The following is a 114,576-nucleotide window of genomic DNA, read 5'->3' as shown; positions in this document are numbered from 1 at the left end:
CCTGGTGGGTGCCCGGTTCGAGGAAGGCCTGCACCTCGAGCACGCCGGCCGGCCCGTGCCGAGCCTGGACCACATCAACATGACCGTCGCCGTCCTCCGCGGCGCCGGCGTGTCCGTGGACGATTCCGTCCCCAACCACTGGGTGGTCTCCCCCGGCCCCATCCGCGCTTTCGACCAAAGGATCGAACAGGACCTGTCCAACGCAGGCCCCTTCCTCGCCGCGGCCCTGGCATCCCGTGGTACCGTCCGGATCCCGAACTGGCCGCTGGAAACCCAGCAGGTGGGAGACCTGTGGCGCAGCATCCTCGCCAAAATGGGCGCCAGCGTCACCCTCGAGGACGGCGTCCTCACCGTCATAGGGGGCCCAGAGATCAAGGGCGGCGACTTCGCGGACACCAGCGAGCTTGCCCCCACGGTGGCGGCGCTGTGCGCCCTGGCCACAGGACCCTCCCGGCTCACCGGGATCGCGCACCTGCGGGGCCACGAAACGGACCGGCTCGCGGCACTCGTGGCCGAAATCAACAGGCTCGGAGGGGACGCCGAGGAAACCAGCGACGGCCTGGTCATCCGGCCCGCCCCGCTGCACGCCGGCGTCGTCCACAGCTACGCCGACCACCGCATGGCCACCGCCGGGGCAATCCTGGGCCTGGCAGTGGAAGGCGTCCAGGTGGAGGACATAGCCACCACGGCAAAGACCATGCCGGACTTCCCCCGGCTCTGGGCAGAGATGCTGGCCCAGGACGCCGCCGGACCCGGGGAGCCCAGCGGTGGCGCGGCGCACTGACTCCTGGGACGAATCCGACGTCCGGATCCGGCCCAACAAGAAGGGCTCCAGGCCGCGCACCAAGGACCGGCCGAGCCACGACGACGCAGTCACCGGACGCATCATTACCGTGGACCGCGGCAGGTACACGGCCGTAGTGGGTGAGGATTCGGACAACGAGCGCGTGGTCATCGCAGCACGTGCCCGGGAGCTGCGCCGCTCGCCGGTCGTGGCCGGCGACTTCGTCTCGCTCGTGGGGGATGTCTCCGGAGCCCCCGACACCCTCGCCCGGCTGGTGAAGATCCAGGACCGGCACACGCTCCTGCGCCGCAGCGCCGACGACACCGACCCCGTGGAGCGGGCCGTGGTGGCCAACGCGGACCAACTGGTCATTGTGGTGGCCGCCGCCAACCCTGAGCCACGCACCGGCTTTATCGACCGGGCGCTGGTGGCGGCCTACGACGCCGGAATCGAGCCCATCCTGCTCGTCACCAAGGCGGACGTCCGGGATCCCGCTGAGCTGCTGTCCAACTACACGCACCTGGACTTCCCGGTGATCATCAGCCGCACCGCCGATGAGCAGGCCTCCGGCATCGACGCCCGCTCCGACGACGGCCTGTCAGCCCGGCTCGACAGCACCGCAGTGGCGGCGCTGCGGGCCCACCTCGACGGCAAGGTCACGGTAATGCTTGGCCACTCCGGCGTCGGCAAGTCCACCATGGTGAACGCACTGACAGGTGCCGAGAGGGCCACCGGCGGCGTCAACGCCGTGACCGGACGCGGACGGCACACGTCGTCGTCGGCCCTGGCCCTGCGGCTCGCCGAGGCCCCGCCCGGCAGCTGGATCATCGACACCCCCGGCATCCGGTCCTTCGGCCTGGCGCACGTGGATCCGGACAGGATCCTCCGGTCCTTCCCGGACCTCTCCCCCGGCATCGAAAACTGCGAACGCGGGTGCAAGCACACCGCCTCCGCAGTGGACTGCGGCCTGGATGACTGGGTGAACAACGGGCATGCGGGCCCCACTGGTCCCGCCCGGCTCGCGTCCCTGCGCCGGCTCCTCGGAACGGATCCGAGAATGGAAGCACAGGAAACCAAGGAACTCGGCAGCGTCAACTGACGCAGCCGAAGGTCCCGGAAGATGCCGGGACAGACGGTAGTTTGGAACCATGATCCAACCCGCTTCGAGCTACAACGACGACCTGCGCCTGGCCCATGTCCTGGCCGACTCCGTGGACGACCAGACCATGAGCCGCTTCAAGGCCCTGGACCTCCACGTCGAGACCAAGCCGGACCTGACGCCGGTCACCGATGCGGACAAGGCCGCAGAGGAGGCCATCCGCGGCCAGCTGTCCCGTTCTCGCCCGCGCGACGCCGTCCTGGGCGAGGAATTCGGCAGCACCGGCCACGGCTCGCGGCGCTGGATCATCGATCCCATTGACGGGACCAAGAACTTTGTCCGCGGCGTCCCGGTCTGGGCCACCCTGATTGCCCTGGTGGACGAGGGCGAACCCGTGGTGGGCGTGGTCAGCGCCCCGGCCCTTGGCAAACGCTGGTGGGCGGCAAAAGGCATGGGCGCGTACATGGGCCGGTCCCTCGCTGCCGCCACGCGGCTCCGCGTGTCCAACGTTTCGAAACTTTCGGATGCCTCCCTCTCATACTCCAGCCTGACGGGCTGGAAGGAACGCGGGAACCTGGACGAGTTCCTGGGCCTGACGGAGGACGTGTGGCGGACCCGCGCATATGGCGATTTCTGGTCCTACTGCATGGTGGCGGAAGGTTCGGTGGACATCGCCTGCGAGCCGGAGCTCAACCTGTACGACATGGCCGCCCTGGTCCCCATCGTCGTGGAGGCGGGCGGCCGGTTCACGTCCCTGGAAGGCGAGGACGGCCCGTTCGGCGGGAACGCCTTGGCCACCAACTCGATCCTGCACTCGGAGGTTCTGCACCGCCTGAACCCCTACCTGGACGATCTGCTGTAACGGTCGCCGTATCGCCCTGGATCCGAATATTGCGACGCCGGACACCTCCTGAAGGAGGCGTCCGGCGTTCTTTATTCGGCAGGCGTAACAAATGCCTTAACAATTGGCCCGGCTTCAGTCCGGGCCGTTCCATGTTCTACGCTTTTATGCAGGTCACGAGTGCCAGCGCAAAACCCCGGTTTGCTGGCCGGCAACCCTCCATTCGCGGTGGGGTGCCCCGGGTGACGACCAGGCCGGTCCGGAGCGGATGCGGCAAGCGCGGATTCCTGTGATGTCGGGGTCCTGATTCAAGTGAGGTCTCTGTGACAACTGCCACCGTCTCCCCCAGCACTGCCATCGCCGAAACTGCGGCCGCCTTCGACGCACGCCAGGCCGCCGCCGGCCACCCCCTCGCCGCCGTCACCGGCGCCGAGATCCAGGCGCCCCTGATCACCGGCGGGCATGTCCGCTACGCCAACCTCGACTACGGCGCATCCGCACCGGCACTGTCCCTGGTCTCCGCGTACCTTAATGAAATCCTGCCGTACTACGCGAGCGTCCACCGCGGCGCCGGCTACGCCTCCCAGATCAGCACCTCCGTGTACGAGAACGCGCGGAGCATCGTCCGCGACTTCGTGGGCGGCCGCGCCGACGACTCAGTGATCTTCACCCGGAACACCACCGATTCGCTCAACCTGCTGGCCGGCTGCCTGCCCGTCACCGACGGCCACCCTGCCGGGGAGGTCCTCTACCTGGACATCGAGCACCACGCGAACCTCCTCCCGTGGCAGGGGGTGCCGCACCGCAGCATCGTGGCCGCGGACACCATCGCGGGAACCATCGAGGCCGTCAGGGCGGAGCTGGAGCAGGGCGGCGTCAGCCTCCTTGCAGTCACCGGCGCCTCCAACGTCACCGGCGAAATCCTCCCCATCCGCGCACTGGCCGCGCTGGCCCACCAGCACGGCGCACGGATCGTGGTGGACGCGGCCCAGCTCGCCCCGCACCGCCGGGTGGACATCAGCGCCGACGACGTCGACTACCTCGCCTTCTCCGGGCACAAGCTCTACGCGCCCTTCGGCGCCGGCGTCCTGGTGGGGCGCCCCGACTGGCTCGACGCCGGCACCCCGCACCTCGCCGGCGGCGGTGCAGTCAAAGAAGCAAGGCTCGACGGCGTCAGCTGGGCAACCGGGCCGGCCCGCCACGAGGGGGGCTCGCCGAACGTGCTCGGCGCCGCCACCCTTGCCCGCGCCACGCAGGTCATTGCCGGGCTGGACCAGGACCGCTGGCACGCGCACGAGTCCGCCATCCGGTCCTTCCTGGTGGAAGGCCTCCAGGACATCGAGGGTGTCACTGTCCACCAGATCTTCAGGGACACCAACCCGGAAACGGACACCATCGGCGTAGTCAACTTCTCCGTGGAGGGTTATGACGCCGGCCTGGTGGCCGCCTACCTCTCGGCCGAACACGGCGTGGGACTGCGTGATGGCCGCTTCTGCGCGCACCCGCTGCTGAAGCGGCTCGGGCTGCCGTCCGGCTCCCTCCGCGCCAGCTTCGGCGTCGGATCCAGGCTGGAGGACGCGGAGCGGCTCCTCGACGGCATCCGCACCCTGCGCAGCAGCGGGCTGGGCTGGGACTATGTCGTGGATGCAGGCCGCTGGGTGCCGGCCAATGACTTCCGCACCTACCCGCACTGGGCGCCCAATACGCCAGGCACCGCCGGCGCCGCGCCCTGCACGGAGGACTGACCGGGGCGACGTACCCGGGCCAAGCCCGGCGACTGGCCCCGCACTCGCTCCCCCTTTGCCTGCGCCGCCATGCGGTAAATTCAAAAGGTATCCATCGGCGGCAGGTGAAGGAGGCCACGCGTGGTCCGGGGCGGTCCCAAACTCGATCACGGGCGGCGGCAGGAGCTTGGGCAGAGCTTCCAGGACGGCGGCAGGCACTACCAGCGGGTCCGGCCCGGCTATCCCCCGGAATCGGCCCGGTGGCTGGTTCCCGAGCACGCCCGCGACGTCCTGGACGTCGGCGCCGGTACCGGAAAGTTCACTGCCTTGCTGCTGGAGATGGGCCTGGACGTCACGGCCCTCGACCCCTCTGCGGACATGCTCGCACAGCTGAAGGCCCACTGCCCTGCCGCCACGGCTGTGGCGGGGACTGCCGAGGCGACCGGCCTGCCCGGGGCGGGCTTCGACGTCGTTACCGTGGCCCAGGCCTGGCACTGGTGCGACCCCCTGGCCGCGAGCACTGAGCTCGCCCGGGTCCTGCGCCCGCACGGAACCCTCGGCCTGGTCTGGAACCAGCTGGACACGTCCGTGCCCTGGGTGCACCGCCTGTCCAGGATCATGCACGCCGGGGACGTGTACCGGCCGGGACACAAGCCCGTGGTGGGGCCTGAATTCCACCGGCTCGAAGGGCACGTGACGCATTGGCAGGACACCGTGACCACCACCGACCTGATGGAACTCACCAAGTCCCGCAGCTACTACCTGCGGGCCGGTGAGGCGACGCGGGCCAAGGTCCTGGCCAACCTTGACTGGTACCTGCACGAACACCTCGGCCACACCGCTGACCAGGAGCTGGAACTTCCGTACCTCACCCTCGCCTGGCGGGCCGTAAAGGCATGAGCGGACCCGCTGAGACGTCGGCCGGGCCGCACCCGCCTGCCGGAAGCCGGTAGGCTTGGACCTGTGAAGACCAGTGCGCCCTCCTCCTCAATCGAGGACTACGTCAAGGTCATCTACTCATTCACCGAATGGCAGGACAAGCCCATCACGTCCTCGCAGCTGGCCCAGCGCCTGGGCGTGGCCAACTCCTCGGTGTCCGAAATGGTCCGCAAACTCAAGGACCAGGGGCTGGTGGACCACAAGCCCTACAGCGCCGTCACCTTGACCGCCCCTGGCCTCCGCCTGGCGCTGGCCATGGTGCGCCGGCACCGGCTGATCGAGACCTACCTCGTCGAGCAGCTGGGCTACAGCTGGGACGAGGTCCACGATGAGGCCGAACTGCTGGAGCACGCCGTCTCGGATACGTTCATCGAACGCGTGGCGGCCAAGCTCGGGAATCCCAGCCGGGATCCGCACGGCGACCCGATCCCCACCGCGGACGGGCAGGTGCTGATGCCCCGCGCCCACCTGCTGGCGGAGCTGGACGAGGGCCACACCGGCAGGATCACCCGGATCAGTGACGACAACCCGGAGCTGCTGCGCTACCTTGCCGCCGAGGACATCGACCTGGATGCCGACGTGGAGGTCATGGGGCGCAGGCCGTTTGGCGGCGCCCTGGTGGTGCGGATCAGCGGCTCGCGCGGCGCCCGGGACTTCGACCTCGCGGACGAGATCGCGTCGGCGCTCTGGGTTTCCAGCACCACCCCCCACCCGGGCTGCGTCCTGGACGCAGTCTGACAGCGGCTTCCTGGACACAGCCGAGGGACAGCGATTTGGCCCGTTCCCGTATCGTGGACATTGATGATCAGCAGACGTGACGCGGCAATAGCCCTGGATGTTCCCCTCGAAATGGCGCAGCGCCACGGCCTGCCCAAGTGGATGACGGAAGCGGAACTCCGCACCATCCTTGACACCCCTCCGCCCTGGCTCGTGCAGTCCCGCGCCAACCGCACAGGGAAGCGGCCGGTGTGGGTGCACCTCGAATGCGCCGTCTGCGGGTACGAGGAAGCTGCGCGCCCCAAGAAGTGGTGGCCGGACTTCACCTACGTCGTATGCGGGCATCATGCCCCCTCCGATGTTCCGTCCCTCCGCCCCGGCTTCGTCCGCAGCGAGTACGACGGCGTGGGCACGCGTTTCGTGGGCATCGCGGACGTGGCGGCGCCCGCCTCCTAAGCCGGGTTCCGCCGCCGTCCGGTATGTCGGCGCCCCCTGCACTTACCCGCCGTTGCCGGTCATTTCCTCCGGGACCGCCGTGAGGTGGATTTCGGCGCCGTCGCGGAGGACGGCGATGTCGAGCGGCTCGCCGATGGCGTCGGCGAACAGCAGCCGCTGCAGGCTCTCCGCGTTGCTGACCGACTGGCCTCCCGCTGCCAACAGGATGTCCCCCGGCGACAGTCCGGCCTTGCCGGCCGGCGAACCGGGCAGCACCTCCACCACCCGCAGGCCTTCCCGGTGCCCCGTGCGCACCACGGCGCTGGCGCTGAGCTGGATCGGCGTACTCACCAGGCCCAGGTAGGCCCGACGGACCCTGCCATCGGACAGCAGCGCCGAGATGATCCTGCGGGTCGTGGCATTGATCGGGATGGCCAGTCCCAGCCCGGCACCCGCCACGGCAGTGTTGATGCCCACGATCCTGGCGTGGGTGTCCGCAAGTGCGCCACCGGAATTTCCAGGGTTCAATGCCGCGTCCGTCTGGATGACGTCCTCAATGACGCGCCGGTTGCCGCCGGACCAGACGGGAATGGCACGGCCCAGACCGCTCACCACGCCGGCAGTCACGGACCCGGCCAGGCCCAGGGGGTTTCCGACGGCGACCACCAGCTGTCCCACGCGCAGGGACTCCGCCGCTCCGAACTCCGCGGGCGGAACCTTGGGACGCGACCCGTGGACCACGGCCAGATCGGACAACGGGTCGGCGCCCACCAGCTCCAGCTCCATCCTGCTGCCGTCAGCGAAAACCGCATGCCCGTGGCTGGTGCCCGCCACAACATGGGAGTTCGTGAGCAGGTAGCCATCCTCGGTGAAGAGCACAGCGGACCCGGCTCCCACCCGCACCCTGCCATTGCGGCGGGCCGCGGACATTTCGATGGCTGCCACATGCGGCGTGACGGCCGCCGCGACCCGCATCACCGTCTGCGAATATGCGTCCAGGACGTCGTCGTTGTCAGGGATGGGTTCCCGCGCCTGTTCCATGGCGCACCTCCAGCTTCATGCCGATCCCGGCGGAGGTGTTTGCCCGCACCGGGTCCTTACGGGGATTAACGCGGGAACGGGGCCTGCAAGTCCCGCTGCCGCTACGCCATCGGTGAACGCCACTACGGGTGAACTCCGGATCTCCGGTGCGCGGCGGCTGCCCAGCCCCTAGGATCGGTAGCATGAGTGATTCCCCCGCCGGGTCGCGAACAGAAGTCCTGGACCCGGAAGAATGCTGGCGGTACCTTCGGTCCTCCTACGTGGGCCGCCTGGCTGTCATCAACGGCAGCGTTCCGGAGATCTTTCCCGTGAACTTCACCGTTGCCGGGGAAATGCTGCTGTTCCGCACAGCGCCGGGCACGAAGTTGCGGGCCCTGCTCACAGGTGCCGTGGCCGCTTTCGAGGTTGACGGCCTCAACCCCTATGCCACCGAGGCCTGGAGCGTAGTGGCGAAGGGCAGGCCCGAGCCCTTCGATGAAACCCGGATGCAGCTTCCCGCTCCCGACGCCGACCGCGAACCCTGGGCGCCCGGCAGCAAGGAACACCTGATCAGCATCACGCCCACCGAAATCAGCGGGCGAAGGTTTGCTGTCACGCCGCGCACGCGCTGGTGGCCGCCGGTGGATTTTTCGGCAGACTGGCTCTAGTCACTGCCGATCCGGACCTGCGCGCCGGAACGCCGGAGGCCAGGCCTTTATGCCCTTCCTGCCGCGACGGCGTCCGCCTACGCTGTGGCCTATGAGCGACACGAAGAACATACCCGAACCAGAGATCCTCGATCCTGAAGAGTGCTGGGCGCTCCTCTCCCAAACCGGGGTGGGCCGCCTGGCCGTGATAGTGGATGGCCATCCCGATGTCTTTCCCGTCAACTACAAGGTTGACGGGCAGAGCCTTGTCTTCCGCACGGGCGGCGGCACCAAGGAGCAGGCAATCCGGTCCGATGCCACGGTCGCCCTTGAGGCAGACACCGTCAGTTCGGAATTCGGCCTCGCATGGAGCGTGGTGGTCAAGGGCAAGGCTGCCGAAACGACTCCCACCGGGCCTGACCCGGACAACATCCGCCGCGCAATGTTCCCCTGGCAGGGCGTTGGGCAGGAGCACTTCATCCGGATCGTCCCGGAGTCCATCACCGGGAGGCGCTTCACCATGAACGCGCCCCTGTTGTGGCGGTCGTCCCTGGACGATGCAACCCGTGCCGGCTTTGAATAGGCGAAGCCGTTAGGAAGCGGCGTGCTTGCGTGGTGGGTGGGTGAACCCGGCCCCATAGCTGCCCGTCCCCTGGTCCTGGGGCAGCGCGGCACCCCGAGGCCGGGTCCCCGTGAAGTGCTGGTGGACGTGGTTGTCTGCGGGGTTTGCCGCACGGACCTCCATTTGGCAGAGGGGGACCTGGCGCCGCATCATCCACATGTGGTGCCCGGCCATGAAGCGGTGGGCATCGTCGTCGGCATGGGCGCGGACTGCACCCGGTTCCGTCCGGGTGACCGGGTGGGCGTGGCCTGGCTCGGCGGAGTCTGCGGGAGCTGTGCGTATTGCCGCCGCGGTGACGAAAACCTCTGCTCCGCGCCGGTTTTCACCGGCTGGGACAGGGACGGCGGTTATGCAGAGCAGCTGACCGTCGCCGAGGATTTCGCCTACCCGCTGCCTCCCGTGTTCACCGACGAGCAGGCCGCACCTTTGCTGTGCTCGGGGATCATCGGCTATCGGGCCCTGAAGCGGGCCGCGCTGCCGGCGGGGGGACGGCTGGGTATCTACGGCTTTGGCAGTTCGGCGCACATCACCGCGCAGCTGGCACTGCACCAGGGTGCCTCCCTCTACGTGATGACGCGTTCCGCGCAGGCCCGTGCCTTGGCCCGGGAATTGGGCGCGGCGTATGTTGGCGATGCCTACGACGTTCCGCCGGTACCGCTTGACTCCGCCATCCTCTTCGCTCCGGCCGGGGACCTCGTCCCGGTCGCACTGCGTTCCCTTGACCGCGGCGGCACCTTGGCCATCGCCGGGATCCACCTCAGTGCCATTCCCCCGCTCAATTACGGCTCCGAGCTCTTCTTCGAGCGCCAGGTGCGGAGCGTGACCGCCAACACCCGGGCGGACGGACACGAATTCCTGGACCTCGCCGCACGGATTCCCGTTTCCCTGACCACCACGGTGTACCCGTTCGACGCCGCGGACAAAGCGCTGGAGGACCTGGCCACGGACAGGATCACCGGATCAGCGGTACTCCGGATCCGTTCCTGACAGCCGGCCGCGGGCGCCAGGGCAGTACCCCACCCCAAGCCGCACCTTACCCAAACAGGACCGCGGCTTCCTGGTAACGGGCCTCCGGCACTGTCTTCAAGGCGCCAAGGGCCTGTTCAAGTCCGACGTTGACGATGTCGGTGCCGCGGAGTGCAACCATGGTGCCCCACCTGCCTGCGGCCGCGGCTTCAACGGCGGCCATGCCCAGCCTGGTGGCGAGGACCCGGTCGAAGGCGGTCGGCTCGCCACCGCGCTGGATATGGCCGAGGATGGTGGCCCTGGTCTCGATCCCCGTCCGTTTCTGCAGCTCTTCTTCCAGGAACAGGCCAATTCCGCCGAGGCGTGGCCGGCCGAATGTGTCGAGGCCGCGCGGTGCATAAGGTGCAGCATGGCCAACAGGTGCGAACGCTTCGGCCACCACGACCAGCGGTGCCCGGCCACGGTCGCGGGCCGACAACACCCAGGCGCAGACCTGCTCCAGGGAGACGGGATGTTCCGGTATCAGGATGGCGTGCGCACCCGAGGCCATGCCCGCATGCAGGGCTATCCAGCCGGCGTTCCGGCCCATGACCTCGGCGATCATGCACCGGTGATGTGATTCACCGGTAGTCCGCAGCCGGTCGATGGCCTCCGTGGCCGTTTGCACCGCCGAATCGAAGCCGAAGGTGTAGTCTGTCGCGCCCAGGTCGTTATCGATGGTTTTAGGCACGCCCACGACGTTGATGCCCCGGCTGTTCAGCTCCCGTGCGGCGGCCAGTGTCCCTTCGCCACCGATGGCGATCAGGCCCTCCAGCTGGTTGCGGCGGAGGCTGGCGCGTACCGCTTCCATGCCGTCCCCCTCCAGCGGGTTGGTCCTGGACGTCCCCAGGGTAGTGCCGCCAAGGCGGGCAATGCCGCGGACGCTGGTCCTGGGCAGGGGGACAACGTCCTGCTCCAGGACTCCCCGCCACCCGTCGCGGAAACCAAGGAACCCGTACCCGTGCGCCACGGCTCCGCCCAGGACCGCTCCCCGGATCACCGCGTTCACGCCCGGGCAGTCTCCTCCGCTGCTGAGGATCCCAAGCTGCCTCATGATGCTGCCACCCCCGGCGTGCCGGCAGCCAGCGGGACATGCCGGGCCTGTCCCGGTGGCAGGACCAGCATGCTGCCGTGCACGCGCACGTTAATCGGCCCTGCGTTGCCGGGTGCCGATGCAATATCCAGGTGCCCCTCGGTCAGGTGGATCTTCAGCTTGTGCCCCCTGTACAGCACTTCAAAGCCCACGGCGCGCAGGCCGGTGGGCAGGTTAGGGGCGAACAGGATGGTGTCACCGCTGAACCGCAGGCCCGCGAAGCTGCGCTGCACCACGTCGATGGTGCCGGCCATTGCGCCCAGGTGGATCCCGGTACGCGTGGTGCCGTGCTGGGTGTCGTCGAGGTCGGCGTCGAGCGCTTCCCTGAAACTGTCCCACGCACGGTCGGCGTCCACGCCTGCAAGGACGGATGCGTGGGCGACCCGGCTGAGGGTGGAGCCGTGCGCCGTCCGGGCCAGGTAATAATCGATGGTCCTGTTGAGCTGTTCCTGCGAGAACCCGTAACCCAGGCGCGTGAGGATACTGACGAGGCCTTCATGCCCCAGCAGGTAGGGCAGCATCAGCACATCTGCCTGCTTGGCGAGCTTGTAGCTGTTGGTGCCGTCGCCCTCCGCTTCCAGGATCAGGTCCAGCCGTTCAATGCTGCCGTAGGTGTTGCGGTAGCGTTCCCAGTCGAGTTCCCGCAGCTGCTCGTAGCCGTCAAACTGGCTGATGACCCCGTCGGCATGGATGGGGACATACATCCTGGCGCCCATGTGCTCCCACCCGGCCACTTCCAGCTCCGTAGCTCCCAGGCGCTCCATGAGCCCGGCGCGCTCGCTTCCGTCAAGGAAGGCCATGATGCCTGATGCCTGGTGGCACACCCATGCCGCCATCACGTTGGTGTAGGCGTTGTCGTCGAGGCCCGGAGTGGCCCTGCCCGGATAGCCGGTGTGGTATTCGTCCGGTCCCACAACGCCGCGCAGGTGGTACCGGTCGGCCTTCGGATCGTACTCTGCGAGGGAGAAGAAGAACCGGGCTACGTCGATCACCAGTTCCGCCCCTTTTTGCAGGAGCCACAGCTTGTCACCTGTGGCCTGGAAGTACTGCCAGGCGTTGAAGGCCACCGCCAGGCCCGAGTGCACCTGCAGGTGTGAGTGGTCCCGCATCCACCGCCCGGACCTGTCGTTGTACAGCCATTTCGGCGTTTCCTCGGTCCCGTCACTGCCGCTCTGCCAGGGAAACATCGCGCCGGACAGTCCCCTCAGCGCTGCCGCGTAGCGGGCCGCCGGGAGCCTGCGCCAGCGGTACTCGATCAGTGAACGGGCCACGCCTGGAGTCCTGGAGGTGAGCAAGGGCAGGACGAACAGTTCGTCCCAGAAGACGTGGCCGCGGTAGCCCTCGCCATGAAGGCCGCGCGCCGTGACGCCGGCGTCCAGTTCGGCGGTGTGGTGGCTCAGGGTCTGCAGGAGGTGGAAGATGTGCAGGTTCAGGACCAGCCGGACCTGGACGGGCGCGTCGATGTCCACCATGAACGGTTCCAGTTCCCGGCGCCACGCCTCGTGGTGGGCCGACATCAGTTCCTCGAAGTCGTCACCTGTGCGTGCCAGGACGGCCCGCGACGCTGTTTCCGGTGATGAGATGGCACGGTCGCGGGAGGTTACGACGGCGACAGTCTTGGTGATCCGCACGGGCAACCCGTCGGTCAGCTGGATTTTGAACGTCCGGAAATGGAGCGCCCCCTTTCGCCCGCCCTCCCCCGGGCCTGCGTCTGTGGAGATAAGGGTGCGTGACGCCGCGGCAATGCGGATCAGGCTTTGGGTCGTCTCCGCCTCGACGACGAAAGTCCCATCCGGGCTGGTTCCGGGACTGTCAAGCGTCCTGTCGGCGAGGTGCACGTCCGAACCCTGGGCCCGCTCGGGCAGGTTTGCGTTCCGGACCCCGGCGTTGATGCCGCTGCGCACTTCGAGTGTCCCACTCCAGCCGCGGGCTGTGACGGTGGTTTCAAACGCCAGCAGGTGCGGTTCGGCCATCGACACAAACCTGGTCTGCACCACTTCCATGCGCTGCCCATCGGTGCCTTCCAGCAGCAGGCGCCGCTCCAGCACAGCCCTTTTCAGGTCGAGGACGCGCCGCTCCCGGACGGCGGCGAGGCCTCCCTCGGACCACCACCGCTTGCCGGCCAGGCGCATGTCCAGGGACAGGCAGTCAGGGGCGTTGACCATGTGTTCTTCCATCAGCTCCTCGCCGGCCGCTTTCGCCGTGACCCGGTTGTAGACGCCCGCCAGGTACATTCCCGCGTAGCTGGACGCCCCGCCTTCCGGGGCGGCTCCCCGGACGCCCATGTAGCCGTTGCCCAGGGTAGTCAGCGCCTCCCGGTGGCCTTCGTGGGTGGCGTCGAATCCTTCGTAGACGAGGTGCCAGGCATTGCCGATGACTTGCCCGAGGTCGAGCTCGCCCACATCATTGAGTACCGTCCCCGCACCGGCGGCTTCCAGTTGGCGGCGGCTGCCGCTTCTGTCGATTCCGACGACGAGGCCAAAGCCGCCGCGCCGTCCAGCCTCAACGCCCGCGGCGGAATCCTCGATCACCACGGCGTGTGCAGGTGGCACGCCCAGCCTGGACGCGGCTGCCAGGAACACATCCGGAGCGGGCTTCCCTTCCAGGCCCAGCCCGGCCGCCGTCGTGCCGTCCAAAACCTCAGTGAACAACTGCCGGATCCCCGCGGCGTCCAGCACGCGTGCAGCGTTGCGGCTCGAGGTGACCACCGCTGTTGGAACGCCGGCGGCCGAAAGCCTCTGCAGCAGTTGCAGTGTCCCGGGATACGTTTGGACGCCGTCGTGCTTCAAGTGCTGGAGGAACAGGTCGTTCTTCAGGGCACCGAGGCCGAACCCGGTCCATGCCCCGGGCCCGTCCGACTCCGAGCCCCGCTCAACGTGGACTCCCCTGGCGGCCAAAAAGTGCACCACCCCCTGCTCACGCGGCCTGCCGTCGATGAAAGTGAGGTAATCCGAGCGGGTAAGGGGCGCGCGGTTGGCACCGGCCGGTACCCGTGGGTCCTGGAGGATTTGGTCGAAGGCGTCCTTCCATGCGGCCTGGTGGACCAACGCCGTGTTGGTGACCACCCCGTCCAGATCAAAGATCACGGCATCGAACGGCGGCTTGGCGGCGACTGCGGTGGGCGACCTGATCATAGGTCAGTGCTACCAGCACAAGGGTTGATTTGGACAGGGCCGTAGGGCCTGCACACCCTGGCCGCCATTTCTGCTGTCATGTAGGAGGCGCTGTCACTTGAGCCCGGTGCCAGCAGGATGCTCCACGTGGTTCCACCAGGTCAGCGGCGAGGTCACCGTGAACCGGCGGCCGGTCACCGAGGTGGGAACGACGCGCACAAAGTAGTCTTTGTCCCCGGCCTGCCAGGGAAACAGGGTGAGGCCGACGCCGGCCAGGAGTTCGTCTGAAGCTTCCAGGATGTCGGCCTTGCCCTTGATGAGGACACTCCAGGCTTTGCGGCTGGCATCGTCCAGGCCGTCTGCTTCAAGCGCGACAGCGAGTGGACCTGCTGCGGCCCGGAGCTTCGTCCCTTCGCCCGTGCGGAATACAACAGATTGGTGGTCCACCTTGTAGTTGACCGGGAATACCTCAGGATAGCCGTCCACCAATACAGCGAGGTGGCCCACGGAAACCCCCCGAAGGAGGTCCCAGCAGGCCGCGGCGTCCAGTACTTCTGTGGGAGTTTGCGGTGGATCATTGTGCATGGCGTTGAAGCTACCGCCTGCCAGCCGGGCTTCGCTAGGGGATTTAGGCCCGGCCGGGCACGGACCCGGGCAAACACCGGGCAAAGGAAAACACCCCGGTCCGAAGACCGGGGTGTTCCTGGTGACTCGACTCATCCCTGAAGGACGTGCCGACTCACCACAAATGTGGAGATGGGGGGAATTGAACCCCCGTCCGATGTCGTGTTGTCAGGGCTTCTCCGGGCGCAGTTTGCGTCGGATTTTCTCGGCCCCAGCCATGCTGCAAACAGCTGGCTGATCCGGGCCCAGTCACCTAAAAGTCCCGTTCACCCCGATGACGAGGGTAAACAGCAGTGGCTATCTAAATGACGCCAGGAACCGGGGCGATAGCATCCCCGGGCTGACGGACTGTCTTACTGCTTAGGCAGCAAGAGCGAAGTCAGTGCGCGTTTGTTTGGCACTTATTGTTTTGCAGACAGCGTTAACGAGATAATTCTGCATCCTCGGCCCGCTTCACCTGTCGCGACAAACACCGTCGAAACCGATCATCCCCATATTTTGTTACCAAACCGGCAGTCAAGCCTGCCGGACTATCAATACTAACGCACGCCGCACGAAAATAATTCCTAGCGCCGCCGGTTGCGATCGCGCATCTCCCGCTGGGCCTCGCGGTTGTCCTGCTGCTCGCGCAGCGTCTGCCGCTTGTCGTATTCACGCTTGCCCCGGGCCACACCGATCTCCACCTTGGCGCGGCCGTCAACGAAGTACAGCTGGAGCGGGACGATGGTGTAGCCGGACTCCCGGACCTTATGGGAGATCTTGATGAGCTCCTCGCGGTGCAGCAGCAGCTTGCGACGCCGGCGGGCGGCGTGATTGGTCCAGCTGCCCTGGTTGTACTCGGGGATGTGGATGGCTTCCATCCACAGTTCGTCGTTGTAGAAAGTGCAGAATCCATCCACCATTGACGCGTGGCCTTCACGCAGGGACTTCACTTCGGTGCCCATGAGCGCGATGCCGGCCTCGTAGGTGTCCAGTATGTGATAGTCATGCCGGGCCTTGCGGTTGGTGGCCACCACTTTACGGCCACTTTCTTTGGGCACGGGGAAACTCCTCGGGTTGAGTCTGGATGTCCTCCGCGCCAGCGGCGCGGAGTCTTACCAGTCTACAGCGGGGCGGTACGGCCTACAGCAGCCTCATGGGGTCGACGGCGGCGCCGTTCAGCCAGGTTTCGAAGTGCGCGTGGCATCCTGTGGAGTTGCCGGTGTTGCCCGAGTAAGCGATCAGCTGGCCCTGGGACACCCTTTGCCCGTTGGAGACCACGATGCTGGAGTTGTGGTAGTAGATCGTGGTCAGGGAGTTGCCCTCCACCACCCCGTGCGAGATCTTGACGCGCCATCCTCCGCCGTCCGCGGAGTTCCAGCCCGAGCTGAAGACTTCCCCTGCCGCTGCCGCGTAGACGGGGGTTCCGCAGGCAGCGCCGAAGTCGATACCGGTGTGCAGGTAGCCTCCGGTTCCGTAGAAGTCGATGGTGCCCGGCGGGGTTGCGCGCCAACCGAAGCCGGAGGTGATGGGGATGTTCCCGTCGAACGGGTGGCGCAGACCGAAGGCCGACGGCGATCCGGTGCTGGGCACGAAAGGCTGGACGGGCGGGGCCGGGCGGTTGGCTGCGGCCGCTGCAGCGGCAGCAGCCGCGGCGGCCGCTTCAGCCTGCCGGCGCTGTTCCGCTTCCCAGGCTTCCCGCAGTTTGCGGTCCCGTTCGGCGATTTCGTTGGCAACCTGGTTCTGGCTGGCCTGGACACCGGCGAGTTGTGCCTGGATGCCGGGCTTGGCGGCCTGGAGTTCTGCGTCCAGCCGCGTGGTGTCGGCGATCAGCTGGTCGACCTGCGCCTTCTTGGCGGCCGCTTCGTCGCGGGCAGCCTTTTCCCGCTCGAGCGCTGCGTCCGCTTTGGACTTAAGGTCCTTGATCTCCGCTTCCACGGCCTGCAGCCGGGCTTCGGAGTTGACGTTGGTGGCATTTTGCTGGGACAGCTTGTCCATGGCGGCGTTTTGGCTGCGCATCGCCTGGTCGGCGAGGTCCATGGTCTCGGTCAGGCTGCTGCCGGCATTGGAGCCGAAGAAGAGTGACAGGTTGGAGGGCACGCCGCCCGACTTGTAGGCCTGGGTGGCGATCTGGCCGATCAGCTTCTTGGTGTCCGCGATCTTCTGCTTGTCCGTCTCGAGCTGCTGGGTGATCTTGGCTTTGTTCTGCTGCGCCATGTCAACACGGGCGGCAAGGGCTTCGACTTCCTTGACCGCACTGGCAACGCGCCCCTGCGCTTCGAGGAGTGCCTGCTGGGCCCCGGGCAGCTGGCCTTGGTAGATCACCAGGTCGCCGGCGGCTTTGGCGATCCGGGAATCGACGAACTCCAGGGACTGCTGGACACGGGCGGCCTCGGCTTCGAGGGCAGCCTTGCGGTCCTCGAGGTCGTCGGCGAAGGCCAGCGGCGTAGGCGCGGCAAGCCCCGCGGAAAGCATGACAGTAAGCACGCCGCTGATGATTCCCAGCCGGCGGGCGGCCGCGGGCCCACGGCGGACTCGGGGCCGCGGGGAAGTCTGATCGGTTAGGTTCATGGGCATTCCTTGGTCGGTTTGCATAGCCTAAACGCGCAAATATCTGCGTAAGGTCAAGAGAGACGAAATTCCTGCCAAGGATGCGCCAAGGATCAGCAGCGCCGGGGCGAGGATGAGGGTCTGGCCCGAGGAGATGAAGGCGGTGTCCGGGTACTGGCGGGACATGTAGTCGCCTAGGAAGAAGTGCGCCACCGCCCACAGCGTGCCGGAGGCCAGGGCCGCGCCGATGACCGCGGCGATGACGCCCTCCAGGATGAAGGGCAGCTGGATAACGGTCTTGGAGGCGCCGACGAGGCGCATGATGCCGGTTTCCCGGCGCCTGCTGAAGGCGGAAAGCCTGATGGTGGTGGCAATCAGCAGGATGGCGCAGACAATCATGACGCCTGCGATGCCGACTGCGACCAGGGAGGCGCCGTTCATCACTGAGAAGAGGCGTTCGAGCAGCTGGCGCTGGTCGATCACTGTTTCGACGCCCGGCTGCGAGGAGAACGTCTCGCTGATGATCTGGTACTTCTCGGGGTCCTTCATGTTGATCCGGAAGGACGCCGGCAACTGGTCGGGGGTTACGGAGTCGACGATCGGCGAGTTCGAGAACTGGTCCTTGAAGTGCTTGTAGGCCTCTTCCTTGGACTCGAACTGGAAGTCGTTGATGTACTGCGCCACGGCCGGCGATTCCAACAGTGCGTTGAGGCTCTGTTGCTGCTCCGGGGTGACGGACCCTGTGGCGCAACCCGGCGCCGTGGAACCTTCACTGCAGAGGAAGATGGCTACCTGGACCTTGTCGTACCAGTAGCCCTTCATCTGGTTGATCTGCATCTGGAGCATCCCGGCCGCGCCCACGAAGGTGAGGGACACGAAGGTCACGAGGATGACGGAGACCACCATGGAGACGTTGCGGCGCAGGCCGCTGCCAATCTCGGAAAGGATGAATGCAAGCCTCATCGCTGTGCCTCGCCTTCACGGCCTTCGCCCGGCAGGCCGTCGTCGTGCGCCTCCCTGCCGCTGGCGTCCTTCAGGCGCCGCGACTGGCCGACGACGGGAATCATCGAGGTGTAAAGGGCCCTGGCCTCGTCGCGGATGACCACGCCGTTCTTCAGCTCCACCACGCGTTTGCGCATCTCGTTGACGATGTCGTCATCGTGGGTTGCCATGACGACGGTGGTTCCGTTCTGGTTGATCTTGTCCAGGACACCCATGATTCCCATGGACGTAGTGGGGTCCAGGTTTCCGGTGGGCTCGTCGGCGAGGAGGATTCCGGGGCGGTTCACCACCGCACGGGCGATAGCCACGCGCTGCTGTTCGCCGCCGGAGAGCTCATGCGGCATGCGGTGTTCCTTGCCCTCCAGGCCTACAGTCTTCAGGACCTCGGGCACGGTGTCGCGGATGACGCTGCGGCTCTTGCCGATGACCTGCATGGCGAAGGCTACGTTGGCGAACACGTTCTTCTGGGGCAGGAGGCGGAAGTCCTGGAAGACGACGCCGATGCCACGGCGCAGGCGGGGGACGCGCCAGCTGGAGATCTTTGCGACGTTCTGGCCAGCGACGTAGACGGCGCCGGAGGTGGCGCGGTCTTCCTTGAGCACCAGGCGCAGGAAGGTGGACTTTCCGGAGCCGGAGGCGCCCACCAGGAAGGCGAATTCGCCGCGGTCAATCTCAAGGTTGACGGAGTCCAGCGCAGGCCGGGCTGTCTGGTCGTAGACCTTGGTGACATTTTCGAATCGAATCATGGCCCTAAGTACCCTGCAGGGCATGGCTGATTCTTTTTAGATGCAGCCCAGTTCTGCAGCCGGTGCACGGGTGTTCTCTTGGGGGAAGTGGGCCCCGGCCCCTTGACTATACTCAGGACCGCCCGTGGTTTGGCAGGCTATTGGGGGGCGTGTCGCGGGATAGGCAGTTGCCGGGCCCGGCGCCGCTGCCTGCCCCGGCTTATTTTTCGGCGTTGCGGTTGTCGGTGCGCCAGCGGATGCCGGCGTCAATGAAGTCGTCGATCTCGCCGTCGAACACTGCCGCCGTGTTGCCCACTTCGTGTTCGGTGCGCAGGTCCTTGACCATCTGGTACGGGTTCAGCACGTAGGAGCGCATCTGGTCGCCCCAGGAAGCCTTGACGTCCCCCGCCAGCGCCTTCTTCTCCGCGTCTTCCTGTTCCTTCTTGAGGAGCAGGAGCCGGGACTGAAGCACGCGCATGGCCGCGGCACGGTTCTGCAACTGGGATTTTTCGTTCTGCATCGACACCACGGTGCCGGTGGGAATGTGGGTCAGCCGGACTGCGGAGTCAGTGGTGTTGACCGACTGGCCGCCCGGACCGGACGAGCGGAACACGTCCACCCTGATCTCGTTGTCCGGGATGTCGATGCTGTCCGTCTGTTCGATCAGCGGGATCACTTCAACCGCCGCAAACGAGGTTTGGCGGCGTCCCTGGTTGTCGAAGGGGCTGATCCTGACAAGGCGGTGGGTTCCGGCTTCCACACTCAGGGTGCCGTAGGCGTAGGGCGCCTTGACTTCGAAGGTGGCCGACTTGAGCCCGGCTTCCTCCGCGTAGGAGGTGTCCATGACGGTGGTTGGATAACCATGGCGTTCCGCCCAGCGCAGGTACATGCGCAGGAGCATTTCGGCGAAGTCCGCTGCGTCCACGCCGCCGGCGCCCGCGCGGATGGAGACCACGGCTTCGCGCTCGTCATACTCGCCGGACAGCAGGGTGACGACTTCCAGGTCCTTGAGGGCCTTCCTGATCGACTCGAGTTCGGCGGCGGCCTCCCCCATCGAATCGGCGTCGTCCTCGTCCTGCCCCAGTTCCACCAGCACCTCGAGGTCATCGATCCGTGACGCCAGGTTCGTGAGGCGTTCCAGCTCGGACTGGCGGTGGGAGAGCCGTGAGGTGATCTTCTGGGCGGCTGAGGGATCGTCCCAGAGGTCCGGCTCCCCTGCCCGTTCGCTGAGTTCGGCGATGTCTTCCTTGAGAGCCTCCACGTCGGTAACGCGTTCGATGGACTCGTAGGTGGCGCGGAGCGCGCGGATTTCAGCGGGAAAATCAATATTGGCCATGGTCGTTTAAGCCTACGCTATCGGGGCAGATGGCCTCGCGCGGCCGGTTTCCAAGGTCCTGGGTCCTGGGGACAATAATTGAGGGGGTGGCTCACCACGTGCGGTTCAGCGGGTCAGGCGCGAGCGGGCCGTCGAGGTCGCCTCGATGCGGATGCCATCGGGAACCAGGAAGTTCACCACTGGCGGGTGCACGGCCGCCCTCAGGACCACGACGGCGGTTGAGCCGTCCGGTGTGCCCGTCGCCCCTGTCACCGCGAGGTCAGAGAAGCGTTGCGCGGCGGGGCTCTGGGCTACGAAGTCGGCAGCCACGTTCCTGACCCGTGCGGGGTTGAGAACGGCCGAGGGCGTTCCACCCCTCGAATCAACTTCGCCGAGCGTGTAGCTGTCCGCTGCGGCAAGGGATGCCCCGTCCGCCAAGGACAGGAGACGCTTGTGCTCGAGGTATACGGCCGAGATTCCCATGACCACCGTGGCCACCAGGAGAGCCAGGGCCACGTAGCCGAGGATCATGACCGTTATCTGTCCGCTTTCGTCGGCCGACCCGGGTCTCACTTGTAGCGTCCCACCAGTTGCGTGGACGCGGCCTCCACCTGCGTGGCAGTGAGTCCATCAGCGAACGGCACGAAGGGAAGGGCTACGCCCAGCCGGACGGTGACGGTCACAGCTGCGCCGGCCGCCTGGCAGTCGGTCTTGCTGCACGTCAGGGCCATGCTGGCTTGCTCTGCGGGGTGTCCGAAATCCGCGAGGGCGAGGGCGACCGCCTGTTCGGCAGCTGCCTGGGCCGCCGAGGCGTCGGGTTGGGCAACGTAGACCTTGGCTGCCTGGTCCGCTGCCCCGACAACGGCGAACGACGCGCCCTGGATCTGTCCCACGGTGATAGTGAAGTACACCACGGGCACCATTAGCAGGAGGGCGAGGAACGTAAACTCCACCACAGCACTCCCCTGTTCATGTGTCTGCGCAGTCAACGGGCCTAAGCGCCTCTGCTGAGGGGTGCCGGCGCACCGTGGGCGCCCAGCGACCCCCGTATGGACCGGACGCCGCCGGAGGCAAAGTGCCTCGTTCAGGCGGGAGTGGAAGCGCCGTACCGGATCACCCTTGAATAGCCGCATGTCCAGTCACCTCCAGCACGCCGCGGGGTCCAATAAGTCCGATCACCGGCAGTGGCGCCCGGACGGTGACTTCCAGAACGCGCATGCCTTGCATATCCGTTTCACTGGTACTCACATCCTCGGCAAAGCTGCTGGTCAGGGCAGTCCCGATGAGGCTGCGGGTCCGCTCCAAGGCATCGGAAGCGTCCCGGTCTGCAAGGGTGCCGTAACGGGCACCTGAGGCGGCGGCATCGATCAGGGTATTGCGGACGTGCAGGACCAGTGTCAACTGGATGACCGCGAGGAAGAACATGGTCAGCAGGCCACCCACCAAGACAAAGTCCACCACCGCCGAGCCCCGTTCCCCCGCCCGGCACAGCCCACGGGGTACCGGCGGCATCGCGGCGGGCTTGCCCATGCGTCAGCCTCCCACCTTGTCCATCGCCTGGTTGAACATGGTTTCAAGGGCTGGGCCGGCGAGCGCCAGCAGGGCCGCCACCAGGACCGCTGACATGAGGGTAATCATCACCCAGCCGGGGACGTCACCGCGCTCCGGGTGGTCGTGGGGAGGGCGGCCGCCGCGACGCCTGCAGCCATGTGGGACTCTTTCCTGGCCGGGCCGGCGTTCCGCGGCGAGAGGCCACGCGCCGCTGTTTGAGCGCGCCATCCCCACGTGGAGGAGCGCTGCGAGGCCAACAAGGAGCATCGTGCAGCGGGCTACCATCATTTTCAATTTCCTGACCTCTTCCTTGGTTCCTGCGGTGGGATGGGCACGGATGCGCCAGATTCAAAAGCCCAGGTTGATCGCGGCGATACCTGGGAAGACGGCAAAGACCACGGTCAGCGGGAGTACGCCAAAAACAAGCGGCACCATCATCGCTATTTCTTTCTTGCCTGCGGCCTCCATGAGGTCGCGTTTGGCAGTGTCGCGGACGTCCTGGGCTTGCGCCCGGAGCACGTCGGCAAGCGGCGTGCCCCGTTCCACCGCAACAATGATGCCGTCCACGAACCTGACCAAGGGAGCAAGATCAGTTCGTGCGGAGAATTCCTGAAGCGCGAGAACCAGCGGCTTGCCTGCCCTTGTTTCCGCAAGGATTTTCGAGAACTCCTTGGAGAGCTCTCCCCTGGCGCTCCGGCAAACCCTGTCGAGGGCACCGGTTGCACTTTCCCCTGCGCTGACGGCCAGCGCCATCAATTCAGCCAGGCTGGGGAATTCTGCCATCATGCGTGCTTCGCGGCGGTGGACCTGGACCCCGAGCCAATAATCCCGCAGTACAAAACCAGTGCCCGCGCATCCGACGATCGCCACGGCAGCAAGGAGCGGGTTGAAGCGGCCCCCAGCCGCGCCCATCAGAATCACGCCAAGGGCGGCGACAAAGCCGCCCGCTGCCCACAGCAGCTGTTCTGCACGGAAGTCAAGGGCAGACTTGTCGATCCCTGCCTGAACCAGCCGGCGTTCGGTTGCCCCCGGCGACGGGTTCAGCCGGCCCAGGGCGCCTATCCAGTCATGAAGTACCGGCCGAAGAATTTTCCCGAGCGGACCGAAGGGTGTGACGTTCTGTTCACCTGCACGCAGTAGCCGCGATTCAAGGTTCTGGGACTTGAGCTGGGGTTCGATGCGTTCAGCCAGCGTTGTTGCCCGCATCGGCGGCGACCTGAAGATAACAAGCCACAAACCAATGCCCATGGCAACTCCACACACAACCCCTGCCGGGGAGACAGGGGTCATCGGAGCACCCTTTCGTCCTGGGGAAGGGCACCTATCCGCAGCATGATCGTGTAGCAGATCAGCGACACCACCAGGCCGCCCAGCAGGACTGCCGCGCCGAGGGGCGTGTTGTAGGCCTGGATTGCTTCCGGCCGGGTCGCGAGAAGAATCAACACGATCCAGGGAGCTGCGACAGCAAGCCGCGCGGCGTTGATCGTCCATGACTGGCGTGCTTCAAGCTCACTGCGTGTGCGGGCGCTTTCACGAAGGAATTCGGCCAAAGTGCCCAGCAGCCGGCCAAGGTCGGAGCCGCCTACCTCCCGGGTCAACCGCAGTGCTTCGATGATGCGGTCCGCAACGGGATCGGCGAGCCTGTGTTTCAGTTTGTTCAGGGAGCCGTCGAACTGGCCACCGGCTCGGTAGTCTCCGCCGAACTCCCGGAAGACGGGCCGCAGTTCTTCGGGTCCCTTCTCGCCCAGCTGTATAAGGGCCTCGGGCAGGGGCAGGCCTGCGCGGATGGCCGATCGGAGATGATCGACGACGTCAGGCCACAGCTGTCGAAGCATGGCGCGCCGCTTCCTCGCCCGCCAGCGAAGCAGGGCGATGGGCAGCCAGCCTGCAAAGAGGCCAAAGCAGGCCCCGATGGGCCAAGACCGGCTCAGTGCGAAGAAGACCAGCGCCACGAACAACGCCAGCCCAAGGCAGGTTCCGACCAGGCCGGTGGTTGAGACTCTGTCAACTCCTGCAACCGCCAGTAGGTCGGATAGGCGGCTGGGTCTGCGTTCCCGGTTCCCCCTATGGGGCATTTCCCAGCACGACCACCAGATGAGGAAAAGCCCGGCCCCTGTGGTCGCACCGAGCAGCGCGGATATCAACGCGGATCCAGGAGCGCAGCGACGTCGTACCCGGCTCTGGAGAATTTCCCGGCTGCGGGCATGGAGTTGGCGCGTGGCTGCAGGACGCCGTTGTCCGTGGCGAAGACAAGGGATGACTCGATGATGCCGTTTTCCACCCGGCGGCCCAACGACAGGATTTCCGTGACCTGCCGCCGTCCATCAGACTGCCGGCTGCAATGCACCACAAGATCGATGCAGGAAGCCACGGTGGGGACCACGAAGGCACTAGCACATAATGTCAAAGCACTACCGATAAGGATTGTCGGATCCCGCCGGTAGGATCGCTGCATCCGCTGGGGATGCGGAAAACACAAATAGGGGGAAGGTCTCACCATGACTGCCACAATCGAAATTCCTGCAACTGTCCGTGAACTCGGAGAGATGGCAGAAGCCAGAGGCATGAAAACTTCCGACCTACTGCAGGAACTCATCGACTGCGGGGCCTACGTAGTCCCCGCCAAATAGCACTACTGCGCTAAAACAAACGGGCCCCGGCGTCTCCTGAGAGATGCCGGGGCCCTGTCCTATGCCCTCCCTGCAACAGCAGGGACGGGGCTTTGAGTTGATCCTAAATCGGTGACAACTACTGGCGCCAGCGGAGCCGTGAGTCGGTGTACGAGGTCTTGCAGGTGTACAGGGTGCCCGTGCTGCTGTAGCCAAGGGCACCTGCGGTGCTGCAGTAGGCTCCCGGGGTCACGCCCCAGGTGTAGCTGGTGCCGCCGCTCCCGCCGCTGCTGGTGTCACCTCCGGTGCCCGTGCCCGGGGCCGGTGCGTTCCGGACGGTGGGGATAGGTGAACCGGCGGCCTGCCATTCCTGGAAGGTAACGGCACGGTTCATACCGGGGCCAGCGTAATAGACGGTGGGGTTGCCGTAGTCCTGGTAGAACTGGTCACCCTTGATGCGCTGGGTGCGTTGCGGGGTCGGGAAGCCCTCTTCCTGCCACTCGGCGTACCCGAGTGGACGGCCGGCGCCGGTGTAGACATCTGTCATACGCGCCAGTTCCGGCGCCCAGTAGAGGGCGTAGAAGCCTTCGGAGTTCCGCTGCTGGAAGGGTCGGCGACCTGAGTCTTCCCATTCCTTGAGCGTGAGCTTGTGGTTGATGCCGTCTTCGCCTTCGACGAAGATTTCGCTGTAGTTGCTGCCCCACTGGTAGTAGTAGCTGCCCTTGATCCAGCCGGCGATGCGGGGGAAGGGCTGGCCTGCCCTGTTCCACTGCTCAAACGTGAGGCGGGTCCACTGCCAGTAGTTCTCGCCGCCGGGCCAGAACGTCACCGCGTACACGGTCGGGGACCACGGGTACTTCACGAAGTCGGTTGCGGCCGGGGTGGGCTGCTTGAACTTGTAGTAGTTCGCCCACCGGTCGTAGCTCAGCGGGACGGGGATCTGGGTAATGCCGTCCTGCTGTGTGACGAGCTCATAGATCGTAGAGTCGTAAACGATTTTGTAGAGCGGCCAGCCGGTGAAAGTGTCCACGTAAGTGTTCATCTTCGCGGGACGGCCGATGACGATGGCACCGCAACTGGTGCCGTTGACGATCGAGCTGAGTACGTCGCGTTCGGCGTTATCAGCGGTCAGGTTCCAACGCCACTTCACCGTTATCCAGTCGATGGCGTAGTCGCAGTTCTTGGGGTCGATGGAGCCGTCGCCGGGCAGCCACGTGCTCGGGTCCTGCGAGCCCTTGGACTGGTTGACGTTATCCGTCACGGCGACGAGGCTGCGCGACCAGTCGAGGTCGTTGGCGTAGGCCTTCCGGAGTTCCGGTGTCCAGCGGTAGGCGCCTGAGCCCCAGGCCTCCTCCAGCGGCACGAGGTGGTCAATGTCGACGTCCGAGGGGTTCGTCCAGGTGGCGCCGTCGTAGTATGAGTACCACTTACCCGCGGTGATGGTGCATCCGCTGCCGTAGGTCACCGGGACCTGCGACTCGGAGATGAGGACTTCCTGGCGGGTGTCACAGCCGTTACCGTTAGCGTCGATCCAGTGCTCGAAGAGCGCCCGGTCGTAGGCTGAGCTGGTGTCTTCGGGCTGGAATGACAGTTCGTTGAACATCAAGGACACGGTGGTCGTGTCACCGCTGCCGCCCGCCGTCGCCTCAGACCGCAGGCTGGGAGCTGCGCTTGTCGGCGCGGCTGGCGCTGTCGGCGCGGAAGGCGAGACTGTAGCGGTCGTGGGCTCCAAGGTCGGCGCCGGCTCGACGGCCTCCTGGGAGGGCGTTGCCGTTGATGTGGCCGCCGCCGAAGGTGATGGCGAGGCGGTAGATGCGGTGGTTGGTTCGGTAACCTGCTCGTTGGTTACGGTGGTTGGTGCTGCGATGGCCGGCGCGACGATTCCAAAGGTGGATGTTGCGATGGCGAGTGCAGCGACTGCGGCAGAAAGCCGCCTCTGAGATGCCCCCATATTTTTTCTTTTCTCATAGTGCTGCCACGTTGCAGCTGTTGGTGATAGGAGGAGCATAAGTGACAGGTGTTACGAATGGCGAAAAAGTCCACTAATTGCTCCTTTGGTGAAAGCATTTAGCCTGCCTTCAGTAATCGGTGGGCCGGAATGAACCATCCAGAATGGCCAGCCATACAGTCGGTGCCTGCTCCCAGCCGTACATCCGGCCGCCTGGCACTCTGACGCGGCGACATGTACCGCCCTTGAACCAAGCGCGGGCCTCACCGCCTAGCGCCGGGACTGTCTGCTGCACGACGCGGTTAGGATCCTCTGACGGGGTGAAGACCGGGGCCACGACGGCGCGGCGGGCCTGCCTCCTACTGCTCATGGCGCACTACCCAACCAAGGGCCAGCATCCCGGCCGGCGTAAGCCCTAGCTGCCCTCCAAGGTGCCGCATTTCCTGGGCCTGCCATGCAGAGGCGGAACCGTCGTAAACGGCGACGGCGTGACAGATGTAGGCCGCTACAGCGGGGATAAACGAGTCGTCCCACTCGTTCGCCTGCGGGCTTTTCCACAGATTCCGCCACAATTTCTTCTCTTCACCGCTCCAATTCCGCGTCTTCGGAAGCGATGGGACAGGCAGTGTGCAGCCTTCCGCGGGAAGCTCGATAAGCCCAGAACGCACGCCCGGGCTACGGTGCCGGGACGTTGGCTTAGTCGGGTTGGCTTTCGGTCCTGGTGGCATGACTGCTCCTTTTCTGTTGGGTCTATCTGCTTGCTCGACAATCCAGCGCTCTCAGGTTTTTCCCCTTGCAGGGCGGCAGAGGGCGCTCCCCACCCTTGTCTAGTCGTACTTGTGGGATGCTTTGCCAGCGGCGCTGAGGTTGCAGCGCGTGTGGCTTGGGCCGATGTACTTACTGCGGTCGGTGTCGTCGTGGTCCAGGTGCCACGGCTGCCCGGGCTGGATGGGTTGACCGCAGCGTGCACAGTTGACGGCGCCGCTTTCCACGGATGGCGCTGCTGCCTTGCGTGCCTTGGTGTGAGTGGAGCCGTACCCGCGTTGGGTTGTGCTGCCGCGTGCCCTCTCTGCCTCTCGTGCATGTGTTGTGCATAGTGATGCAGTGGTTGCTTCGGGGCAGCCTGGCTTGGCGCATATCCTCTTAGCTCGTGGCATAGGGGAGGATCCCTTCGTGGATCGGTTTCGTAATCGGCCCGCCGGGGAACACGAATTTGTTTTGTACGCTTCCCGGGGTTTTGGTCTGGGGGTGGTGCAGGATGCGCGGTGGCCGTCGCTTGTGCTTGTTGTGGTGGCTCCTACGCACCCTGCCCTGTGTGGCGCTGGTGCAGTGTTCTGACTGCCCATCACTTCCGTTCTCAGCGCACCCTTGCTAGGTCTGCTGCGGTGGTGTTGACGCCTGCTCATGGGTGGTTATTGTTTGCGGATGGGTGCGATGTCGGAGACACGGCGCCCGTCGGGGAGTGTGGCTTCTACGTCCATCAGTACCGGGTTACCCATTCGGTCTTTGGCGGTGGGGTGCTGCCTGATTCCAACGGGCATGCGTGTGGTGTCGAGGGTGCCGTCAGGGTTGCGCGGCAGGTAGGGGTAGTCTCCGTTGGGTCCGGGGTCGAGGGCGTCAGTTGCCACGGTTGGCCTCCATCCAGGCTGCTGCCTCTTCGTAGCTGGTGGGGATTTCTGCGCCGACGGTCTGTTCGTAGAGGTCCGCGCCGTTACTCGTTGCCAGCTTGCTGCACTGCTCGTTGAGCCACTCATGGAAGGTGACGTCAACGATGCGCAGGTCGGGAATGTTTGAGCCGCGGTAGTCCGGTACCCGGTTAATGGCGCTCTGTGCGGCGGAGCGGAGGTGGTAGCGGGCCATGCGGGATGCGTGCCAGGTGGTGTAGCCCTGGAAAGCGGCGGCGAGGTCGCCGCCCCTGACTGCCTGTTCACCGGCTTTCATTGCGGCGCTGCCGGCTTCTTCGAGCTCCTGCTCCCGGGCCTTGTGGGACTTGAGTAGGGCGCGTGACCAATCGATCTGCGCTTCCTGCAGGACACTGGCGCGGCGCTGCTGTTCGGCTACTTCTTCACGCTGGCGGCGTTCGATTTCGGCCTGGAGTTCCTGGATGCTGAGTTCGGCTGTCATGTGGTTAGAGTCCCTTTCGCTGGTTTGCTTCGTGCTGTTCTGCTGCGGTCTTGGCTGCTTCGAGGTATCCGATCTGCATGCGGACGAGTGCCTGGGCCGTGTCGGGGAGGCTGGTTAGCTCCTTGTGCTTGGCCTGGGCTTCCGGGGTCCACAGTGCCGCCTTGGATGCGGCTACCTGCGGGTTATCGGTGCGGGGGTGGTTGTCGTACATCAGTACTCCCTGTCTTTGATGCGGCGTGTTGTCCTGAATTCGAGGATCTGGACTGTTGCTAGCCCTTTGGAGACAAGGCGGGCGGCCATGGTCTCCGGGCTGGCGGTGGTGTCTCGCGGTTTGGTGGCGGCTTGCCGTTTCTGCCAGCCGATGTCGTGGCGCTGCTTTCCCATGTGTTCCTTTACTTGTCGTGCGTGGCGATGGCGTCCGCGATTTCGTTGGCGAGGCGGAGGGCTTCGGGTACGGGCATGACTGCCCGGATTCCGCGGCCGTGTTTCAGTACGACGCCGGGTTCTGTGGTGCCACCTGGTTTGCCGATGGCTGCTGGGGTGGCGGTGAAGTTCGCGGCGTCCTGAAGATTGCGGGTGTAGTGCTGCGGGCCGGTGGTGAACATGTCAGTTGTCCTTTGCGTAGTTGAGGAGGATTTGCTGGAGCCGGGTGTCTCCGTCTGGGATGGCGCGGAGGAATGAGGCGGCCATTTCAGCGAGGGCCAGGACTAGCTGCGCCACTGATTCCGGGTTGGTGTCCGCAGCTGCTTCCCTGGCTACCTCGTTGAGGCCTACCTGGTCCGTTTGACGGACTGTGAGGATTGCCCGAATGGCCCTGACTCTGTCGATGGGGCGGACCTTCACGGCTGGGGTTATCACGGTGCAGCCTCCGTCGTGGCGGCGGTGATGGGTTGGCCCCAGGGGATCCCGGGCGGGATGGGGTTGGGCATGCCCGGGGCGGCTGGTGGCGGGGCTTGGAAGGTGAGCGGCGGCTCTGGGGTGGAAGCGGGCGTTTCGGGGCTCTGTGCGGTCATTCTGGGGCTCCTACTTGAGGTAGATGGCTGTCGCGGCGATGGACGCCTGATTAGCAGGTGCGGCTGCCCATGTGGCGGTTCCGGCGCGGGTAGCGACTCCTACCGTGATGGTGTCGCCTCCGGTGAGGCCGGTAAGGGTTGGTTGGAAGGGGCTAGCGAGGCTGGCACCTATCCCGGCGGGTGCTGAGGTGTAGAGCTCGCCGCCGTTCACGCTCTGGACGGTCGCAGAGCAGTAGAGGTAATCGGGGGTGGTGCCGCTGTTGGTCCCCATGGCAACGGCGTTGCTGATGATGATTGCCCGAGTGAAGCCTGCCGGGACTGTGAGGGTTACGGATGCCCGGACTGTGGCCGTGGTGTCGATGGCGTAGTTTGTGATTCCCGCGGATGCTGTAGCGGTTTCTACGGGGCTAGCCAGGGCATCGTTTGAGACGCTGCCCGCGGGAAGGGCAACGCTTCCGGTAACGGTTAGAGGGCCGTTGACGGTCTGTTCGCCGTTGACTGTTGAGGTTCCGGTGATGCCGAGGGTTCCGTCTAGGGTCATGCCGCCTTTTTGGAGGCTGACGCCGGACAAGCCGAAGGGGCTGGCTGCAGCAAGTTCGCGCACTCGGCGCTTTAGATCGGTGATCTCTCTACCGATCCAGTCATCTCCCCTTGTTCCGAACATTCCGGGCTGTGGCATTACTTGCCTTTCTGGTTTGTTGTTTCGTCGCCTGGTTCGTAGATCGCTAGGCGGCTTTCTGCTTCTATGGCCCTTGCCTGCCAGTGCCTGAATAGGTCGTGCTCTTCGAGGGCCTATGCTTTGTAGATTTCGCAGAGGTTCAAGAGGTCCTGGCGTGAGAGCTTCATGACGCCTCCCGTGTATGCGTGTAACTTTCGTAACTACTGATACTTTCGGGGGCCTCTTCGAACGGGATAGTTACAGAAGTTTCAGTAGTTACAGGGGTATAGAGGCCCCTCTTTGGATTGGCAATACGCCCGGACTCACAAGCCCTGCGGAGGTATAGCCGGGTCTTGCTGTCTTCCCAGTGCAGTAGTTCGGCCAGGTCCTTGGGCTTCATCCCTTCGGGGTACTTGCTGACCAAGGCAACGAGTTCGCCCATGTCATCCCCGACGCCTTCGGTAACTTCCCTGAGTCGGACCGCTTCGGCGGCTTGGCGGAGGCTGGAGCCTTCCAGGGTCCACTTTCCCTCCGTGAGGGTTAGGGCGTACTGGCCTTCCATGGCGTCACGCGAGGTCACGTGCAGGGTAGAGCTTTCGTTCTGCCTGTCGCGGCGTATCAGGAGGATACTGTCAGCGGCGCCGGCGAGTCCTTGCGTGCCTGAAACACTGTCTAGGAAGTCGGATTTGTCGCCCTTGTTGGTGTGGTGCACGACTATTAGGGAGGATCCCGGCACGGCGTCCACGAGATTCTTCAGCGCTGACATCTGGCTGTAGTCGTTTCCATAAGCGTCGTTCCCGCCGTAGGTGCCCCGGACCTTGCCGAGGGTGTCGAGGATAACCAGCGGCTTACGTTCGGCGTGACGCTCCAGGAAAGCGGCGATGGTGGCAATAGGGCCGGCGGGAACCTCTGTCATGAAATAGAGGCCGTGGGGGCCAACGGTTACGCCGATGGTGCGGAGCCGTGACTGGAGACGCCTGGCGCCGTCTTCCAGTGCGAGGTAGAGCACGGGGCGCGGGGATACCTGTACGGATCCAAAGGCTTTCCCCCCGGTGGCGGCTGACACTCCCAAGCCGAGCACCATCCAGGACTTGCCAATCTTGGGCGGGGCCACAAGCAGGGTGAGGCCTTCGGGGATGACGCCGGGAACGACGTACTCAACTGATGGGAGTTCTTGCCGCGTGAGCCAGTCGGCGCTGAATGCAGCGTCTAGGGGGTCCGGTGCGGTGGGGTCGTAGGTCACTTGGCATCCTCCTTGCTGTAGGTGCCGAACCTGCCCGGGGTTTCCGTTTCGAGGCGGTAGCGGCGCAGTTCCCAAAGAGACCAAGTAGCCGTGCTGATGAACGGGCCAGTGCAGCAGTAGAGGCACGATGCGGCCTTATACTGGTTGTAATCTCCCCCAGAGATTTCATTCGCCCGGCCGCCCGCCGGGCGTTTGCTTTTGTCGGTCACGTCTTAGGCATCCTGTCCTTGCATGATGGTGGTCACGCGGTCGATTTGTTCGCGGGTTAGCTTCGGCCACGCTTCGGCTACCTGCTGGATGTGGGCGCGGGTTTCAGCGTTCATCTGCGGCGGCGGTGAATACGCGGTCAGCTTCCCGGATGTCGATGCGCAGGAGTTTCGGGCCCACGCGGTAGGCGGTTAGGTCGCCGCGGTCGATCATTCGCCGAATGGTGCGCGGGCTGCACTTGTAGCGCTTGCCCGCGTCGGTCAGATTCGCGAGCTCGGGGGCGGCTGCATCCATGGCTTTCTCCTTAAATGGAAGAGGCCCCGGAGTTATCCAGGGCCTTCGAGGGGTTTAAACAGAAAAACCGACCACGTGACGTGATCGGTTTAGGCAACAGTTTTGGGCAATAAAAAAGCCCTGAACGAATCAGGGCGCGGCGGTACTACTTCGCTACGGCTTGGTGGGCCTGCCGTCAAGCAACGGACTTTGCAAGCAGTTATCCCCTTGGTCTCCACGCCTGTGAGCGAATCTCAGGTCGGGCCGCTAGTGGCGAACCTCTAGTCGGGGCCGGCTGATCGTAGACCAGTCCGGTTACTGCTTCTCCTAGGGACGGACCCAAGGGTGGTACTGCGTTCTCCCGAGCCAACTACACCGGGGTATTTGTATCCGGGTACAGCTATCCGGAGACATGACACACTTTACCGGATGCGGACACTGAATGACAAGCACGTAATTTAGAACCGTAGAGGGTGCGAATAACTACCAGCTTGTCTGCGTCGGGCACACGGGCCACGAACGGATTACCCCCGGCTGATAAGCCAGTAGGACATGGAACAGTGAATCTTCTGCGGCCCAGAGGCCTGCCGTCAGACGACGGACTTTGAATTTAGAGCCACTGCTCCCTACGCATTGCCACGCTATAGCATATGGCAGGCAAATTACAACTGTGTCATTACCTGTCCCTGCTAATCCTGCCCTTTGGGCACGGCGCGGATGCGCGTCGGGTCGAATTTGCGCGGGGCTGACGTACCTACTGGATCCACGTAGATAGTCATTAGCGCGTCGATAACTGCCCGACGGTCTTCTATGCCAGCGCCATCCCACCATGACTGCACGGCCTCTGGTGAGCCACTGCGGCCAGCCAAGATATTTCCAGTACGGAGGGTGGCTAACTGCTGCTCGACTACTTCAAGATCCTTGTTTACCTTGGCCGTAATGATGCCCATCTGCTTGGCCGTTATGTCGCCATCAGCGAAGCTGTTGGCTGCTTCATCCAGGCGGGCCCGCAACGTAACGGCCTTCTGGCGCAGTTCTGCGGCGTCGTCTGCTTCACGGCGTACTGTGAGCCCTTCCGCGTTCTCCGGGTGGCTCAGAATGGCTACCACCAACCCTGCGACGTACTCCTCCACGGGCGCGGCTGTTTGGAACGCGTGGCCCCCTCCTGTGGTTTTGCACTTGTAGTAGTGCACGCTCCCCTGTTTGCTGCTGCGGCTTGAAGTCTGCATGGCGCTCCCGCACTTGCCGCAAAGCATGAGCCCTGCCAGTAGATGACGCACCTTGTTGCCGTTCTGCGTGAGACGTGATGGGTTCTTCAGAGTACTGGACGCTGCCCGCCATTCATCTTCCGTGATGATTGCCGGAAAGACGGACGGTCCCACGATATCGCCGCGGTAGGCGGAGAGTCCCGCGTTGGTGGGGCGCATGAGCATGTTTCGAACCGCAGTGCTGGTCCATTTCTGGCCCCGCCGGGTGGGGATTCCCCGGCTATTGAGGTCTTTGACGATGAAACCAATGCTTCGGCCGGCCAGGAAACCGCGTACGGCGTTTCGGATTTCCGCCGCTTCCGTTTCTTGGATGACTGGCACGCCGTCGATGATTCGCCAGCCGAAGGGCACGGGGCCCCCGCTGAATGCGCCGTCTTGGGCAAGCTGCAATTTCTTGCGGGTGATGCGGTCGCTCTTATGCTCGGACTCGTAACGCGCCCATGCTCCAAGGGTGCGCGCCACGGCGCGACCGGAAGGGGTGGAGAGGTCTATTTCCCCGGCTTTGACTGTCTGTGTAACGACGCCGTGTTTTTCGGATGCGTCGATGTAGCTTTCCAGTTCACGGGGGGACCTGTGGAGTCGGTCAGTGTGCCAGGTTAGGACGCCGTTGATTCGTCCAGCGCGCATGTGTTCCAGGAGGCTTTCGTACTCGGGCCGGCGCTTGCCCGAATATGCGGAGATGTCGTTATCGGTGAAGACTTGTGTAACCGTCCAGCCGAGGGATGCGGCAAGTTCGCGGCAGTCCTGTTCCTGGCGCTGCACGCCGAGCCCGGCGCCTTCGCGGTCCTTCGAAATGCGGCAGTAAATGGCCGCCGAGGCGCTGCCCGTGCTTCCCATGTTCTCAGTCTACTTTCTCGTAGTGACTTGACATACAAAACACTGGAAATGTTGTCCCCGGCAAGCAGCGGGAGCGTGCAGATCTTCGTGACAGCATCGTGGGCTGAATTCGCGTGGACCGTGCACATTCCCGGCAGCCCCGAGTTGAGGGCAATGAGCATGTCCAGGCTCTCGGCTTCGCGGACCTCCCCCACCACCAACCGGTCGGGGCGCATACGCAAAGCCTCCTTCACCAGGCGGCGAAGCGGGATTTCACCCTCGCCTTCAAGGTTCGGCTGGCGGCATTGCAGGCCCACGACGTCGCGCAAAGGGAACTGCAGTTCGAAGATCTCCTCAACGGTGATGACGCGTTCCCGGCTTCCGATACTGGCAGCAAGGCAGTTCAACATTGTTGTCTTGCCGGCCTGTGTTGCGCCGGAAACGAGGATGTTCAGGCCGCTGGACACTGCCGCACCCAGGAACCGGGCAGCTTGTGGTGTCAGTGTGCCCAGTTCCACAAGGTGCTCGAGCCTGCTCGCCTTGACCACGAACTTCCTGATGTTTACTGCCCAGTGCCGGCGGGTCACGTCAGGGATGACCACGTGGAGTCTGGAGCCGTCTGGCAGTGCAGCGTCGACGAAGGGAGAGGACATGTCCAGGCGTCGGCCGGAGCTCTTGAGCATGCGCTCCACGAGGTCGCGCACCTGTTGTTCGGACAGGCTCAGCGAGGTCAGCTCCGACTCGCCGTTGCGTGCGACGTAGATTTCGTTGGGAGCATTGAGCCAGACCTCTTCAATGGAAGGATCGTCGAGCAGCGGCTGGAGGACTCCGAAGCCTGCCACTGCATCAAACAGGAAACGCCGCGCGGCGTCCAAGGGGCCCAGGGGCGGCAGCGGACCCAGGAGGGCGCGCTCGTCGTAGTCGGTGACCGCTGCTTCCACCAGGCGGCGGACCTCGCCTGCCTGCCTTAACGGATCAAGGCCGCGACGGCGGATAAGTTCGCGGACCTCATCCTCAACGATTCCCAGCGCATCCATGTTTCCCCCAGACAACTGCCGCCCCAGCGGAGGCAGTACGACTGGCTACAGCCTAGGGAGACTGACCGGCCTTAACAAGTCAATCCGGCGAAGCTGTGGACAAAGCAGGCAAAAACTGGTGCCAGCCGGTTCTGAGTACAAAGACACCGGCCCCTAGTAGCCAGCACCAAGTAAGTGGGGTACCCACTACCCGTGCCCGGGCAGTTGCACACGGTGTTAATGGTCAGCGGGGGCACCAGCTTCCTTAGGGGCCTGGATGCGGCAGCGTTTGGGGCTGAGAGTTAAGGAGAATCGTGAAGATACGGACAAGACGCGGTCTGAGCCAAGGACTCGCAGCAGTCCTCTTGCTTGCCGGTATGGGCGTGGGAACCGCGGGGCCGGCCAGCGCAGCTACGGCACCCGATTATGGCACGTTGAGCATCAGCTATACCGGAGCGGCCAATCCTCCCACCGCCGACAAACCGGAAAGCAAGCTGTGGTGGAATGATGGTTCCTGGTGGGCAGATATGTGGACCAGCGGCAGCGGCTGGCACATCTACAAACTGGACCGGGCCAGCAAGAAGTGGGTGGACACCGGCGTCCCCATTGACACCCGGGCAAATACCCTCGCCGACACTCTTTGGGACGGTACACACCTGTACATCGCATCCCACGTTGTCACCGCCTCTTCGGAGACCGTGACGGAACCCTCCCTCCCCAACCAGCCGGCCAAGCTCTACCGGTACAGCTACGCCAACGGAACGTACAAGCTGGACAGCGGATTCCCCGCTACGATCGCTACCAAGAGCAGCGAGTCAATGACCATTGACAAGGACAGCACAGGAGTTGTCTGGGCCACTTGGACGGAGGTCAACGCAACTGCGACAGGCAGCTACACCAGCAGCGTGATGGTGAACAATTCGGGGCCTGATGGAGCAAGCTGGGGAACTCCGTTCGTTCTTCCAGTCAACAACGTCCACCCGGCAGTGGACGACATTTCTGCAGTAGTGGCGTTCAACAAGAAACAGATCGGGGTCATGTGGTCGGACCAGACCACGGGCTCGGTCTGGTGGGCCACCCGCACCGACGGCACGGCAGCCACTTCCTGGAAATCCCAGCCGGCAGTGCAGGGCAAGGGCATCGCCGATGACCACCTGAACCTCAAATCGCTGCAGGCAGACACTGCCGGCCGTGTCTACGCGGCCGTGAAGACAAGCCTCGACGAGACCACTACCGACATGACACAGCCCCAGCTGCAATTGCTGGTATTCAAGCCGGGCACGGGCGCTTTTTCCAAGTCCACCATCTCAACGCTGGCAGACTGCCAGACACGCCCACAAATCGTGCTGGATCCGGATAACAACAAGATCCACGCATTCCAGACAGGACCGTCCACCAACGTCAGCGGGTGCCCCTACGCAGGAGTTTCAGGCAGCATCTATGAGAAGACCGCTGACATGGACAACCCCGTGTTCGGGTCTGGCCGCGGAACGCCTATCATCCAGAATGGCTCCTCGGCCACCGTCAACAATCCGACGACCACCAAGCAACCCGTCACCAGCACCAGCGGCATCGTGGTGCTTGCCAGCGACGACGCGGCGAAACGTTACTGGTTCGCTGACCTCCCGGTTGGCTCCCCCAAGACGGCGACGGCGCCGGGCACCTTCGTGCCAATCGCTCCAACCCGGTTCCTGGATACCCGTAGTACTGCTCCAGTTCCGGCTAACACAACGCTATCCTTCCAGGTGGCCGGAACAGCGGGCATTCCTGACAAGGTCTCAGCCGTGGTCTTCAATCTGACAGTCACGCAGCCCCAAAAGGAAGGGCACATTCGAGCCTACCCGTCGGGCAGCACAGTGCCTACGACATCCAACGTGAACTTCGTCGCGAACCAGACCGTACCCAACTCCGTCACGGTTCCTGTGGGCAAGGATGGCAAGGTTACGCTGCTAAACAGCTCTTGGGGAAGTACGCACTTGATCGCCGATGTGAACGGCTACTACATTGCAGGCACACCAGCACTAGCGGGGGCCTTCACGCCAGTGGGACCGGAGCGAGTTCTGGACACGCGGACCTCGGCACCTCTTGCGGCGAATTCCGCACTGTCGTTCCAGGTGGCCGGCGCGTCCGGAATACCACGGGACGCTTCCGCTGTGGTATTCAACTTGACGGTAACCCAGCCGCAGGACTTCGGCCACATCCGGTCATACCCATCAGGCTCCGCTGTTCCTGCAACGTCCAGCGTCAACTTTTCACCGAACCAGACGGTACCAAACTCGGTTACGGTACCTATAGGTGCTGACGGCAAAGTAACACTGCAAAACAGCTCAAATGGAACCGCCCAGCTGATCGTCGACATCAATGGCTATTATCTCGGCGGGACACCGACAGCTGTGGGGACCTTCGTACCTTATGGCCCTAGTCGCTTCGTGGACACCCGGAATACCACTCCCGTTGGCCCCGATTCCGCTCTCTCCTTCCAAGTGGCAGGGGTAACGGGTATTCCTTCAAAGATTTCCGCTGCCGTTTTCAACCTCACCGTTACCCAACCGCAGGCGCCAGGGCACATCCGGGCATACCCTGCGGGGGGAACGGTTCCCGATACGTCGAACGCCAACTTCTCTTTCAATGAAACGGTGGCCAATTCAGTAACAGCGCCAGTTGGGGTTGACGGGAAGATATCACTTCTGAACTCCTCCGCTGGAAGCACACAACTGATCGCGGATGTGGGCGGCTTCTTCTTGGGAGGATAAGCGAATAGCTGCGGAGCGGCCCAGGCCCTGCACATATGAGAAAGCAAGAAGACCCCGTAGATGTCTAGGGCTACGGGGTCTTCCTTTGCTCTCCGCCTGATGTGTGACAAGCGAAAAGCTGAACCAATCCTAGTTCGATCGGGTTGGCTGCTCAAGCTCGCCGCATCGGCACCTCCGCAGCGCGGTCCATGTCGCGACTTCGCTGCCAGCTTCCATCCCTCATCCCATGTGGACGAGGTTAGCTGCACGCGTTTGGGAGAAGGCGACGGATACTCGAGTTGAACCCCCAGCCGACTCACGAAATAGGGCTCGGCGGCCCTCATCGTTGCCGGAGGAAGCCCGGTCTAATGCAACAGCAGGAACTCTAGTCCCACCCGTAACACTGATGCTATGGTAAGCGCGTTAATTGTCGACTTCTACCTGTTCGGCACCTCCCTGGGGGGAGCACCGAACAGCCACCGAATGAGCGCCCATCACAGGCGCCACATTGTCTCCGGAGCAAAAATGAAGCGGAACCCGTCTCAGTCCCGTCACCCCGCCGTCAGGCTTATTGCAGTAGGGCTGCTCGCTTCCTCATTGGTCGCATCGCCCAGCCTCCTAAGTATTGCGTCCGCTGTAGAGCCAACCCCTACGCCGACCATCCCTTCAACCTTGCCGGCGACCGCTCAGCCCGATCCTTCCGCCCCGTCACCCCCCGCCTCCTCCGCCTTTCCGGAACCGGCGCCAACCAGTCCATCTGCGCCTGCGCAGTCGATGGCAGAGGCGATTGGAGCAGGCGGAGCGGAGATGGGACAACGGTCAGCCCGCGTCACTGGATCCTCAACTTCAGACGCATCAAGACGCCTCAGCATTGAGTCGCTCGGAAGCGAGGGCACGTGGACACCAACCTTCGGCGTTCAAGGGCTGGATGTCAGCGGGCATCAGTCAAGCGTCGACTGGCAGCAGCAGTGGAACATGGGAGCCCGATTTGCTTATGTGAAAGCCTCCGAAGGTAATTACTACACCAATCCCTCTTATAGCTCCCAGTACCAGGGCGCCCGTGGTGTTGGCATGATACGGGGCGCCTATCACTTCGCCATTCCCAACTGGTCCAGTGGAGCGGATCAAGCGCAGTACTTTGTGCGCAATGGCGGGGGTTGGACCAGCGACGGCTACACTATGCCGCCGGTCCTCGATTTTGAATTCAACCCTTACGAGGGACGCACCATCAATGGATTCTATTTCGGCAACACCTGCTACGACATGTCCCCGAGCCAGCTCCAATCATGGGTAAAGGACTTCGGCAACACTGTTCGGTCCATGACCGGACGGCTCCCCGTGATTTACACCAACACTATGTGGTGGAACCAGTGCCTGGGAGACCCTTCCGGTTTCGGTGATTATCCTCTATGGGTTGCTGCATATCCTTCGTCCCCCACAAACAATGCTGGTGCTATCCCGACGGGGAGTTGGGCTGCCTACAGCATCTGGCAGTACAGCAGTACGGGGCCATTTGCTGGCGACTCGAACGTTTGGAACGGTGACTATGCCGCTCTGCAGCGGTTTGCCAGCCAGTCCGACAGTTCAGGTACGTCTTTTGCTAAGGGACCGAACAGCAGCACCATTTACATGGTTAGCGGAACCACCAAGTACCCGCTTCCAGATTGGTCAATTTACGAACTTTACATGCGCCTAGGTACGCTCCAGCAGGTGAGCCAGCAATATCTGGACTCGTTGGCGACCGGGAACGCTGTGGGACGATTTGCGCGCAGCGCGGACGGCTCGATCTTTCTTATCGACGACGGGAGACGGCTGCATGTTCCGAACTGTACGCTTATGTTCGACTTCGGCGGAGGAAACTGTACCGGGTGGGTCCCTTTATCTAGCGGTGAACTTTCAACGTATTCGGACTCCGGGCTGCTGAGCAATGCAACAATCTCACCTACTGGACGGCAGTTCTACGTTTCGGCCATGACAAAGCGCGAGTTCTTTGACATCGACTCCCTTGTCCAGGCAGGCCTTCCCGGCAGGACCAGCTACCTGAGCGATGCCGTTACGGCCCTCCTACCACTCGCTGCGTCAGGTCCAATAGTGCGCCCAGACGTGGTTGTCGTCGATCGCCTCAGCCGACAGCCCTACATTTATACAGCTGGGAAGCTCCTTCCCGTTCCTACTACCATCAACGCTGAAAATGTTTGGACGAACTCGATTAGAGCCGCAGCTCTGGACGGCCAATCGATTTCGAAAATTCCATTGGGAACAGCATTTGCGGGTTTTGCAACCAACGGAAACGGAAGCGAGCACTATGTTATCGGGCCCAGTGAAAAGTACCTGATGGCGGATAAAAGCCAATGGCCGGACTCCTCGGCAGTCCTTTCTGATGCCCTGCTCAACATGATCAGCACGTCGGGAACGATCTCCACTCCGGCTTTCGTGAAGTCTCCGTCGTCCCCCGTGATTTTCCGCAAAGACAAAGCCACAGCACGCCAAGTGCCAGACTGGGCCACGCTCAGCCAACTCAACCTCGGAGGAAGCCCCCAGATCTTCTCCCTGACAAGTACGGGCATTAATGAATTGACCAAGGGTCCGGCTCTACTACCGCTTGGCAGACTCGTTGTGAGCGACACCAGTCCAGCGGTTTACCTCATTGACGGGGCTGATAAGATGCTCCAACTGGAGGACTTTCGCATTTCAAACAACTTGGGGATCGCGGGATACTCGCGCGTCCCGCAATCACAGTTGTCCCCCTATACCTCGATCGGAACGCTGCAGCCTGTGCTTCGGTGCGGTCTTGATGCATTCCTAGGCTACGCAGGCGCTCTATGGAAGCTTCCTGCCACTGCAGCAACGGCGCAATTGCCGGCGCGCAGCCTTGAACTCTCCACTTGTAATGCGCTCCCCGCAACCCGCGGAAGCTTGGACGCGACGATATTCACTAAGGCGTTGGATTCTCCGGTCGTCTACCTTATGGTCGACGGTACCAAGCGACCCGTGAACTCATGGGCCAGGCTGGTGGAGCTGAACAAAGGCAGTGGTTCGCCCGTTATCGCCGAGTACAGCCGCAGCGCCCTCGACCTGGTCCCAATGGGACCGCCAGCGTAAAGCGGTCACGGACGTAGGCTAAATAGCATCCTGTGCCACGACGGCTGGGCTCGGTATTGCACCGGGCTCAGGCCCTCGAGCTTTATCGAGATCCGATCCTTGTAATGCCAACAGTTGTATTCGTGCAATGCGGGTTCCAACGCGTCGATGCTGCGAACACAAACGCGATGAAGAGCTCTTCCTTGAGGTGTCCGAAGAAGTTCTTCATCACGGCGTTGTCGTAGCACCTGACTTTGCGGGACATGGATTAAAACGCGCCAGCACCCTCGAGGAGGTACCGCCAGGAAAGATGCTGGCACTGGAATCATTGGTCCGGGTGCACCAATGGCTGCTGGCCGGGCTGACAGCCGACCAAAGCCTGCCGTAGGGCGGCATTGGCGAGTGCCAGGTTCGGGAGATGCCGATGGCATCGGAGATGATCTGCCCGTCGAAGATTTTCCATGAGGGGTGAGTAGTACTGCGTTGGGTCACCGACCGTTGAACTCAGTTATGTCAGTCACCCGTTTCTGGTTCAGGATCTCAGTATCGAACTCACGCTTTAAGGTTCGGGGCGATCCGGCCTTCCTCGCCCCGGTAAGTGACCTAGCGTTTCTTCCGCTGTAGCCGGAAGGCCAGCGCGAGTGTCCGCATCAACTTCAGCACGGTCTTTGTTGCGCGTCCGCCCTTGCTTAAGCAGCTCGGTGTGGATACGCCGATACCCATAGCGGCCCTGGTTCTTTACGAAAACATCCTTGATTGCAGATTTGAGGTCTTTTGGGAGTCAGTGCCCGCAGGCGTGCTTGACGGTCGGCCGCCTGAGGTCTGCCTCAGGGCTGCCCACGGTTGCCGGGTTCCCTTCGGCCAGCCTTTGGCTTCGGCCGTATGCCGTTTTCGCCCTCATCGCGATACAGCCGCACCCGTTTGCTGATCAGCGCCGGAGATGACAACCGGAGTTCCTTTGACAACCCGATCTTGTTTTCACCCATGAGAAACCGCTGCACAGCAGCGATCTTGAACTCAAACGACAACACCCCGGGCACCCCAGCCGGCCTCAAGCAACGCCGCTGCAGCGTCGAGCTGCTCATCAGACAACGAACTGCTCTAAACATGAACTGCTCCCCGTAAATCAGAACTGAATTTCCAGTCCAGCTTCCGGAGAGCAGTTCACATGTCGGGCCAGCTTAGCTGTTTCTTAGCGACCCTGTTCCAGCAGCTCCAGCAAGTATTTTCCATAGCCACTCTTCACCAGCGGCTCGGCGCGCTCTTTCAGATCCTCGTCGCTGAGGAACCCAAGTCGCCACGAAATTTCTTCCGGGCAGCCAATGGAAAGACCTTGCCGCTTTTGCACGGTGTGAATAAACTCGGATGCTTCATTGAGCGAATCAAAAGTTCCGGTATCCAGCCAGGCAGTCCCCCGCGGCAAGATCTCCACCTGCAGCTTGCCCCGGCCTAGGTAGACGCGGTTCACATCCGTGATTTCCAGCTCGCCGCGAGGCGAAGGTTTCAAATCCTTGGCTATCTGGACTACGTCGTTGTCATAGAAGTACAGCCCGGGCACCGCATAGTGGCTCTTGGGCTTGGCTGGCTTCTCCTCAAGCGATATAGCTTTGCCCTCGTCATCGAATTCCACGACGCCATAAGCTGACGGATCTCCTACCCAATAACCAAAAACTGCCCCGCCGTCAATGTCAGCGAAGCGCCGCAGCTGTGTACCCATGCCCCGGCCGTAAAAGATGTTGTCCCCGAGCACAAGAGCAACCGGGCCGTCGCCGATGTGGTCGGCACCTAGGATGAATGCCTGCGCGAGTCCATCCGGAGACGCCTGCTGGGCATACGTGATGTTGACACCGAACTGAGATCCATCACCGAGCAGGCGCTGGAATTGATCCGCATCATGGGGCGTTGTGATGACAAGGATGTCGCGGATACCGGCAAGGATGAGCGTGGACAGCGGATAGTAGATCATCGGCTTGTCGTAGACCGGCACCAGCTGTTTGCTGATGCCCAATGTGATGGGATGAAGTCTGGAGCCGGTACCACCGGCAAGGATAATTCCGCGCATGTCACCTATCTTTCCCCCTGATTTGAAGTCCATCCAAATCCGGTAATCTATGAAACTATGCAACGACTTCTCGTTACCGGCGGCGCCGGCTTCATCGGCTCGAACTTTGTCCACTATGTGATGGCCAACACGGACAGCCACGTTACCGTCTTGGACAAGCTGACGTACGCTGGAAACCGCGAGTCACTGGAGAACCTGCCCGATGACCGTTTCACTTTCGTTGTCGGCGACATCACTGATGCTGCCGTTGTCGATGAACTCGTGGCTGACCACGACGTCGTCGTCCACTACGCGGCGGAGTCACACAACGACAACTCCTTGCACGATCCGCGCCCATTTCTCGATACAAACATCATCGGCACCTACACGCTGATTGAGGCGGCTCGGAAGCACAACAAACGCTTCCACCACATCTCCACGGACGAGGTTTACGGCGACCTCGAATTGGACGACTCCGAGCGGTTCACGGAAGAGACGCCATACAATCCCTCAAGCCCGTACTCGTCCACGAAGGCTGGTTCGGACCTGCTGGTTCGGGCATGGGTGCGGTCATTTGGCCTCCAGGCCACGATCAGTAACTGCTCGAACAACTACGGCCCATACCAGCACGTGGAGAAGTTTATTCCGCGCCAAATCACGAACATCATCGACGGTGTTCGGCCGAAGCTTTATGGCAAGGGAGAAAATGTCCGCGACTGGATCCACGCTAACGACCACTCGTCAGCCGTTCTCGCCATTATCGCGAAGGGCAGGATCGGCGAGACATACCTCATCGGCGCCGACGGCGAAAAGAACAACAAGGATGTCGTCGAGCTGATCCTCAAGCACATGGGGCAGTCACCCGACGCGTACGACCACGTCGTGGACCGGCCGGGACACGACCTGCGCTATGCTATCGATTCCACGAAGCTCCGCGATGAACTTGGCTGGCTACCGCAATTTTCAAATTTCGATGCAGGCATAGAGGACACCATCGCTTGGTACCAGGAAAACGAAGAATGGTGGCGGCCACAAAAAGCCGCCACGGAAGCCAAGTACAAGGAGCAGGGCCAATAGGCATGGAGTTTCAAAAGAAACTCATAGGAAAACAAACGCCGATCCCAGGCGTCATCGTCTACGACCTCCCCGTGTTCGGTGACAACAGAGGCTGGTTCAAAGAAAACTGGCAGCGCGAGAAGATGGTTGCCGCGGGCCTTCCCGACTTCGGTCCCGTGCAGAATAACATCTCGTACAACGACAAGACCGGTACCACGAGGGGTATACACGCCGAGCCGTGGGACAAGTTCGTTTCTGTAGCGACAGGACGGATTTTCGGAGCTTGGGTAGACCTTCGGGAGGGGCCCACTTTTGGCACGGTATTTACCGCGGAACTAGACGCCAGCAATGCGATTTTCATCCCGCGCGGTGTCGCCAACTCGTACCAAACACTGGAGGACAGCACCTCTTACGTTTATTTGGTCAACGATCACTGGTCACCGGACGCTGAATACACCTTCCTGAATCTTGCCGACGAGACGGTCAACATCCCCTGGCCTATTCCCCTACCTCACGCGGAAGTCTCCGAAAAGGATAGAGGCCATCCCCGCCTCGCTGACGTGAAACCGATGCCCCCTCGAAAGACCTTGGTTCTAGGGGCTGATGGCCAGCTGGGACGCGCCTTGCGCAAGGCATACCAAGGGGACACTTCCGTTGAGTTCGCTGGGCGCCACGAATTCGATCTCCTCGACAGCGAGTTGTACTCGGCCCGCCACTGGGGCACCTACAGGACCATCATCAATGCGGCCGCCTATACCGCAGTAGACGCTGCCGAAACCCGACCTGGACGCGAAGCCGCTTGGGCGATTAACGTCAGCGCTGTTAGCCAGCTCGCCAAGGTTGCCGCAGAATACTCCTTGACTATCGTGCATGTCTCCAGCGACTACGTCTTCGACGGCGTGAGAGCCGACCACACTGAGGATGAACCGTTCACCCCGCTAGGCGTGTACGGGCAGAGCAAGGCGGCCGGGGACGCTATCGTCAGCGCACTTGCTCGCCATTACATTGTCCGGACCAGCTGGGTGATAGGGGACGGCGCTAACTTTGTCCGGACTATGGCGAACCTTGCTAGGCGCGGTGTCCAGCCCGCCGTCGTAAATGACCAAGTTGGCCGACTGAGCTTCGCCTCCGACATAGCAGAGGGCATAAAACACTTGCTCGAGTCCGAGGCACCATACGGAACCTATAACCTCAGCAACGACGGGTCCCCCCAGTCCTGGGCGGAAATTGCCGCTGACGTCTATGAGCTCAGCGGCGCTGAGCGATCCTTTGTCTCCGGTGTCAGCACCGCTGACTATTTCAAGGACAAGGCAGCCGCGCCGCGGCCGCTGAACAGCGTACTCGACCTAGCGAAGATTAAGGCAACGGGGTTCCACCCGCGAAACTCCAAAATAGCTTTGATCGAGTACCTCAGCGCCAGCTCGGCGACCGTTTAGCGGGCTCTTTGGCCAATCCCGAATGCCGTTTGAATGAAAAGCATCCGCAATTTCGTGTCGACGGCAGGGACAAGGGCTACGATTGCACGCCTGTGTAAAGTCCGGGTGTGTCCCAGGTGCGTCCGTTGCAACCTTTGCGGGTCCAAGGCCTTCGCCTGCGTTGAGTCCAGAGCTGTCGCTTTGGGGTGGTGCCGGGTTCATTGTTGACGCTGACGCCGGCGGTGTTGTCCGGTTTTCATTGACGAAGCGGCGCCGCCCGGTTACCTTCGCTGGTGGTAGCGATGTTCGTTGTGCAGGTAGAGGTGTCACTCGACCACGCCTTGCTGACTTTCGTCACTCGCCCGGCCGTGCCCGCAGCGGAGTTGGTCCTTGGTGCCGCCTTCGATGCGGTTGGTCGCCGAAGCGATCTGCAGCCCGCCGAAGTCAGGGCGCAGGTTGGTGAAGAGACTCGGCCGAGTCGTTCCAGGAGGCGGTAGGCGTTACGGATCCTGTCGTGGGTGAGCCACGACCTCCACTTGACGCGTACGCAGGCATGTGCCGCATCCCTGACGTGACGGTAGGTGCGGGCCCTGATCAAGTCCCGGGGGTTTGGTGCGATTCATTGAGGCTTCCGCGTCAGGCCGCAGCTTCGGCCCTGGTTCGTGATCCTCTTCAGGGGCCTGAAAAGCCGAAGCAGCCGCCGGTCCCCCGGCTTGCTAGTGAAGTAGGCCCGGACATTGGGCTCCACGTGAACCAGGCACAGCCGAACCCTGTCTTACTCCATGGGCTCCGGCAGTGCTGCTGTAATACCGGATCCGCCATAGGGATCACCACGGTCATGGCCAGGCACCCGGCCAGTATGCCCGGGCACACGGTCATCTTCTGTGTATCTCACTACTGCAGCAACTCTTAACCGTTCCGAATCAGCCCGACCACAAGTCAAAGGCTTCGAAGGTATGCTCTGCACCCAGTCACCTGGACTCCGAAAGCTTAGCGGTACCGGATTCTGCCCTCCATTACCGATCAGCGGGCCGCTCCCATACACACATGGTGTCCTTAACCCACAGCATTAAGTCCGCGGGTATCTCTTACTATGGACGGCCGGGTCTTGAGCGTTCTTCCGGCCTCATCACTTTCCGAGTACGGCGCGCTCGTACCGCAATGATGTCGCCCACAGACAAGATAATCGCCCCTGCGACGCCGAGGGACCACAGCGCGACTCCGACTGCCCAGCCTGGGGGTGTGAAGGCAATGGACAGAGTTTTTCCATCGGACCCTTCGGGCACATCAATTGCAAGAAGAAACCCGTCGACTGGAGAGCTAATGCTTGCCCCCCGCGCCTCGTATCCCGGCCAGGGGAGTCTGGCAAAGGCAGCACGGCCGCCTCCATCCGGTACATGGTTGACGTGGAGCGTCACCCCACTGTCGCTGCGCGCTACTTCGGTCAGTGACGTCCCGGGAGATGTCCAGACGATCCCACCAGTCGCCCTGACAGGCGCATCGCGGCTCCAGAGCGCGATGTCACCATCGTCACTCGCCTGATGCCATCCTTCAGGCACTTGCCTTATGGGCACAGCGTCCTGCCGTCCCGTATAGTTGTTGGCTGCAGTGGGCCGCTGGTTGCCAGCGAAGGATCTCTTTAGTATTTGTATGTTGTCAATTCCGAGTTCGTCAGCAAGAACCATGCCGGTCACAGGCCGCCGTTCAAAGAGTCTATCCAGCAATTCCGCGCATGTGCCGCCCAGATAGCGCAGACAGAGAGCTTGGTTGTACTGCGTGTGTCCGATCAGCTGATAGCGATTAAGGACTGACGCCGGGCTCAGATACCAGGTGTTGGCCATGAGTGTCCTTGACCAAGTGGACTCGTCCTGAGGGTAGTCCAGAGGGTCACCCACAACCAGCACCTCACCCTGCACCGTAGCCAATACGCCTCTGGGAATGGCCGTGTCGGAAGGAACGGCAGAATCGGAAAGCGGGCTCCCCCTCGTTGTCCTATGCTGCAAAAGGGTGGTTCCAAATGTCACGCCCAGGCATATCACGGCAATGAAGGACATCACCGACCAGCCACCCAACGGAAGCTTGCCGCCACGCATTCGCCACCATAGGACGCAAATGCCTGCAATTGCCAGCAGACCAGTCACCAAAATGGTCATGTACCGGTCGGGGTACTGTGCCCAGCCAACGTACATGCCGAAAGTGATGGCACCCGTGCCCCCCAAGAGGGACAGCTTTGAAGGACGCTTGGCCAGCGTATGGGAAATCAAGACAACGCACAGGAGAACGCACACCAAAGCCAGGTAAGGCATGAATCGCGCAGGATAGCGAAGCGGGCCTACAGTCGAAGGCAGCAAGACAAACGCCAATGACAATGCTGCGAAGAACAGGATGTCCCTGATTTGCGGAGCATAAGCCCGTATTCGCCGCCAACTCAGGAAAGCTACAAGCGGCAGGAACCAGGCGATATAGAGAGCCGGAGCCGGGGCGGAGAATCCGCCCCACCACCAGGACGGCATCATGGGATAAGCCGTGGCTATGGTCGAACTCATGAGCCCGCTCAGGTCGACGCCCATATAGTCGTCATTGGCGATCGCGGTCGTGCTGCGCGTGGTTACGGCGGCTGTGAGTACCCCGGGAAGGTAAACAATTACGGAAACCATCACGAGAGTGAGCCCGCTTGCAGCACATCGCCAAACTTCTGCCCACCGTCTCTTAACCAGGGCGTCGATGCCCACCGACAGCAAGACGAAACCCACTGCAACCGTTCCAGCGACGTAGCCGATGGTGACGATGAGGTAGCCGACAAGAAAAACCCACAGCGGGCTTCGCCTACCCTCGGCAGCCAGCTTTAGGAGTACCCAGAAATAGGGCAGCAGGGCCCACGCCAATTGTCCTGTGACCCATGAGGGAGAATCAAAGAAGACGGTGAATCCGTTCAGTGGGGAGGCCACGCCAGCCACTAGTGCCAGTGCGGGAGGTACCCTGAACGACCGGCTCAACAGGTAGCATCCGATGCCGCCTATGACAAGGAATGCGATCTTCAAAGCAGTGGACACGAGGACCGCATCGGGTGCGAGGTAGACGATGACGCCAATTGCCATTATGAGGGGGTTCCATGTACCCCATTGCCCCTCGGCCGCGTAATTACCGCTGGACCAAACCTGGGGATTAATAATTGGGACAACTCCGCCCATCAGCGATTCACCCAGATGGTACCAAACACCGTATGCACCGTTCTCGGTGTCGTCCCAAAAATAGAAGCGAGGCGTCCAGATGAGCGGAACTAGACTCAGCAACAAGACGCTCAGGGCAGTGAGCAGGACCCAAAATACGGGGCGCGGCGACGCGTCATCACTCTCGTGCATATTTCCTTGTCTTTATATGTCGTGGAGGCCCGCACTGGGGTAGTACGGCAGGGTCTAAACGGCAAGCAGGGTCGACTAGCCCAGTATTTTCCAGAGAGTAATTGTGGCCGGCTGGCCGCCGTTACTGTAGCTCGCCTCAGATATCTTTGCGCCGTTGATCTGTCCCTGCCACCCGGACGGGCAGCCCGTATCGGTTAGCACGTATCGGATATCGACCTTTTGCGCGATTGGCTGGGCGAACAGGCCCTTGGAACGCTGCACGAGGATTTCTCGGATATCTTTTTCATTCCTCGGCCATGCCAAACCAAGGTTGTAGAAAGCGGTGGGCAAACCAGTCAACGCCTTAACCCGGAACGGGCTGATGCACGGGTCGAACATAACAAGCTCCGAGGCCTGCCCCCTGGCGTCTACTGAAACCCGCAGGTCGGAGCCAGCTTCCGTCAGCGGCAGCGCCGCCGTTTTTATTGCAAGGGCTTGTGGATCGTTGAAGCTGGCGGTTCCATAGGCGTGGACATAATCCGAGAACTTGGAGTAGTCCGAAACGCTCACTCCAAGCGCGATTACGACAGCGATACATCCGGTTGCCGCCATAATCGCCTGCAAGCGGCCGAAGCGGGCATCCTTATCGGCGTTGAGAGGCGATTCACCGTCTGGATAAGCCACTAGGTGTTGGGACACCCATGCTCCCCGCCAAATATGCCAGCTACGGACAGCGACTTGGCAGAATACCGGAACAGAGGCCGCGGTGACGATGGTGAAGCTGTCAATCCAAAATCGGTACGGCTCCTGGTTCGCGCCCCAAAGATCGTTGGTGGCGACGAGCGGCCATGCAACGACAGCGCCCAGACTGAACGACAGCCAGGTCTTGTTCCCCTGGGTGAGGCCTGCCAGAAAGATCAGCGTGAGCATGAGCAACGGAACCAGCGAGCCGAGCAGGCCGGTCCAAAGTGGAACACCCAGGGCATTCGACGACAATTCCCGGTACGTGAGGAAATCATCCTTGTCAGCCAGACCCAGCAATGTCCCGAGGATCGTCGGAGAAGCAGCCAGCGCCAGCGATCCACAGCCTGCGGCGACCGGGACCTTGTACCTCAGGAGAATAAGCCAAAAGCCCGGCGCAGCGGCAAGGAGGCCGGCCATCAGAGTTACTAAAGGTCCGGCCGTTGCTGCAATGGTTGTTCCACCCAGAAGCACTCCAGCCAGCAACCCAAGGCTCACGGCCACATGCCACTTGCGCCCATACTTCAACAGCCCGTAGGCGCCCGTTACGTAAACGAGTAGGTAGACGGCAGTAAGGAAGGAATATGTCTGAACGTTAGCCAACACCCCCACCGCTGCGCCGCAAACAATGAAGGCGGCGGTACGCGCTTTCATGCTCGACTTCCCCTTATCGTCAAGCAGCGGGAATGTGACGCCGATTAGGAGGCAGATCGCGGTGACTGCCACGGACAATGCAGCAGATTCGCCATTGAGGGTGAACAGAACCCCGAAAGAGCCCCACAGTACGCCGTGATTGTCCAGGGCGTGGTGCCAATTACCGGTAGCCGCAACTGCGAACGTACCAACTATGCTCGGCACAAACCCAAGGGCGCCCAGAGCAGGGACCCCCGTCAAGCGGATCAGTAACCAACTGATGGCACCCACCATGACGAACTGGAAAGCGAGGCCAGCAACCTGCCAGGTAGCAACAACGTCGGTATGGAACAGCCGCGACAGAAGGCCGAGGAAGACGTAATACAGACGGGGGTAGTGGTTGGTGCCCGTCTCCGTAAAGGGTTCGACCGAAGCCAGGTTCCCGTTTTTTACGTTGACGGCGATGGCGAGATAAGAGTACTGGTCGTAGGGAAAGTATTGGCGAAAATTGTGCCAGCTGAAGCCCGTACTTGTAACGACGGGCCGTACCTGAAGCATCCAGTACATCAGTCCTGATACAGCCATGGCGGCGGCCGAAACCAGTAGCTGCCACTTGCTCCGGGTTCTCTTGGCAGCGTCGTCATGCTTCATACCGCTAAATACCCTGACCATTCCTTTGATTTTTGGGCAGCTTCCCGGAAGCAGCCTGGTGACAAGTAATGATTCTAAGGCCTCTGGCTGAACGGGCTGTCCTCCAGTCTGCGGTAAAGGCACACTGCCTTGCTGCCAACCGGTAGACTCTCTGCACATGACCAACGCAGTGACGGGCTCTTCGGCCAGCACCCATCGTATTTCTGTCGTAGTCCCTGTCTACCAGGGCGAAAAGACTCTCCCGGTGGTTGTCGAAGAACTTATGCGCCTCGCGCAACCTACTATTTCGCCGGCCGGTCACAGCTTCGTGATTGCGGAAGTCCTCCTCGTGTTTGACCATGGACCAGACCGTTCCGCGCAGGTTATCCGGGAATTGGCCGCAGCCCACGATACAGTCAGGGCAGTGTGGCTCAGCCGGAACTTCGGACAGCACCCCGCAACTCTTGCGGGCATGGCTTCTGCTGGCGGAGACTGGGTTGTCACAATGGACGAAGACGGCCAGCACGATCCCGCTGCTATAGGTGACATGCTGGACACCGCGATGGCCCAGCAATCAACATTGGTGTATGCCCTGCCGAGCAATAAACCCCCGCATGGATTCCTCCGAAACGTAGCGTCAAAGGGAGCTAAGAAGGTGGTGTCCGCGCTTCTTTCAAGTAACGATGCCCCCAACTACCAGAGCTTCCGACTGGTAACCGGTGAGGTCGCCCGTTCCGTAGCCGCCTACGCTGGCAATGCTGTCTACCTCGATGTCGCGTTAGGTTGGATCGCTTCCAATGTGGCCACTTGCCCCGTTACTTTGCGGGAGGAAGGGGACCGCGCTTCCGGCTACCGTCTGAGGACGCTCCTGTCACACTTCTGGCGGATGGTCATCTCCAGCGGCACCCGGGGATTGCGCCTCGTTAGCCTAATTGGGGCGCTGTTCGCGTTCCTAGGAATCTGCCTGGCCGTCTACCTTCTCATCGCTTATCTCACGGGGCATGGGGCGGGACAACAGGGCTGGACCTCAACTATGATCGTTATCCTGATCAGCACTGGAGCCATTCTCTTTTCCCTAGGGGTCATCGCAGAATACGTTGGCGTGAACGTAAATATGGCCATGGGCAAGCCCGCCTATCTAATCGTTAGCGACCCCGCTGTTGGCCCGCTAGGGAAGCCCGTCAGCGTAGAGGCGCCATCAGGGCAGGGAACAGCCGCATCATCCGGAGGAACTACGCCCGATGCCTGATCCGGTCTGGGTCGTCGGGGCTGGCGGTTTATTGGGGCGGGGCTTGGTCTCCGCACTGAGGACTAGAGGCCATGAAGTACTCACCACATCGATTCCCTGGCTAAAGGCGGAAGATGCCAAAGTCGCACTGAGGGCAGGGGCGGAGCAGCTAAGAGACGTCGCTGGTGGCCGCCCTTGGGTGATTGCCTGGTGTGCCGGGGCGGGCGTGACCGGAACATCTCAACAGGAGCTGGACTCAGAGCTGGATGTATTTAACTCTGCATTGAATTCGTTCGCCAAAACCCTTTGCGGTCCAGATTCAGCTCCTGGTCGTTTCTTTCTTGCTTCGTCGGCCGGCGGCGTCTATGCGGGTTCCCCTAACCCACCGTATTCCGAGGAGAGTGCCCCTCAGCCTCTGGCCCCCTATGGCTTCGCGAAACTGGCCGCGGAACAGGCGGTCGCGGAATTCGCCGCTATCTCAGGTACCCGGGCCTTGATTGGGCGGGTGGCCAACCTCTACGGCCCTGGTCAAAACCTCGCCAAACCACAGGGCCTCATTTCCGTTTTTGCCAAGGCCTACCTGACCGGACAACCCGTCTCGGTATACGTTTCCCTCGATACCCTTCGGGACTACATCTTCATTGAGGACGCTGCGGCACTAATAGCTGACTGCCTCGACCGCCTGTCCGCGTCTGACGTTGTCCCCGGCCAGACCGTCACGAAGATCATCGCAACCCAGCGGGCCGACACCATTGGGGCACTCATTGGGGCGTGCAAGACGGTATTCAAGCGCAAGCCGCGGATTGTGCTGGGGGCTTCGCCGTTCGCGAAAGCACAGGCCCATGATCTTCGTCTGAGGTCTGTGATCTGGACCGAACTCGACAACCGCCAGTTCACTCCACTTCCAGTCGGAATCGACGCCACTGTAAGAGACATGCAAGCCTTGCGCAGCGTCTCAGGATCGCTGTAGCTGCCGCAGGCCAACGCTTGCGGGTGCCGGAGAATGAGTAGAGGACCGGGCGGTTCGGTACGCTAGAAAGAGCGTGAGCAACAGAAAGAGACCTTGCTAACTTGAATATTCACGAACGCCCGTCGGCGGCCAGGACTGCAAATCTTGGCTGGCTGTGGGCCCTGGCCACGCCGGTCGTCGCCATTTTGGCGGCGTTGATCCCGGTCATCTTTAACCACCGGTTCTACTTCTACGACGACACCCAAATTGGCGCCTACCCGATCTGGCGCGAGATAGGCAGAATGCTGCGTGCTGGGCAATGGCCCTTATTCAGCGCTGAGGGTTGGCAGGCGGGCAACTATGCCGCGGAGGGGCAGTGGGGCATTTTCAGTCCTGTAACTCTCGGCATCGGCCTGGCATCGACGTACTTCTCGAACGCCTTGGTCTTCTCCACACTGGTAAAAGTGGCGCTGTTGGCTACGGCCAGCGTCGGGATATATCTGCTGAGCCGGAGTCTTGGCGCTGCTCAGCCCTGGGCTTTCGTAGCTGGCGTTGCATCTACGGTTGCCGGCTTCACCGTCTATCTAGACTCGCCTTCATGGGTAACCGGACTGATGGTGTGGGCCTTCCTCCCATTTGTATGGTGGTCCCTTCGACGGATGTGCCACCAGCACAAGTCTCCACTCCCCCTTCTCGTCGCGGGCTACTTCCTGGTCACCGTCGGATATGTGCACGGAACGATCATGATGGTGCTGCTGTTCGTCGCGATTATTGTCGAATTGGTAGTACTTCGGAACTGGAAGTCCCTGGTCAAAACAGTATTTTCAGGTGCATTGCTGGGATTGGCGGCGTTAGCCGTTTATCTCCCCGGTGTCCTGACCTTACGGAGCACTTCCCGCACGCAGATTGTTGCCAACACCAACTTCCTGACTGTGGACCTGACGGGCCTTGCTGGATCAGCGCTTCCCAGCAACCTCCCCCAAGTTGCTTCATGGTGGTGGGGTCCCTTCGCCCCGGCCCCCCTTACTTACATAGCATGGTTCGTGCCACTCTTTGCGTTAGTAAACTTTGGACACCTTCGCCGCATCACGCCCGGGTTAGCGAGTGTTCCCGTGTTCCTGCTTTTGTCGTTGATGCTGACGCTCGCCCCCAGCGACCTCGGACCGCTGCGGACTCCTGTGCGACTAATGCCTTACGTATGCCTCGCGGCCATTGTGCTACTCTGCGTAGCACTCTCGCTTGCCCGAGTCAGTCCCGTTAGCCGTTCACGCTGGATCAGCACTGTAGCTGTATTTGCAGGCAGCGTGTACCTCGGCTGGACAGGGAAGCCAGACTTATGGACGGTCAGCGCACGTATGGTTCTCATTATGCTTGCGGGTTTTGCCTTGACAGCTTTTGCGCTCAGTAAGTTGAGAAACCGGTCCCGAGCCAATGGAGTGACCGCGGTTATCCTTGTGGCCACGTCTCTGGCTTTGGCATTCCCCCAGCATTTCTACTTCCCGAACCCGCCAGTCCAAGACTTCAAGCTCCCCTCCGATACAACGAAATACTCAACGCAACTGGCTGGCTCCAAGGGGCAAACGATTGTGGTTGGAACGCCGTCCGCCCTCGACCCCTCTATTTGGGAAGAAACGCTTGTGGGCAATATGTGGTACTTGAACCCGGGGAGTGTGCACAACCTTTATAGTCCCATCCAAAACGCCGCATACTCGCAAGACTTATGTATAGGCTCACGCGGGGAGACCTGTAAGGAACTCAGCACGAAGCTGTTCGAAGTTGACCCCGTATCGGGCAAGCCGCTCGCGGATCTCCTTCGAGTCGATACTGTTCAAATAGTCCGCGACGCCGCCGACAGCTCGGGAGCTGAGCTGGCCAAGGCAGTTCCGCCGCCCGGCTGGTCAGTCGCCTCGCACACTGCAAATACCGTCATGTGGACCCGGGACAAGCCCCTCGGTTCCGTGGGCGCTCCCGTGTACGCATCTGAGGGAACCGCCGTCGAGCCGGTGTCTAACTCCAGCACCGAGGTTAGTTTTCGAGTGACCAAAGTGCCTGCGGCCGGCGGTACCGTAACAATGAGCCGCCTTGCGTGGCCCGGCTATGCAACCGACGGCGCTACCCTCGCCGATCCTCTCCGCGGCTATCTGCTGACTGTCCACGTGGCGCCTGACGCGGCAGGTAAGACGGTGACTATCTCATTCAGGCCGCCGGGCTGGACCTTGGAGCTCGTTTCGCTCGCTCTTGCGGTGCTCCTCAGCGCTGCATGGGCGCTGTGGCATGCCCTTCGAAGCCGTCGCCAATCTGGTGACCACGACGGACCATCCCGATTCTCACGTAACGAGGCTCACACCAGCTCCCATTCAGTACTTGGATCCTCTGCCAGTTCTTCAAACTCCACAGATCGCCCCAACGGCGTAGTGCCAGAGTATGCCCTCAGAAAAGAGGACAAATAATGTCTTCCCATCGACCTGAAGCGGACGAGCCAGTACGCGGGATTCATTCAGGGCCACCGGGGCCGCTGATGAAATTTGTCAAGGACCAGCGGGTTGCCTTCCTCCTGGTTGGTGGCGCAAACACAGCCTTTAGCACAGGGCTGTTCGTTGCTCTCGCCCTTGCTTTGCCGGATACTCCATCTTTTGTCCTTTTGTCCGCTTCATGGACTGTCTCTCTCGTCGCGGTCTTTTTCGTTTATCGGAAACTTGTATTTCGAGTCAAAGGACATGTATGGCTGGATCTGGGTCGGTTTGCTCTGGTCAACCTCACATCGCTGCTGGTGAACGTCGGATTGCTCTCACTGTTTGCCGACTTCCTGCTTTTTCCAAGGATTCCGACTCAGCTTGCCATCACCTTCTTGTCGGTGGTGATCAGCTACTTCGGCCACCGACACTTCTCGTTTCGCCGAAAGCAGTCACCCGTGAAGCGGGAACATAATGCCCATCAACTTAGTAGCACGACAGAGGAAGAGACAGCATGACACCGAAAGTCTCCGTAGTCATACCCGCCTACAACAACGAACAATACATAGCTGAAACCCTCGAATCCGTCCTCAACCAATCGTATGAGGACTATGAGGTAGTTATCGCCGACCACTCTTCAGTCGACTCAACGATGGAGGTGATTGAGAGCTTCAGAGGACACCCCCGGCTTCGTATTCTGAGCCCCACACCCGTAGGTGGTGGCGCGAAGGCAAATTGGAACAGGGTGAGTTCAGAGGCTCGGGGGACCTTGATCAAACTCGTTTGCGGTGATGACCTTATCGCGCCAACGGCGCTTGAGGAACAGGTTGCAGCCTTTGAAGAACATCCGACCGCAGTCCTGGTTGCCAGTCAGCGCGACCTCGTCGACGCCTCGGGACGAATCTTCACCAGAAGGCGGGGGTTGCAAGGCATTTCGGGCCTTGTCCCTGGCGCCAAAGCGGTACGGGCCACGGTTGTGGCCGGATCGAATATTTTTGGTGAGCCGGCGTGCGTAATGTTTAGGAAGGACTTGTTGGAGGCGGAAGGCGGATGGGACGACGAGAACCCTTACCTGATCGATGAGGCCACCTACGCTCGGATCTGCTTCCATGGGGACGTTGTCGCACTTCGTCGGAGCCTCGCAACCTTTCGAATCAGCGGTAGCCAGTGGAGCGTTCGCTTGGCGCAGCAACAGTCGCGCCAAGCCATCGCATTTCACAAAGAAGTCGCTCGCAAGCACCCAGGCTTGCTAACCGCGTTGGACCTGGCCGTCGGCAATTTGAAGGCAATCGGGATGTCCTATGCCCGCCGTCTCGCATATATGCGGCTTCGTAAGCGAATGGGTCACGAGCTCGTCGTTGAAAGCACGGTCTAGGTGTACTGAGTCAGGACGTTGGTTACATCGTGAATAGGTGAAGACCTCTTAGGTTGGTGGTTACCACACACAGCCAACGACTAAGAGGTCTTCATGTCCCACCGTAACGCCCGCCTGACCCCAAGGGGTAGGCGGATCATCGTCGAGCGCGTCCTCTCGGGCCGTGCGGGTGCCCACGTCGCCAAAGAAATGGGCGTCTCGCGCGCCTGCGCACATCGCTGGCTGGGCCGGCACCGCGCCGAGGGCTGGGACGGTCTTGAGGACCGCAGCTCTCGGCCGAACTCGTGCCCGCACGCGACACCGGCGAACGTGGTGGCCGATGTCCTGACCCAGCGTGTGAAGCACCGCGAAGGACCGGCCGATCTGGCACGGCGCTCCGGCATCAGCGCTAGGTCCGTCTCCCGAATTCTCGCCCGGGCCGGCATGCCAACACTGTGGGACCTTGACCCGCTGACCGGGCAAGGATCCGGGCCTCTCGGTCCACGGACCGCCGCTATGAACGCCATGCCCCGGGCGACTTGCTCCACGTCGATGTCAGGAAACTCGGGCGTATCCCCGAGGGCGGAGGCTGGCGGGCCGACCTGGGCCAGAGCTCCGCCAACCACCGCTCCTCGGGCAAAAACCTGGGCTTCGACTACGTCCATGTGGCTGTCGATGACCACACCCGGCTCGCGTACGCTGAGGTCCTGCCTGACGAGGAAGGACCAACCTGCGCCGGGTTCCTCACCAGGGCATCGGCCGCCATGGCAGCCAACGGAGCCCCGGTGCGCCGGGTCATGACCGACAACGCCTTCGCCTACCGACTTTCCCGCGACTTCCAGGACGCGCTGGCCGCACTGGGCGCCAAACACATCCTGATCAAACCCCGCCACCCCTGGCACGATACGCAATTCTGAGGCTTGCCGGATCGTGGGAATCCGCCGCAGTTAAGGCACTCGATGGCGCCACGGGCATTCAGTTGTTCTGCCCGATTTCTCTCGGAGTCGGAACTGATCACGGATCGTGGACCCCTGCATCGGGCGAAGCATTCACGCTATTGCCGTGGAACTCGGGCGCAATCCGTCGACCGTGAGCCGAGAGATCCCCCGGAACATCCACGAACCGTCCGGCAACCACCGTCCGCGGATGGCCCAGCTCAGCGCCGAACCGTAGACGAAGCCGCCAGCAGTCCGGGAAGATCGCCGCCAACCCGGAACTCCATGAGTTCGTGCGCGAACATCGGAAACAACGCTGGAGCCCTCGCCAGATCAGCAACCGCGTGCGCACCGAGTTCTCCGGCACAACCGGAATGCACGTGGTTCCAGAGACCGAATATCAAGCCCTGTACGTGCGTCGAAGCCTTGACTTGGCCGTAGATGCTGCAGTCTCCCTACGCAGCGGGGCGGACAGGTCGCCGACCGCGGCGTCGCAAGGAACACCGGACCAAGCGCTTCCCTGACGTGGTCATGATCCGAAACAGGACTGCAGAGGTTATCAACGGATTAGTACCAGGTCATTAGGAAGGGGATTTAGTCATTGGAAAGGGCGGCCTGTCGGCCATCGCCGCACTGGTCGAAGGGACCACTCAATTCATCATCCTTGTGCGATGGTATAGACCGTGGAGCTGAAAACCTGCGCTATCGACTGGCTGAAGCCATGCGACAGCTCCGCCAATACTTTCCGAAAGGAACAGACCTGGGTATCCTCACCGCGAAAACCTCGCTATTGTCGCCGCCGAACTCAAACAGCGGCCACGCAGAATCCTGGGAAGGCAGAGCCCTATGGAACACCTAACTAGACTGACTTCACCATCCACCGAACCATAAATTGCTGCGACGACCGCTGAACTCCGCCCGCGAAATGGCTCATTTTTCGACCATCGCTGACAGCGGAGCGAAGTCACGGGCTCCGGAGTAAGTACCGCGCCAGGTTGACCCAGGAGTCGGGATCTACATGATCCTCGCAATCCATGCAGCTACCGATCTTGCCTTTTCCTCGCGGAGGTCAAAATCGAAAGCAAGGGCCGTACTTTATCGGCCACAGGCAATGGAAAGGCTGGGCGACTCAAGCGGCCTGTCAGCAGACCAGCGCAAGCCTTACACGCTGACCTACAACGGGCTCAACGGCTTCCCCACACGGCAGAAGTGGCCTCTGAAGGGCGAATTGGTCTAAGGTATCCGCTTACCCACGGCATGATGGGCCTGGTGGTCAACGGCGGGGTCGTCGACTGCCCGTTCAGGTATGTTCTGCGTCGACATGAGCCGCATCTTCCGGCGAGCCGGCTCTTCGAAGAACCGCCACAAGCAATAACCGAGACCGGAGACCACTGCGGGCAACAGAATGAAACCGAGCTTAGCGCCGGGCGTTCCTGCTCCAAGACTTTCTGGGAAGGTCATCTGCATTTTCCAAAAGATTTCTATCACCGGCATATGCACGAGATAGATGCTGTATGAGGCCATTCCGCCAACCACCAAGGGCCTGGTTCCGAGGAGCTTCGCGATGTGCCGGTCCGCCATGCCCAAAGCACCCACGATCAAGACAAGTACCGGAATGAGCAAACCGATGTACTGAGAGCGCCCTGTCCGGTCTATCCAAAAGCATCCCGCGATGATCAATACTGTCGCAACAACAATGACATGGCTTGCCACAAGCCTGTTACGGCCTGAAGATGGGATCCTGCGTACGATGTAGAAGGCAAGGGCGCCCGCCATGAAGGCGCATAATATCCGCAGCAGCCACATCCATGCTCCGTAAAGCCCGAGAACGTAAGAAAAGAAGACAACCGGGAAAAGCAGTATGCCGACCATGATCACCATAGACCGTGTGCTGAGCGACCGGTTGAGGCGGAAGACTAGAAGAACCATTAGCGGGAACAAAAGATATGCGAACGCTTCGGCCGACACGGACCAAGCAGCACCGTTCCATGTCAGTCTCTCAAATCCGGGCTCTGTCCACTGCACCACCAATGACAGCTGACGGAGGAAGCTGGCCACGCTGAAGTCGCGTACAGCGACAGGGTCAGCACTGTGTCGTGCAAGCAGCACCCCATGCCAAACAGCGGTAAACACAAGCATGAAGGCGTAAGCCGGCCATACCCGGGCCAGACGCGCCCACCAAAATTTGAGAGTAGCTTTACGGTTTAGCTTCAACCCCATGCGGTCGCCATAGTTCAATGCCAGCACATACCCGCTCAATGCAAAAAAGAGGTCAACTCCAAGCTCGCCGTGAGCCAGGACTGGTCCTAAGAGCTCTGCTAACTCGGGGAATTCGGAGGCGAGATTGCCCCGAATATGAAACAGGACCACCCACATGGCAGCAACTATCCGCACTCCTGTCAGGGCATGCACCTGCGTTACAGCGGCAGCCCCCTCACCGGGGGGCGTCTTTATCATGACTTTTTCTTGCATGGATTCCTCAGCATTATCAAAGGAGTTTGTCCGAGGCATCAGGGAGCCAACTCCCCGGCGGCACTCTTTCAAGACTACCGGATTGACGGTATCGAACCTTGCCGGGCAGGAGGACTCGGGCATCGTCGACGGGCTCGAGTAAGACTCTTACTTGTGACTTCGGGGCGCTGCAAGCACCCTCGGCATGATGAAAATTTCGCGGGACGACTGAGCTATGAGCTCGGACCAGCGGCGGTCAGGCCTTCCTGTGGACGGAGTGGGGGGAGCCCATTCCCCGGCCGTTAAACTCATCCGATGGAGGAAATGCTCGATCTGGTCGCCTCTGGTGGAAGAGCAACTACGGAGATGAGCAGAATAGTTGGGTATTGGTGAGCTTTCCTTTCGTACCTTCGCCCGCGAGCCACTGTATGGCAGAACGCACTCTTGCCGAGGACTGCCACCTCCCCATCCTCTGGGTTCCATCCCGGCTTCAGGTCGATTGACACCTTCTAGCGCTCCTGCAGGGGATCGCCAGTCCGGATGAGTGCAGGGTATGAGGAAAAGTACAGCGGCTCACCCGAAATGGGAAAAACCGGTGTACGACGCGGGGTCTCGCGACTCTCGGGAAGACGAATTCGACGCGTTTCGTCGGCGGCCGCCAACATCCGTGGAGTCCGGCCGTGTACGTCAGACCGAAGGTATGCTCTCAGCGGCTAACCCTAACTGCACACCTTTGTTCGGGCCTAAGTTCGGAGTAATGCCCTCACCAGAGAATCGTACTCAACTAGTGATTGGCCTTGATTGTTTACCAGTCATAGTGTGGGGCTAGCATCAGGGCCCTCCGCGCGAAGGATGTGATGCTACGCATCCACAGCGATGTAACGGAAGAAACCCTATTCAACGGATCGGAAAGAATGCTCCCCGACGCCCCGTGTGGTCCCGGCCGTCGACGACACCGAGGACCTGGCCGGTGTCCAGGTCAACGATCGTCGTCATCCACGGTTCGAACCGGATTCACGCCGTCGTTTGACGGGTCCTGGAAGTAGCTCACGGAGCGGAACCGGTGCTCATCCATGCCCAGCATCCGAGGGCTGAGCTTGTCCACGTCCGGCAACCGCAGCAAGCATGCCTCGGTCACCACCGCCCGGACCATCCACCAAGACACGGCGGAGCCGGCAGCTGTCTCCGACACCGCCCGGTCAGAACGATAACCGAGTCCACGCTGGTCCCGCAGCCTGCCAGTGGAGCGGGCACGGCGCGGCACCTGCGGCGTGGATTCAAAGCACCACAGCCGCTCACAGTCCACTTCTTCGCAGTACCAGCGGTACTTGGACCAGAGCACCCCCGGCCCGGCGACGGAATATCACGGACCCGTTGAAGGCGCCGCTCTTTCCGCCGGGAGGCGATGACTTCACAGCTCGGGCAGCGCGGTGGCTGGTCGGTGTCGACGATGACCTGCCGGCGGTGACGCTGGTGGAAATGATGCGGTAGTCGGAATGGTGGCAGCAACGGCTGCGATCCCGGTGGGCTCAACCCAGTAGGGCCATGGGCCCCATTGTCTTCAACGACACGAACGCAATTCCCCACCAACCACGAAGAGCCGAACCGGGCAGGAGCCGAAGAGCAGCCGCACCCTACCTACATCGAGCAGAAAGGGCGCGGCTGCGCGTTGCGGACATTTCAGGCGACGCTCCGCACCTGCTTGGGAGAAGGGTTGAACTTTACTCCTTCGAGAATCTTCTTAGCGATGCCAAGCTGAAGACCTCGTCCTACTCTGCCGCGTCGCATCCAGACGAAGGTACTCACGACGAACCGGAGCCAGTCGAGCTTGTTGTCGTGATGCCAGCGGTAGGACGACTCGTTACGAGCGCCGTAGAAGAACTTCCACGCATTATCGAAGTTCACGTCGCCGAAATTCACCCCGCGGTTGTCAGGCATGTCATGCACCACGCAGCTGTCCAGAACCTGTATGCCGGGACCTTCCGCGCTGATCCGGAGCGTGTATTCCATATCGTCAAACCAAATAAAGTATTCGACCAATGGCAGGCCATACTTGGCGATAGACCGCCGGGGAATCAAGACGGAAACAAAGGAACAGTTAGTAATGATGACGCTGTTTTGCCCCTTGGCGATCAGGCGTCCCCAGTCCCAAGCGGTTCCCGGGTTGTTCATCTCACAGATCGACCCGTCCGTATAGCGCACCAATGAGCAGCTGTAAGGTATGGGGCGACCCAATTCGGCTTCTGCTGCTGCATGCCCTGACAACAACGCCTCGAGAGCAGTCTCACCCGTGTAGCAGTCGTCATCCATTATCCAGGCCCAGTCTGCGCCGAGCTCGTACGCTCTTTCCATACCGGCGGCAAACCCGCCGGCCCCCCCAGTGTTCGTTTCAAGGCGGACAACCTCGACCCGAGAATCCTCCTTATAGGCCGCCAAGAGGTTGGCAGTGGAATCACTGCTGGCGTTATCCACCACAACCAGCATGTCAACACTGCGCGACTGAGCAAGAATTGAATCTAAAACCCTGCCTAGCTTGTTAACCCGGTTATAAGTCACCACGACTGCCGCAACTTTATCGGTCATACTTTCCACCCTTCGTAAAGCCCCTTCGTCCACCCGCGCGCGTCCGGGAACTGTTTCAAGGCCATGATCTTTTTCTGCTGCTCGGCGACTATATCCATGCGAAGCGCTTCCGAGGACATCAAGGCGCGCGTCCGTGCTACCGCTTCCTTGATAAAAGCGAACGGCTGGCGTGGCAGCAAGGCTTGGCTGGCAACCAGAGACGCTTGTGAGCCAACGTCGGTCGACAAGACAGCCACGTTCATGGCTGTCGCCTCGAATGTCGTCAGCGTGAGCCCTTCGTTATCAGAAGAAACAACCAACAAATCTGCCTCAGCCAGGGTGTCGCTCACAGGGTAGGGAGGATGGCGAAGTTCAACGCTGCCAGACAATCCATACTGCCGGATCAACCTTTGCGTCTCTTCCAATAGCGCCCCATCACCGTGGACTATAAACTTCACCTCGCGTTCGACCGTCTTCTTCAGTTCCGCCGCGTAACGAAGGAAAAGGTAGGGACGCTTCTGCTGACTCAGCCTTCCCACAAACGCGATCGTGAAAGGTCGGCCAGATTCGTTAGCCGGAGGGACTGCAAGCGGCACAAACTGATCTGACAACCCATACAGTGGTGCTAAAGCCACCCGGCTCTTCGGTACGTCTCGCAGAAGAGCGAGATAGTCCCTTAGTTGCGGCGAGATGACATGATGTATGTCAATTACGTTCGAAAGCTTGACTGAAACTTCGACGAAGCCGCCAGTGCGCCATTCGAGGATATGCAGCGTGTCTACGATTGGAATAGAAGGGTCAAAGGCCTTGAACCAGGGCAAGCGGTGGTACAGCCAATTGTTATGGTGAACGTGGATACCCCGAATGGAGAACTCCCGAAGCAGGGCGAGGAGCAAATCAGCTTCTTCGCCTTGTGGTAGCGGAAAACTCATCGGGAGTACTAAGGCTCCATCGAGTTCAGGCCGGTCTATCCAAGGATGGGATGAGTCTTTATCGGTCAGCACGATTGGAAGGAATCCCGCCTCTTTGGCGACGGCAATGGACTCCAGGGCCCACCGCTCGGCGCCGCCCATTTCCAGCCAGTGCAATCCGAAAAGTATCGCGGGGGGCCGTCCCTGCTCCCCCCTCTCGGAGAGGTACGAGCTCACTTCGGGTGCCGCCATCCGCTGGGAACGACGTCGCGGCACAACGCGCTTCTCGTAAACATCCGTGAGGCCCTGTCGCATGGCATCGAAAATAATCGGAGCGCCAAATCGAACGCGTTTGAAGACTTTCCCCTTAAGCCCAGCGCGGTCATAGAAGCTGGCACCACCTTCTGAACCCTCACCTCCGAGGTCAATGACAAGCGGCATGATGGCGCTGTCGAAGTAAGCGCCGGCCTTGAGGGCGCTGACTACAGTTAAGGAGCAGATAGCCGTCCGGTCAGCTTTCCATTCAAGGCGGTGGCAGGACTGGTCTGTCAGCCTCGGGTACTCCCCGTCAGGGGCGCGAAGGACGACAACTTTGAATTCCCGGCCAGGATGAACCAGTGAATGGTAATTCAACGCCCCTACCAGCAGTCCAACCTCACGCCCGCTCAGCCGTCCTCGGCCCCCAGCAAGACCGCTTTCCCCGCCGTCGATGATGTCGAAAAGCATCCGTGCTCGTGTCATAGGTCCTTCCGGTGTCACCGAATTGATTGTTACAGCTTGCACTAGTTCTCCCGTAACAGCCGGACTGCATCTGCAATGGGACCGTCCGCGATCTTCTGGCCTTGACGCAAGACCACGCCCCGGTCACAGACTCTGCTCACCATGTCCAAATCATGACTGACGACCACAAGGGTGGTCCCGGATGAGCGCAGTTCCTGCACACGGGCAAGGCATTTCTTCTGGAAAGGTTCGTCACCGACCGACAGGATCTCATCAATGAGGAAGACGTCCGGCCTCGTGTGCACGGCGACCGAAAATGCCAGCCGCAAGAACATGCCCGACGAATAGAACTTGACCTCTGTATCAATAAACTTGCCGATTTCAGAGAACTCAACAATTTCATCAAAACGCTCGGTGGTCTCTTGCTCCGTCATACCAAGAATCACGCCATTGAGATATACATTCTCGCGTCCCGTAAGGTCGGGGTGGAAGCCAGCCCCTACCTCAATAAGTCCGGCAACTTTCCCGCGGGTTCGCACACTCCCACTATCCGAACCCATGACACCGGAGATCAGTTTTAGCAACGTTGATTTGCCCGATCCGTTGTAGCCGAGCAGCGCGACTGATTCTCCGGAATTTACGGTTAAATCGACGCCGTCCAGTGCCATGAATGTGGAGGAAAGATCGCCCCGGCGTCCTTTGAAAAGCCAGACGACGGTTTCTTTCAGCGATCGGGTGTGGCGCAAATTGAATCGTTTGGAGACGTTTTCAACAACGATTGCTTCGTTTCCCACTAGAGCTCCTGCGCGAATCTGCCCTCAAGGCGACGGAATACTGTTTGCCCCAAAACCAGGAAGATAGCCGAAATGAGCAAGCCGACAGGCAGCCACAAAGAAATCAAGTGTTCCGGCAACGGCGCGCCTTCGGGTGCCCTTTGTACGGCATCCGTTGGGAACCAAAAAGCTGCATGGAATAGCTCGACTGCAATAGTCATGGGATTGAGTTGGTAGAAGAAGTAGAACGTCTCGCCTAGCGTGTCCCTTACCAAGTACCAGGAATAGAGTACCGGCGACAACCACGTCGCCATCATCAGCATGAGATCCACAATGTTCTCAGAATCCCTGAACATCACGTTGGCCGCGGCAAACAAGAGGCCTAACCCAAGGCCGAGCATGGTTACCATGGCAAACGCGCCCAGGGCACCAACCAGCTGCACAAAGGAGGGGGCCCACCCGAAGAATAAGCAAGCAGCTAAAAGAATCAGCAGTTGAGGCAGGAAGTGAATTATGGCCACCCAAATAGAAGCCACTGGAAACAGCTCACGCGGGAGAAAGATCTTTTTAACCAAAGCCCCGTTTGCAACGATTGACCGCGTTGCTTGGCCGAAGGCCTCTGAGAAGAAATTGACGAGAATTATACCCGAAAACATGTAAATTACGAAGTTTGGCTGCTTGTTCAGCCCGAGGAAGACACCAAGGGCGAAATAGAACACCACAAACTGCACCGCAGGCTTCACGTAACTCCACAAAAGTCCGAGTACGGAACTTCGATATCGTACCTTTAGTTCCTTGCGCACAATCAGGTGCAGGAGCTCACGATGGTGGAGCACGTCAAGGAGTCCGCCACCCTTGTCAGGGGGCGTCAAGGTTGCAACGCTCACGCGTCCACTCCCCCGCTTTCAATGATGGCGCCGCTTTCGTAGTGCGGCCGGATCTTGTTGTCGAACATGGTCAGGGCAGAACCGATGGCCATGTGCATGTCCAGATACTTGTAGGTGCCAAGCCGCCCGCCGAAGAGAACATCCTTCTCAGCGGCAGCGAGGTCGCGGTACTTGAGCAGGCGCTCGCGGTCCGCGGAGGTATTGACGGGGTAGTACGGTTCGTCACCCTTTTCGGCGAAACGCGAGAATTCGCGCATGATGACTGTCTTCTCGGTCTGGTAGTCACGCTCGGGGTGGAAGTGGCGCGGTTCGATGATCCGGGTGAACGGCACGTCGTCGTCGTTGTAGTTGACTACGGACGTTCCCTGGAAGTCACCGACGTCCAGGACTTCTTCCTCGAAATCGATCGTGCGCCAGGAGAGGTCGCCCTCTGCGTAGTCAAAGTAGCGATCCACGGGGCCTGTATAGACGACTGGAATGCTGCCAACTACCTTGTTCTTGCTGTACTCGTGTGACTCGTCGAAGAAATCCGTATTCAGCCGCACCTCAATGTTGGGGTGCTCCGCCATCTTCTCGATCCAGGCCGTATACCCGTTGGTGGGCAGACCTTCGTACTTATCGTTGAAATACCGGTTGTCGTAGTTGTACCGCACCGGCAGCCGCGAAATAATGCCTGCCGGCAGATCCTTGGGGTCCGTCTGCCACTGTTTGCCGGTGTAGTGCTTGATGAAGGCCTCATACAAGGGGCGGCCAATCAGCTGGATGCCCTTGTCATTGAGGTTCTGGGGATCAGTTCCTGCGAGCTCGCCCGCCTGCTCCTGGATGAGGTCCCTCGCCTGGCCCGGGGTGAGGTTGGCCCGGAAGAACTGGTTGATCGTCGCCAGGTTGATCGGCAGGGAGTAAACCTCGCCCTTGTGCACGCCGTAGACCTTGTGCACGTAGTTGGTGAACGTGGTGAACCGGTTGACGTACTCCCACACCCGCTCATTGGATGTGTGAAAGAGATGGGCGCCGTACCGGTGGATTTCAATACCGGTCTGCTCTTCCTTTTCGCTGTAGGCATTGCCGCCGATGTGGTGGCGGCGGTCAAGGACGACGACCTTCAAGCCGAGCTCGGTGGCGGCCTGTTCTGCGATTGTCAGGCCAAAAAAGCCGGACCCTACGATGACGAGGTCAGCGGTCACAAAATCTCCTGGTTTGAATGCGGGCAGCGCAATGGTGCGCATTGTCTGCTGTTCTAGCCTACCCGAGTGACTGCAGGGCCCGTCGAATCAGGCGCCGGTCTGTGCTCCAGCACACAGGTAGCGGTTATCCACATAGGGACGACGGCGGCCCACAAGTATGGCGCGGATGGCTAGCGTGGGTGGTGCAAACGCACGAAGGATTCGAACCCATGACACTCCACTGCACACTGGTGGCCGGCCCGGGGTCACCCCGGTGCCAGGTGCCGCTGGAATTGTCCATTGATATCCCTGACGGCACCGGGGGCGCCGTCCTTCATGACCAGCTGGTGCGGAAGTTCGGTTCAGGCACGGTCACTGTGGACGGCGAGGACCTGCGTTCACTGGTCGTCGGGACAGCGCCGCTCGTCAACGCGGCTGTTCTGGTCGATGGCGGGGCCGGGCGTGCGGCCCGGCGGTTGCGCGAGCGGACGCCGCGTGATGCCGGGGCTCCGCTCGCCCTCGTGATCCACAGCGGAGCGGCGGCGGGAACTGTGGTGCCCTTGCGGCGGGGCAGCTACAAGGTGGGCCGAAACGGAACGCGGATTGTCATTCCGGACCCCGAACTGTCCCGCGAGCATGCCGAGATCGTCGTCACTGACTCGGAGATCATCCTTCTCGATCTCGACAGCGCGAACGGTACCTACGTTGACGGGGAAAGAGTCCGGAGTACCGCCATCTCGACCGACTCCACCATCCGCTGCGGGAACTCGCACATGGCGCTGCTTTTCATGGACGTGCCTGAACGGGCGCTGTCGGAGGCCGGGAAATCTGTTGCGGAACCCATCACTGTCCCTGCCCGGGCCGACGCCGGCAACCGGACGCTCCTTGTTTTAGGGGCGCTCCTTCCCTTGGTGATCGGCGTGGGCCTGGCGGTCCTTACGGGTATGTGGATGTTCCTTGCCTTCTCCGCGGCGTCCGCGGTCTCCGTCCTTATCCCCCTCAGCACCGCCAGGCGGCAGCGTCGGGAATTGTCGTCCGTTCTCCAGGCCGCCGTTGAGGAGGACCGGAAGCGACGACGGCGGAGCGCACCTTCCCTGCCGATCGTTGCGCTCGCTGCCAGACCAGGGCCTGAGCCCTCCCTTGCCAGTACCGGTTCGGAAGCCGTCTGGTTGCGGCTGGGCCAGGCCGAACAGTCAGCCAATGTGCGAATCGAGCCGTCCGGCGGCCCCCTGGCAGTCCCCGCGGCTGGCACCCTCCCCGTCATGCTGGATCCGGGCAGGCCGCTGACCACGATGGCCGGCCCACCCCCTGCCGTCGACGGGTTAATGAGGTCCATGGTCATGCAACTGGCCGGCTACCCTTTGGGCAGGACCACGCGTGTCATCATCCATGGGTCGCCGGAAGATCTCCCCCTGGCCGCCAGATACCTTCGCGGCGTGACACTTACGGCTACGACGCGTGCCGGTCTTGAAGCAGTAAAGGAAGGAACCGCCTCCGGTGATGGGCGGCAGGTCGTGATCATTCGAGGGACGGCCGCCCCGCCGGGGTCCCATGACGCCATTCGTGACGCAGCCATACAGCGCGGATGCCAGGTTATTCAGATGGTGTCGGGGGATGCGGCCCCGATGCAGTCCGATGTGCTGATGTCCGAACGCCGGTGCGTCCTGCGCGAGGCCAACGGGGAAAGATCGTTTGTCCCCGATCTGGCGCCGGGGGACGTGTTCACGGAGTTCTGCCGGCGCATGGCCGTGGCATCAAGGCCGCGGGACCGCCGGGATCACAGCGTGCCCGCATCGTGCGGCCTGGAGGAAATCCTGCCGCTCTCCGCGGCGGATGTCAGAAGCCGCTGGGACTCCAGCCCGCAGGACGCGGGACTGACGGTCCCGATCGGAGTCGGTGCGTTCGGCGTGCGTACCTTCGACCTCCAGGCCGACGGCCCGCACCTGCTGGTGGCCGGCACCACCGGTTCCGGCAAATCAGAACTGCTCCGCAGCCTCGCACTGGGCCTCGCCCTGAGCTACCCGCCGGAGCGGGTCAATCTGTTCTTCATCGACTTCAAGGGCGGATCGGGCCTGGCCCCGCTCAGCGGACTGGTCCATTGCGTCGGCCTGCAGACCGACCTTTCCGCACATGATCTGGAGCGAACCCTGACGTCGCTCCGGGCCGAAGTGCGGCTGCGTGAAGAATGCCTTGCGGCGGCGCATGTGCCGGATATCGCCACGTACAGATCTGTGCCCGCCGCCAGGGACTTCACCCTCCCCCACCTCGTGATCATCATTGATGAGTTCCGCATGCTTGTCGATGACGCACCGGAGGTGCTGCGGGAGTTGCTGCGGATTGCTTCGACAGGACGTTCGCTGGGCATCCACCTGGTCATGGCGACCCAGCGGCCGCAGGGGGCCTTGACTGCAGACATCAGGGCAAACGTCACGTCCAGCATCGCCCTTCGTGTGCAATCCGAGATGGAGTCGGTAGACATCGTCAGTTGCAAGGCCGCCGCTTCCATCAGTGTCGATGCCCCCGGCCGGGCATTCATTGCGCGGGGCATGGAACCAGCACAGGAATTCCAGGCCGCATCCCTGGCCCCGGCGCCCGGATCCCGCCGCAGAACCGCAGTCACAGTGCAGCCTACGACGGCTCACCTCACCTCCAGCGGATCCTTCGCGGACAAGGAGAATGCTGTTCAGCAGACACCCGCCCAGGCAGTGGCTCCCCTGGCGGCCATCGTGAAGGAGCTGTGCGCCGAACGCAGGGAGCGGCCGCCACGGCGGCCGGTCGCCACTCCATTGCCGGATGAGTTGGACGAGTTGGACGAGCACGCCGTCGGACAGGCAGATGCCGGTGCTGCGCCTGCGGAGGACGGCTGGTCCGTCCGGCTGGGCTGGAAGGACCTGCCACAGAAGCAGGTAGTCGAGCCACTGGTCTGGATCCCCGCCAGGGACGGCCACACCGCATTCATCGGCACTTCCGCTTCCGGCGCCGGTGAAAGCCTGGAGCAACTTGTCAGAAGGCTGATGGCGACAGACACGGAAGCACATTTCTACTTCCTGGACTCGGCCGGTGCCTTCCTGCCGCTCGCCGCTGCGAAACGGACGGGCGCCCATGCCGGGCCGCATGATCTGCGCCGGGCGGTCCGTGTCCTGGAGCGACTTACCGAGGAACTGGGACAGCGCCTCAGCCATCCCTTCGGAAGCGACATCCCCCTCGTCGTGGTCGTCTCCGGATGGGGATCGTGGGTTTCGGCATTCCGGTCCGGGCCACTGGCCTGGGCAGAAGACCTCGTCCATGACCTTGTGCGTGATGGAACCCGTGCGGGAATCACGGTCCTGATGTCCGGAGAGCGGGAACTTGTTACCTCGAGGTTCTTCGGAGCCCTCCCCACGCGGTTCTACTTTCCTGCCGGTTCCAACGAGGACTCCAGGGCCGCGTGGCCCCGGATGCCCGCGACCCGTGCGGTGCGGGGAAGAGCAGTTGGATATGGCCCTGTCGCGGGGGGCGGACCGGCCGTGTGCCAGTTCTATCGCCCGTCACCCGCCGGCGCCATCGCCCGGACGGCAGGCAGTGGCGCTGCAGAGGATATGCCGGCAGCGTCGCGTCCGTTCAGGGTGGAACCACTGCCGGACAGGATAGCAACCGGTCTGGTGGCATCGCTCGCGCTGTCTTCGCAGGATCCCCTGCTTGCTGGAGCAGGAACACAGACCGGGCAGCGGCGGAACCTGCTCGTGGGAGTGGCGGGCAATGAAGTGGGCGCTGCCTCCTTCCGGATGCCGGACAGCGGCGTCGTGGCCGTGCTCGGCGGACCCGGGAGCGGCAAGAGCAATGTCCTGCGGGCGCTGCAGGCGTTGAACCCCGACACCGCCTGGGCATGCCCTGGGTCCGAAGAAACAGGTGAGGAAGGGTGGAACCGCCTGCTGTCAAAGGCAGAGGCCGGACTCCTGCCGAGGAGGACCGTGATGCTCGCTGACGATGTCGACCTGCTCATGCCCGCCGCCCTGGGACATTTGGGACAACTGCATGCCCTCGGCCATGCGCTCGTGGTCACTGCCGGGTACAGCCCCATGCTCGCCCACCGGATCCCACTGCTCATGAGCGCCCGGGAAGCGGGCACGGCAATCCTGCTGGCCCCGCGTTCCCTGGGCGACGGTGACCTTTTCGGCGTCCGCTTCGAGGTCGAGCCGAACCCGCCCCCGGGAAGGGGCGTCCTCATCTCGGCTGGCCGGTCCTCCCCCGTCCAGGTGGCCTGGGCCGGTGAGGACTAAGGGCGGCGCCTCGCCGTCCCCGCCCGGCCGGTCGAGGGCTTAGAGCGTGGGCGTACTCCCGGTGCGGGAGGCATAGCTGATCACCTTGCTGGAAAACAGGAGAACGATGGCAATGACCGCGGGCACCACCATCGCCAGTCCTGCGGGAACCAGCCCGCTGGTCAGTGCCGGAACCCCGATGGTCAACACGAACAACTGTGCAACAAGCGCCGCGGCCCTTGTCCAGCGGTAACCCCTGTGAAGGAAGACGGCGACCGCGTACAACCATGCAGAGAATGCCAGCAGGAGTCCCAAGGTGAAAACCGCGCCCCAGAAGGAGAGCACCGGGCTTCCGCTGAACAGTTGAAAGGCGTACCAGGCCGCGGCGGCCAGGAGTGCGGTCGCCTCGGCCCCTGCAACGAGCGCCACCACAACGGCCGCGGGAGGCACGGCGCCCCGGGCATCAGCGGCCTCAGGGGCCTGCCGCGGGTCGTCCGGGGAAGATGGGCCTGGAGGGTTTACCGGGGGTCTTGACACACTGGCACCCTACCGGAGATAGTCGGACACTGGTGAGGGCCCGCGCCGCCAGTGTGATGCATCGCTCAGGATTCACGGGATATCAAGCGCTATTACCCCTTGTTTACACAGCGTTAACATGACAGGCTTTATTCAGATGACCAAGGGGGCCCCGAAGGGCCCTTTTCCTTTGTAGCCACTAGTGAATAATTTCACAAAGGCTCTTCCCAGAAATGGAGCAACTGATCAGCATGGATTGGCGTAACCGCGCAGCGTGCCTCGACAAGGACCCGGAACTGTTCTTCCCCGTGGGAAACACAGGCCCCGCCCTCCTCCAGATCGAGGAAGCAAAAAGCGTCTGCCGCCGGTGCCCCGTGGTGGACACGTGCCTGCAGTGGGCTCTCGAATCCGGCCAGGATGCCGGCGTCTGGGGCGGAATGAGCGAAGACGAGCGGCGCGCACTGAAACGCCGTGCCGCCCGCGCCCGCCGCGCTTCCTAGAGTCCGCGCTTCCCCAGCAGGCACTTGCACCAAGTGGTGTGCACAGAGGCCCCGGCGACTGTCCGCAAGGAATCGTCGCCGGGGCCTCTGTCAGTTTTGCGGGAAGGCCCAGTGGGTTCCGCCGCCCGCACCAGGCTTACTTGCCTGCCAGGCTGAGCCGGATCTGAACCGCTGTTCCGCCGCCCTCCCGCGGCTTCCACTGGATAGTTCCGCCCAGTTCGCTCGTGACCAGGGTGCGGACAATCTGCAGGCCCAGCCCCTCAACGTGCGGGGTCTCGGGAAGCCCCACACCGTCGTCGGCAATCGTCACCATCAGCTCTTCGCCGTCTTCGCCTTCGGAGCGGTCAGCCATAAGCCATACCGTGCCGGCCCTTCCCTCAAGGCCGTGCTCGACGGCATTGGTCACGAGTTCGTTGATCACAAGCGCCAGCGGGGTGGCAAGATCGCTGGGCAACTCACCAAACGTGCCGGAACGCTCCGTCCTGACCTGCTGCGACGGCGAGGCAACCTCAGCGGACAGGCGGAACTGGCGCCCGATCAGTTCGTCGAAGTCAACGCTCTGGGTCAGGCCCTGCGAGAGTGTTTCGTGGACCAGGGCAATGGTGGCCACGCGCCGCATCGCCTGCTCCAGTCCCTGCTTTGCCTCGTCGCTCACCATCCGCCGGGACTGCATCCGCAGCAGCGCAGCAACAGTCTGGAGGTTGTTCTTGACGCGGTGGTGGATCTCACGGATGGTGGCGTCCTTGGTCACCAGCTCCATCTCGCGCCGCCGAAGCTCAGAAACGTCCCGGCACAGGACCAGGGCACCAAAGCGCTGCTGCTCGTCCCGCAGGGGAATGGCACGGAGGGAGAGGCTGACGCCGCGGGATTCGATCTCGCTGCGCCACGGCATCCGGCCGGTCACCACGAGCGGCAGGGTCTCGTCGACCATCCGTCGGTCCTTGAGCAGGCCGGCGGTGACTTCGGCGAGCGAACGCCCCTCCAGGGATTCGCCGTCCCCAAGGCGGCGGAATGCCGAAACACCGTTGGGGCTGGCATACTGCACCACGCCATCGGCATCCAGCCTGATCAGCCCGTCCCCCACACGGGGAGCACCGCGGCGCGACCCTGTCGGGGAAGCGAAGTCCGGCCACAGCCCCAGCGTGCCCATCCGCAGAAGGTCATAGGCGCACTGGCGGTAGGTCAGCTCCAGCCGGGACGGCATCCGGGAACTGGACAAGTCCATGTGCGTGGTGACCACCGCAAGGGTCCGCCCGTTCCGTACCATGGGCACGGCCTCGACCCTCAGAGCCATCTCGCTGTTCCAGTTTGTTTCACTGGAGCGCTCGATGGACCTGCTGTTCCAGGCCTTGTCCACGAGCGGCTGCAGGTCCGAGCGGATGCCCTCCCCCACGAAGTCGCTGTGGAAGGCGGTGTGCGTGGTGGAAGGGCGGACGTGGGCCAGCGCAATGTACCCTAGCTCCGGGTGGGGGAACCACAGCGCCAGGTCGGCGAACGCGAGGTCCGCAACCATCTGCCAGTCCCCCACCAGGAGGTGCAGCCATTCGGCATCGCCCGGCCCGAAATCAGCGTGCTCCCTGATGGGGTCCGTAAAGATTGCCACTGCACCTCCAGTTGCGACGCCGCGTTGCTAGCGTCGGACGATTGACCTCAAGAGCCTCAATGCTACCGACAGTGAGGCCATGTCGTCGGCCTCGAGCGCGTTCACCTCGTCGAACATGCTCTTTGCCCTGCCCAGCTGCTCCGCATTCTGCGCCTCCCACTCCTTGAGCCGGGACTCCGGTGAGTCGGAAGCGGACGTAGCGTCCAGCACCGCCGTCGTCATATCCGACACGGTCGAGTAGAGGTCGTCGCGCAAAGCTGCGCGGGCGAGCGCCTGCCACCTGTCCTGCCGCGGCAGGCTGCTGATCCGCTCCAGCAGCGAGTCCGCATGGAAACGGTTGAAGACCGTGTAGTACACCGCCGCGATCTGCTCCACGGGTTCCTTCCGCGTCCGGGCGATCTTCGCGATGTCCAGCAGCACGAAGCTTTCGAACAGCTCCGCCCAGCGGAGTGCCAGGCCTTCGGGAAGCTCCCACTCGCGGCCCTTGTCCAGCCACTCGGCCACCCGCTTACGGTCATCGCCGCGCAGGTAGTCCAGCAGCCGCGCCCGCATCGGGTCCATGAGTGGTTTGAACTCAGCCACCACGTCCGCGATCGGGCGTGAAACACTTTCCTGGCTCAGCAGCCAGCGCACGGCCCGGTCCAGCAACCGCCGGATATCCAGGTGCACAGTGCTCCAGTATTCCGTGGGGAAGGACGCCGGGAGACTGTTCAGCTCGGCCACCATCGCATCCAGCTCGTACACCTCGCGCAGCGCCACAAATGCCTTCGCCACAGCCACCTCGCTGGCCGAGGTCTCCTCCATGACCCGGAAGGCGAAAGTGATGCCCCCGAGATTGATCATGTCGTTCGCCACCACGGTGGCGATGATCTCGCGCCGCAGGGGGTGGGTGTCCAGCTCTGCGTCGAAGCGTTCGCGCAGCTGGCGCGGGAAGTAGGACCGCAGGGTGCTGCGGAACCACGGATCGTCGGCAAGGTCGCTTTCCCGCAGGGCCGTGGCCAGTTCGATCTTGGCATAGGCGGCCAGCACCGAGAGCTCCGGCGACGTGAGGCCCTGTCCCTGCTGGAGCCGTTCCCGCAGGGTCTCGGTGCTGGGCAGCGCCTCGAGATCCCGCTTCAGGTCGGCGGACTTTTCCAGCCAGTCCATGAGCCGCTCGTAGCTCGGGCTCCATTCGGCCACCCGTGTCCGGTCGTTCAGGAGCAGGATGTTCTGGTCGATGTTGTCTTCGAGAACCAGCCGGCCCACTTCATCGGTCATGGCGGCAAGGAAAGCAGCCCGTTCCTCTGCCGGGAGCTTGCCGGCAGCAACCATCCGGTCCACGAAAATCTTGATATTGACCTCGTGGTCGGAGCAGTCCACGCCCGCGGAGTTGTCGATCGCATCGGTATTGAGGATGACCCCCTGCAGGGCCGCCTCGATACGGCCGCGCTGGGTCATGCCCAGGTTTCCGCCTTCACCCACGACCTTGACACGCAGGTCCCGGCCATCCACCCGGATGGCGTCGTTGGCCTTGTCCCCCACGGAGGCATTGGTTTCCGAACTGGCCTTGACGTAGGTGCCGATCCCGCCGTTGTAGAGCAGGTCCGCCGGAGCGAGCAGGATGGCGCGCAGCAGTTCCGGCGGGCTGAGTTCGGCAGTGTCCGCCGGCAGCCCCAGTGCGGCCCGCACCTGGCTGGACACCGGAATGGACTTTGCCTGCCGGGGGTAGACCCCGCCGCCCTCGCTGATCAGCGATTTGTCGTAGTCGTCCCAGGATGACCGGGGCAGTTCGAAGAGCCGCTGCCGCTCGACAAACGAAGTTTCCTCGTCGGGATTCGGGTCGAGGAAGATGTGCCGGTGGTCAAACGCAGCCAGCAGGCGGATGTGCCGGGACAGGAGCATCCCGTTGCCGAAGACATCCCCGGACATGTCCCCGACGCCGACGACGGTGAACGGCTCGGTCTGGGTGTCGAGGTCGAGCTCGCTGAAGTGGCGCTTCACGGATTCCCAGGCGCCGCGGGCGGTGATGCCCATGGCCTTGTGGTCGTAGCCCACCGATCCGCCGGAGGCAAAGGCGTCCCCCAGCCAGAACCCGTACTCCGCCGAAAGTCCATTGGCGATGTCGGAGAAAGTAGCCGTCCCCTTGTCCGCCGCGACCACCAGGTACGAATCGTCGTCGTCGTGCCGTACAACGTCCGACGGCGGCACGAGCCGCTCGCTGTCGCCTTCAGTCAGGAGGTTGTCAGTGAGGTCCAGGAGGCCGCGGATAAAGGTCTTGTAGCTTTCGACACCTTCCGCCATCCATGCAGCCCGGTCGGCGCTGGGATCCGGAAGTTGCTTCGCGAAGAAGCCGCCCTTGGCGCCCGTGGGCACGATGACGGCATTCTTGACCGTCTGGGCCTTGACCAGCCCCAGGATCTCGGTCCGGAAATCCTCCCGCCGGTCGGACCAGCGAAGCCCACCGCGCGCAACCTTGCCGAACCGCAGATGCACGCCCTCCACCCGGGGCGAGTAGACCCAGATCTCGAACATCGGCCGCGGGAACGGCAGGCCTTCGATCTGCGCCGGATCCAGCTTGAAGCTCAGGTGCGGTTTGTCCTGGTAGAAGTTGGTGCGCAGCGTCGCCTCGATGAGGTTGGCGAAGGTGCGCAGCACCCGGTCGGCGTCCAGCGTGGCGACCTTCTCGATCGATGCTGCCAGGTCGCTGCGGACGGATACCTGCGCTTCAGCACGCTCAGCATCGCTCAGGGATGGATCGAACCGGGCTGCGAAAAGAGCGGTCAGCCCCCTGGTCACATCCGGGTTCGCCAGCAAGGTGTCGGCCATGAACCCAAACGAGCTGGAGCTTCCCATCTGCCGCATGTAGCGCGCGTAGGCGCGGAGCACGGTGACCTGCCGCCAGTGCAGCCCTTCCCGCAGCACCAGACGGTCAAAGCTGTCCGACTCGGCTGCCCCGGTGACGGCCGCGCCGAAGGAGTCAGCCAGCAGTCCGCCGGTGGATACCGGATCCACCCGGGCCGGGTACTTTAGCCCGAGGTCGTAGAGGAAGAAATCGCGGCGGTCCGCCGTCTCGATTTCGAACGGGCGTTCATCCAGGACCTCAAGTCCAAGGTTGTGGAAGTACGGCAGGATCTGGCTCAGGCTCTTCGGCTCAAGCATGTATAGCTTGACCCGCGCATCCTCCTCCAGCGTGGCTCCCGCACCCTCAGGCAGGTAGACGTGGACTCCGGGCCGGTCCTGCGGGGCACCCTCGGTACGCTCGGCGGCTGCACCGTACTTCTCAAAGCGTGCAATGTCCTCAAGGGCGTCTTCAACCTCGTAGTCCACCCGGTAGCTGGCGGGGAACGCCTCGGCCCAAATGGCGGCCAGTTCCTTGGCTTCAGCGGGGTCACGCCCCTCCCGCAGGACTTCGGCAATGCCCTCGCTCCAGGAACGCGCGGCACGGACCAGCCGCTTCTCCAGCTCCTCGCTGTTGACATGGCTGACGTCGGCGTCCTTGGGCAGCCGGATGCGGAAGAACAGCCGGGCGAGCGCCGACTCGGTCATGCGGGCTTCGTAGTCGATGGACACTGCCTGGAACGTTTCCCGCAGTTCCTGCTCGATGCGGAGCCGGACGTTGGTGGTGTAACGGTCACGGGGCAGGTAGACGACGGCGGACATGAAGCGGCCGTAGATGTCCGGCCGCAGGAACAGCCGGGTGCGGCGCCGCTCCTGGAGTTTCTGGATCCCGAGTGCGGTGGCGGCGAGGTCGGGGATTTCGATCTGGAACAGTTCGTCGCGGGGGTAGGTTTCCAGGATTCCGAGCAGGTCCTTCCCGGAGTGTGAGTCCGGCGGGAAGCCCGCGTTCTGCAGCACGGCCTCAACTTTGTCCCGGACGATGGGGATGTCGCGTACCGATCCGGCGTAGGCACTGGTGGCAAAGAGGCCGATGAAACGGCGCTCGCCATTGACGTTGCCTGCCGCGTCGAAGCTCTTGATTCCGATGTAGTCCAGGTAGGCCGAGCGGTGGACCGTGGAACGCGAGTTGGCCTTGGTGATGACGAGGGCCCGCTTTTCCCGGGCCTTCTTCCGGCCGGTATCGGTCAGGTGCTGGATGTGCGGGGAGTCGGCGGCCGCCCGCAGCAGGCCCAGTCCGCTGTCTTCCCGCAGTTCAAGGACGTCTTCGCCGTCAACATTGACGAGGTCGTACTCCCGGTAGCCGAGGAAGGTGAAGTTCCCGTCGTCGAGCCACCGCAGCAGGTCCTTGGCCTGGCGCAGTTCCGCGATCTGGCCCGGGTGGGCCACCTGGTCCAGGCTTTCGGCGATCTGCAGTGCCTTCTGGCGCATTTTGGGCCAGTCCTCGACGGCGGCCCGGACGTCGTTCAGGACACGCGCCAGCCCCGCCTGCAGGGAGGCCTTGGCCTCGTCAGGAACACGCTGGATCTCGACGGCGATCCACGACTCCATGTGGGATGCGTTCTCACCCTCGGCGATGAGGTGCGAAAGGTTCGGCATGGCGGCGGTGTCCCCGCTGGAGATGCCCAGATGCGCCGGGACCTTGTTGACCTTGACCAGTTCGCCCGTTTCACGGTTCCTGGTGGCTACGAAAAGCGGGTGGACCACCAGCTTGATGGCGGCATGCTGCCGGACCAGCTCCGCGTTAACGGAATCGACGAGGAACGGCATGTCATCGGTGACGACGAAGACGACGCTGCTGTCTTCTTCGTCCACGATCGACACCTTCGCCTGCCCGCGCTGACGCACCGACGCTGCCTTCCGGTGCTCCTCCGCACGGGCCACCAGCACGTCCCGGGGGTAACTCCGGGCGTCCTCTTCGGCCAAGTGCTGGTAGTAGTCCCCCATGAAACCCTCAAGGCCTTCAATGGAGAGGGGCTGATCCTCCACACTGGATCCAGACGACATCGACAACGCCTCCATCAAAAGATATTCGCCGCACCATTGCAGCTCTTATGGCGAGCCTAGTCCTTTGCCCTTCGGCGTGGAGTGGAAGAAAATACAGAGGATCTTGGCTTTTGCTGGACGGGTGCACAAACCAGATCGCGGATGGCGTGGCGGAGCGACGTCTCGGGCGCGATCTCGAGCAACAGGGCCCCGCCCAGGAGGGCGGCGTCGGCGGCTGCATGATCGTAGGGAAGAAAGGCCGTGAGCTCCGCGGCAGGCCCGAACCTTTCCCAGGCATCGCGCAGCTGGCGCTCCGGTCCCCTGCCAACGGCGGACGCACGGACCTTGTTCATCACGATTACCGGCGCGGCCTGGGGCACCGCGGCCTCCAGTTCGGCGAGTGCGCGCACGAGCCTCGGTACGCCCACGGGATCGGCCGACCCTACGGCATAAACCGTGTCAGCGAGCTCAAGAGGGCGCAGCGTGGCCGCGTTGCGCCGCGGGGCCGAGGTGTCGAAGCTGAGTTCTTCATCGGCTTCGAGGCAGAAGCCCGTGTCCACCACTACTGCGTCGACGACCTGCCGCGCGCGTTCGAGCACCAGCGCCAGGGCAGGGGCCCGCAACTCCGTCCAGCGGTCAGCCCTGGTAATTCCGGTGAGCACCCTGAACGTCCCTGCAGCGGTGGCGACAGTGCTGGCTATCCTGCGAAGAGCGTCGGAATCGAGCTGGCCCTGGTCGGCCAACCGGCAGGCCTGCGCCAGCCCGGCCGATTCATCCAGCAGCCCCAGGACGGCAGCCACGCTGGGGCCGTAGGTATCGGCATCGACCAGCAGTACTTCCTTCCCATCGGCGGCGAGCTCACCGGCGATGTTTGCCGCCACGGTGGTCCTGCCCGGTGATCCGGCGGGGCCCCAGACGGCGATGATCCTTCCGGCGCCCGGCCCCTCCGCCTCCGCCGGCGGTTCGGCAGGCTCGACGCCCAGGGCTGCAGCTGTATCCGCGGTTGCGCTGAGGTCCGCGGGACGTGCGGCGCCGGCCAGCTGGGCGACGGCATCGGCAATCCGGTCGGACAGCTCCGCCGATTCCACTCCCGTAAGCGCCGATGCCACCCCGATTTTACGGAGCCTGGCGGCCTCCTCGCCGCTGTCCGTCAGGGCGATGATGGCCACTCCGACCGCCCCCAGCCGGTCCACCAGGGAGGCAGTCAGGCCCTCAGAGCCCTCGGCGACCACAGCAGCCCTTGCCAGTCCGCTTTGGCAGGCGGCCAGCAACTCAGGCAATTCCCCGCACCTTCGCACCACTGTCACCGGGCCATGCAGGCGCTCCAGCCCGCCCACCAGGTCGTCCCTGCTCTGGCCCACCGTGACGACAGGAATACTCATCGGGTCCCGCCAGGATTCCACACGACGGAGATCTTCGCTTCATTGGCCTGCGCTCCCAGCAGCGCGGGCATCTGACCGTCTTCGACCAGCACCATCAGCACCGTGGTCTTGGATGACCCAAGCGCGGTCGACCCCGTGGTCACCTCGGCGATCTCCGCGCCCGGAAGGACGAGCTTCGGCTCGCTGAATCCGTTCTTTGCATCCGGCTGCGCTACCCATACATCCACCCGGGCACCGGGCACGGCCTGCGAGGGCAGGCTCTGCTCAACCTGGATGGCAACGGGCTTTCGGTTCAGCTGGTCCACTTCGCCGAGGCTCGCACGCGGAACAAGCTGGTCCTTGGCAATTCGCTGGACGGCCACCGTTCCTTGGGGAAGCCCATCCGAGGCAGTGATGTAGTGCTGCTCGGCATCGCCGAGCCGCACCTTGACGCGGACCACGTTTTCGGGAGTCAATGTCTCCCCCACGGCAATGCCGTCCCGGGCCGCGTAGACCTCGGTGGTGCGGTCGGCGCTGCCCACCAGGAAGGCGACGCCGGCCACAGAGGCCAGGACCAGCAAAATTCCCACCATGAGCCGTGGATCTTTCCACGATGGGCGCTTCAGGCGCGCCGCGGTGGCAGCTGATTCAGGAACCATACCGTCTCTCCCCCCAGGTCGCCGGGCCTGTCACCTTGGACCGGACACCTCATTGTTGCGGCAAGGCGGCGGGAACAAAAGTCATTTACCTAAATGCCGCCAAACTGTGGATAACAGCGGCAAACTGCACCTTCTGGTGGCAAAATAGGTTCATGCCCAGGTTCCTTACGCTCGCGGACGTCGCGGAGCAGCTCCAGATCAACTCCCCTGCCGCGTACGCGCTGGTCCGCAGCGGCGAGCTAAAGGCCATACAGGTCGGCGGCCGGGGCCAGTGGCGGGTTGAAGAGAAGATGCTGGAGCAGTACATCGAGGAACGCTACGCCGAAGCCTCGCGCATGATCCAGGAGTCGCGCTCCAAGTCGGTATGACGGTCCCGGACAAGCAGACGGCACCGGTGGCCCCTTAGGGGCCGCCCGGTTTGGAGGACCGGAGCATGGCCAGGGCCATGAACGGTATGGTCGAGACCTGGCCGACGTTCCGGCTGCGGCGTACTTCGCCCGGGTTTAGTGTAGCCAGGTCGATGTAGTCCTTGCCCACACGGTCGATCACCCCGTAGAGGGTCACGATTCCGGCTCCGCCGCCCATGGACACCGACAGCTCTGCGCGGTCCCGGGCGAGGCAACGCAAGGAATGCGCAAGTCCTATCGAGCGGCGAACAGGGGACGTTTCCGCGTGGATGCGCCTGCCCAGGCCCACATAACGCGCTGCAGCGTTGAAAGGGATCAGCACCTGTTGGTGCTCCTCGTTCAATAGCAGAGCGTCGGCCCCGACGTGCATCACTTCGCCGTGCACCGACTCACCGCAACTGAGGTGTATTCCGATCCTGTAGCCCAAGGCAGCGCGCAGCCGGTCCTCCAGCTGTTGGTTGACCAGCTCGGCACGCGTCCGCTCGTTGACCTCGGCATCCAAGGCCAGCCGGTCCGCTTCCGCGAACTGGCTTTCCATGTCGTCAAACAGGGCTTCCCAGCGCATCCGGCCAGCGTAAAGCGCACCGGGCCGCCGGTCAACGAGCCCACCGAATTGCCTCCAACGTATGGACAAACAGCGGGCAATCCGTTCAAACTGATGCAAGCAGTATCAAACTGCATCAAAGTGCATCAAACGGACGGAGAGCATCGTGGACATTCGCAGGCCCAGCCGGGCTGATACCGGTACCGCGCTCGGCCTGCTGGTCCTGGGGATTGTGCTCTGCCTTCTGGGGCGCGGCCTCTTCGAACGGTGGGAGGTATCCGTCTCGCGTCAGCAGGACCCTACCGTCGAGGCCCTCCTGGGGATCGCCGCAGCAGCGTCAGGCGCTGCTCTGCTGCTGTGGTGGACCATCTCGCTGTTGTCCGCGGGCGCCAGTGTCCTGCTGGAGCGCCACGGACAACGAAGGGCGGCGGCAACGGCACGGCGGCTCTCTCCAGCTTTCATGCAGCGGCTGGCCATTGCCGCGCTGTCGCTGCAGCTGGCCTCAGGGGTGGCGGCACAAGCAGCTGTCACAACCCCGGGGCCGGCGTGGTCTCCGACAGCGGCGCAGTCCTCGTCCGCGTCTTCGAATCCTGGACCCCACCCAAGCCAGCCAGTCAGTGGGCGCCCCACCGGCCCCGCCTCCGGACCGGAGCGGGGTCCCGCCTTGGGGAGCGCGTTCCTGGAGCGTACCGGGGAGGCTGAGGGGCAGCCGCCCGCGGACGCGCTGTCCCCCGGCTGGCGCCCGGCTTCCCTGCCTGTGGAGCCGGGCCCGCTGGCGGCACAGGAAACCCGGCAAGCCACAACTGTGGAACCAGGCGCCCGGAGGACTGCCGTGACGGTGCTGGCCGGAGACACCTTATGGGACATTGCCGCCGCCCACTTGGGGGCAGAAGCGTCCGACGTCCAGATAGCCCTCGAATGGCCCCGCTGGTATGCAGCGAACCGCGGGCTGATCGGTTCCGACCCGGACGTGTTGCTTCCCGGCCAAATACTTCTGGCGCCCGCGCCGGCCTAACCGCAGCCGCGCCACCTGCGCCGGCCCATCCAACACAAAGGGGAAAACGAATGACTGCAGTGAGGCCCATCCGCGCCGTCCAAAACGGGGTCGGCCAGAACCGCGCCGTCCAGGACAGCTCTGGCCAGAACGGGACTGGCCAGAACCGCCCCGGCCAGGACGGAAATGCCAGAGTGGGGGAAGACGGCAAGGTGCCGGCACCGGTCCCCCCGCCAATCAAGGCCGGCGCTGCCCCTGGCGTCGCCCGGCCGGTGCCTGTACCGCTTCGTCCGGTCAGCGAAGCCGCGGAAGTGCGCGCCATTACCCGGGGCACCGTGCAGGCATCCATGGAGGTCCTGGCGGGCATCCGTCCGGTCCATCAACTCGCGCGGCGGCTTGACCCGCGTTGCCTGGCAGCGTTGCAGCACCGTGCGGCCCTGATCCGGCGCGAAATCAACCGGACCGGAAATCCTGCGCTGGCCCGTCTGCACCGGAACTCCGCTGTCCGGTCCGTCAGGGTGTGCGAGGTGGCTGACGGCGTTTATGAAGCCAGCGCGGTGGTGGTGGACGACGCACGCGCCCGCGCCGTTGCCGTCCGCCTTGAGCGGAGCAAGCAGATCTGGCGGGTGGTTGAACTTGTTATCGGGTAGCCACCGCGCAAAACGCGTACAGGGCAGGGACGCTCCGCCCCTGCCCTGTATCCGATACCGGTGCCGCGTGCCGGCTAGCGCTTCTTCTTCTTCGCGGGGCGTCTTGCCGCATCCTGGGCCGCCGCCTTGGCGGGATTCCCCGACCGCCCACTTGCGCGGGTCTCAACCCGGGTCTGGGTTTCACCGCTTTCGCTTGGCGCCGTGTACTGCAGCTGGGCCGGCTTGTCCGGTGCTTCGAGGCCTGCGGCCCGTACCTGCGGTTCCACGTGCTCAGTGTGCCCGCCCGCGGCGTCCGGCACCATCACGTCCTGGGCGGGCGTCACTTCCACTTCAAGGTTGAAGAGGAACCCGACGCTTTCCTCACGGATGGCTTCCATCATGCTTTGGAACATGGCGAAGCCCTCGCGCTGGTACTCCACCAGCGGATCGCGCTGCGCCATGGCACGCAGCCCGATTCCCTCCTTGAGGTAATCCATCTCATACAGGTGTTCCTGCCATTTCCGTCCGATGACGGAAAGGACCACCCGGCGTTCGAGCTCCCGCATGCTTTCCGAACCAATGGCTTCCTCGCGGGCCTGGTAGACCAGGCGGGCGTCGGAGAGCAGTTCTTCCTTGAGCAGTTCCACGGTCACCCGGGACTTGCCGCCGGCTTCGTCGATGATCTCTTCGGCCGTAACGCTCACGGGGTAGAGCGTCTTGAGGTTTGTCCACAGCTGGTGGAAGTCCCAGTCGTCCCCGTTGCCTTCGGCGGTTGCCGCATCAATCAGGGCAGTGATGGTGTCCTCGACGAAGAACTGCACCTTCTCATGCAGGTCATCGCCTTCCAGGATCCGCCGGCGGTCGCTGTAGATGGCCTCGCGCTGGCGGTTCAGGACGTCGTCGTATTTCAGCACGTTCTTGCGCTGCTCGGCGTTGCGGCCTTCAACTTGTCCTTGCGCCGAGGCGATGGCCCGGGAGACGAGCTTGGATTCCAGCGGGACATCGTCCGGAATGGAGCTGTTCATCAGGCGCTCTGCCGCCCCCGAATTGAACAGCCGCATGAGGTCATCGCGCAGGGACAGGTAGAATCGCGATTCGCCGGGGTCGCCCTGGCGCCCGGACCGGCCCCGGAGCTGGTTGTCGATACGGCGCGACTCGTGGCGTTCCGTCCCGAGTACGTACAGGCCTCCGAGGTCCAGGACTTCTTCGTGCTCGTCCTTGACCGCCTGCTTGGCCGCTTCCAGCGCCGCCGGCCATGCTGCTTCGTACTCTTCCGAGTCTTCCTCGGGATCCAGCCCGCGTTTGGCAAGCTCGGCGACGGCCGTGAACTCTGCGTTGCCGCCGAGCATGATGTCGGTACCGCGGCCAGCCATGTTCGTGGCCACCGTGACGGCGCCCTTGCGTCCGGCCTGGGCGACGATTGCCGCTTCCCTGGCATGGTTCTTGGCGTTCAGCACCTCATGCCGGATGCCTTCCTTCGCCAGGAGCTTGGAGAGGTACTCGCTCTTTTCCACGCTGGTGGTGCCCACGAGGACGGGCTGTCCCTTTTCGTGCCGTTCGGCGATATCGCGCACAACGGCGTCGAACTTGACCACCTCGTTCTTGAAGACCAGGTCCGGTTGGTCGACGCGCTGCATGTCGCGGTTGGTGGGGATGGCCACCACACCCAGCTTGTACGTGCTCATGAACTCGGCTGCCTCGGTTTCGGCGGTACCGGTCATGCCAGAGAGCTTGCCGTACATGCGGAAGTAGTTCTGCAGCGTCACGGTGGCGAGTGTCTGGTTCTCGGCCTTGATCTCGACGCCTTCCTTGGCCTCGATCGCCTGGTGCATTCCCTCGTTGTACCGCCGGCCGGCCAGGATGCGCCCCGTGTGCTCGTCAACGATCAGGACTTCACCGTCGAGGATGACGTAGTCCTTGTCCCGCTTGAACAGTTCCTTGGCCTTAATGGCGTTGTTGAGGAAGCCGATCAACGGCGTGTTGGCGGACTCGTACAGGTTCGAAATGCCGAGGTAATCCTCGACCTTCTCGATCCCGCTCTCCAGCACGCCCACGGTACGCTTCTTTTCGTCGACCTCGTAGTCCTTCTCCGGCTGCAACCGGAGCACCACTTTGGCGAACTCGCTGTACCAGCGGTTGGTGTCCCCCTGGGCCGGACCGGAGATGATCAGCGGTGTACGGGCCTCGTCGATCAGGATGGAGTCCACCTCGTCAACGATGGCGAAGTGGTGGCCGCGCTGGACCAGTTCGCTGCGGTCCCAGGCCATGTTGTCGCGGAGGTAGTCGAAACCGAACTCGTTGTTGGTCCCATAGGTGATGTCCGCCGCGTACTGCTCGCGGCGCACGGCGGGGTCCTGGTTTGCCAGGATGACGCCGCTGGTCAAACCGAGGAAACGGTACACGCGGCCCATAAGTTCGGACTGGTATTCGGCCAGGTAGTCATTCACGGTGACCACGTGCACGCCCTTGCCGGCGAGCGCGTTCAGGTAGGCGGGAGCGGTCGCCACCAGGGTCTTGCCTTCACCGGTCTTCATCTCAGCGATATTGCCCAGGTGCAGGGCGGCGCCGCCCATCAGCTGGACGTCGAAGTGGCGCATGCCCAACGTCCGTGATGAGGCTTCCCGCACTGCAGCAAAGGCTTCGGGGAGCAGGTCGTCGAGCTTTTCGGCATCGTGGTGCCGTTCCCGCAGGCGGTCTGTCTCTTCCCGAAGCTCGGCGTCGGTGAAGGTCTTGAACGAGTCTTCGAGGGCATTGATGGAATCGGCATAATTCCGCAGTTGCCGGAGTGTTTTCTTGTCACCCGTGCGGAGGATTTTTTCGATAAGTGATGCCACGTGAAGATGCTCCCAGTCTCATGCCGCCGAATTCTGGCGTGTTCAGTCTACGGGAGAGACACCGGGGCGGCGCCCGTTTTCCCTAACAGCGATACGGCTCAAAGACGCCGGAGCTCGTGCCTCAACGCGGCCGCCAGGTCCCCGGCGGGTGCCACGTCGATCTCCGGCAGGCCGAGCCACCCGGCCATCAACGCCAGCTCGGCGGCAAGTTCGACGGCGGTGTCCGCCGGGGCGTCCGGCTCGGCATAGGCGGATTTCACCAGCAGCCGGCCGGCAGGCCGATCGGCCTTCAGGTCGACGCGTGCCACCAGCTTGTCCCGCAGGAGGAAGGGCAGGACGTAGTAGCCAAAGCGCCGCTTGTGTTCGGGGGTGTAGATCTCAATCCTGTAATGGAAGCCGAACAGCTCCCACAGCCGGCGGCGTTCGAAAACCAGGGAGTCAAAGGGGCTGAGCAGGGCCCGGCCTGCAGCGCGGCGGGGCGTGGCCGCCTCTACGTGCCGGAATACGTCCCTGCCCCAGCCGGACACCGTGACCGGCTCCAGCCTCCCCTGCTTCACCAAATGTTCCACGGATAGCGCCGTCGCTTTGACCGGCGTGCGGAAGTAGTCGGCGAAGCACCGGATGCTTCCAATACCGTGCGCCCTGGCCGCCGCCTCCGTCAACCGGTGCAGCGCCGCCGATGGGTCCGCCTCGCCGGCCGGCAGCATCTGCATCTGCGGGAGGACCTTCGCAGTCAGCGCGTAGCGCCGCTCGAACTGCCCGGTCCTGGAGGCCGCCGAGACCACTCCTTCTTCGAAGAGGTGCTCCAAAACCCTCTTGACCGTGTTCCAGTTCCACCCCCAGTTATCGGTTTGTCTTTCCTCGACATGGCCAATCCGGGCCGTCAGCTCGGCGGCGGTCATGGGCCGGGAACGGGCAAGCGTGGCCAGGATTTTGGCCGCAACAGCGCTGCGCACCTCAGGGTCCATACGGGAGGCCCCCACCCAGGCCCGCTTCTGCCAGAGGAGCAGGTCCTGGTAGTGCTCCGGGCGGATGTAGCTGGCTTCATGGGCCCAGTACTCCAGCATGCGGCGCGGATGGCTGCCGGACATGCGTTCCAGGATGGTGCGGTCATAGTCGCCAAGCCGGGAGTAGAAGGGCAGGAAGTGGCTTCGGACCAGGACGTTGACGGAGTCGATCTGGACCAACTGGAGCCGGGCAAAGGTACGGCCCACCGTCCGTGCTGTCACGGGGCCGGTGGGCCGTCCCTTATGGAGTCCCTGTGCTGCCAGTGCGATCCGCCGTGCCTGGTGGAGGCTCAGCGATGCCGGCACTTCAGTCCTCTCTGTCGGTCAAACCACCCTAAACCTTGGCAGGCGTGTCGTCGGAGCGGTAGGCAAGGACCTTTTCCTCCACGACGGTGTCGCCGGGCTCGCATTCATGGTCCAGCGTGATCACCCCGTACGTCCACCCGCGGCGCCGGTACACGACCGAGGGCGTGTTGGTCTCCTTGTCTACGAAAAGGTAGAAATCGTGGCCGACGAGCTCCATGTTGTCGACGGCATCGTCAAGTGTCATGGACGCCGCGGGAAAGACCTTGCGCCGGATGAGGACAGGAGACTTGCCGGCCGGGATATCGTTTTCGATGTCGTAAGGGGTCTTTTCTTCGGTGGGCGCTACGGCATCGCTGTGGTGGTTGGCCTCAAGGTAGAGCGGCTCGTGGGCACTGGCCGGTTCCAGCGAGGCGGTAGCTTCGCGGACGGCCTTCGGCGTGTGGCGTCCGTGGTGGACCTTCTTCCGGTCCTTTGCCCGGCGAAGCCGTTCAAGCAGTTTGTTGTATGCGAGGTCAAAGGCGGCAAATTTGTCTGCGGCGCTCGCTTCGGCGCGGATTACAGGCCCACGGCCCAGGACTGTCACCTCAACGGTGAGCTGGTCGCCGGTCTGCCGGGCATTTGTCTCCTTGGAGACCTTCGCGTCGACCCGCTGGACCTTGTCGCCCAGCGATTCGATCTTGGCGATCTTTTCCCCGGCATATTCGCGGAACCGGTCTGAAACTGTCAGATTTCGTCCGCTGATCATAAACTCCATGGTGCCCTCCAAATGACTTCGGTGACACGACGGCGGCACTTCCCTGGGCCGGGCTGTCTGACAGTCGAGCCCCTCTCCGAGCCGCCATCGAAAGGTACATTCTGTCTTGGTACCCACCACCGACGTTAGTTCATAGCCACCCGTTATTCATCCTTTCCCGGTTTATTTTTTTCTAAGTCCTGGGTTGCCGGCACGGACGGCACGGCTGCCCCTCCGGACATGCGTGAATCGGGCGCTCGCGTCGCCGCAAGCACGACGGCGCCCCTCACCACTGCCCCTGCCGCGTGCAGTGCGCGGGCCGCTTCCCCGACGGTGGCACCTGTGGTCAGGACGTCGTCGATGATGATGCAGTGACGGCCCGCCACCCTTGCGCACGCCCTCGGCCTGACCTTCATGGAGCCCCGGACCCGCTGTGTGCGGGCACCCCGGCCAAGGCCCTTCTGGCCTCCCGGCAACTGCAGGACCGATGGCCGTGCCTTGCTGAGGCAGTCTGCCACCCGGACCCCGGGAAGCCGCCGCGCGGTCTCCCTGAGGAGCAGGTGGACCGGACTGAACCCGCGGCTGAGGTAGGCTCCCGTGCTGGTGGGGACAGGGACAAGGAGGAATCCCCCGTTACCTCCGGCCGCAGCCCTTACCGCCTCGGCAAGGGCACGGCCAAGGCTGCATCCCAGCTGGTATTGGCCGTTCCGCTTGAACGACAGCAGGGCCTGGGCCAACTCGTCGCGGTAGACGCCTGCGGCGACGACCGGCAGGAGGACCGTTCCGCTGACGTCCATCAGGGCCGGAGCCCCGCCCTCCGCCCGGAAGGGGTGCCTGGTGATCTGCCGGATACGGCCGGCGCAGGTTGCGCACAGGTGCCGGTCCTCGGCTCCGCAGCACACGCAGTCGACGGGAGCAGCGAGGGCGAGGAGGTCCCCGGCAGCCCCGGTGATCCAGTCAACGGCCCGCAGCACCGCAGCCTGGTGGTCCTGGCGATGCTTTGCCGGCGAGGACGGCGGCGGGCGAAGATCGGGATCAAGCCTGGGAGGGACCCTCCGCCGGGCGTCCGCGGTACCGCCAGCCGTTATCCTGTCCACCCCTCCACCTTGGGGCATCACGGGTTCCGGGAGTAGGCCTGCCCGGCACTATGTGGACAAACCCTGGCCTCAGCCGGGGAAGGCGGGATCGATCGGTCCCTTGATTTGCGGCGACCACCCGTTGCCGAGCCGCTGGAAGATGCCTTCGCCGGACTGCGCATAGATGTCATCGGCACCGTTGCCTGCGCTGATGGCCACGAGCCCGGGCCAGGCGGCCAGCTGCTGCGGCTGGCCCGATGCCAGGGACAGCAGTTCCGGCGTGACGTTGGAACCGGCAGAGCCCTTCATCACCACGACTGTGGTGCTGCTGACCCACACCCCTTGGTCGGGGTCAGTGGTGGATGGCAGGGAGACGGGGTTGGTCAGTTCGCGCGGCGTGCCGTCTCCCGCCCGGATGATCCCCGCAACCTGGACCTTGGATTTGCCGTTCTGTTCCGAGATGACCAGCGCCCGGACGCCGTCGCGGGATACCCGGAATTCCCTGACCGTCCGGCCGGCAAGCCAGGACGGCGCCAAGGTGACGGACGGAACGGCGGACCCTTCGGCTACTCCGGTGGGATGGAAGGCCACCACTTCGGTAGCGCCTGTAGCACCTGGACCGGCCGTCCATACCCAGTCGTTGATGCTGAAGGACGGCCTGCTCAGGGTGCTCCTGGTGGTCAGTGCGCGCGCGGGCTGGCCGGGGGCGATGCTGTAGAGGGTGGTCCTGCCGTCATTGAGGAAGGCCGCGGTCTGGGAGACAGGGGATTCGGCCGGATACCGGGGGCTGAGGGAGGATACCGGCTGCATGTCCGGCAGCGGGGAGACACGGTTGTTTTCGTAGCGCACCAGCTCGTTGCCGCTGATGGCGATCTGGCGTGACGGTACGGTCTTGTCAAGCACCGGGGGAAGGACTGCTCCGTTGTCCTCGACGCGGACCAGGTCCTGGTTGGCACGAAGCTCGACGTTCACGACGTCGGGCTGGCTGCGGAAGGTCAGGGTCAACTGCATCTGCATGCGGAGCCGGTCTTCTGCTGATGTCTCCATCAGTTCCTTGGCCGTCAGGTCGACCTGCGCCGCCCCGGAGACCACCGGCACCGATTCACGGGCGAGCTTGATGCCTGACGGAAACGCGCTGGCCACCGCACCACGCAAGTAGGGCGCAGGCCCGGCGAGCAGGGCACTGGTCATTGCCTTGACGGTCTTGTTCTTCAGGAACCACCGGACATCGGGGATGGCGTAGGTGAACGTGGGGTCGTAGAAGTAGATCGGGTAGGCGCCGTAGATGACCTTGAAGGTTTCTTCCGCGATGGCCGTTCCGTCCGGGATCGCGGAGATCCGCCACTCCCCGTCCACCTGGCTCACGGTCACCGGGATCCGTTCCACGGTTCCCGGGGGCGACTGGGTGGCGATGCCGTCGGCGTCCACCGTGTAGGAGACATCGAGTTCGTAGTTGTAGACGTTCTCCTTGTCCGTCGGCACAACCCTTGCTTCCCGGTACACCAGGGCCCGCTTGTCCGGTTTCCACGACACCGCCGATGCCTGCGTCAGGTACTGGCGCGCGACGGCGTAGTCATCCTCGTAGCCGCTGCCGGCGCGGTAGAAGTAGTCGATGATGGTCTCCGGCGAGGCACCCGGCTGCGGCGCTGCCGGCAGGAATACCGGGGCGCTGACGTTGCCCGCGCTGCTCTCGCTGCTTTTCCCCACCGGGCCCGACGTCGGGATCCGGGCACAGCCGGCCAGAAGGACCATCAGCAGCGCCAGCAGGGCAGCCGCGGACTTCGCCCGGGGGCTGCCTGTCATGGTGTCTCCTTCGGTGCGGGCGCGGAGCCGGGCCGGGGGCCGCCAGTCTCCAGCACCAGCATGTTGCTGTAGTCCTGTTCGGCAGGGATGTTGCCCGGCGTTCCCGGTATCACGGCGTCCCGCGGTTCGAGCTGGACCGGCGACTCCACGATCTCCTCCTCCTGCCGCAGGGGAAGGGTCAGGCGGAAGTTCGCGCCATTGCCTTTCCTGCCCCAGGCCTGCAGCCAGCCGTGGTGCAGCTTGGTGTCTTCCATGGCGATCGAGAGCCCCAGTCCGCTGCCACCGGTAGTGCGGGCGCGGGCCGGGTCCGCGCGCCAGAACCTGTCGAAGACCCGCGCGGCCTCCGCCGGTTCCATCCCTATGCCGTGGTCCCTGACAGCCACTCCCACGGCAGTTTCGTTTGCCGCCACCGTGACGGCAACCGGTTTCCCTTCGCCGTGCTCCACCGCGTTCAGGATCAGGTTCCGCAGGATCCGGTCGATCCGGCGCGCATCCATTTCCACGATGATGGCACCTTCGGGCGCGCTGAGGACGATCTCGGAGCCGTACTCTGCCGCCACCGGCGCAGCACCCTCAATCACATGGGCAACCAGCTGGATGAGGTCCTCGGGCTCGGCGTCGAGCACGGCCACGCCGGCATCGAAGCGGCTGATTTCCAGCAGGTCCGAGAGGAGGGACTGGAACCGTTCAACCTGGTTGTAGAGCAGTTCCGCGGAGCGCTTGTTGATGGGGTCGAAATCGTCGCGGGCGTCGTACAGCACCTCGGCCGCCATCCGGACGGTGGTCAACGGCGTCCGCAGTTCGTGCGAGACGTCGGACACGAAGCGCTGCTGCATCTGCGAAAGGGTCGCCAGCTGCGTGATCTGCTCCTGGAGGCTGGCCGCCATGTGGTTGAAGGAGGCGCCCAGGCGTGCCACTTCATCCTCACCGCGGACCACCATGCGCTCCTGCAGTTGGCCGGCTGCGAGTTTCTCCGACACCATGGCCGCGTGGCTGACAGGACTGACCACGTTGCGGGTCACGTACCAGGCGACGGCGCCGATCAGCAGGACCAGCACCGCCCCGCCCGCCCAGAGCACGCTCTGGATTTCGTTGAGCGTCTGCTGCGCGGTGTTGAGGTCATAAATGAGGTACAGCTCGTAGACCGTGCCGTTGAAGGTCACCTTGTTCCCCACGGCGATGCCCGGCCGGTCCTCGGTGCCCACGGGAATGACGGTGGACGCCCAGTACTGGTCCTTTCCGGACTGCTGCACGGCTTTGCGCAGTTCCGGGGGGATGACGCTGACGGTCAGTTGGTCCGAAGCGCGTGACTCCACCCACCTGTTCCGGGGCTTGGTCTGCTCCGGCATCGCCTCGAAGACGTACCGGCGCTGGATCACCGATCCCCGCCCCTCGACGGCGTTCAGCGTGTCATACACCAGGGTGATGACGCTGGACTGGTCGGTGACCTGGGCGCCGTCGAACGTCTCCTGCACCTGCTTGACGTTGTAGCGGGTCTCGGACTCGGCCTGGGTCAGCCGCTCCTGGAACAGGTTGTTGGCAATCTGGTTCGACAGGTAGGCACCCACCACGGCGAACGACGTCACGGCCAGCATCAGCGTGGTCAGGACGGTGCGGAACTGCAGCGAGCGGCGCCAGCGTTTCTGCAGCGCCCGCCCGAGGTACCTCAGGCCGGGAAGGAACCGCCGGACACCCATCCGGACCAGCCTTGCCACGCGCAAGGACACGATCACGGCCCTGCGCTGCCAGATGCGGGCCCGGAATGCCACCGTGCGCGCTTCCGGCGTCAATGCCTCGTTGCCCTCGCCGGCATCGCGCGTGTCCTGCCGTTCAGCGTCCACGGAAGGCTCCGGCGCGGCATCCGGAGTGCCTGCAGGCGTGGGGGCGGAACGGTCCGCTCCCCCGTCGTGCCCGACGGGCTCAGACCCCTGCTTTGTAGCCGACACCACGCACCGTCAATACGACTTCCGGAGCTTCCGGGTCCTGCTCGATTTTGGAGCGCAGCCGCTGCACATGGACGTTGACCAGCCGGGTGTCGGCAGCATGGCGGTAGCCCCAGACCTGTTCAAGCAACAGTTCCCGGGTGAAGACCTGCCACGGTTTGCGGGCAAGTGCCACAAGGAGGTCGAATTCCAGCGGAGTCAGCGAGATCCGCTCATTGCCCCTGCTGACGGTGTGCCCGGCGACGTCGATGGTGATGTCCGCGATCTTGAGCGTCTCGGGTGCCTTCTGGTCCCCGGGGCGAAGGCGCGCGCGCACCCGCGCCACCAGTTCTGCAGGTTTGAAGGGTTTGGGCACGTAGTCGTCAGCGCCGGATTCCAGGCCGCGGACGACGTCGGAGGTGTCCGACTTGGCAGTCAGCATCACGATGGGAACATCCGACTCAGCGCGGACCTGCCGGCAGACCTCGATGCCGTCCACGCCGGGAAGCATTAGATCGAGCAGCACAAGGTCCGGCCTGGATGACCTGAAGACGTCGAGCGCCCTTGCGCCGTCCGCACAAAACACCGGCTCAAAGCCGTCGTTGCGGAGGACAATTCCAATCATCTCGGCCAGCGCTTCGTCATCATCAACCACCAGAATGCGTGCCTTCATAGTTATATATTCCCTTATCAGGATGGCTTTGTCCTGTTCAGCGCCTTCCGGCATGGCGGGACACTAGGACGTCCGACGACGGAACTATAGTCTTGGGGCATGCCTCGCGCGGCCCGCGCCCACCTTTGCAGCGGGAATCGCGGTGCAGCAGGCGTACTGGTATGGGGGAGGAATCAGTGTCACCACAGGAGTCCGGCGCCGGGGAGCCCACGCGGGACCATCCGGCACGGGGAGAGGACGACGGCGGGGCCGCGCCTTCGGGCGGCATCGGCCCGGTACCGCCGGCCTGGCAGCAGCCATGGGCGCCGCCGGCAGGCGGACAACCAGGCGGACAACCGGCAGGCGGACAACCAGCAGGCTGGCAGCATCCCTCTCCCTGGCAGCAGCCCCAATGGCAGCAGCCGTCCCCCTGGCAGCAGCCGCTTGGTCAGTACGGGGACCGGGACACTCCCTACCCCGCCCCTTCCGCATACGGCGGCCCTGCATACAACGGCTACCCGGCCGCCGGCCCCCACTACCCCGGATACCCCCAGCCAGGCTCCCCTTATGAGAGGCCCACGTACGGCGGCTCCCCCTATGGCCAGCCGCGCTACGCCGCCCCGCCCAAACCAGGAATTGTCCCGCTGCGCCCCCTCCTGTTCGGCGAAATCCTGGACGGAGCGTTCCAGGCCATCCGGCGCAACGCCAAGGCAATCCTCGGGGCGGCCCTCCTGGCACAGTCCCTGGCCGCCATCCTCGCGGCAGTCGTTACCACGGCCACGGCGGCCTCGGCCGGTTCCATCGAGGCCTGGGCCGAAACCGCCACCCCCGCGGACGTAGCCTCGGTCGGCATCGGGTTTGTTACCGCCGTCGTCCTGTTTTCCGTCCTGTCGGTCTTCGTCTCGGTCGTCCTCCAGGGCGCCATGGTGGTGCCCGTGGCCAGGGCGGTCCTGGACCGGCGCACGGGTTTCCGCCTGATGTGGCAGTTGGCGCGCTCCAGGACCGGAGCGCTGGTCCGGCTGGCCGCGCTGCTGATGGCGGCCGGAGTGCTGGCGGTCCTGCTCCTGGCGGTGGCCACCGCCCTCCTGCTCTCCAACGTGCGCGGGATGGGCCTGCTGCTGGCCATCCCGGTGTTTTTCGGCTTCGTGCTGCTGTTCGCCTGGGTGGCGGTCAAATTCATGGTGGCGCCTGCCGCCATCGTCGTCGAAGAACTCGGCGCCTTCGCCGGACTCCGGCGTTCCTGGGAACTCACCCGGGCCAACTGGTGGCGCATCTTCGGAATCACGGCGGTGGTGAGCGTCCTCGTGGGAGTCATCAGCCAGGTGGTCCTGATCCCGGTGACCTTCATGGCCAGTTTCCTGACGAGTGTCGTCTCGCCGCATGGCGGCAGTGGACAGGAAGCAACCGTGGCCGTCGCGGCAGGCGTGATCACAGCCGTGTTTGGGGCACTGGCCGGTGCGGTGGGCTACGCCTTCCAGACGTCCGTCATGGCCTTGCTGTACCTGGACCTGCGGATGCGCAAGGACGGGCTGGACATCGCGCTGCTGCGCCAGCACGAGTCAGGCGCTGATCCGGGCGTTCCGGGCAGGGGTGTCGTGCCGGGCGCGGCCGGGGCATACCCGGGCTATGGAACTGCGGCACCCGGATGGCCGGATGGGCGCTGAGCCGCCGGTGCTGCCCTCCGCGGATGAAGCCAGGCGGTGGGCTGCGGAGGAACTGGCCAAACCGGAGTACCGGGACGCTGCCCCTTCCTGGCTTGGGACGCTCTGGCGGAACTTCCTGGAGTGGCTGCGGTCCCTGGACGGAGGCTCCACGGGCGACGCCGCGCAGGTGCCCGGCGCCGCCATAGCCATCGTCATTGCCGCCATTATCATCGCCGCCGTGATCCTGGCACGTCCGCGCCTGAACGCCCGGGCCCGCCGCCCCACGGAGGTATTCGAAGGGGACGTTGCCGTCCATGCCGCCGACTACCGGGCGCGCGCGGAAGCCGCAGCGGGGGCCGGAAAGTGGGGGGACGCCGTCGTCGACCGTTTCCGGGCCCTGGTCCGCAACGCTGAAGACCGTGCCATCCTGGACCCGCAACCAGGCCTGACTGCGGACGAAGCGGCACGGGCCCTGTCCCTGCCCTTCCCCGCCGAGGCCCGGCGCCTGGAACTGGCGGCGGCGATGTTCGACGGGATCCGGTACGGGAACCGGGCTTCCGGCGCCGCCGACTACCAGGCCATGGCAGACCTGGATGAGGCGCTCGAGGCCAGCAGGCCCGCCCGCTCCCCCGGCGCCAACGCGGTGCCATTGCCATGACCGGCATTCTTTCCACCAGCAACGGCTTCGCCGGCACGGACCCTCGGGACGCGGGCACGGGCCCCCAGGGTGCGCCTGCACCGGCAGGCAGGTGGCGACACTGGGTCCGTCGCCATCGCACCCTCGCTGCGGGCGCGGCCGTGGTGGCTGCCGCCCTGGCGCTGGCCGTCGGGACGCAACTGGCCCCCAAGGGAGACAGCGTTCCCCTCTCCGTCAGCAACGCGGGCCCTGATGGAGCCAAGGCCCTGGGCGTGATCCTGCGGCAGCACGGCGTTGACGTCCACACTCCGGAGAGGCTGGAAGGCGCCCTTGCCGTGCTGCGGCAGGGTTCCACCCTGCTGCTGTATGACCGGAACGGAGTCCTGGACGGCCCGCAGCTGGAGGCGCTGATGGAGCGCGCGGACCGGGTGGTAGTCGTCACGCCCCGGCTGAACACGCTGACCGCGCTGGACTCCGGGATCCGCCAGGCAGGCGTGGTCCCTGAGGCCTTTCCGGTCCTGGAGCCTGGTTGCATCCTGCCGGAGGCGGAGGCTGCCGGGCAGGTCACGGGCGCAGGGAGTTTTGTGTACGACGGCGGCACCACCTGCTACCGGCCGGGTGGCAGTGCCGCCGGGCTTCTTGCTACCAGCGCTGACGGGCGCATCACGGTTGTGGGCAGCACGGCCGTCCTGGGCAACGACAAGCTGGATGAGGCGGGAAACGCGGCTCTCGCCCTCAGGCTGCTCGGCAGCTCACCGGACCTCGTCTGGTACCTGCCAACCCTGCAGGACGTGGCGGCGGACGGCGGCGGCACATCGCTGGATGACCTCGCCCCGGACTGGGCCCGGTTCCTTGGCCCCTGGCTCCTCGTGGTCGCGGCTGCGGCCATCGCCTGGCGCGGCCGCCGCAACGGGCCGCTGGTTTTCGAGCCGCTGCCCGTGGTGGTCAAGGCGGTGGAGACGGCCGAGGGACGCGCCCGGCTCTACCACGATTCGCACGCCATCGGCCAGGCCCGCGACAACCTGCGGGCAGGGCTGCTGACGCGGCTTGCCGGCAGCCTCGGGCTTGGCCCTGGTGCCACTGCAGCGGAAACCATCGCGGCGGCAGCGGCGGTGCTGGGCCGCGACGCGGCCGGCATCGCAGCGCTGGTCAATGAACACCCTCAAACCGAGGCCCGGCTGGTCGCTTGGTCCCAGGCCCTGGACAATCTGGAGAAAGAGGTCACCACCCAATGAGCGAACACGGCAGCGGCCCCACGGTCCTCAACCCCTCCGACGACGAGCGCACATTGACTGACGATGCCGCCCGGCAGGCCCTGCTGGACGTCCGCCGCGAGGTGGCAAAAGCGGTTGTGGGGCAGGACGGGACGGTCACCGGCCTGCTGATTGCCCTCCTCTCGCAGGGACACGTGCTGCTGGAAGGCGTCCCGGGCGTGGCCAAGACACTCCTGGTCCGGGCGCTGTCCGCGGCGCTGAGCCTCGACACCAAGCGGGTGCAGTTCACCCCGGACCTCATGCCTGGCGACGTCACCGGCTCATTGGTGTACGACTCCCGTACTTCCGATTTCAGCTTCCGGGAAGGACCGGTGTTCACCAACCTCCTGCTGGCAGACGAAATCAACCGCACACCGCCCAAGACACAGGCCTCGCTGCTGGAGGCCATGGAGGAGCGCCAGGTCTCCGTCGACGGACAATCCCTCCGGCTCCCGTCACCGTTCCTCGTGGCGGCGACCCAGAACCCCGTGGAGTACGAGGGAACCTATCCCCTGCCCGAGGCCCAGCTGGACCGGTTCCTGCTCAAGCTCACCATGCCCCTGCCCGGACGCCACGACGAGATCGAGGTCATCCGTCGCCACGCGGCTGGATTCGATCCCCGGGACCTGCAGGCGGCTGGAGTCCGGGCCGTCGCCGGCACGGAGGACCTGGCGCGTGCACGGGAGGCCGTGGCGGGCGTGGCGGTCGATCCGGAAATCGTGGGCTACATCGTTGACCTTGTCCGCGCCACGCGGGCCGCACCGTCCTTCCTGCTGGGCGTGTCGCCGCGCGGTGCCACCGCCCTCCTGAACACTTCACGGTCCTGGGCATGGCTTTCCGGACGCACTTTCGTCACTCCGGACGACGTCAAGGCCATGGCTTTGCCTTGCCTGCGGCACCGCGTTGCACTCCAGCCCGAGGCTCAGATGGACGGCGTCCGCGTGGATGATGTCCTGGGCAGCATCCTGGCAACCGTCCCCGTCCCGCGCTGATGGCCGTCTCAGGACGCTTCGTGGCGCTGGTGGCGCTCGGACTGCTTCCGGTCCTCCTGTTCCCGGGGTGGCCAACGGTACTGGCGGTGGGCGCGGTGCTCCTGGTCCTGCTGTGCACGGACGTACTCCTCGCCGGGACTCCCCGGCAAGTCGAGGTGCTCCGCGCCGAACCTGCAAACGTGACACTCAACAACATGGCCGAGGCCGTGCTGACCATTCGCAACAACGGAAACCGGAGGCTGCAGGGAACCCTCCGGGACGGCTGGCAGCCCTCCGCCGGAGCGCAGAATCCGGTCCAGGCCATTGACGTCCCGGCGGGCGAAAGCCGGCGGCTGGCGATCCTTCTCCGTCCCGTCCGCCGCGGTGACCTCAAAACACCCCATGTGACGTTCCGTTCCTTCGGGCCCCTGGGTGTGGCGGCCCGCCAGCGCACTATCGGGTGCCCCGGCTCGCTGCGGGTACTGCCGCCCTTCCACTCCCGCCGGCACCTGCCCTCGAAGCTCCGTCAACTGCGCGAACTCGACGGAAAGGCCGCCGTCCAGATCCGCGGCGCCGGCACCGAGTTCGATTCGCTGCGGGATTACGTCCGGGGTGACGATGTCCGCTCCATTGACTGGCGGGCCACCGCCCGGCGCTCCGCCGTGGTGGTGCGGACGTGGCGGCCCGAGCGGGACCGCCGGGTGGTGATGGTCCTGGACACGTCCCGTACGTCGGCAGGAAGGATCGGCGACGAAACCCGTCTGGACACCGGGATGGAGGCGGCGCTCCTGCTGGGGGTCCTGGCCGAACGGGGCGGCGACCGGGTGGACCTCGTGGCCTTTGACCGGCGGGTCCGGGCGCGGGCGGGTTCCGCGGGGCAGGGAAATCTCCTGGGCCGGCTGGTCCAGGCCATGGCGCCGTTGGAACCCGAGCTCATCGAGATGGACTGGCCTGCGCTCCCGGCCCAGGTCCGGGCCGTTTCCCCGCACCGGTCCCTGGTGGTCCTGCTGACAACCCTCGACGGCGGGGCACCCGAGGAAGGTCTGCTGCCAGCGGCGGAGCGCCTCGCCAGCCAGCACAGCGTAGTGGTCGCGGCCGTGCGCGACCCGCAGCTTGGAACCATGCTGCGGGAACGCGACGATGCCACGGGGGTCTACCGCGCGGCCGCCGCCGAGCGCGCCCTTCTCCAACGGGCTGCCGTGACCGCGGAACTGCGGCGGCGCGGCGTGGAGGTGGTGGATGCCGAACCTCACCAGTTGCCGCCCCGTCTGGCAGACATGTACATCAAGCTCAAGGCTGCCGGTAGATTGTGAAGCCGGACGCAGCAGCCACGCATCGACACCAACAGGAGGTCCTCCGTGAACACCCCGATCTACCAGCAGGCACTCGGCACGGAGTTCGCCCGCCTGCAGCCCGAGCTGCAGGCGTACTTCTCCCTCGCGCCGGGCTCGGGGCAGTACGGGGTAGGGGAAGGGACATTCGACGTCGTGGGGTGCCGCCAGCGCTGGCTCCGCCCCCTGCTGCGGCTCACCGGGGGCGAAGAAGCCTTTTTCCCCGAGTACGGTGAAAACGTTCCGTTCCGGATCGAAAACCACGCACACCAGGATCCGTTCGGCCGTTCCAGCCTGACTGCCCGGCGGGAGATCCGTTTCCCCGGACGCACCCGGCTGTTCCAGGACACCACCAGCGCCACGAGCCGCGGCGACGCCACCCAGCTGGTGGACTACGTTGGCCGGTACCGTCGCCTGGTTACGGACCTGAACCTCAGCGTCACCCCGGAGGGAAGGCTCCGAGGCGTATCGGAGGCTTCCAGGCTCTTCCTCGGCCCGCTCCGGATTCCCCTTCCCCCGGCACTGGACGCGAAGGCCTACGCCGAACAATGGTGGGATCCGGCCGAGGGCAGCAGTGGAAGGCACCGCATCCAGGTCAAGGTGATCCAGCCCCAGATCGGCCTGGTCCTGGTATACGCCGGGGCCTTCGACTACAGGCTCCGCCCCTACACCGGCGGCAGTTCCGCCCACAGCTTCCTGCCGCGCTACGCCCAGCCGGACCGCTGGGAAAACAGGGTCTGAGCCCCTACCCCAGCGCGCGTTGGTTCAGGGCGTCGGCCACCTGGGTGAGCCTGCCCAGGACCGCGGTGGCCTGCGCCGGGGTGTAGTCGGCCAGCCCCGCCGAAGGTGTCACCCGGACCGCAGCCAGCAAAGAGGCAGGAAGGCCCAGCTGGCGCCAGGGGCGCCATACGGAGTCCACGCAATCGGCCACCTGGGGCAGCGCGCTGCCGGAAATATCCAGAGCGCCGGCCCAAACGCGTTTCCCGGCCTCAGCCGCCCCGGCCAGCTGCTCCCACTGGCGGTTGGTCAGGCCCTTCAGCGGCACAGCGATCCCGTCAGCCCCCGCCGCCAGGATCTGCTCGAACGGCGCTTCTATTTCGGGAACCGAAACAACTATTTCCGACGCGCCGGCCGCGCGCAGCGCATCGAGGACCACGCGCCAGGATTCACGCGCCTCCGACGCCGGAACAGCCCTAAGCGTGCGGTAGCCGCTGGCGGTGGGTATGGCCCCGGCCAGCACCGCGGCGATATCCGGTTCGTCCATCTGGACCGCCAGCCGCGCCCCCGGCACCGCCGCCGAAACCCGGGCGAGATAGCTGCCCACCCCTTCTGCGAGGGACGCTGCGAGGTCCCTGCGGGCACCGTAATCCACCACCGCGCGCTCACCGTTGTGCAGGTGCAGGGCCGCCGCGAGGCTGAGCGGCCCCACCAACTGGACTTTGAGTTCTGTTGCCGAAGACTCCTCCGCGCCGGCTACGTCGGCCAGGACGTTGATGTCCGTGGCGAGGGCGGAAGCTGCCCTCCGGATGTCCTTGCCGGGGCGGTCGACAAGCCGCCAGCCGTAGGGTTGGACGTCGGCCGCCAGTTCCTCGAGCAGCGAGGCGGTGCGGCCCACGGCGTCGGACCCGACGCCGCGGTCCGGCAACTCGGCGAGGAACGGCAGGTGCGGACTGCCCAGCTCACCCCTGATGATCCGGGCGGCTTCCAGCGGGTCCTCGCCGGGCCATGGCCCCAGTCCGGTGGCTGTCACTTCCTTTGGCGGGCGGCCCACCGCCGAAGGCGTCCCGCTGCCGCGCTGTTGCTCTGCCCCGCTCACCTCAGTGCGGAAGCCTGCGGTCCGGACGCGGCCTGGTGGTCCTCGGCGATGGCCTCGTGGTGGCGGATGACCTCGCCGATGATGAAGTTCAGGAACTTTTCCGCGAACGCCGGGTCCAGGTGCGCGTCCTCAGCCAGACGCCGCAGGCGGGCGATCTGGGCCGCTTCCCGTCCGGGATCGCCCGCCGGCAACCGGTGGGCAGCCTTGAGGAAGCCCACCTTTTGGGTGGCCTTGAAACGCTCCGCCAGCAGGTAGACCAGCGTGGCGTCGATATTGTCGATGCTCGAACGGATGGACAGCAGTTCAGCCATCACCGAATTGTCCACCTGGCCGGCCAGGGAACTGGCGGAGGGATCGAAATCGTCAGGACCGGGTGAGCTGAGGTTGTGCTGCGTCATGGTCCCAGTCTATGGGAGCGGCCGGAACCGACGCGGGTGTTAAGGGCCGGTGCCGGCGGCCTGCCGGCACCGGCCCCCCCGTCAGATACCCAGCAGGGCGCGGTGCTCCTCGCGCCGCTTTGCCTGCTCAGCCGGATCCGGAACAGGAAGCGAAGCGATCAGGCGGCGCGTGTAGTCATGCTGCGGGTTGCCCATGACCTGGCTGCCGATCCCCTGTTCCACCAGTTTCCCCTTGTAGAGCACCCCGACCCAGGACGAAAGAATGTCCACTACGGCGAGGTCGTGGCTGATGAACAGGCAGCCGAACCCGAACTCCTCCTGGATGTCCTTGAACAGCTCGAGGACTTTCGCCTGCACCGAAACGTCGAGGGCCGACGTCGGCTCATCCGCTATCAGCAGGCGCGGATTCAGGCTGAGCGCCCGGGCCAGGGATGCCCGCTGCCGCTGGCCGCCGGACAGTTCGTGCGGGTATCTCCCCGCATACGACGCCGGCAGCTGCACTGATTCGAGCAGCTCACCCACGCGCTTCCGCGCCTGCGCGTCGCTTGGCCGGGTGTGGATCAGCATGGGCTCGGCGATGCACTCCCCGATGGTCAGCTGCGGGTTGAACGACGCTGCCGGGTCCTGGAACACGAACCCGACGTCCTTCCGCAGCGGCTTGAACGTGCGTTCGCGCAGGTTCAGCATCTCGTAGCCAAGAACCTTGAGGCTGCCGCCCGTGGTGCGGTTCAGCCCCGCGATGGCCCGCCCGATGGTGGTCTTGCCGGATCCCGATTCCCCGACCAGGCCGAAGACCTCGCCTCTGGACAACGTGAAGCTGACCCCGTCGACGGCCTTGAACGCGGGCGTTCCCAGCCGGCCGGGGTACTCGATCACCAGGTTGTCCGCCGCCACCAGCACTTCCTCATCCTGGTGGGGCCGTTGGGTCAGGCCCTCCGACGCCGAGTTGCGGCCGAGGTGCGGCACGGCGGCCAGAAGCCGGCGGGTGTAGTCCTGCCTGGGTTCGGCGAAAAGCTTCCGTGCCGGAGCCTCCTCGACGATGTCGCCCTGGTACATCACCACCACACGGTCCGCGAGGTCCGCCACGACGCCCATGTTGTGGGTGATCAGGACGATCGAGGTGCCGTATTTGTCCCGGAGGTCCCGGAGTAGTTCCAGGATCTCCGCCTGGACTGTCACGTCCAGGGCGGTGGTCGGTTCGTCGGCGACGATGAGCCCGGGATTCAGCGCCAGGGCTGCGGCGATCACCACGCGCTGCTTCTGACCGCCGGAGAACTGGTGCGGGTAGTAGTTGACGCGGTGCTCCGGGTCCGGGATGCCCACCTTGCGCAGGGCTTCGACAGCCCGCGCCTTGGCTTCCTTGGCACTCACCCGCCCACCGCCGTCGCGCGCCGCATGGGCACGGATACCCTCTGCGATCTGCCAGCCCACCGTGAACACCGGGTTCAGGGCGGTGGAAGGTTCCTGGAAGACCATGGCGACGTCGCGGCCGCGGATCTGGCGCAGGCGCGCAGCGCTGAGGCTGATCACATTGGTGCCGTTGATCAGCACCGCCCCTGAACTGCTGGCGGTTTCCGGCAAGAGGCCCAGGATGGTTTTGGCAGTGACCGTCTTGCCGGAACCCGACTCCCCCACGATGGCCAGTACCTCGCCGGCCTTGATGTCGAGGCTGACGTCCTTGACGGCCCGGACATCGCCGGCATCGGTGGCGAAGGTGACCTGGAGGTGGTTGATATCGAGGACCGTCTTGCGGTCCTGCTCCCGGCGGTCGGACACGGACCCAAGGTTTTCGCTCACGGGTTGCTCGATTCTGTTTCGGTGCCAGGTCCGGCGGCGGCCGGTGCAGCGGACGCTGCCGCCTTGCGGGTGGCCCGCTTGCGGCCGCGGAGGCGGGGATCGTTCAGGTCGTTGATGCTCTCGCCCACCAGCGTCAGCCCGAGGACCGTCCACACGATGGCGAGGCCGGGGAAGAGCCCGGTCCACCAAATGCCGGAGGTGGTGTCTGCGAGCGCCTTGTTGAGGTCGAAGCCCCATTCCGCCGCTGAGCTCGGCTCGATGCCGAAGCCCAGGAAGCCCAGCCCTGCCAGGGTCAGGATGGCTTCGGAGGCATTGAGGGTGAAGATCAGCGGCAGCGTGCGGGTGGCATTGCGGTAGATATGCCGGGTCATGATGCGCACGTTCGAGGCGCCCACCACTTTGGCGGACTCGACGAAGGGTTCCGCCTTCAGCCTGATGGTCTCCGCGCGGATCACCCTGAAGTACTGCGGGATGAACACCACCGTGATGGAGATGGCTGCCGCCAGGATGCCGCCCAGCAGGCTGGACTGGCCGCCGCTGATGACGATGGCCATGACGATTGCCACCAGCAGCGAGGGGAAAGCGTAGATCGCGTCCGCCACCACCACGAGGATGCGGTCCAGCCAGCCGCCGATGTAGCCGCTGACCAGGCCGAGGATGACGCCCGCGAAGATGGACAGGATCACGGCCACGATGATGACCAACAGCGCCGTCTGGGTACCCCAAATGACACGGGAAAGGACGTCGTAACCGCCCACCGTGGTGCCGAGGAGGTGCTTGCCGCCCGGCTCCTGCTGGGTGGGGAAATTGCCATCGGCGTCCGAAAGCTGGGCAAAGCCATAGGGGGCGAGCAGTGGTGCGGCCAGTGCCGTCAGCAGGAAGATGCCGGTGAGGACAAGTCCCACGACCAGCATGAAACGCTGCAGGCCGACGCTTTTGTTGAAGTGTGACACAACCGGCAGCCGCCGGAAGAAGGACGCCCGCGGGTTGGCGACGGGTTCGAGGGTGGTCTCGGCAGTCATGTCAGTACCTCACGCGGGGGTCGATCAGCGCGGCAACGATGTCCACGATGAAGTTGGTGACGGCGACGATGACGGCCAGCAGCACCACGATGCCCTGGACGGCCACGAAGTCGCGCGCCGTGAGGTAATTGGCCAGCTGGAACCCCAGGCCCTTCCACTCAAAAGTGGTTTCGGTGAGCACTGCGCCGCCAAGCATCACAGCGATCTGCAGGCCCATGACCGTTATGATCGGGATCAGCGCCGGCTTGTATGCATGCTTGGTGACCAGCCTGAACTCGCTGACGCCGCGGGAGCGGCCGGCCTCGACGTAGTCCTTGCCAAGGGTGCCGATGACGTTGGTCCGGACCAGCCGAAGGAAGATTCCAGCCGTCAGCAGGCCCAACGCAAGGGCGGGAAGGACCGCGTGCGACATCACGTCGCTGAACGCTGCCATGTTGCCGCTCCGCAGGGCATCCAGCCAGTAGATGCCCGTGGGCGCCTCCAGCGCGGTCAGGGACAGCTCGGTCCTGGTTCCTGCCCGGCCGGCCACCGGGAGCCAGTGCAGCCACACGGAGAACACCAGTTTGAGGAGCATGCCGGCGAAGAAGACCGGGGTGGCGTAGAACAGGATCGCCAGGATCCGCAGCACGGCGTCAGGCAGGTGGTCGCGCCGGTGCGCGGCAACCATGCCCAGCGGAATGCCCACCAGCAAGGCGACGATGAGCGCGTTGATGGACAGTTCCAGCGTGGCCGCTCCGTACGTGGTCAGCATTTCGGTGACCTGGCGGTTGTCGGAGAGCGTTGTGCCGAAGTTGCCCGTTGCCAGTTGGCCCAGGTATTCGAAGTACTGCACCAGGAGCGGCCGGTCGTAACCGGCGGCATGGATGCGCTCCTGCAGTTGGTCAGGTGGCAGGCGTCCGCCCATGGCTGCGGTGATGGGGTCACCGGTGATCCGCATGAGGAAGAACACCATGGTGACGAGGATGAGGATGGTTGGGAAGATCAGCAGGAAGCGGACCAGGATGTACTGGCCCAGCCCTCCCCCCGCCGCTTTCTTCTTGGACGGTAGGAGCGCGTCAGCGTCGCTGGGAGGCGCGTCAATCAAGGTTGTCATCGGTACCTGAATTCGTGGTGACCGGGAGCCAGCAGTCCCCTCGTTGCTGGCCGATGACCGGCAAAAGGCGGGACGCCTCCACGGCGTCCCGCCTCCGGCCGGTCAGAGCCCGATGGGGGGTGGCTGCTTACTTGGACAGGACGCCGAGACGGGTCTTGAACGACGGATCAAGGGTCTTCTCGACGCCCTTGACGCCCGATCCGGCAACCAGCAGCTGCGCGCCCTGGAGCAGCGGCAGCGTGGAAAGGTCCTTGGCGACGGCGGACTGTACCTCGCCAAGCAGCTTCTCGCGCTCAGTCTTGTCCGGGGTGGTCAGCTGCTTCTGGACCAGTTCCGTCACTGCCGGGTTTTCATAGTGGTTCTTGAGGAAGTTGCCCGGGATGAAGAAGGGCGTGAGGTAGTTGTCCGCGTCAGAGTAGTCCGGGAACCAGCCCAGCTGGTAGACGGGGTAGGCGTCTGCGGTGCGTGCCTTGGAGTACGTCACCCATTCGGTGGACTGCAGGTCCACGGTGAACAGCCCGGACTTCTCCAGCTGTTCCTTGATCATGGCGTATTCGTCACCGGAGGACTTGCCGTAGTGGTCCGGGTTGTACTGCAGTTTTACGTTGACGGGCCCGCTGACCCCGGCGTCGCTGAGGACTTTCTTCGCCTTGTCCAGGCTGGGCTTGCCGGTGCCGTCGCCGTACATTTCCTTCATCGGCTGCGTGGCCCCCGGGAGCCCGTCGGCGACCACGGAGTAGGCCGGGACGTAGGTTCCCTTGTAGACCTGGTCGGAGATGGCCTGCCGGTCCACGATGTCGGCCATGGCCTGGCGGACGGCAAGGGCCTTGGCCGGGTCCGCCTCCGGGGTCTTGGCCCCGAACGGCATGGTGTCGAAGTTGAAGACGATGTACCGCAGCTCACCGCCCGGGCCCTTGTAGACCTTGACCTTCGAGTCTTTGGCAAGGTCCGCGGCGTCCGTGGCCGTGAGGCTCCGGCCGGCAACGTCGATGTTGCCGCCCTGGACGTCCAGCTTCAGGTTGTTGGAGTCGGCGTAGTACTTGATGACGGCGCTGTCGTTGGCGGGCTTGCCCAGCAGGCCGTTGTAGTCCGGGTTGGACTTGAGGCTGACGAGTTCGTTCTTCTTGTAGGAATCGATGGTGTAGGGGCCGGCGAACGGCTTGCCGGCGACGATGTCCTCATCGCTCATCACCTTGTCGGCCGGGAAGACTTCCTCGTCAACGATCGGGCCTGTGTTGGTGCCGAGCACGCTCGGGAACACCTGGTCATTGGCTGCCTTGAGGGTGAACACCACAGTGGTGTCATCCTTGGCTTCAACCGACGTCAGGTTGGAGAGCAGGGATGCGGGGCCGTTGGGGTCGTTGATCTTCATGACGCGGTCGTAGGAGAACTTCACGTCCGAGGCGGTCAGCGCGTGGCCGTTGGCAAACTTCAGGTTGGGCTTGAGCTTCACCGTGAATTCAGTGGGAGCAGTGAAGGAGGCGGACTCGGCGATGTCCGGGCTTGCCTCGGCCGAGCCCGGCTTGGAGTTCATCAGGAAGGGGTAGACCTGGTTCATTACCAGGAAGGAGCCTGCGTCGTAGGATCCGGCGGGGTCGAGGGTCACGACCTTGTCCGTCGTTCCAAAGGTGATGGCACCGCCGCCGGCACTGCCGGTGGACGTTCCGCCGCCGCCAGAGGGCCCGGTGCAGGCTGTCAGGGCGAGGGCGGATATTCCTGCGAGCGCGATGGCGCGGTGCAGGGGTGTTGTGCTCTTGATCATCTGTGAGCCTTCTGTTCGATGAATACGCGCGCGCCGGCATGCGGGCGCGTTCGCCCGGCTGCCTGCGCGCAGTGCTGATGCGTAGATTCAATCAGAGAGTCAGCCCTCAGGACGGCCTATTCTGTGAGTTGAAACACAAAATTTATTTCGGGTCCGTCTCCGCCCCGCCTTCGTACGGAGAAGCGCGCACGGCAAAGCGCCGCCCCGGTTGCATCCGGGGCGGCGCTCAAGGTTTCGTGCCCTACAGTGCGGCGCGCTGCAGCGAGCGTGCGGCGTCGATGGTTGCCTGGCCGAGGACCCGGGTGCCCTGGTACAGGACCACGGTCTGGCCCGGTGCCACTCCCCGCAGCGGGGCTTCGAGCCGGACCACGAGCTGGCCGGAGGCCGGGCCGTCCGCGGGCGCCTCCATCCGGGCCGTGGCAGGAACAGGGTCGCCGTGGGCGCGGACCTGGGCGTAGCAGTCGAACTCCGCACCCGTTTCCACCTCAGCGATGGGCAGGCCGGCCCAGGAGACCTTGATGCCGCGGATCTCATCGATGGCCAGGAGCGCCTCGGGGCCCACCACCACCTTGTTTTCCTTGGGGCGGATTTCCAGGACGAACCGCGGCTTGCCGTCGGCTGCCGGGGTGCCCAGCTTGAGGCCGCGCCGCTGGCCCACCGTGAAGGCGTTGGCGCCGGGGTGTTCGCCCACCTTGGCGCCCGTCTCGTCGACAATGTCGCCGGTTGTCATGTCGATCTTCTCGGCGAGCCAGCCTGCCGTGTCGCCGTCGGGAATGAAGCAGATGTCGTGGCTGTCCGGCTTGTTCGCCACGGACAGTCCCCGCCTCTCCGCCTCCGCCCGCACTTCGGCTTTGGAGGGGGTGTCGGCCAGCGGGAACATCGAGTGCTTCAACTGCTCGTGGGTCAGCACACCGAGGACGTAGCTCTGGTCCTTGGCCCAGTCCGCCGCACGGTGCAGTTCCCGGTTGCCGTCGGCGTCTTCAACCACCTTGGCGTAGTGGCCGGTGCAGACGGCGTCGAACCCGAGTGCAATGGCTTTCTCCAGCAGGGCGGCGAACTTGATCCGCTCGTTGCAGCGCATGCACGGGTTCGGCGTTCGGCCGGCCGCGTATTCATCGATGAAGTCCTGGACCACGTCCTCTTTGAAGCGCTCGGAGAAATCCCAGACGTAGTACGGGATACCCAGGACATCGCAGGCCCGCCAGGCGTCGCGGGAGTCCTCGATGGTGCAGCAACCGCGGCTTCCGGTGCGCAGTGTGCCGGGCATCCTGGAGAGCGCCAGGTGGACGCCGACGACGTCATGGCCGGCCTCCACTGCCCGGGCGGCGGCGACGGCGGAGTCCACTCCGCCGCTCATGGCTGCAAGTACTCGCATGCTGGCTTTCTGTTGGGGGATGCTTGCTTTCCGGGGCCGTGTGCTGGAACGCCGGCGGCGGAAACGATCTTCGCCTATCCATTCTACGGCTGCAGGCAAATCGGGCAGTGAAGCAGCGTGCAGTGAGGGTCAGGAGCCGCGCAACCCCTGGCGCGCAACGGTACCCGCGGTCTGGATCGAGGACTCGTGCCCTGCCATGCCTGCCTGGCGCGCCCGCGCGTAAGCCCCGGGCAGCGCTGCAAGCAAGGCGTCGACGTCGGCCTCGGTGGACGAGTGCCCCAGGCTGAACCGCTGTGCTCCGCGTGCTGTTTCCTCATCCAGGCCCATGGCCAGCAGTACATGGGAAGGCCGGGGCACGCCGGCGGTGCAGGCGGACCCGGTGGACGATTCGATGCCGGCCAGGTCCAGCAGGAACAGCAGCGAGTCCCCCTCGCAGCCGGGGAACGTGAAGTGCGCGTTGCCGGGGAGCCGCCCGTCACCGACCGCGCCCCGCAGGACCGCCTCGGGGATGTCCCCGCTGATGCCGTCGATCAGCCTGTCACGCAAGGCGGCGATCCGCGCCGCTTCAGCGGGCAGTGCGGCCGTCACGGTCTCCGCCGCGGCAGCAAAGGCCGCGATGGACGCGGTGTCCAGCGTGCCGGAGCGCACGTCGCGCTCCTGCCCGCCGCCGTGCTGCACCGGCGTGAGCTTGACCGAGCGGCCCAGCAGGAGGGCGCCCACGCCCACCGGCCCGCCGATCTTGTGCCCCGAGACGGACATGGCGTCGAGGCCGGAGCCCTTGAAGTCCACGGGGACCGAGCCGAACGCCTGGACGGCGTCGGAGTGGACAGGCACGCCGGCGGCATGTGCCAGTTCAACGATCCGCCGCACGGGCTGGATGGTCCCCACCTCGTTGTTGGCCCACATGACGGTGACCAGCGCCACGGTCCCGGGTTCGCGGGAGAGTTCAGCGTCGAGGGCATCGAGGTCCAGCACGCCGTCGCCGTCCACCGGCAGCCAGGTCACTTCAGCTCCCTCATGCCGTTCCAGCCATTCCACGGTGTCCAGCACGGCATGGTGTTCGACGGCGGAGCAGAGGATGCGGCGCCGCGCAGGGTCCTCTGCCACCCGGGACCAGTAGAGGCCCTTCACCGCAAGGTTGTCCGATTCGGTTCCGCCGGACGTGAAGATCACCTCGGAGGAGTGGGCGCCGGCGGCGGCGGCAAGAGCCTCCCGCGCGTCTTCCACCGCACGGCGGGCGCGGCGGCCGGAGGCGTGCAGCGAGGAAGGATTGCCGGTGCGGGCCAGTTCACGCGTCAGGGCGGCCAGCGCTTCCGGGGAGAGCGGGGTGGTGGCAGCGTGGTCGAGATAGACAGGCACCTTGTAATTCTAGGCCGTTCGGCCCGGGCCGGTGATCCTGGCGCAGCAGTGGCCGGCCTCGTCATCTCCTGCCACGCGGTCTTCGGGGGCGCCGCAACCTGCCGCAGCGCCGCGGAGGAACGCGCCGTTCATGCCGCACACCACCGCCGGGTGCTGCTGTGAGAGCCGGTGGAAGGGGCAGTTGGGAAGCAGGAAGCCGCCATCCCCGTCGGGCAGGGGCCGGTAGCCTGCCTGCACCAGGAAATCCTCCAGGGACTCCGCCGCCTCGGCCATCTCCCGGCCTCTCCGGTACGACGCCGACTGGAGGGCGCCGGCCACGGGCTCTCCGCCGGAAAGCGAGGTTTCGATCGCGTCCGCCATAAGCTCGCCGGCCAAATCGTAATTCCGGTCCGGAACGGACGCCCCGACTTCTCCCCCCACCGGCCGGTACATTTTGGCGGGCCGCCCGGATCCGGGACCTACCCTGCCCGGCGGCTTGCGGAACTCGACCGTCAGGAGCCCGTCCTGGACCAGTCGGTCCAGGTGGAATGACACCGTACTCCTGGGAAGGCCCACCGCCTCCGCCACCTCGTCACGGCCCACGGGTTGGGGCGAGGCTGCCACCACCTCGAACAACTGCAGCCGCTTGTCATCTGTCAGGGAGGCAACTGCTGCAATCCTGGCCGCCCACGGTCGTCGGTTCAAGGCCCACCCATCCAAAGTCAAGATCTCTTGATTATAGACCCTGCGCATCTCTAAAATCGGAATACCTACTTTTAGAAGGAGCCAGCAATGAAAACAGCATCCGCAGTCCGCGCCCACCATGTGCCCACGGCCGAACCGGCACGGCAGGCGTTCCTGCTGCTGCGCACTGTCTTTACCGTTGCGCCAATCCTGTTCGGGTTGGACAAGTTCACGAACATCCTTACGGACTGGAGTGTGTACCTGGCGCCGCAGGCCACGGCCATCGTCCCGCTGGCACCCCAGGTGTTCATGTACGTCGTCGGCGTGGTGGAGATCATCGCCGGCATCGCCGTGGCAGTCCGGCCGAAGTTCGGCTCGCTGCTGGTGGCGGCGTGGCTCGCAGGCATCATCGTCAACCTCCTGCTGCTGGGAAGCTTCTATGATGTGGCACTGCGCGACTTCGGGCTGCTGGTAGGCGCCCTTGCCCTCAACCGGCTCTCGATCCGTCCCGGGACGGCCAGGGCCTGAGGGCCGGGAGCGCCCGTCCAACAACCAAAACCCAAGTCCAGCAACCGCCGGCCGGCTGAGCCCTCCAGCACCGGCGGTTCCTGCCTTGGAGGCCGGGGGCCAGTCAGCCCGACGGCGGCAGTACCGGCAGGAAGCGGTTGACGTCGTCCCGGGCCGCGCGCAACGAGGCGGCATCCGGACAGGACACCGAAATATAGACTGACGACCCGGCGGTGCCGAAGACCCGCGCAAGGACGGCGGTTGACCTTCCGCCAGGTGCCGTTTGCTCCAGAGCGAGGACTTCCACGTTCCGGCCGGGTTCTTCCGCGGTCCCGCCCCAGTGCAGCGTGGCAGTCTTCAGGTACGTGGGCTGGATAGTGGCGTCGAGGTATTGGTACAGGGCGACGGTGGATTCCCTGTCATCCCCGCGCACCAACGGAGCCTGGCCTGTGCTGGCGCGGGCAGCCACAAGGCATCCGTCCGACTTCAGGTACTGGCTAAGGCCGGCCACGTTCTCCTTGACCGGTTTCCACCCCGGCGCACGCTTCAACTCGTCCGAGATTCCTACGGGCACCCCCGGAGCCAGCACGCCGCCGGCTGAAAACGGCAGGTCCTGCGCCGCGACAGCCGCTGCGTCATGCCCGGGCGTGATGGTGGGGGTGGACAATGCGGGCGTGCTTGCCGGAGCGGGGGACACGGAGGGGTCCCGGACGTCCACGCTGCAACCGCCCATCAGCACCGCCGCAAGGCCCGCTGTCATGAGCGGCACTCCCCTGCGCCATCCGCTGCCGGCCGGCCCCGCCGTCGTCGGCATGTCCTTCTCCATTCCGCTGCTTTCCCCCGGCCATTCGTCAGCCGCGCCATCACGAGTCTAGACTCCGGCCCCGCCGGGAACCCGCAGGCCCTGGACAGACGTTGTCCCAGCAGGCCGGTGGACTGTGCTGGCTAGACTGGGCGGGCACTCCGATTCCCCTTTCGGGTGCGCACAAGGATAAGGAAGATTGCTTGACCGAGAGCAGCAGCTCCCACTACCAGGTCCTGCGCGTGGCAGTCACGGCCACGGAAAAGGAGATCAAGGTGGCGTACCGGCGTGCTGCCAGGAAGGCACATCCTGACCACGGGGGCGACGCCGCCGCCTTCCGCCGTGTGACCGCCGCCTACGAGACGCTGATCGACCCCCAACGCCGGAAAGCTTACGACCGTTCCTATGCTGCCGGTACCGCAGGCGGCGCTTCATCCGGCACCGGACCCCATTTCGATGCCCCTGCCGCCGGAAGCCGTGCCTCCGCCACGGTCCACCGGCCCGGCAACGCAAGGAACACTGCGGGGGACCCGGCCGTCTACATCCCGCCGTACGACGAAGCCCATCCCACCGGCGTTCCCCTGATCCCCTTCGCCCAGGCCCGCCAGCAGGTGCACGGGATGCCCCGCAAACGGGGAATCTTCGGCGCAGAAGCCCGCATCCAGCGTGAGATGCGCACTGTCCAGCTGCTGGCGCGGCAGGTCCTGCCGGCCATCCCTGCCGCCCGTCTCATCAACGGCCTCCAGTCCCCCGCTGACAACAGCCACATCGACCATGCCGTGCTGTCCGGGTACCGGCTGGCCCTGATTAACTCGATGCTCCTGCCCAAGGGCGCCTATGCCTGGGACGGCCGGACCCTCAACCACGGTGGCCGGGCGGTGGCGCCCCCGCAGCTGGGTGCGGTGGTGCGCGCCATGCAGGACATCTTCCCGGAACTCAATGTCACCGGATGGACCGTGGTGCTCAGCCCGGACGGCAACCTCCATGAACCCGTGATCGACCACCACCGGCGGCCGGCCGGCGCGCTTGAGAGCGTCCGGATCGTCAACGCTGCAGGCCTGGTGCGCGGACTGAAGGAATTCCTGGCCTCCGGGCCGGCACCCAACACAGTCAACGTCCCGGTCCTTGCAAGGCTGCTGCGCGGCATGCACTGAGGCGGTGGCTAGGATAGGGAGGTGTTCCGCATCCTGTTCCATGCTCCCGAAATCCCCGGCAACACCGGCAACGCGATCCGCCTTGCCGCCATCACCGGCGCCGAACTGCACCTCGTGGAACCCCTCGGGTTCGACTTCTCCGATGCCAAGCTGCGCCGGGCCGGTCTTGACTACCACGACCTCGCCGTCGTCACCGTGCACAAGTCCATCGAGGACGCCTGGGCCCACCTGAAGCCCGAGCGCGTCTATGCCTTCACATCGGATGGAACGACAAGCTATACGGACGTTGCCTACCAGCCCGGTGACGTACTGATGTTTGGCCGGGAATCTGTCGGCCTGCCGGAGGAGCTGAAGGTCGATTCCCATGTCACGGCAACCGTTCGGCTGCCGATGCTGCCGGCACTGCGCTCGCTGAACCTTGCCAATGCGGCCTCGATTGCCGTTTATGAGGCATGGCGCCAGCAGGGCTTCGCCGGCGCCCGGCTGTAGCACCAGGAATTTTTCAAACACGACCCATCCCCGCGCCCCCCTGCGCCGAATGACTGCTGGAAGCATTCGACGGGACCGAGGAGCGGGCAGGTGACATTACTTGAAGGCGGTCCCGGCACCGGGTACCGCCACCTGTCCGGAACTGCCAATAAACCACCCCGGGGGGACTTATGCTTGGGAGTAATGGAAACTCCCAATGCGCCGAATGCCGAGTCCGCCGCAGCGGTGACCGAACCGCCGGTTGACCCGGGCCAACAGCTGTCGGCCCTGCTGGAACGGATTGCCAGGGGGGACCAGGCAGCGTTTGCCGAGTTCTACCAGCTCACTTCGCGCCGCGTTTTCGGCATGGCACGGCGCGTCCTGATTGACCCCGAACTCAGCGAAGACACCACCCAGGAGGTCTTCCTCCAGGTGTGGCAAAACGCGGCGAAGTTCGATTCCCAGTCCGGGAGCGCCCTTTCGTGGCTGATGACCATCTCCCACCGGCGCGCCGTGGACAAGGTCAGGTCGTCGCAGTCTTCCACTGACAGGGAGGCGAAGTACGGGGCCAGCACGCAGGACGTTGACCACGACACTGTTTCCGAGGAAGTTGGCAGCCGGCTCGAGGCCGAAGCTGTGGTCCGCTGCCTGGAAACACTGACCGAAACACAACAGGAGTCCGTACGCCTCGCCTACTACGGCGGCCTCACCTACCGGGAGGTCGCAGAGCGGCTGAATGCCGCCGTTCCCACCATCAAGTCCCGCATCCGCGATGGACTGATCCGATTGAAGACCTGTCTGGGGGTGAGTTGAGATGAACGGAATGGAGCACGAACGCAAGGGCCGGCCGGGTTCCTTTGGCGAC

The 114,576-nt window shown here is 63.9% G+C and carries 105 protein-coding genes, 1 other RNA gene, 3 pseudogenes and 1 riboswitch (2 of these 110 cut by a window edge); of the genes and pseudogenes, 42 read left to right on the top strand and 67 right to left on the bottom strand.

Translation table 11 applies throughout. The features are described from left to right. The 7 genes from aroA to K4G53_RS16685 all read left to right on the top strand — a co-directional run. Positions 1-784 carry the 3' portion of a 3-phosphoshikimate 1-carboxyvinyltransferase gene (gene aroA, locus K4G53_RS16715; protein WP_221386743.1) on the top strand. 596 nt of this gene lie to the left of the window's left edge, so 784 of the gene's 1,380 nt are visible here — the last part of the coding sequence; the start codon falls outside the window, past its left edge; its stop codon occupies positions 782-784. Further along, positions 768-1,883, top strand: coding sequence for a ribosome small subunit-dependent GTPase A (locus K4G53_RS16710; protein WP_221386742.1), 1,116 nt, complete (start codon positions 768-770; stop codon positions 1,881-1,883). Before aroA ends, K4G53_RS16710 begins: the two co-directional genes overlap by 17 nt. A gap of 49 nt (positions 1,884-1,932) precedes the next feature. After that, a complete protein-coding gene (gene hisN / locus K4G53_RS16705) occupies positions 1,933-2,745 on the top strand; it encodes a histidinol-phosphatase (protein ID WP_221386741.1) in 813 nt (270 codons plus the stop codon). 151 nt (positions 2,746-2,896) lie between these two features. Beyond that, positions 2,897-3,010: riboswitch (SAM riboswitch) on the top strand. Positions 3,011-3,047: 37 nt separating this feature from the next. Then, positions 3,048-4,469 (top strand): aminotransferase class V-fold PLP-dependent enzyme, encoded by a 1,422-nt coding sequence (locus tag K4G53_RS16700; protein WP_221386740.1) that lies wholly within the window; start codon positions 3,048-3,050, stop codon positions 4,467-4,469. A 120-nt stretch (positions 4,470-4,589) separates the two neighbouring features. Then, a complete protein-coding gene (locus tag K4G53_RS16695; protein WP_221386739.1) occupies positions 4,590-5,348 on the top strand; it encodes a class I SAM-dependent methyltransferase in 759 nt (252 codons plus the stop codon). Between the two features lie 63 nt (positions 5,349-5,411). Continuing rightward, positions 5,412-6,125 (top strand): metal-dependent transcriptional regulator, encoded by a 714-nt coding sequence (locus K4G53_RS16690; protein ID WP_221386738.1) that lies wholly within the window; start codon positions 5,412-5,414, stop codon positions 6,123-6,125. Positions 6,126-6,188: 63 nt separating this feature from the next. Continuing rightward, entirely contained in the window at positions 6,189-6,560 is a 372-nt protein-coding gene (locus K4G53_RS16685; protein WP_221386737.1) for a hypothetical protein, read from the top strand. A gap of 42 nt (positions 6,561-6,602) precedes the next feature. Here K4G53_RS16685 and K4G53_RS16680 read toward each other — a convergent pair whose 3' ends face one another. After that, positions 6,603-7,580, bottom strand: a complete 978-nt coding sequence (locus tag K4G53_RS16680) for a S1C family serine protease (RefSeq protein ID WP_221386736.1) — start codon at positions 7,578-7,580, stop codon at positions 6,603-6,605. A gap of 182 nt (positions 7,581-7,762) precedes the next feature. On the opposite strand from K4G53_RS16680, the gene K4G53_RS16675 reads away from it, so the two are divergent. From K4G53_RS16675 to K4G53_RS16665, 3 genes are all read left to right on the top strand, one after another. After that, positions 7,763-8,227, top strand: a complete 465-nt coding sequence (locus K4G53_RS16675; protein ID WP_221386735.1) for a pyridoxamine 5'-phosphate oxidase family protein — start codon at positions 7,763-7,765, stop codon at positions 8,225-8,227. Positions 8,228-8,318: 91 nt separating this feature from the next. Beyond that, complete coding sequence (locus tag K4G53_RS16670) at positions 8,319-8,789, top strand: pyridoxamine 5'-phosphate oxidase family protein (protein WP_221386734.1); 471 nt, start codon at positions 8,319-8,321, stop codon at positions 8,787-8,789. Between the two features lie 21 nt (positions 8,790-8,810). Then, positions 8,811-9,815 carry a zinc-dependent alcohol dehydrogenase family protein gene (locus K4G53_RS16665; RefSeq protein WP_221386733.1) on the top strand — a complete coding sequence of 335 codons (1,005 nt, stop codon included), beginning with the start codon at positions 8,811-8,813 and terminating at the stop codon, positions 9,813-9,815. A 46-nt stretch (positions 9,816-9,861) separates the two neighbouring features. Here K4G53_RS16665 and K4G53_RS16660 read toward each other — a convergent pair whose 3' ends face one another. The 16 genes and pseudogenes from K4G53_RS16660 to K4G53_RS16585 form a co-directional block, all read right to left on the bottom strand. Continuing rightward, positions 9,862-10,887 (bottom strand): ATP-dependent 6-phosphofructokinase, encoded by a 1,026-nt coding sequence (locus K4G53_RS16660; RefSeq protein WP_221386732.1) that lies wholly within the window; start codon positions 10,885-10,887, stop codon positions 9,862-9,864. Next, entirely contained in the window at positions 10,884-14,060 is a 3,177-nt protein-coding gene (locus tag K4G53_RS16655) for an HAD-IA family hydrolase (RefSeq protein ID WP_221386731.1), read from the bottom strand. The genes K4G53_RS16660 and K4G53_RS16655 overlap by 4 nt, the downstream gene beginning before the upstream one ends. Positions 14,061-14,153: 93 nt before the next feature. Next, positions 14,154-14,624, bottom strand: a complete 471-nt coding sequence (locus tag K4G53_RS16650) for a pyridoxamine 5'-phosphate oxidase family protein (RefSeq protein WP_221386730.1) — start codon at positions 14,622-14,624, stop codon at positions 14,154-14,156. Positions 14,625-14,787: 163 nt separating this feature from the next. After that, positions 14,788-15,156, bottom strand: a transfer-messenger RNA (tmRNA) gene (gene ssrA / locus K4G53_RS16645). 73 nt (positions 15,157-15,229) lie between these two features. Next, the gene (smpB, locus tag K4G53_RS16640; protein WP_221386729.1) at positions 15,230-15,703 is read right to left on the bottom strand and encodes an SsrA-binding protein SmpB; all 474 of its coding nucleotides are present in this window, start codon (positions 15,701-15,703) and stop codon (positions 15,230-15,232) included. Positions 15,704-15,785: 82 nt separating this feature from the next. Next, entirely contained in the window at positions 15,786-17,213 is a 1,428-nt protein-coding gene (locus K4G53_RS16635; protein ID WP_221386728.1) for a M23 family metallopeptidase, read from the bottom strand. A gap of 27 nt (positions 17,214-17,240) precedes the next feature. Further along, a complete protein-coding gene (ftsX, locus tag K4G53_RS16630) occupies positions 17,241-18,155 on the bottom strand; it encodes a permease-like cell division protein FtsX (RefSeq protein ID WP_221386727.1) in 915 nt (304 codons plus the stop codon). Continuing rightward, positions 18,152-18,940, bottom strand: coding sequence for a cell division ATP-binding protein FtsE (gene ftsE / locus K4G53_RS16625; RefSeq protein WP_221386726.1), 789 nt, complete (start codon positions 18,938-18,940; stop codon positions 18,152-18,154). Before ftsE ends, ftsX begins: the two co-directional genes overlap by 4 nt. A gap of 199 nt (positions 18,941-19,139) precedes the next feature. Beyond that, positions 19,140-20,255, bottom strand: coding sequence for a peptide chain release factor 2 (gene prfB, locus K4G53_RS16620; protein ID WP_221386725.1), 1,116 nt, complete (start codon positions 20,253-20,255; stop codon positions 19,140-19,142). Positions 20,256-20,360: 105 nt separating this feature from the next. Further along, positions 20,361-20,807 carry a pilus assembly protein TadG-related protein gene (locus tag K4G53_RS16615; protein ID WP_308287907.1) on the bottom strand — a complete coding sequence of 149 codons (447 nt, stop codon included), beginning with the start codon at positions 20,805-20,807 and terminating at the stop codon, positions 20,361-20,363. Next, positions 20,804-21,187, bottom strand: a complete 384-nt coding sequence (locus tag K4G53_RS16610) for a hypothetical protein (RefSeq protein ID WP_308287906.1) — start codon at positions 21,185-21,187, stop codon at positions 20,804-20,806. Before K4G53_RS16610 ends, K4G53_RS16615 begins: the two co-directional genes overlap by 4 nt. Positions 21,188-21,347: 160 nt before the next feature. Then, the gene (locus tag K4G53_RS16605) at positions 21,348-21,764 is read right to left on the bottom strand and encodes a TadE family protein (RefSeq protein WP_221386722.1); all 417 of its coding nucleotides are present in this window, start codon (positions 21,762-21,764) and stop codon (positions 21,348-21,350) included. A gap of 3 nt (positions 21,765-21,767) precedes the next feature. Then, on the bottom strand, positions 21,768-22,013 hold the full coding sequence (locus K4G53_RS16600; RefSeq protein WP_374226179.1) for a hypothetical protein: 246 nt from the start codon (positions 22,011-22,013) through the stop codon (positions 21,768-21,770). A 120-nt stretch (positions 22,014-22,133) separates the two neighbouring features. Then, complete coding sequence (locus K4G53_RS16595; protein ID WP_221386720.1) at positions 22,134-23,075, bottom strand: type II secretion system F family protein; 942 nt, start codon at positions 23,073-23,075, stop codon at positions 22,134-22,136. Then, positions 23,072-23,929: a type II secretion system F family protein gene (locus tag K4G53_RS16590; RefSeq protein WP_221386719.1), complete on the bottom strand. Its 858-nt coding sequence runs from the start codon at positions 23,927-23,929 to the stop codon at positions 23,072-23,074. Before K4G53_RS16590 ends, K4G53_RS16595 begins: the two co-directional genes overlap by 4 nt. Next, positions 23,926-24,180, bottom strand: a pseudogene (locus K4G53_RS16585) (CpaF family protein); the annotation flags it as partial. The gene K4G53_RS16590 and the pseudogene K4G53_RS16585, both read right to left, overlap by 4 nt. Before the next feature lie 103 nt (positions 24,181-24,283). Between K4G53_RS16585 and K4G53_RS21365 the strand changes: the two are divergent. Then, entirely contained in the window at positions 24,284-24,415 is a 132-nt protein-coding gene (locus K4G53_RS21365; protein WP_260323640.1) for a hypothetical protein, read from the top strand. Positions 24,416-24,533: 118 nt separating this feature from the next. On the opposite strand, the gene K4G53_RS16580 is transcribed toward K4G53_RS21365, so the two are convergent. Next, positions 24,534-25,997: an HNH endonuclease family protein gene (locus tag K4G53_RS16580; RefSeq protein ID WP_221386718.1), complete on the bottom strand. Its 1,464-nt coding sequence runs from the start codon at positions 25,995-25,997 to the stop codon at positions 24,534-24,536. On the opposite strand from K4G53_RS16580, the gene K4G53_RS16575 reads away from it, so the two are divergent. Further along, positions 25,990-26,334, top strand: coding sequence for a hypothetical protein (locus tag K4G53_RS16575; RefSeq protein WP_221386717.1), 345 nt, complete (start codon positions 25,990-25,992; stop codon positions 26,332-26,334). The two genes, K4G53_RS16580 and K4G53_RS16575, sit on opposite strands and share 8 nt — an antisense overlap. A gap of 1,420 nt (positions 26,335-27,754) precedes the next feature. On the opposite strand, the gene K4G53_RS16570 is transcribed toward K4G53_RS16575, so the two are convergent. The 13 genes and pseudogenes from K4G53_RS16570 to K4G53_RS16510 form a co-directional block, all read right to left on the bottom strand. Beyond that, entirely contained in the window at positions 27,755-27,970 is a 216-nt protein-coding gene (locus K4G53_RS16570) for a hypothetical protein (RefSeq protein WP_221386716.1), read from the bottom strand. After that, a complete protein-coding gene (locus tag K4G53_RS16565; RefSeq protein ID WP_221386715.1) occupies positions 27,960-28,466 on the bottom strand; it encodes a hypothetical protein in 507 nt (168 codons plus the stop codon). Before K4G53_RS16565 ends, K4G53_RS16570 begins: the two co-directional genes overlap by 11 nt. Positions 28,467-28,470: 4 nt before the next feature. Continuing rightward, the gene (locus tag K4G53_RS16560; protein WP_221386714.1) at positions 28,471-28,677 is read right to left on the bottom strand and encodes a hypothetical protein; all 207 of its coding nucleotides are present in this window, start codon (positions 28,675-28,677) and stop codon (positions 28,471-28,473) included. Further along, a complete protein-coding gene (locus K4G53_RS16555) occupies positions 28,677-28,850 on the bottom strand; it encodes a hypothetical protein (protein ID WP_221386713.1) in 174 nt (57 codons plus the stop codon). Before K4G53_RS16555 ends, K4G53_RS16560 begins: the two co-directional genes overlap by 1 nt. A gap of 8 nt (positions 28,851-28,858) precedes the next feature. Continuing rightward, positions 28,859-29,071: a hypothetical protein gene (locus K4G53_RS16550; protein ID WP_221386712.1), complete on the bottom strand. Its 213-nt coding sequence runs from the start codon at positions 29,069-29,071 to the stop codon at positions 28,859-28,861. Between the two features lies 1 nt (position 29,072). After that, a complete protein-coding gene (locus K4G53_RS16545) occupies positions 29,073-29,324 on the bottom strand; it encodes a hypothetical protein (RefSeq protein ID WP_221386711.1) in 252 nt (83 codons plus the stop codon). Further along, positions 29,321-29,479, bottom strand: a complete 159-nt coding sequence (locus K4G53_RS16540) for a hypothetical protein (protein ID WP_221386710.1) — start codon at positions 29,477-29,479, stop codon at positions 29,321-29,323. Before K4G53_RS16540 ends, K4G53_RS16545 begins: the two co-directional genes overlap by 4 nt. A gap of 10 nt (positions 29,480-29,489) precedes the next feature. Continuing rightward, a complete protein-coding gene (locus tag K4G53_RS16535) occupies positions 29,490-30,020 on the bottom strand; it encodes a hypothetical protein (protein ID WP_221386709.1) in 531 nt (176 codons plus the stop codon). A 301-nt stretch (positions 30,021-30,321) separates the two neighbouring features. After that, a complete protein-coding gene (locus tag K4G53_RS16530; protein WP_221386708.1) occupies positions 30,322-31,380 on the bottom strand; it encodes an AAA family ATPase in 1,059 nt (352 codons plus the stop codon). Beyond that, positions 31,377-31,589: a hypothetical protein gene (locus K4G53_RS16525; protein ID WP_221386707.1), complete on the bottom strand. Its 213-nt coding sequence runs from the start codon at positions 31,587-31,589 to the stop codon at positions 31,377-31,379. The genes K4G53_RS16530 and K4G53_RS16525 overlap by 4 nt, the downstream gene beginning before the upstream one ends. Before the next feature lie 103 nt (positions 31,590-31,692). After that, a complete protein-coding gene (locus tag K4G53_RS16520) occupies positions 31,693-31,881 on the bottom strand; it encodes a helix-turn-helix domain-containing protein (protein WP_221386706.1) in 189 nt (62 codons plus the stop codon). Positions 31,882-32,549: 668 nt separating this feature from the next. Continuing rightward, complete coding sequence (locus tag K4G53_RS16515; RefSeq protein ID WP_221386705.1) at positions 32,550-33,965, bottom strand: recombinase family protein; 1,416 nt, start codon at positions 33,963-33,965, stop codon at positions 32,550-32,552. A gap of 20 nt (positions 33,966-33,985) precedes the next feature. Beyond that, positions 33,986-34,981 (bottom strand): annotated as a pseudogene (locus K4G53_RS16510) (CpaF family protein); the annotation flags it as partial. A gap of 413 nt (positions 34,982-35,394) precedes the next feature. Here K4G53_RS16510 and K4G53_RS16505 point away from each other — a divergent pair. Beyond that, positions 35,395-37,713 carry a hypothetical protein gene (locus K4G53_RS16505; protein ID WP_221386704.1) on the top strand — a complete coding sequence of 773 codons (2,319 nt, stop codon included), beginning with the start codon at positions 35,395-35,397 and terminating at the stop codon, positions 37,711-37,713. A 504-nt stretch (positions 37,714-38,217) separates the two neighbouring features. Continuing rightward, on the top strand, positions 38,218-40,794 hold the full coding sequence (locus K4G53_RS21485; protein ID WP_308287917.1) for a lysozyme: 2,577 nt from the start codon (positions 38,218-38,220) through the stop codon (positions 40,792-40,794). Positions 40,795-40,799: 5 nt separating this feature from the next. Here K4G53_RS21485 and K4G53_RS21560 read toward each other — a convergent pair whose 3' ends face one another. Next, a complete protein-coding gene (locus tag K4G53_RS21560; protein ID WP_374226178.1) occupies positions 40,800-41,021 on the bottom strand; it encodes an IS3 family transposase in 222 nt (73 codons plus the stop codon). Here K4G53_RS21560 and K4G53_RS16495 point away from each other — a divergent pair. After that, entirely contained in the window at positions 40,922-41,161 is a 240-nt protein-coding gene (locus K4G53_RS16495) for a hypothetical protein (protein WP_221386703.1), read from the top strand. The two genes, K4G53_RS21560 and K4G53_RS16495, sit on opposite strands and share 100 nt — an antisense overlap. Positions 41,162-41,332: 171 nt before the next feature. Here K4G53_RS16495 and K4G53_RS21555 read toward each other — a convergent pair whose 3' ends face one another. The 3 genes from K4G53_RS21555 to rfbA all read right to left on the bottom strand — a co-directional run bounded on the left by K4G53_RS21555 (position 41,333) and on the right by rfbA (position 42,835). Next, on the bottom strand, positions 41,333-41,530 hold the full coding sequence (locus K4G53_RS21555; protein WP_221386964.1) for an IS3 family transposase: 198 nt from the start codon (positions 41,528-41,530) through the stop codon (positions 41,333-41,335). Positions 41,531-41,600: 70 nt separating this feature from the next. After that, positions 41,601-41,858 (bottom strand): helix-turn-helix domain-containing protein, encoded by a 258-nt coding sequence (locus K4G53_RS16485; RefSeq protein ID WP_221386702.1) that lies wholly within the window; start codon positions 41,856-41,858, stop codon positions 41,601-41,603. A gap of 107 nt (positions 41,859-41,965) precedes the next feature. Next, positions 41,966-42,835, bottom strand: a complete 870-nt coding sequence (rfbA, locus tag K4G53_RS16480; RefSeq protein ID WP_221386963.1) for a glucose-1-phosphate thymidylyltransferase RfbA — start codon at positions 42,833-42,835, stop codon at positions 41,966-41,968. Between the two features lie 57 nt (positions 42,836-42,892). Here rfbA and rfbB point away from each other — a divergent pair, with 57 nt between their 5' ends. Both rfbB and K4G53_RS16470 read left to right on the top strand, forming a co-directional pair. After that, on the top strand, positions 42,893-43,891 hold the full coding sequence (gene rfbB, locus K4G53_RS16475) for a dTDP-glucose 4,6-dehydratase (RefSeq protein WP_221386701.1): 999 nt from the start codon (positions 42,893-42,895) through the stop codon (positions 43,889-43,891). Next, positions 43,888-45,306 carry a bifunctional dTDP-4-dehydrorhamnose 3,5-epimerase family protein/NAD(P)-dependent oxidoreductase gene (locus tag K4G53_RS16470; RefSeq protein ID WP_221386962.1) on the top strand — a complete coding sequence of 473 codons (1,419 nt, stop codon included), beginning with the start codon at positions 43,888-43,890 and terminating at the stop codon, positions 45,304-45,306. The genes rfbB and K4G53_RS16470 overlap by 4 nt, the downstream gene beginning before the upstream one ends. A 1,070-nt stretch (positions 45,307-46,376) precedes the next feature. On the opposite strand, the gene K4G53_RS16465 is transcribed toward K4G53_RS16470, so the two are convergent. Together K4G53_RS16465 and K4G53_RS16460 are read right to left on the bottom strand one after the other, a co-directional pair. Continuing rightward, positions 46,377-48,647 (bottom strand): hypothetical protein, encoded by a 2,271-nt coding sequence (locus K4G53_RS16465; RefSeq protein ID WP_221386700.1) that lies wholly within the window; start codon positions 48,645-48,647, stop codon positions 46,377-46,379. A 75-nt stretch (positions 48,648-48,722) separates the two neighbouring features. Then, positions 48,723-50,651, bottom strand: coding sequence for a hypothetical protein (locus tag K4G53_RS16460; RefSeq protein WP_221386699.1), 1,929 nt, complete (start codon positions 50,649-50,651; stop codon positions 48,723-48,725). 157 nt (positions 50,652-50,808) lie between these two features. On the opposite strand from K4G53_RS16460, the gene K4G53_RS16455 reads away from it, so the two are divergent. The 9 genes and pseudogenes from K4G53_RS16455 (at position 50,809) to K4G53_RS16415 (ending at position 58,786) form a co-directional block, all read left to right on the top strand. Next, positions 50,809-51,879 carry a glycosyltransferase family 2 protein gene (locus tag K4G53_RS16455; RefSeq protein ID WP_221386698.1) on the top strand — a complete coding sequence of 357 codons (1,071 nt, stop codon included), beginning with the start codon at positions 50,809-50,811 and terminating at the stop codon, positions 51,877-51,879. Then, on the top strand, positions 51,872-52,828 hold the full coding sequence (locus K4G53_RS16450) for an NAD(P)-dependent oxidoreductase (protein WP_221386697.1): 957 nt from the start codon (positions 51,872-51,874) through the stop codon (positions 52,826-52,828). Before K4G53_RS16455 ends, K4G53_RS16450 begins: the two co-directional genes overlap by 8 nt. 101 nt (positions 52,829-52,929) lie before the next feature. Further along, a complete protein-coding gene (locus K4G53_RS16445) occupies positions 52,930-55,257 on the top strand; it encodes a hypothetical protein (protein ID WP_221386696.1) in 2,328 nt (775 codons plus the stop codon). Further along, complete coding sequence (locus K4G53_RS16440) at positions 55,257-55,778, top strand: GtrA family protein (protein WP_260323638.1); 522 nt, start codon at positions 55,257-55,259, stop codon at positions 55,776-55,778. Before K4G53_RS16445 ends, K4G53_RS16440 begins: the two co-directional genes overlap by 1 nt. Further along, positions 55,775-56,635 (top strand): glycosyltransferase family A protein, encoded by an 861-nt coding sequence (locus K4G53_RS16435; protein ID WP_221386695.1) that lies wholly within the window; start codon positions 55,775-55,777, stop codon positions 56,633-56,635. Before K4G53_RS16440 ends, K4G53_RS16435 begins: the two co-directional genes overlap by 4 nt. 93 nt (positions 56,636-56,728) lie before the next feature. Continuing rightward, positions 56,729-56,959, top strand: a pseudogene (locus K4G53_RS21550) (leucine zipper domain-containing protein); the annotation flags it as partial. 194 nt (positions 56,960-57,153) lie between these two features. After that, entirely contained in the window at positions 57,154-57,531 is a 378-nt protein-coding gene (locus tag K4G53_RS16425) for a DDE-type integrase/transposase/recombinase (RefSeq protein ID WP_221386694.1), read from the top strand. A gap of 106 nt (positions 57,532-57,637) precedes the next feature. Next, the gene (locus K4G53_RS21545; RefSeq protein ID WP_374226170.1) at positions 57,638-57,787 is read left to right on the top strand and encodes a helix-turn-helix domain-containing protein; all 150 of its coding nucleotides are present in this window, start codon (positions 57,638-57,640) and stop codon (positions 57,785-57,787) included. A 780-nt stretch (positions 57,788-58,567) separates the two neighbouring features. Beyond that, entirely contained in the window at positions 58,568-58,786 is a 219-nt protein-coding gene (locus K4G53_RS16415; RefSeq protein ID WP_221386692.1) for a hypothetical protein, read from the top strand. Here K4G53_RS16415 and K4G53_RS16410 read toward each other — a convergent pair. The 7 genes from K4G53_RS16410 to glf all read right to left on the bottom strand — a co-directional run bounded on the left by K4G53_RS16410 (position 58,783) and on the right by glf (position 67,037). Further along, on the bottom strand, positions 58,783-60,021 hold the full coding sequence (locus K4G53_RS16410; RefSeq protein WP_221386691.1) for an acyltransferase: 1,239 nt from the start codon (positions 60,019-60,021) through the stop codon (positions 58,783-58,785). The two genes, K4G53_RS16415 and K4G53_RS16410, sit on opposite strands and share 4 nt — an antisense overlap. 958 nt (positions 60,022-60,979) lie before the next feature. Continuing rightward, a complete protein-coding gene (locus K4G53_RS16405) occupies positions 60,980-61,192 on the bottom strand; it encodes a hypothetical protein (RefSeq protein ID WP_221386690.1) in 213 nt (70 codons plus the stop codon). A 488-nt stretch (positions 61,193-61,680) separates the two neighbouring features. Continuing rightward, a complete protein-coding gene (locus K4G53_RS16400; protein ID WP_221386689.1) occupies positions 61,681-62,583 on the bottom strand; it encodes a glycosyltransferase in 903 nt (300 codons plus the stop codon). Then, positions 62,580-64,214, bottom strand: a complete 1,635-nt coding sequence (locus K4G53_RS16395; protein WP_221386688.1) for a glycosyltransferase — start codon at positions 64,212-64,214, stop codon at positions 62,580-62,582. The genes K4G53_RS16400 and K4G53_RS16395 overlap by 4 nt, the downstream gene beginning before the upstream one ends. A gap of 41 nt (positions 64,215-64,255) precedes the next feature. Next, positions 64,256-64,987, bottom strand: a complete 732-nt coding sequence (locus K4G53_RS16390) for an ABC transporter ATP-binding protein (RefSeq protein WP_221386687.1) — start codon at positions 64,985-64,987, stop codon at positions 64,256-64,258. Next, entirely contained in the window at positions 64,987-65,853 is an 867-nt protein-coding gene (locus tag K4G53_RS16385; protein ID WP_221386686.1) for an ABC transporter permease, read from the bottom strand. Before K4G53_RS16385 ends, K4G53_RS16390 begins: the two co-directional genes overlap by 1 nt. Then, positions 65,850-67,037: a UDP-galactopyranose mutase gene (gene glf, locus K4G53_RS16380; RefSeq protein WP_221386685.1), complete on the bottom strand. Its 1,188-nt coding sequence runs from the start codon at positions 67,035-67,037 to the stop codon at positions 65,850-65,852. Before glf ends, K4G53_RS16385 begins: the two co-directional genes overlap by 4 nt. Positions 67,038-67,246: 209 nt before the next feature. Between glf and K4G53_RS16375 the strand changes: the two genes are divergently transcribed. Continuing rightward, entirely contained in the window at positions 67,247-71,275 is a 4,029-nt protein-coding gene (locus K4G53_RS16375) for an FtsK/SpoIIIE domain-containing protein (RefSeq protein WP_221386684.1), read from the top strand. 39 nt (positions 71,276-71,314) lie between these two features. On the opposite strand, the gene K4G53_RS16370 is transcribed toward K4G53_RS16375, so the two are convergent. Continuing rightward, complete coding sequence (locus K4G53_RS16370) at positions 71,315-71,704, bottom strand: hypothetical protein (protein WP_221386960.1); 390 nt, start codon at positions 71,702-71,704, stop codon at positions 71,315-71,317. A 317-nt stretch (positions 71,705-72,021) separates the two neighbouring features. On the opposite strand from K4G53_RS16370, the gene K4G53_RS16365 reads away from it, so the two are divergent. Further along, on the top strand, positions 72,022-72,270 hold the full coding sequence (locus tag K4G53_RS16365; RefSeq protein ID WP_003804966.1) for a WhiB family transcriptional regulator: 249 nt from the start codon (positions 72,022-72,024) through the stop codon (positions 72,268-72,270). Positions 72,271-72,406: 136 nt separating this feature from the next. Here K4G53_RS16365 and K4G53_RS16360 read toward each other — a convergent pair whose 3' ends face one another. From K4G53_RS16360 to K4G53_RS16345, 4 genes are read right to left on the bottom strand one after another with little or no spacing between them, the layout of a single operon-like run. Beyond that, positions 72,407-73,873 (bottom strand): sensor histidine kinase, encoded by a 1,467-nt coding sequence (locus tag K4G53_RS16360; RefSeq protein WP_221386683.1) that lies wholly within the window; start codon positions 73,871-73,873, stop codon positions 72,407-72,409. Positions 73,874-73,900: 27 nt separating this feature from the next. Then, positions 73,901-78,754: an NAD-glutamate dehydrogenase gene (locus tag K4G53_RS16355; RefSeq protein WP_221386682.1), complete on the bottom strand. Its 4,854-nt coding sequence runs from the start codon at positions 78,752-78,754 to the stop codon at positions 73,901-73,903. Between the two features lie 56 nt (positions 78,755-78,810). Further along, positions 78,811-80,115 carry a P-loop NTPase gene (locus K4G53_RS16350; protein ID WP_221386681.1) on the bottom strand — a complete coding sequence of 435 codons (1,305 nt, stop codon included), beginning with the start codon at positions 80,113-80,115 and terminating at the stop codon, positions 78,811-78,813. Continuing rightward, positions 80,112-80,753 carry a hypothetical protein gene (locus tag K4G53_RS16345; protein ID WP_221386680.1) on the bottom strand — a complete coding sequence of 214 codons (642 nt, stop codon included), beginning with the start codon at positions 80,751-80,753 and terminating at the stop codon, positions 80,112-80,114. The genes K4G53_RS16350 and K4G53_RS16345 overlap by 4 nt, the downstream gene beginning before the upstream one ends. 152 nt (positions 80,754-80,905) lie before the next feature. Between K4G53_RS16345 and K4G53_RS16340 the strand changes: the two genes are divergently transcribed. After that, on the top strand, positions 80,906-81,121 hold the full coding sequence (locus K4G53_RS16340) for a helix-turn-helix domain-containing protein (RefSeq protein WP_018768505.1): 216 nt from the start codon (positions 80,906-80,908) through the stop codon (positions 81,119-81,121). Positions 81,122-81,155: 34 nt separating this feature from the next. On the opposite strand, the gene K4G53_RS16335 is transcribed toward K4G53_RS16340, so the two are convergent. Then, entirely contained in the window at positions 81,156-81,725 is a 570-nt protein-coding gene (locus tag K4G53_RS16335) for a hypothetical protein (RefSeq protein WP_221386679.1), read from the bottom strand. 145 nt (positions 81,726-81,870) lie between these two features. Here K4G53_RS16335 and K4G53_RS16330 point away from each other — a divergent pair, with 145 nt between their 5' ends. After that, entirely contained in the window at positions 81,871-82,719 is an 849-nt protein-coding gene (locus K4G53_RS16330; RefSeq protein WP_221386678.1) for a LysM peptidoglycan-binding domain-containing protein, read from the top strand. Between the two features lie 50 nt (positions 82,720-82,769). Further along, the gene (locus tag K4G53_RS16325; protein WP_260323634.1) at positions 82,770-83,348 is read left to right on the top strand and encodes an Rv3235 family protein; all 579 of its coding nucleotides are present in this window, start codon (positions 82,770-82,772) and stop codon (positions 83,346-83,348) included. A gap of 74 nt (positions 83,349-83,422) precedes the next feature. Here K4G53_RS16325 and secA read toward each other — a convergent pair whose 3' ends face one another. The 7 genes from secA to mtrA all read right to left on the bottom strand — a co-directional run bounded on the left by secA (position 83,423) and on the right by mtrA (position 93,681). Continuing rightward, entirely contained in the window at positions 83,423-86,161 is a 2,739-nt protein-coding gene (gene secA / locus K4G53_RS16320) for a preprotein translocase subunit SecA (protein WP_221386677.1), read from the bottom strand. Between the two features lie 98 nt (positions 86,162-86,259). Then, positions 86,260-87,474 (bottom strand): winged helix-turn-helix domain-containing protein, encoded by a 1,215-nt coding sequence (locus K4G53_RS16315; RefSeq protein WP_221386676.1) that lies wholly within the window; start codon positions 87,472-87,474, stop codon positions 86,260-86,262. A 28-nt stretch (positions 87,475-87,502) separates the two neighbouring features. Further along, on the bottom strand, positions 87,503-88,228 hold the full coding sequence (gene hpf / locus K4G53_RS16310) for a ribosome hibernation-promoting factor, HPF/YfiA family (RefSeq protein ID WP_221386675.1): 726 nt from the start codon (positions 88,226-88,228) through the stop codon (positions 87,503-87,505). 143 nt (positions 88,229-88,371) lie between these two features. Continuing rightward, on the bottom strand, positions 88,372-89,304 hold the full coding sequence (locus K4G53_RS16305; protein WP_308287904.1) for a phosphoribosyltransferase family protein: 933 nt from the start codon (positions 89,302-89,304) through the stop codon (positions 88,372-88,374). A 69-nt stretch (positions 89,305-89,373) separates the two neighbouring features. Next, on the bottom strand, positions 89,374-91,086 hold the full coding sequence (locus K4G53_RS16300) for an LpqB family beta-propeller domain-containing protein (protein ID WP_221386673.1): 1,713 nt from the start codon (positions 91,084-91,086) through the stop codon (positions 89,374-89,376). Continuing rightward, complete coding sequence (gene mtrB / locus K4G53_RS16295) at positions 91,083-93,035, bottom strand: MtrAB system histidine kinase MtrB (protein WP_221386672.1); 1,953 nt, start codon at positions 93,033-93,035, stop codon at positions 91,083-91,085. Before mtrB ends, K4G53_RS16300 begins: the two co-directional genes overlap by 4 nt. After that, the gene (gene mtrA / locus K4G53_RS16290) at positions 93,007-93,681 is read right to left on the bottom strand and encodes an MtrAB system response regulator MtrA (RefSeq protein WP_221386671.1); all 675 of its coding nucleotides are present in this window, start codon (positions 93,679-93,681) and stop codon (positions 93,007-93,009) included. Before mtrA ends, mtrB begins: the two co-directional genes overlap by 29 nt. A gap of 176 nt (positions 93,682-93,857) precedes the next feature. Between mtrA and K4G53_RS16285 the strand changes: the two genes are divergently transcribed. The 6 genes from K4G53_RS16285 to K4G53_RS16260 are packed head-to-tail and all read left to right on the top strand — an operon-like array spanning position 93,858 to position 100,236. Continuing rightward, on the top strand, positions 93,858-95,324 hold the full coding sequence (locus K4G53_RS16285; RefSeq protein WP_260323632.1) for a hypothetical protein: 1,467 nt from the start codon (positions 93,858-93,860) through the stop codon (positions 95,322-95,324). Then, positions 95,287-95,961, top strand: coding sequence for a DUF4129 domain-containing protein (locus K4G53_RS16280; protein WP_308287903.1), 675 nt, complete (start codon positions 95,287-95,289; stop codon positions 95,959-95,961). Before K4G53_RS16285 ends, K4G53_RS16280 begins: the two co-directional genes overlap by 38 nt. Next, complete coding sequence (locus K4G53_RS16275; RefSeq protein ID WP_221386670.1) at positions 95,958-97,175, top strand: DUF4350 domain-containing protein; 1,218 nt, start codon at positions 95,958-95,960, stop codon at positions 97,173-97,175. The genes K4G53_RS16280 and K4G53_RS16275 overlap by 4 nt, the downstream gene beginning before the upstream one ends. Beyond that, a complete protein-coding gene (locus K4G53_RS16270; protein WP_221386669.1) occupies positions 97,172-98,185 on the top strand; it encodes a MoxR family ATPase in 1,014 nt (337 codons plus the stop codon). The genes K4G53_RS16275 and K4G53_RS16270 overlap by 4 nt, the downstream gene beginning before the upstream one ends. Further along, complete coding sequence (locus K4G53_RS16265; protein WP_221386668.1) at positions 98,185-99,477, top strand: DUF58 domain-containing protein; 1,293 nt, start codon at positions 98,185-98,187, stop codon at positions 99,475-99,477. Before K4G53_RS16270 ends, K4G53_RS16265 begins: the two co-directional genes overlap by 1 nt. A 45-nt stretch (positions 99,478-99,522) precedes the next feature. After that, positions 99,523-100,236, top strand: coding sequence for a DUF4166 domain-containing protein (locus K4G53_RS16260; protein WP_221386667.1), 714 nt, complete (start codon positions 99,523-99,525; stop codon positions 100,234-100,236). Positions 100,237-100,240: 4 nt separating this feature from the next. Here K4G53_RS16260 and K4G53_RS16255 read toward each other — a convergent pair whose 3' ends face one another. The 9 genes from K4G53_RS16255 to K4G53_RS16215 all read right to left on the bottom strand — a co-directional run bounded on the left by K4G53_RS16255 (position 100,241) and on the right by K4G53_RS16215 (position 110,801). After that, entirely contained in the window at positions 100,241-101,245 is a 1,005-nt protein-coding gene (locus K4G53_RS16255; RefSeq protein ID WP_308287902.1) for a hypothetical protein, read from the bottom strand. 62 nt (positions 101,246-101,307) lie between these two features. Then, positions 101,308-101,709: a chorismate mutase gene (locus tag K4G53_RS16250; protein WP_221386666.1), complete on the bottom strand. Its 402-nt coding sequence runs from the start codon at positions 101,707-101,709 to the stop codon at positions 101,308-101,310. 81 nt (positions 101,710-101,790) lie between these two features. Further along, positions 101,791-103,506 carry an ABC transporter ATP-binding protein gene (locus K4G53_RS16245; protein ID WP_221386665.1) on the bottom strand — a complete coding sequence of 572 codons (1,716 nt, stop codon included), beginning with the start codon at positions 103,504-103,506 and terminating at the stop codon, positions 101,791-101,793. Further along, positions 103,503-104,528: an ABC transporter permease gene (locus K4G53_RS16240; protein WP_221386664.1), complete on the bottom strand. Its 1,026-nt coding sequence runs from the start codon at positions 104,526-104,528 to the stop codon at positions 103,503-103,505. Before K4G53_RS16240 ends, K4G53_RS16245 begins: the two co-directional genes overlap by 4 nt. Position 104,529: 1 nt before the next feature. After that, positions 104,530-105,621: an ABC transporter permease gene (locus K4G53_RS16235; RefSeq protein WP_221386663.1), complete on the bottom strand. Its 1,092-nt coding sequence runs from the start codon at positions 105,619-105,621 to the stop codon at positions 104,530-104,532. A 127-nt stretch (positions 105,622-105,748) separates the two neighbouring features. After that, a complete protein-coding gene (locus tag K4G53_RS16230) occupies positions 105,749-107,383 on the bottom strand; it encodes an ABC transporter substrate-binding protein (RefSeq protein ID WP_221386662.1) in 1,635 nt (544 codons plus the stop codon). 241 nt (positions 107,384-107,624) lie between these two features. Then, positions 107,625-108,758 carry a tRNA 2-thiouridine(34) synthase MnmA gene (gene mnmA / locus K4G53_RS16225; protein WP_221386661.1) on the bottom strand — a complete coding sequence of 378 codons (1,134 nt, stop codon included), beginning with the start codon at positions 108,756-108,758 and terminating at the stop codon, positions 107,625-107,627. 129 nt (positions 108,759-108,887) lie between these two features. After that, on the bottom strand, positions 108,888-110,117 hold the full coding sequence (locus tag K4G53_RS16220) for a cysteine desulfurase family protein (protein WP_221386660.1): 1,230 nt from the start codon (positions 110,115-110,117) through the stop codon (positions 108,888-108,890). A gap of 9 nt (positions 110,118-110,126) precedes the next feature. Continuing rightward, positions 110,127-110,801, bottom strand: coding sequence for a metalloregulator ArsR/SmtB family transcription factor (locus K4G53_RS16215; protein WP_221386659.1), 675 nt, complete (start codon positions 110,799-110,801; stop codon positions 110,127-110,129). An 87-nt stretch (positions 110,802-110,888) separates the two neighbouring features. Between K4G53_RS16215 and K4G53_RS16210 the strand changes: the two genes are divergently transcribed. Then, positions 110,889-111,308: a DoxX family membrane protein gene (locus K4G53_RS16210; protein ID WP_221386658.1), complete on the top strand. Its 420-nt coding sequence runs from the start codon at positions 110,889-110,891 to the stop codon at positions 111,306-111,308. Between the two features lie 103 nt (positions 111,309-111,411). Here K4G53_RS16210 and K4G53_RS16205 read toward each other — a convergent pair whose 3' ends face one another. Continuing rightward, entirely contained in the window at positions 111,412-112,047 is a 636-nt protein-coding gene (locus K4G53_RS16205; protein ID WP_260323630.1) for a hypothetical protein, read from the bottom strand. A 245-nt stretch (positions 112,048-112,292) separates the two neighbouring features. Here K4G53_RS16205 and K4G53_RS16200 point away from each other — a divergent pair, with 245 nt between their 5' ends. The 4 genes from K4G53_RS16200 to K4G53_RS16185 all read left to right on the top strand — a co-directional run. After that, positions 112,293-113,243 (top strand): J domain-containing protein, encoded by a 951-nt coding sequence (locus K4G53_RS16200; protein WP_221386657.1) that lies wholly within the window; start codon positions 112,293-112,295, stop codon positions 113,241-113,243. A gap of 21 nt (positions 113,244-113,264) precedes the next feature. Then, positions 113,265-113,732: a tRNA (cytidine(34)-2'-O)-methyltransferase gene (locus tag K4G53_RS16195; RefSeq protein WP_221386656.1), complete on the top strand. Its 468-nt coding sequence runs from the start codon at positions 113,265-113,267 to the stop codon at positions 113,730-113,732. Positions 113,733-113,915: 183 nt separating this feature from the next. Further along, the gene (gene sigK, locus K4G53_RS16190) at positions 113,916-114,524 is read left to right on the top strand and encodes an ECF RNA polymerase sigma factor SigK (RefSeq protein ID WP_221386655.1); all 609 of its coding nucleotides are present in this window, start codon (positions 113,916-113,918) and stop codon (positions 114,522-114,524) included. A 10-nt stretch (positions 114,525-114,534) separates the two neighbouring features. After that, positions 114,535-114,576: the beginning of an anti-sigma factor gene (locus tag K4G53_RS16185; RefSeq protein WP_221386954.1), read on the top strand. It continues 834 nt past the right edge of the window; only the first 42 of its 876 coding nucleotides appear in the window; the start codon lies at positions 114,535-114,537; its stop codon lies off the right edge, out of view.

It is taken from the genome of Arthrobacter sp. MAHUQ-56 (assembly GCF_019710585.1).
Lineage (GTDB): Bacteria > Actinomycetota > Actinomycetes > Actinomycetales > Micrococcaceae > Arthrobacter.
Note: the sequence above shows the minus strand (reverse complement) of the source record. Positions and strands in the feature narration are given on the sequence as shown.

Excerpts from the sequence above, each read along its gene's own strand:
- hisN (WP_221386741.1), top strand. The coding sequence starts at position 1,933 with ATGATCCAACCCGCTTCGAGCTACAACGACGACCTGCGCCTGGCCCAT.
- K4G53_RS16685 (WP_221386737.1), top strand. The coding sequence starts at position 6,189 with ATGATCAGCAGACGTGACGCGGCAATAGCCCTGGATGTTCCCCTCGAA.
- K4G53_RS16680 (WP_221386736.1), bottom strand. The coding sequence starts at position 7,580 with ATGGAACAGGCGCGGGAACCCATCCCTGACAACGACGACGTCCTGGAC.
- K4G53_RS16675 (WP_221386735.1), top strand. The coding sequence starts at position 7,763 with ATGAGTGATTCCCCCGCCGGGTCGCGAACAGAAGTCCTGGACCCGGAA.
- K4G53_RS16670 (WP_221386734.1), top strand. The coding sequence starts at position 8,319 with ATGAGCGACACGAAGAACATACCCGAACCAGAGATCCTCGATCCTGAA.
- K4G53_RS16660 (WP_221386732.1), bottom strand. The coding sequence starts at position 10,887 with ATGAGGCAGCTTGGGATCCTCAGCAGCGGAGGAGACTGCCCGGGCGTG.
- K4G53_RS16655 (WP_221386731.1), bottom strand. The coding sequence starts at position 14,060 with ATGATCAGGTCGCCCACCGCAGTCGCCGCCAAGCCGCCGTTCGATGCC.
- K4G53_RS16650 (WP_221386730.1), bottom strand. The coding sequence starts at position 14,624 with ATGCACAATGATCCACCGCAAACTCCCACAGAAGTACTGGACGCCGCG.
- K4G53_RS16635 (WP_221386728.1), bottom strand. The coding sequence starts at position 17,213 with ATGAACCTAACCGATCAGACTTCCCCGCGGCCCCGAGTCCGCCGTGGG.
- ftsX (WP_221386727.1), bottom strand. The coding sequence starts at position 18,155 with ATGAGGCTTGCATTCATCCTTTCCGAGATTGGCAGCGGCCTGCGCCGC.
- ftsE (WP_221386726.1), bottom strand. The coding sequence starts at position 18,940 with ATGATTCGATTCGAAAATGTCACCAAGGTCTACGACCAGACAGCCCGG.
- prfB (WP_221386725.1), bottom strand. The coding sequence starts at position 20,255 with ATGGCCAATATTGATTTTCCCGCTGAAATCCGCGCGCTCCGCGCCACC.
- K4G53_RS16605 (WP_221386722.1), bottom strand. The coding sequence starts at position 21,764 with ATGGGCAAGCCCGCCGCGATGCCGCCGGTACCCCGTGGGCTGTGCCGG.
- K4G53_RS16600 (WP_374226179.1), bottom strand. The coding sequence starts at position 22,013 with ATGGCGCGCTCAAACAGCGGCGCGTGGCCTCTCGCCGCGGAACGCCGG.
- K4G53_RS16595 (WP_221386720.1), bottom strand. The coding sequence starts at position 23,075 with ATGACCCCTGTCTCCCCGGCAGGGGTTGTGTGTGGAGTTGCCATGGGC.
- K4G53_RS21365 (WP_260323640.1), top strand. The coding sequence starts at position 24,284 with ATGACTGCCACAATCGAAATTCCTGCAACTGTCCGTGAACTCGGAGAG.
- K4G53_RS16580 (WP_221386718.1), bottom strand. The coding sequence starts at position 25,997 with ATGTTCAACGAACTGTCATTCCAGCCCGAAGACACCAGCTCAGCCTAC.
- K4G53_RS16565 (WP_221386715.1), bottom strand. The coding sequence starts at position 28,466 with ATGACAGCCGAACTCAGCATCCAGGAACTCCAGGCCGAAATCGAACGC.
- K4G53_RS16560 (WP_221386714.1), bottom strand. The coding sequence starts at position 28,677 with ATGTACGACAACCACCCCCGCACCGATAACCCGCAGGTAGCCGCATCC.
- K4G53_RS16555 (WP_221386713.1), bottom strand. The coding sequence starts at position 28,850 with ATGGGAAAGCAGCGCCACGACATCGGCTGGCAGAAACGGCAAGCCGCC.
- K4G53_RS16550 (WP_221386712.1), bottom strand. The coding sequence starts at position 29,071 with ATGTTCACCACCGGCCCGCAGCACTACACCCGCAATCTTCAGGACGCC.
- K4G53_RS16540 (WP_221386710.1), bottom strand. The coding sequence starts at position 29,479 with ATGACCGCACAGAGCCCCGAAACGCCCGCTTCCACCCCAGAGCCGCCG.
- K4G53_RS16535 (WP_221386709.1), bottom strand. The coding sequence starts at position 30,020 with ATGACCCTAGACGGAACCCTCGGCATCACCGGAACCTCAACAGTCAAC.
- K4G53_RS16520 (WP_221386706.1), bottom strand. The coding sequence starts at position 31,881 with ATGGATGCAGCCGCCCCCGAGCTCGCGAATCTGACCGACGCGGGCAAG.
- K4G53_RS16515 (WP_221386705.1), bottom strand. The coding sequence starts at position 33,965 with ATGGGAAGCACGGGCAGCGCCTCGGCGGCCATTTACTGCCGCATTTCG.
- K4G53_RS21485 (WP_308287917.1), top strand. The coding sequence starts at position 38,218 with ATGAAGCGGAACCCGTCTCAGTCCCGTCACCCCGCCGTCAGGCTTATT.
- K4G53_RS16495 (WP_221386703.1), top strand. The coding sequence starts at position 40,922 with ATGCGGGTTCCAACGCGTCGATGCTGCGAACACAAACGCGATGAAGAG.
- K4G53_RS16485 (WP_221386702.1), bottom strand. The coding sequence starts at position 41,858 with ATGAGCAGCTCGACGCTGCAGCGGCGTTGCTTGAGGCCGGCTGGGGTG.
- rfbA (WP_221386963.1), bottom strand. The coding sequence starts at position 42,835 with ATGCGCGGAATTATCCTTGCCGGTGGTACCGGCTCCAGACTTCATCCC.
- rfbB (WP_221386701.1), top strand. The coding sequence starts at position 42,893 with ATGCAACGACTTCTCGTTACCGGCGGCGCCGGCTTCATCGGCTCGAAC.
- K4G53_RS16465 (WP_221386700.1), bottom strand. The coding sequence starts at position 48,647 with ATGCACGAGAGTGATGACGCGTCGCCGCGCCCCGTATTTTGGGTCCTG.
- K4G53_RS16460 (WP_221386699.1), bottom strand. The coding sequence starts at position 50,651 with ATGAAGCATGACGACGCTGCCAAGAGAACCCGGAGCAAGTGGCAGCTA.
- K4G53_RS16455 (WP_221386698.1), top strand. The coding sequence starts at position 50,809 with ATGACCAACGCAGTGACGGGCTCTTCGGCCAGCACCCATCGTATTTCT.
- K4G53_RS16450 (WP_221386697.1), top strand. The coding sequence starts at position 51,872 with ATGCCTGATCCGGTCTGGGTCGTCGGGGCTGGCGGTTTATTGGGGCGG.
- K4G53_RS16440 (WP_260323638.1), top strand. The coding sequence starts at position 55,257 with ATGTCTTCCCATCGACCTGAAGCGGACGAGCCAGTACGCGGGATTCAT.
- K4G53_RS16435 (WP_221386695.1), top strand. The coding sequence starts at position 55,775 with ATGACACCGAAAGTCTCCGTAGTCATACCCGCCTACAACAACGAACAA.
- K4G53_RS16415 (WP_221386692.1), top strand. The coding sequence starts at position 58,568 with ATGATCCTCGCAATCCATGCAGCTACCGATCTTGCCTTTTCCTCGCGG.
- K4G53_RS16410 (WP_221386691.1), bottom strand. The coding sequence starts at position 60,021 with ATGCAAGAAAAAGTCATGATAAAGACGCCCCCCGGTGAGGGGGCTGCC.
- K4G53_RS16400 (WP_221386689.1), bottom strand. The coding sequence starts at position 62,583 with ATGACCGATAAAGTTGCGGCAGTCGTGGTGACTTATAACCGGGTTAAC.
- K4G53_RS16395 (WP_221386688.1), bottom strand. The coding sequence starts at position 64,214 with ATGACACGAGCACGGATGCTTTTCGACATCATCGACGGCGGGGAAAGC.
- K4G53_RS16375 (WP_221386684.1), top strand. The coding sequence starts at position 67,247 with ATGACACTCCACTGCACACTGGTGGCCGGCCCGGGGTCACCCCGGTGC.
- K4G53_RS16365 (WP_003804966.1), top strand. The coding sequence starts at position 72,022 with ATGGATTGGCGTAACCGCGCAGCGTGCCTCGACAAGGACCCGGAACTG.
- K4G53_RS16355 (WP_221386682.1), bottom strand. The coding sequence starts at position 78,754 with ATGTCGTCTGGATCCAGTGTGGAGGATCAGCCCCTCTCCATTGAAGGC.
- K4G53_RS16350 (WP_221386681.1), bottom strand. The coding sequence starts at position 80,115 with ATGAGTATTCCTGTCGTCACGGTGGGCCAGAGCAGGGACGACCTGGTG.
- K4G53_RS16345 (WP_221386680.1), bottom strand. The coding sequence starts at position 80,753 with ATGGTTCCTGAATCAGCTGCCACCGCGGCGCGCCTGAAGCGCCCATCG.
- K4G53_RS16340 (WP_018768505.1), top strand. The coding sequence starts at position 80,906 with ATGCCCAGGTTCCTTACGCTCGCGGACGTCGCGGAGCAGCTCCAGATC.
- K4G53_RS16335 (WP_221386679.1), bottom strand. The coding sequence starts at position 81,725 with ATGCGCTGGGAAGCCCTGTTTGACGACATGGAAAGCCAGTTCGCGGAA.
- K4G53_RS16325 (WP_260323634.1), top strand. The coding sequence starts at position 82,770 with ATGACTGCAGTGAGGCCCATCCGCGCCGTCCAAAACGGGGTCGGCCAG.
- hpf (WP_221386675.1), bottom strand. The coding sequence starts at position 88,228 with ATGGAGTTTATGATCAGCGGACGAAATCTGACAGTTTCAGACCGGTTC.
- K4G53_RS16300 (WP_221386673.1), bottom strand. The coding sequence starts at position 91,086 with ATGACAGGCAGCCCCCGGGCGAAGTCCGCGGCTGCCCTGCTGGCGCTG.
- mtrA (WP_221386671.1), bottom strand. The coding sequence starts at position 93,681 with ATGAAGGCACGCATTCTGGTGGTTGATGATGACGAAGCGCTGGCCGAG.
- K4G53_RS16280 (WP_308287903.1), top strand. The coding sequence starts at position 95,287 with ATGGAACTGCGGCACCCGGATGGCCGGATGGGCGCTGAGCCGCCGGTG.
- K4G53_RS16275 (WP_221386670.1), top strand. The coding sequence starts at position 95,958 with ATGACCGGCATTCTTTCCACCAGCAACGGCTTCGCCGGCACGGACCCT.
- K4G53_RS16270 (WP_221386669.1), top strand. The coding sequence starts at position 97,172 with ATGAGCGAACACGGCAGCGGCCCCACGGTCCTCAACCCCTCCGACGAC.
- K4G53_RS16265 (WP_221386668.1), top strand. The coding sequence starts at position 98,185 with ATGGCCGTCTCAGGACGCTTCGTGGCGCTGGTGGCGCTCGGACTGCTT.
- K4G53_RS16250 (WP_221386666.1), bottom strand. The coding sequence starts at position 101,709 with ATGACGCAGCACAACCTCAGCTCACCCGGTCCTGACGATTTCGATCCC.
- K4G53_RS16240 (WP_221386664.1), bottom strand. The coding sequence starts at position 104,528 with ATGACTGCCGAGACCACCCTCGAACCCGTCGCCAACCCGCGGGCGTCC.
- K4G53_RS16235 (WP_221386663.1), bottom strand. The coding sequence starts at position 105,621 with ATGACAACCTTGATTGACGCGCCTCCCAGCGACGCTGACGCGCTCCTA.
- K4G53_RS16230 (WP_221386662.1), bottom strand. The coding sequence starts at position 107,383 with ATGATCAAGAGCACAACACCCCTGCACCGCGCCATCGCGCTCGCAGGA.
- mnmA (WP_221386661.1), bottom strand. The coding sequence starts at position 108,758 with ATGCGAGTACTTGCAGCCATGAGCGGCGGAGTGGACTCCGCCGTCGCC.
- K4G53_RS16210 (WP_221386658.1), top strand. The coding sequence starts at position 110,889 with ATGAAAACAGCATCCGCAGTCCGCGCCCACCATGTGCCCACGGCCGAA.
- K4G53_RS16205 (WP_260323630.1), bottom strand. The coding sequence starts at position 112,047 with ATGACAGCGGGCCTTGCGGCGGTGCTGATGGGCGGTTGCAGCGTGGAC.
- sigK (WP_221386655.1), top strand. The coding sequence starts at position 113,916 with ATGGAAACTCCCAATGCGCCGAATGCCGAGTCCGCCGCAGCGGTGACC.